Source organism: Notoacmeibacter ruber (assembly GCF_003668555.1).
Classification (GTDB): Bacteria; Pseudomonadota; Alphaproteobacteria; order Rhizobiales; family Rhizobiaceae; genus Notoacmeibacter; species Notoacmeibacter ruber.
In genome coordinates, this window is record NZ_RCWN01000001.1 from 626,679 (window position 1) to 742,021 (window position 115,343).

The window sequence follows — 115,343 nt, forward strand, 5'->3', positions numbered from 1 at the left end:
GAGGGCGATGCCGTTCGCTTCACTCTTCTTGCTCCCGATCATCTGGCGAAATTCATCGCGGCAAAGGGATCGGTGGCGCTGGATGGAACGTCGCTCACGGTCAATGCCGTCGACGGAGCACAATTCGATGTTCTGCTGATCGATCATAGCTTGAGTGTGACGACCTGGGGAGAACGGCAGGCCGGAGACGAGGTCAATCTCGAAATCGATACGATGGCGCGCTATGCGGCACGGCTTGCGGAAGCTGCAGGCGAAGCGTAACACGCCGCCACAAGGGCAGAAGAACCGGAGCTGACATGGCCGAAGAGGCAAAGGAAATGAGGCAGGCGCGAGCTGCCAACAAACGGGGTGCTGCCCGGCTCGCCGCGGTGCAGGCGCTTTATCAGATGGATATTGGCGGCACCGGCCTCCTCGAAACCACTGCGGAATATGAGCGGTTTCGGCTGGGACGCGAGATCGACGGCGAACAGTACCGGGAAGCGGACGCAGCCTGGTTCCGTTCGATTCTTTCGGGCGTCGTCACCAATCAGAAGACGATCGATCCGGTGATCAACCGGGCCTTGCCGGATGATTGGCCCTTGTCCCGCCTGGATTCCACGCTGCGCGCGATCCTTCGTGCTGGGGCGTTCGAACTCGCGCACCGCCCGGATGTACCGACAGCCGTCATCGTCAGCGAATATGTCGATGTCGCCAGCGCCTTTTACGACGAGCAGGAGCCGGGGCTGGTGAACGGTGCGCTCGACCGCATTGCGCGCCATCTGCGCCAGTCGCCCGATCGGAAGACCTCATGACGTCTGTCGCGGCCGAAGCAGAAGACGCCGCGCTCAGTACCGCGCGCCACACCGCGCTCATCCTCTCGGCCGGACAGGCCATCGTCGGCGCTGCCGCGCCCATCTGCATCTCTCTCGGGGCCATTGCCGGCAGCTATCTGCTCGGCGACGACAAGTCTCTGGCAACCGCTCCCGTGGCCGGTTACAGCGTCGGGATCGCGCTTGGTGCGCTGCCCGCCGCCGCGCTCATGCGGGCAATCGGCCGGCGCCGCGGCTTCGTCTCGGGCGCTTTCATCAGCGCGCTCGGTGGCATTCTGTCGGCGATGGCGCTTTTCTCCGTCAACTTCTGGCTCTTTGCCATCGGTCTTCTGACCGTCGGAATCGGCGGCAGCTTCGTTCAGCAATACCGGTTCGCGGCAGCCGACGCCTCGCCGGCTCGCTTCAAGCCGAAAGCCATCTCCTGGGTGCTGGCCGGCGGCGTGTTCGCGGCCATTATCGGCCCGCAACTGGTTATCTGGACCAAGGACGCTTTCGCGCCTGCCGTCCCGTTTGCCGGCGCTTTCGTCGGCCTGATCGCCCTGGCTCTGATCGGCGCTTTTCTGCTCAATTTCATGCGACTGCCTCCGGCAAAGGCGACAGCCGGAATCGCTCATGCGGAAACCGCTCGGCCGCTCGGGGAAATACTGACGCAACCGCGTTTCATGGTCGGACTGCTCTGCGCCATCGGCTCGTATTCGATGATGAGCTTCGTGATGACGGGCGCTCCGCTCGCCATGGTGGAGTGCGGCCATTCCGCCGACGAAGCGACCCTCGGTATTTCGTGGCATGTCCTTGCCATGTTCGCCCCGTCCTTCTTTACCGGGCGGCTGATCGAGCGTTTTGGCAAGGTGCCGATCGTTCTCGTCGGCCTCGGCCTTCTTGCGGCCTGTTCGGCAGTCGCATTGGCAGGTTTGGATCTCGCCAATTTCTGGCTGGCTCTCATTCTTCTCGGCTTCGGCTGGAATTTCGGCTTCATCGGCGCCACCGCGATCGTGTCTGAGACCTATAGCGACGCGGAAAAGAGCCGCGTCCAGGGCGTGCACGATTTCATGCTGTTCGGGATGGTGGCTTTCGCCTCTCTAATGAGCGGGCAGGTTCTCAACACGCTTGGCTGGTATGGTGTGGTGATGGTGGTCTTTCCCGTTGTGGCGATCTGCGTTGTTGCACTGATATTTGTGACTTCGATGGAGAAGAAACGCTCGGCATATTGACCTAAGGTTCTGTAGCCGTTCAATCTCCCTCATTGACGGGCCGGACCGGTCTCCCAGAGCGGTCCAGAGGGCCCGGCTTCAACGGCCTCGAACAGGGGTCAGGGAGGGATATACAAAAATGATGGTGCTTCTTCTGGTCGTGTTATGCGGCCTTTTGTCCGTGGCCTATGCCGTGTGGGCGACACAGTCCGTGCTGGCGGCCGATCAGGGCAATGAACGCATGCGGGAGATCGCAGGCTACATCCGAGAAGGCGCAACGGCCTATCTCAATCGTCAATACACGACCATTGCCATCGTCGGTGTCGTCGTTTTCATTCTGGCATGGTTTCTTCTCTCCCTGTCGGCCGCGATCGGTTTTCTGATCGGTGCTGTCCTTTCGGGAGCAGCGGGCTTTGTCGGCATGAACGTGTCCGTCCGCGCCAATGTCCGCACCGCTCAGGCGTCGGCTCATAGTCTCGCCGGCGGTCTTGATATCGCTTTCAAGTCGGGTGCGATTACGGGCATGCTGGTCGCGGGTCTAGCGCTGCTCGGCGTCTCTGTCTATTACTGGGTCCTGACCGGCTTTCTCGGCTATGAGACCGACAGCCGCACCGTGATCGACGCTTTGGTCGCGCTAGGGTTCGGCGCTTCGCTCATCTCCATCTTCGCGCGCCTCGGCGGCGGCATCTTCACCAAGGGTGCGGATGTTGGCGGCGACCTCGTCGGCAAGGTCGAGGCAGGCATTCCGGAAGACGATCCCAGGAACCCGGCGACCATCGCGGACAATGTGGGCGACAATGTCGGAGACTGCGCCGGCATGGCCGCAGACCTCTTCGAGACCTATGCCGTGACGGTGGTGGCAACCATGGTTCTCGGCGCGATCTTCTTCACCGGTACCGGTGTGGTGACCAGCGTCATGCTTTATCCGTTGGCCATCTGCGCGGTCTGCCTGATCACGTCGATCGTCGGCACCTTCTTCGTCAAACTGGGCGCTACGGGCTCCATTATGGGAGCGCTTTACAAGGGGCTCATCGTGACGGGGCTTCTGTCGATCGTCGGCATGGCAATCGCCAACTGGCTGACGATCGGCTTCGGCGATGTCGGTACGGTCGAGAGCCTCGCCGGTGAAGAGTTCGTCATCAACGGCTTCAACCTCTTCCTGTGCGGTATTGTCGGCCTGATCGTGACTGGCCTGATCGTTGTAATCACCGAATACTACACCGGCACCGACAAGCGGCCGGTCAATTCGATCAGCCAGGCATCGGTGACCGGTCACGGCACCAACGTCATCCAGGGACTGGCTATCAGCCTGGAGGCGACGGCGCTGCCGGCACTGGTTATCGTGGCGGGTATCATCGCGACCTATCAGCTCGCCGGTCTCTACGGCACCGGCATCGCGGTTACGGCCATGCTGGGCCTTGCCGGCATGATCGTCGCGCTCGACGCTTTCGGCCCGGTGACGGACAATGCCGGCGGCATTGCGGAAATGAGCGACCTGCCTGGCGAGGTCCGCCAGACGACCGACGCGCTCGACGCGGTCGGCAACACAACCAAGGCTGTGACCAAGGGATACGCTATCGGCTCCGCAGGCCTTGGCGCTCTGGTGCTCTTCGCGGCTTATGCCAACGATCTGCGCTATTTCGCGCGTAACAGCGCGGAATATCCGTACTTCGAAGGGCTCGGCGATGTCTCGTTCGACCTCTCGAATCCCTACGTGGTGGCTGGCCTGATCTTCGGCGGTCTGATCCCGTACCTCTTCGGCGGCATCGCCATGACGGCGGTTGGACGCGCCGGTGGCGCCGTGGTCGAGGAAGTGCGCCGGCAGTTCCGTGAAAAGCCGGGCATCATGCAGGGTACCGAAAAGCCTGATTATGGCCGCGCCGTCGACATGCTGACCCGCTCGGCCATCCGGGAGATGATCATTCCGTCGCTTCTTCCGGTTCTCGCGCCGCTGGTCGTCTATTTCGGTGTGCTTCTGGTCACCGGCGGTGACAAGGCCAGCGCCTTCGCCGCGCTCGGCGCTTCGCTGCTCGGCGTGATCGTGAATGGCCTGTTCGTTGCAATCTCGATGACGAGCGGTGGCGGAGCCTGGGACAATGCCAAGAAGAGCTTCGAGGACGGCTTCGTCGACAAGGACGGTATACGCCATGAAAAAGGCTCCGAAGCCCACAAGGCCTCGGTGACGGGCGATACGGTCGGAGATCCCTACAAGGATACGGCAGGCCCGGCGGTCAACCCGGCCATCAAGATCACCAACATCATGGCGTTGTTGCTGATCGCGGTGCTTGCCCATCTCGGTTAAGAGGCGGCACGGCATATGCCCAATTTGAAAAGAGGGCCGGCGGTTCATCCGTCGGCCCTTTCTCGTTACGCTTCCGGAGGACGCGGCCGCGCCAGGCTCTGCTCCCGGTAAAGAATGTAAAGACCGGCGGCGATGATGACGCCTATGCCGATCGCGGCGAGGCCATCCGGCAAATCACGGAAGATCAACCATCCATAGAAGGTGGCGGCTGGAATTTCGAGATACTGAATCGGAGCGAGCGTTGCGGAGGGCGCAAAGCGAAGGGACCAGGTCATCAGAAGATGAGCGCCGGTACCGAAGATGCCGATGCCGGCCATGAGCAGCGCTTCTGTCGTGTTCGGTATGATCGCGCCCAAAACCGGTCCGTCCTGAGACCATGTCAAAACGAACAGCAAGAGAAGCGGTGGTCCGGCGAGTAATCCGCTCCATGCCTGCAGAGCGATCGGATCGCAATCCCGCGCGATCGGTCTTGAGACAAGCATATAGAAGGCAAAGAGAACGGCGACGAGCAGCGGCAGAAGCGCGGGCAGGCCGACTTCGACAAAGCTCGGCTGTATAACGAGGAGTGTCCCCGCAAAGCCCACCGTGCATGCCGCGATGCGGCGCGGGCCAACCTCTTCTTTCAGGATCAACGCCCCAAGAAACAGCATGATGAAGGGCATGACGAATGCGATCGCCACCGCGTCCGCAAGCGGAAGAAAGCGCAGCGCGGTAAACATGGTCGCCATGGCGCCGACGAAGATGACGGTGCGCAAAATGACGATTTGCATGTGTCTTGGGTCGAGACGAAAAGGGATGCGCGCAAGATAGACGATAGGCAGCAGGATCAGCGCCTGACAGACCATTCGCACGACGAGAAGCTGCACCAGCGGCACCGTCCCTCCCAGGATCTTCGCCATGGAATCCCCAAGCGGGATGATGGCGCAGAAGCCGAGCATCAACGCGATGCCGAGAAACGGCCGATCTTCCTTCATGCTGAACATCTCCCTGTCGTTGCCGCCCGGAAACGGGAGTCCGGACGCTGCCCGGCGCGCCGTCCGGGCCGCAGGGCAATGTGGTGAAAGGGCTTAGAAGCCGCCTGCGCTCGGCGCGCCTCGGCCAAGTCCGGATAGGACGCCGCCAATGAAGGTGGTTTCGCGTCCGCCGGTCGGGGTGGTTCGACCGATGAAATCGAAGACACGTCCGTCCTTGAGGCCGTAATTGGCGATATTGCTGACTCGGCCATCCTCATCGAAGGAGACGGCGAGAACGCGCTGGTCGACGATGCGGCGCTGCGCAAAGCCGACCGGTCGCTGCCGGATCTGCGAAATATAATAATATCGCTCGCCCTGCCCGAAATCGCGCTTTATCGAGGGAGAGCCGAGCGAAAGAAGGACCTGCTCGCGCGACGAACCCACAGGGGTTGCGGCCAGCGCATCCTCATCGATCACGTAGCCTTGCTGAAATTCCTCATTGAGCTTCAGGGCATCGGTGGAATTGCAGCCGGCAAGAGGCAAGGCCAGAAAGCCCGCCGCAACGACTGCCAGCTTGATTTTGCAATTGTTCACGACCATTTCCCCTCAACACAATTGGTAGGCAGCGTTCCGGTTTTGCCGCTGGGTTCCAGCCAGTGCGGCAATTGGGTAAACCAGCTTCCCCGACCGTGCAACCAGCCTTGCAACGCAGCCGAGCGGATAGCATTCATGTTCAAACGTTTCTTCTCCCGTCAACCACCCTCTGCAGATGAGCTGATGACGGGTCTGTATGGCGCCATCGTGACCGCCAGTCGCGATGCAGGCCTCTATCAGATGGCGCATGTTCCCGATACGCCACTCGGCCGCTTCGAGATGCTAGCGCTTCATGTGGCGCTTGTCGTGCGGCGCCTGCGTCTGGAAACGAGCGAGGAGATGAAAGATCTCGCTCAGGATGTGACAGACCGCTTTTTCACCGATGTCGACCGCGCCCAGCGCGAACTCGGTATAGGCGATCTGGCTATGCGCCACCGCATGAAGACGATGGGCAAGATGTATTATGGCCGGCTTGAAGCCTATGGCACCGCGCTGGATGAGGGCGACGGCAATGCGCTCGCCTCTGCTCTCCGCCGCAACGCGCTTGCCGGGGCTCTCGACGCGGACCCGGAACCGCTCTCTATCTACACCGCCACCGCAGCCCGTTCGCTGGACAAGACCAGCGCCGAGGATTTGCTGGCCGGCGCGTTTCGTTTTCCCAGCGCAGGAACGATACTGACAACGGCGACCGAGACAGTTTCAATTCAGGAGGACGCTCATGACTGAACCTCATCCGACCAGTCCGGTCTCCCATGTGGTGACCGCGACCAATTTGCCGGCCAAGGGCCTTGTCGTGAAAGCCGAGGCCGACGCGAAACAGCTCGGCTCGCTGGCGCAGGCGCACGACCTCAGAGCAGTCGAGGATTTTTCCTATCGTTTGCATCTGTCGCCGTGGAAGGGGCGCGGCGTGCGAATTCGCGGTGAAGTGACAGCCAATATAAGTCAGGCCTGCATCGTGACGCTGGAGCCGGTTCATACGGCGATAAAAGAGGCGGTCGAGACGGTCTTTGTGCCGGAGGACAGCCGGTTGGCTCGCCCAGAGATCATCGAAGGCGAGATCGTTGTTGCGGCCGAGGGAGACGACCTGCCGGAGACCTTTTCGGACGGACGGATCGATGTGGGCGCTCTGGCGGAGGAATTCTTTGAACTCGCGATACCGCTTTATCCGAAGCGGGAGGGAGCAACCTTGCCGGACGATGTGGACGGCGAGAGGGATCGGGCTGCGGAGGGCGAAAATCCGTTCGCCGTTCTTTCAGCGCTGAAGCCGCATTGACCCCGATGAAATGAGAAAAGCGTTGTATCGAAGCGGGAAAACACTATGGTCCCCGATCTTCGCTGACGACAGAGGAATGCGACCGGTTTGACAACGATTGCCATTGACGCGATGGGCGGGGATCATGGGCCAGGAACGATCCTGCCAGGTCTTGAAATTTTGCTCGGTGCGCGTTCCGACCTGTCTTTTCGTCTTTATGGCGACGAAGCCAAGGTGGAAGCGGTTATCGCCGATCTACCGCGCCTGAAGAGAGCTTCGACCGTTCATCATACCGACGTCGCCGTCGCCATGGACGAAAAGCCGAGCCAGGCCCTGCGCTCGGGCCGCTACAAATCGTCCATGTGGCAGGCGATCGAGGCGACCAAGACCCATGAGGCGGATGTCGCCGTCTCGGCGGGCAATACCGGCGCCCTGATGGCTATGGCCACATTCTGCCTCCGCACCATGGCCAATATTGATCGCCCGGCCATCGGCGCGATCTGGCCGACCCTGAAGGGCGAAGCGATCGTGCTCGACGTGGGCGCGACAATTGGCGCGGACGCTGTCCAGCTTGTTGATTTTGCCATTCTGGGCGCAGCCATGGCGCGTGCGCTTTTCGGCAAGGAGTGCCCGACAGTCGGCCTGCTCAACGTGGGAACCGAGGATATCAAGGGTCAGGAAGAGGTCAAGGAGGCCGGCCGCATCCTGCGGGAGCGGCGCCTGAGCACCTTTCATTACAGCGGCTTTGTCGAAGGCACCGATATCGGCCAGGGCGTGACCGATGTGGTCGTCACCGAGGGCTTCGCCGGCAACATTGCGTTGAAGACGGCGGAAGGAACCGCCAAGCAGCTCGGCAGCTATCTGCGTGAAGCCATGCAGAGCAGCATGATGAGCAAGATAGGCTATCTCTTCGCCCGTGACGCATTTCGACAGCTGCGCGAGAAGATGGACCCCGCCCGTGCCAATGGCGGCGTCTTTTTGGGGCTGAACGGGCTCGTGGTGAAGAGCCATGGCGGCGCCGATGCCGAAGCCTTTTCAGCCGCGGTCGCGCTTGCGGCCGATCTGGCGAAGGGCAATCTCCAGCATCGCATTCACGACGATCTGGACCGGTTTCACGCCGATCGCATCCCCGCTCCAGGTGATGAGGATACCGAGGCATCCAGCTTCGCACGTGAGCGTTCGCAAACCCCGGAGCCGTCCCCGAAAGGGCAGACAGGAAAAAAGAAATGAAACGCACCGTGATGCTGGGTGTGGGCACGGCCCTGCCTGAACGTATGGTTCCCAATGCGGAACTGGAAACGATGATCGACACCTCTGACGAGTGGATCGTTCAGCGTACGGGTATCCGGCAGCGCTATATTGCAGGCGAGACCGAGACCACAGCGTCTCTTGGCGCCGACGCGGCGAAAGCTGCGCTGGAGAATGCGGGCGTGGACGCGCAATCGATCGACCTGATTGTCGTAGCGACGGCGACTCCGGACAACACCTTTCCCGCCACATCGGTCGAAATACAGAATCGGCTCGGTATCTCGCACGGCTATGCCTTTGACGTTGCTGCCGTCTGCACCGGCTTCATCTATGCGCTGGCGACGGTCGATGCGCATCTGAAAGCCGGACTTGCCAAGCGCGCCCTGGTCATCGGTGCGGAGACTTTTTCGCGTATTCTCGACTGGGAGGACCGGACGACCTGCGTGCTGTTCGGCGACGGTGCCGGGGCCATGGTGGTGGAATTGCAGGATGTCGATGCCGACACGCCGGATGAAGGCGCCGGGATTCTTGCCGTCTCGCTGCGCTCCGACGGATCGCACAAGGAAAAGCTGTATGTGGATGGCGGCCCCTCTTCCACACAAACCGTCGGCAAGCTGCGGATGGAAGGTCGTGAAGTTTTCCGCCACGCAGTTGGCATGATTACCGATGTCATCGAAAACGTCTGCGGTCAGACCGGCATTGCACCCAGCCAAATCGATTGGCTCGTCCCCCATCAGGCCAACCGCCGGATCATCGAGGGTTCAGCGAAAAAGCTTGGTATTTCAATGGATAATGTCGTGATGACCGTCGACAAGCACGGCAATACGTCTGCGGCCTCCGTCCCGCTTGCCCTGAATGAGGCCGTGCAGGATGGGCGTGTGAAACCGGGTGATACGCTGCTGCTCGAAGCGATGGGCGGTGGCTTCACCTGGGGCGCGATCCTGATGCGCGTATAAACACCGACTTGCCGAAATGGCGTCGGCGACCTACCCTCTAGCGAAACCAGAGGGAGCAACCATGGCTTCGCGTACACTTACACGTGCTGATCTTGCCGAGGCTGTCTACCGCCAGGTCGGTCTTTCACGCTCGGAATCAGGCCAGCTCGTCGAGCAGGTCATTGGCGAAATCTGCGACGCAATCGTTCGCGGCGAGACGGTCAAGCTCTCCTCTTTCGCGACCTTTCAGGTCCGCGACAAAAATGAGCGGATCGGCCGTAACCCGAAAACGGGTGAGGAGGTGCCAATTCTTCCCCGCCGCGTGATGACCTTCAAAGCGTCGAATGTCTTGAAACAGCGCATTCTTGACGGTCATGGCGGCGAGAGCGGCGAGAATTGATCGCCTTGCCGGCGTCGTTGATGCCGGCGGCAGTCCTTGCTTTCATCCACCGGACGTTGGGCCCGGCCGCTTGCGCCCGCGCAGTCGCTGATCTTTCATAGAAGGCCGATTCGACAATTCGTGCCGATGGAAGATCGCTTATGGCCGAAAAAGCCGCTGATGCATTTCGAACGATTTCCGAGGTGGCGGACGATCTCGATCTGCCCCAGCATGTTCTTCGTTTCTGGGAAACACGTTTCAATCAGATCCGGCCGATGAAGCGCGGCGGAGGCCGCCGCTATTATCGTCCACAGGATGTCGATCTGATCCGGGGTATTCGGCATCTGCTCTATGATGAAGGCTACACCATCAAGGGCGTTCAAAAAATATTGAAGGAAAGCGGCGTCGGGCAGGTAGCAGCGATCGGCGCCGGCGACAGCGAGGCGCTTCAGGCCGTTGCCGCACGCAAGGCGCAGGCGGCGAACGATCGTGGACGGAGCGCTGCAGCCAAGGCAGCCGATCCACTTCTGGGCGAGGCCAAGGGCCGGCATACGCAGGATGGAAGCGCAGGCGGGAAGGGCAGCGGCCTCAGCCTGTCGGACAATCACCGCAAACTGCTTCAGGAGACGCTGTTCGATCTGCTGGAATGCAAGCGTATGCTGGATCAGACACGCTAGAGCGCAAACGGCCTCGTACCGGCCACCCCCGCCAAAGGCGCCAGCGCCGTCAGGCGCGAAAACTATGCAATGATCATGTGCCGAGGCATCGAGGGTCAGATGGCTCTGCTTCTGCTCGGCAAATGGTCGGAGCGGCCGGATTCGAACCGACGACCCCTTCACCCCCAGTGAAGTGCGCTACCGGGCTGCGCTACGCTCCGAGCGGTTGCCTTCTACGTGGCTTGGCCAGACCGCGCAAGGGGAAATCAGGCTTGTTGCTCTTCGATCTTGCGGACGCGGCGGTTGGTCCATGGCGGCGGTGCGGGGCGCCCGATCGTTTTTCCCTCGGCGTCTAGGGTGCCCGCCTGAAAACGCGCCTCCAGCGCGATGCATCCCCACACCATGCCAAGCAGCAGATAAAAGTGCCGCCAGTGATCGGTATCGATGATGAAGCCGAGCAGGGTGTGGCCGAGAAGGCCCACCCACGCGATCAGGAGAAACGGCTGCCAGGCGCGTTCGCGGAACATGATCTTGAGGCCACCGCCGAGCGACAGGACGATCATGAGGAACCAGCTGGCAAAGCCGAGCCAGCCGTAATCCATCAAGGCCTTCAGCCAGATATTATGGGTATCCTCGCCGAGCATGCGCCCGAAGCTGAGAGGGCCGATGCCGAGCGGCTTTTCCAATGCGAGCTTGAAGCCCAGTATATGCCGGTCGAACCGGCCAAGATGCCCGCCATCATAATCCTGAACCAGCCGGGCGCGGACGGTAAAGAGTTCGGACACGGCAGGTATCTGCAGAACCACGGCCACGCTGATGCCGAGAAGCGCGACCCCCGCCAGCCCGAGTATCAGAATGCGCAATCGGAAAAGACCGGACCGATGGTGCAGCAATAAGAGCCCGAGCTCCATTGCCACGCCGATAACCAGAAGCCCCCATGCGCCTCGGGAAAACGAGAAAAAGATGCCGAGAACGATAATGATGAGCGGAATAGCCCGGACGGCCATGGCATGGACCGGGCCCGTCACGACACGGTGGAGCAGGTAGAGAGTCGGCGGTACGAGAAACGGGCCGAAAACGTTCGGATCTTCGAAAACACCGGTTGCGCGGCCGTATCGGGTGAACAGCCCGAGACCGGGCACGCCGAAAAAGCCCGCCATGCCCAGAATAGACGTCACCACGCCCGATAGCGTCCAAGCGATCATGATGGTTTTCAATATGTCTGGCCTCTGCCGAATGACAGCGGCATAGAAGATCGCGCTGAATGCAAGAAAAAGCGAAACGGCGAGATAGAGCGGCGTATTGTACAATTTGTCCATGACGAGCATGGAGAGCATTCCGCCCACGTTGAAGGTGATCAACAGCACGACCAGCGGTGCGATTGAGACCGAAAGCCGCAGGCCGAACAGGGCCCAGAGCGGTATCAGCACCACCATGTAGAGTTCATAGGGTGCCGGTTCGAATTTGACGAAGCCGGCCAGCAGAACCGCCAGCCCAATCGCCGCTTTCGCAGCAAGATTGAGAAGGTGCCTTTGTGCCGCCATCCGGTGCACCGCGGGCAGCGTGATGCCGCGTGAAGATGAAACGGTTCGGGCTCCGGCGCCGGCCACCATCAATAGGCGTTTTCGGTATTGAAGAGCCGGATGGGGGTCAGCATCAGGATCTTCAGATCGAACAGCAGCGACCAGTTCTCGATATAATAGAGATCGAATTCCGTCCGTTTCTGGATCTTGTCTTCCGTGTCGATCTCTCCGCGCCAGCCATTGACCTGTGCCCAGCCGGTGATGCCGGGCTTGACCCGGTGCCGCGCGAAATAGCCGTCTACGACCTCTCCGAAGAGCCTGTCATGCGCCTGAGCGGTGACGGCATGCGGGCGGGGGCCCACCAGGCTCAGCGATCCGAACAGGGAATTGAAGAACTGCGGCAACTCATCGATCGAGGTCTTGCGAATGAAACGGCCGACGCGCGTGATACGCGGATCGCCTTTGGTGACGACCTTTCGGGCCGTGGGGTCGCATTGATCGGCATACATGGACCGGAATTTGAAGACGTTGATCTCTTCATTGTTAAAGCCGTGACGCTTCTGCATGAAGAGAACGGGGCCGGGACTATCCAGCTTGATGGCGATCGCGGTGGCGATCATGATCGGCGAAAACAGAATGAGGCCAGCTAGCGAGAAGACGATATCGAAGATTCGCTTTGCGACGTTGTTCCAGTCGGTGATGGGCCTGTCGAAAATCGCCAGTGTCGGGACATCGCCAAGATAGGTGTAGGAGCGCGGCCGAAACTGAAGCGCGTTCGAGTGTGATGCCAGACGAATGTCGACCGGCAGGACCCAGAGTTTCTTTAGCATCGAGAGAACCCGGCGTTCCGCGACCAGCGGTAGCGTCACGATCAGCATGTCCACCTGCGCGATACGGGCGAACTCCACCAGATTATCGATATTTCCGAGCTTGGGGTAGCCCGCGACGACCGGCGGACTTCTCGTATCATCCCGATCATCGAAAATGCCGCAAATGCGGATGTCGTTGTAGGGAGAATTCTCCAGTTGCCGGATCAGTTTTTCGGCCAGATCGCCGCCGCCGACGATGAGGGCGCGCCGTTCGATGCGGCCGTTGCGCGACCAGCGCATGATCAGGCGGCTGACGGCAAGGCGCGCTCCGAAAAGGGACAGCACTGTGACGGTCGCCCAGGAGGCAAACCAGAATCTGGAGTAGAAATTGCCAATCTTCAGAAAGAACGTTGCCAGGGCGATGAGGGCGAAGGCCGCGGCGACCGCCAGCATAATGCGGCTGAGTACGGCGAACGGACGTCGCAGCCAGATCATCTCATAGGCTTCCGCCAGATGAAGCGTGATGAGACAGACACCGGCACCGCCCACAATGAGGACGAGATATTCGGTCGCCGTTTCGGCTGACGCGCCGATCTGGAGCAAATAGAGAAGAATGCCGACCAAGCTGATGACGGTGAAATCGAGCAGGCGCACAAGGCCTGCGATCATGCCCGGCGAAATGCTGTCTTGCCGATATTGGGCCGCCACGGTGCGTGCAATTGCGTTCAGCGCACGTCCCCGTTCCGGGTCGAGCGAAGGTGGCTCGACCGTGGCGCGTCGCACGGCTTCCCGGCTGAAGCGTTCGGTTGGATCGGTCGGACTCATGCTCGTCTATCAGTCAGAATATCGCTCATTTGGCTCCTTTCATGCCATAAAAATGGTTAGAAAGCCTTGAACGTCTGACCGGCCTGACGACCTCAGCTCCGTTTTGTCTCTTGCTGTTCGCGGTAGAACGCCATGATTGCGGTCGCCATCGCCTCCAGCGAAAACCGGTCCTGCATGATTTCTCGATCCGGCATTGCCGCCGCGAACCGCTCGGGCGCGGCAAGTAGCGCCGCCATGCGATCGGCGATCGAAGCTTCATTCGGTGCCATCAGGGCAATCGAATCCGGACCAAGAATTTCCGGTATTCCGCCGACGAGTGTGGCAATCATTGTCCGGCCCGCCGCAAGGACTTCGAGAACCGTGTAGGGAAGCGCTTCCGCCCTTGAGGGTTGTACGACATGGCGTGCCAGGCGCATTGCCTCTCGGATCGGCATCGGATCGCGAAAGCGGATGAGGTGCGACAGGCCGCGCTCGGCCACCGCCTGTTCGAGCGCCTGACGGTCAGGCCCGTCTCCCACCATGACAGCGCGAGGCTGTCTGGCCGTATCGTTCTCCACAAGTCTGGAGAAGGCGTTGACGAAAAGGTCCGGTCCTTTCAGGTCCCGCATCATGCCGATGAACAGGAAGTCGGCCGCATCGCCATTGAGAGGAACCGGCTCGAACTCCGCTCTTGAAACGCCGTTATAGACGAGGCGGCTTGCGCAGCGCGGCCTGCCCACCTTTCGCAGAAATGCCTGCCGTTCATATTCAGAGACGAAGCAGATTCCGTCACAGATCCGTGAAAGCTGCCGCTCCGCTCGCGCGAAGAACTTTCCCTCTCGTGTCGCTTCGTCATAGTGAAGGCTCCCGCCATGAGGCGAATAGAATCGCAGTGGCCGGCCGCCGAGGCGAGGCAATGTTCCCAAGATCCGGCTATACGCACCGCCCTTTGCGCCATGGCCATGAATCAGGTCGGGCTTCAGTTTTCCGAGGTGTCGGTGGGTATCGAGAAACGATATTAGATCTCTCGGGCTGATGTTGCGCTGCATGTGGAACCGGTGAACACCAAGGCTGATCTGCGAGGCCAGATCATCCAATGCTTGGTTCTCGAAGGCGGTCCCCGTGTTGGAATCACAAATGATACCAACCTGATGGCCCATCAGTTCCTGTTGATGCGCCAGGTCGCGGACATGGCGGAATATGCCGCCGACGGGCGAACGGAAGCAGTGAACGATGCGCATTGGCCTGCCGTCACTAGGAAGAGGATCAGAAGAGCCTTTCGCGCACATAGAGCGTGTCCCCGGGCAAAAGGGGATCGGAAATGGGAACACGGCCCGTCATGATCTCTCCGTTGACCGATCGCGTAATGTCGACCGAGCCCTGATAGGCGCGGGGGCTGAAGCCGCCCGATGCGGCAATCGCCTTCTGCACTGTCATGCCCGGTACATAGAGATACTGCCCGGCGGCGCCAACTTCGCCCATCACGAAGATCGGGCGATAGCGCTCGACCTCCACCGCAACATCCGGATCGCGCAGGAAACCGTCGGCAAGCCTGGCGGCGATATCCAGTTCCAGCTCCTGGGCTGTCCGTCCCCGGGCAGGGACGTTGCCAACAAGCGGAATGGATACATAGCCGGCCTGATCGACGGCATAGCTTTGCGACAGATCGGCTTCTTCATAAACGAGAAGACGGATCGTATCACCAGAATCAAGGCGGTAGGGCTCCTGCAACGCCGCGTGGAAGGCCGCCGGCGCCGGCCTGTAGTGCGAGCAGCCGGTCACCGAAAATATGACGGCGATCAAGAGCAGAAACAGACGGTTTGGCAGCATTGAAAACGGTCCCACACACACGCCACACTCGTTACAAGTGGCGGATCACAACCGTTATCCTTCTCTTAGGGTTAAGAGCAGGTAAAATGCGGCAGGTTTTAGGGGTTCACCCGCGATCTTAACCGCTCCGAAACCACCCTTCTTTACCTTAAGTGCTCTATTCGGAGTGCGATATGCGTCAGGTTTCTCAACATCAGCAGGATGTCGACCTCGATATGGGAGCGCTGTTTGGCGCCCTCTGGGTCCATCGACTGAAAATAGTTCTCGCCATCCTGCTTTGTACCGCACTGGCGGTTTTCGCCGTTCTGGTCCTGCCCAAAAGCTACCGGAGCGAAGCCCGCCTGATCGTCGAGACGGGCGAAAGTGTCTTTACGCGTCCGAATGCGGCCGATCAAAGCGCGCTCGATGCACAGGCCGTCGAGAGCCAGGTGGCGCTGGCCACCTCGACCGAGGTCTTGAGCAATGTCATCGATCGGCTGAATCTGGCCGAGAACGATGAATTCCGCGATAAGCCGTTGCTACCCTTCTTGCCGCATGAGGAGACCGATCCGCTTGAGCGTCTGCGCCAGCACATAGGCGTCTATCGTGTGGCGAACTCGCGGGTCATCGTGATCGAATTCACGGCCGAAGACCCGGAACTTGCCGCAGCCGGGGCAAACGCAGTGGCCGATGAATATATTGCCGTGCAGGCCGAGGCGAAGGCGCAGAACAATGCTTCGGCGACCGCATGGCTTTCCCCCGAGATCGAAGAGCTGCAGGACCGTGTTCAGGCGGCTGAGGGGGCGATTGCGGCTTACCGTGCCGAGAAGGACATTCCCTCGACACGCTCGAACGGAAATCTTGCCAGCCAGCAATTGTCGGACCTTTCGGCCGAATTGACCCGTGTGAGAGCCGAGGCCTCGGACGCCGCCGCGCAGGCTCGTGGCGTGCGCGAGGCCATAGAGAGAGGGGAGGGGATCGATACCCTTCCGGCCGTCCTGCAATCGCCGGTGGTTCAGAACCTGCAGGATCGCCGGGGCGAACTGACGGGCAACATTGCTGAACTGTCCTCCCGCCTTCTGGATAATCATCCGCGAATGCGCGGGCTCCGCAGCCAGTTAGCACAGCTCGATCGTCAGATCACGGCCGAGGCGCGCAGGGCAGCCAATGCTCTGGCAGCGGAAGCGGAAACCGCCCGTCTGCGCGAGCAGGAACTGACCGATCGCATTGCGGGATTGAAGGCTGAATCTGCGAGGGTCGACGAGGATGAAGTGGGCTTGCGGGCTCTCGAACGCGAGGCGGCTGCCCAGCGTGATCTTCTGGAAAGCTATCTGGCACGCTATCGCGCTGCGCAATCACGCGATGCGGCGGACTATCAGCCCGTTGATGCTCGCATCTTTTCGCGTGCGACCGTTCCAAATTCGCCGGTTTTCCCGAAGCCTGTGCCGATTATCGGGGCGGCCTTCGCGGGAAGTCTTCTTCTGGCTGTCGTGGCGGTACTGCTGACTGCGCTGATGAGCGGCCGCGCGCTGCGGCCCTCCGGCGTCGTGATATCGGAAAGAGAACGGCTTGAAGAATCCGAATATTCTGCCGCGGATGCCGTTCCGTCGGCTCGTAGCAGCCGCAGAGGTGCAGTGTCGCCCGGGCTCGTTCCCGCTTCGGCGGATATTGCACCTGCTGCCTCGGAGCCGAATGTGGCGGTCGCAACCACCGCCGAAGAGACGGTGGCGATCCTTGCTCGTACCGGCGCTTCGCGCGTGGTTTTCGTGAGCCCGGAAGGCGATGATGCCGCCGCTGTTGCCATTGCGGTCTCTCGTACGCTCGCCGATGCCGGCCTACGGGCGATCCTCGTTGACCTGACTGAAAGCGCGGCGGCATCCACCCCGCTGCTTGATGGCGAGGACGCGCTGGGCATCATGGACGTTCTTGCCGACAAGGCGACCCTTTCGCGGGCCGTGCGCGGTGATCGCTATTCCGCTCTTTCCGTCCTGCCTTTCGGGCAGGCCGCTCCGGCCGAAGCTGCAAAGCAGATCGATAGACTGCCGGAGGTGCTTGAGGCGCTCGAAGATGTGTTCGATATGGTCCTCATCGAAGCCGGCGCCGCTGATCCCGAAGGAATCGACAAATTGCGCTGCGACGACGCGGAAATCGTCATTTCCGTGATGGAGGCTGACGAACGCCTGATCGAAGCCGACGTTCGGCGATTGCACCGGGCGGGATTCCGGAACTTCACCATCGCCACCTGCACCGAACTGAAGCAGCAGGCCGAAGAGCTCGAAGGCGCCTGAGCTCGGCTCCGGCTGTTTAACGGCCGGGCCGTATCCGCCTGATGATCTTCATTGCCGAAGCGTTCGACTTGACCTTCCGCTTGGCTTTTGCTGCGGCCCTATGGGCGAAGGCGTGCGCCCGCCCTGTGATCGTGATGCCCAATGCGATGTCGAACAACTCGGTGCGTGTATCGCACCAATGGTGCTTGTAGAATTCGTCGCCGACCGAAAAATCATAGTAACGATAGCCGGCTTCGGCGGCGCGCTGAATGGATTCATGGTGCATGTAGAGCGAGGGGCTGACGGAACGCACCTCCGTCTCGATCGGCTCGAACGCGGAAAATTCGCACACCATGCGATCCGGCAGGAGGCTGTGTCCTGCAATGGCGATCGGTCGGTCATTGACGGACAGGACGGTGACATCGAAGCACGGGTGGTCGAGAGCCACTTCTTTCAGTGCGAGACGCTGGAAGAAGGACTGGATCCGCGGCTCTGCAAAGACGTCCTTGACGCCGAGTTGCTCGAAGCGGCGCGCCTTCATCGCATAAAAATTGTTCAGGGCTTCCGCGATCTGCGGAGCCCCTTGGACGACCTCGACCTTGACGGGACCGATCGTGGCGAAAGCATCATGGTCCTGGCGGTGCTTCTTTCGCTTCTTCTTGCCGGCATTGCGCTTCATCCATGCGTCCCACCCACCTTCGACGTCTGCTGCGAGGTCTGGATCCACACTCTGGTTCGTCGCGAAGGGGAGAAGGGGATTGGATCGGCCACTCATCTGCGGCTGCATCCGCTCAAGAAGCAGGGCATCCACGCGATGGCCGTTGGCTCGCAGAGCCTCTGCGAGAGTGGCTGGATCGATATCGCCGCATCCGCCTTCTGCAAGCGCGGGAAAGCTGCCATTCGCGTGTGAACCGCCGGGAAAATGGGCCACCTCAATGCCACGTCGGCGGCTGACCTGTAGAGGCAGCGACAGGCGCGGCTGCTTCTGGTCGTACAGCACCGCGTAGAATATCGGACAGCCGTGCATTTCACCCCATGTCCGTGCCCAGAACGGACCTTGCGGCGCGCCATAAGCGATGGCCTTGGAAGCGAAAGCGCGGTGAAAGGCATGCCCGTCCGTGCCGCCCAATATGCGCCAGAAGGGAGCCTTCAAGCCGGTCTTGCCGCGTTTGGCAAAGAGCTTCGATGCTTTGCTGTCGTTGTTTATCATGCCGCTCGATTAGAAATGGGCGCACGGATGCGCGATACCGGTTCGCACACCACGCTAACTGATTCTTCCTGAAGTAATGGTGTCGCAGAACAGGCAGATAAGGGGACGGTGAACCCCTTCCGCCCGCATTGATCTTCTAATTTCTGTTTTTCCCACGCGGACGATACATCCAGCGCACCACCCACATGGCGGGCAATATCCAGAATAGGCCGGTCGTCGCAAAGAAGATCAGATGGGTCAGGCCGCTCGATTCGGCCAGCCGCGCTGAGGCCACCGCAACGGTCAGCCAAGCATAGACCAGCGTGAGAAGAATCAGGAGGATGGAACCGACCAGAGTGCGCAGATTGGGACGCATGGGACAGGCCTGTGATATGAGAGCGAACAGTGCCCCGGCTTGAAAACCATTTCGCGCTGCGGCACAACCCGCACAATTCAGCCCTGCCGAAAGGATTGCCCGGCCATGGCCGTTTCTTCCCTAACCGCCCGTGACTTCGATCCTGTGGCTGCGATCCGCAAGGAAGAGAGAAACCGCGCGCAGATACGCACTTGGCTTTATCTTGTTCTCGCTCTCATTTTCGCGCTCGTGCTGGTCGGGGGTGCCACGCGCCTGACCGATAGCGGCCTGTCGATCACGGAATGGCAGCCTATTCACGGCGTAATCCCGCCGTTGAGCCAGGCCGAGTGGCAGGAGGAGTTCGAGAAGTACCAGCAGATTCCGGAATATACCGAAATCAATGCCGGCATGAGCCTCGGCGAGTTCAAGACGATTTTCTGGTGGGAGTGGGCGCACCGGATTCTGGCGCGTGGCGTGGGTCTGGTCTTCGCGGCGGGACTGGTGGGGTTCTGGGCGCTCGGCAAGGTGGAAAAGCGCATCTTGCCGAGGCTGATCGGCATCTTTTTGCTGGGAGGGCTCCAAGGCGCCATTGGCTGGTGGATGGTCGCATCAGGCCTCACCGAAAGAACGGACGTTTCGCAATATCGTCTCGCCATTCATCTGACGACCGCCTGTCTGATCTTCACAGCAACCATGGTCGTGGCGCGGGGCCTTGCGCCGCATAGCGACGTGAAGGCGTCCAGCGGATATCAGAGGGCGGCGGGTTTGCTGGTCTTTCTTGTCCTGATCCAGATTTTCCTCGGCGGCCTGGTGGCCGGGCTCGATGCCGGCCTCGCCTACAACACCTGGCCGAGAATGGACGGCGCATGGATACCGTCCGGGCTCGATACGCTCGAACCCCTCTGGCGCAACTTTTTCGAGAATCCCAAGGCCGTCCAGTTTATCCACCGGGTCAGCGCCTATGTGGTTTTCATCGCCGTCATCTGGCACGCGATCGCCGGTTTCCAGGGCGGTAATTCGACTCATGCACGGCGTGCCGCGGTATTGTTGGTTCTCGTACTGGCGCAAATGGCGGTGGGTGTGGTCACTCTGCTCTGGGCTGTTCCCATCCACGCCGCACTCACCCATCAGGGTCTGGCGCTGATCGTCCTCGGCTGGAGCGCAGCGCATTGGCGCGGCACGAAGGGATCCTATCCCTCGCAGACGCGCGTCGAGGTCGAGCCGGAAAACAGCGGATGGGCCGCCGCGAGCGCTTGAGCGGCCGCAATCAGCCTCGGAGCATCAGGTCGAGGTTCTGCACTGCGGCGCCGGAAGCGCCCTTGCCGAGATTGTCGAGCGATGCGACCAGATTGACCTGACCGGCGCCCTTCGTGCCGAAGACATGGAGGCGCATACGGTCGGTGCCCGTCATCTCTTCCGCATCGAGACGGCCGAGCGTATCGGCCTCGCCAAACGGCGCGACCTCCACTTTTCCTCCTTCGCCTGCATAGTGATCGGAAAGCACGGTATGGAGACGCTTCATGTCGACGTCATCGCCCAGCAGGTCGAGATGCAGCGGCACATTGACCAGCATGCCTTGCGCAAATCGTCCGACCGCCGGTGTGAAGATCGGCTTTCTGGTTATCCCGCCATGCATCATGATCTCGGGCAGATGCTTGTGCGAAAGCGTCAGTGCATAGGCAAAATGATTGGCGGCAATGGCGGCCTCGCGTGACGCGTCTTCCATTTGCGCGATCATCTGCTTTCCGCCGCCGCTATAGCCGGAAACCGCATTGATGGTCAGCGGGTAGTCGCGCGGCAGCAGGCCCGCTTCCGTGAGCGGCCGCAGCAAGGCAATGGAGCCTGTGGCGTAGCATCCGACATTGGCGACGCGCTCGGCGGCGGCGATCCGCTCGGACTGCCCGGACGTCAGTTCCGGAAAGCCATAAACCCAGTTATCCGCAGTCCGGTGTGCGGTGGACGCATCGATGAACCGTGTGCCTTTTCCCTCTGCCAGCGAAACGGCTTCGCGGGCTGCATCATCTGGCAGACAAAGAATGGCAATGTCGGCTTCCTGAAGAAGTGAGGCGCGCTTACCCGCATCCCGCCGGTCTTCCATCGCAAGCGAAAGCAGCGTCAGATCGTCGCGCTCGGCAAGGCGCTCGCGAATCTGCAGCCCAGTGGTGCCATGCTCGCCGTCGATGAAGATCTTCGCAGTCATGATTCGTCCGTCCGCTGTCTCGATGGGTGGCAGATACGTGTTTTCGCTCGCCATGCAAGCGATGCCGCTGATATCTAGGTTGCAAAAGAAAAGGCCGGCTGCGAGAGCCGGCCTTGTCCAAGAGTCTGCTCCAAAAACGCTTAGCGCTTGGAGAACTGGAAGGACCGGCGGGCTTTCGCGCGACCGTACTTCTTACGCTCGACCACGCGGCTGTCGCGGGTCAGGAAACCACCCTTCTTGAGCACGCCGCGCAGGGCCGGCTCGTAATGGGTCAGCGCCTTGGAGATGCCGTGACGGACGGCACCGGCCTGACCGGACAGGCCGCCACCAGTGACGGTCGCGACGATATCGTACTGGTCGGCACGTTCGGCCGCGACGATCGGCTGCTGCAGCACCATCTGAAGCACGGGACGAGCGAAGTATTCGCCGAATTCCTTGCCATTGACGGTGATGCGGCCGGAGCCCGGCTTCACCCAGACGCGGGCTACCGCATCCTTACGCTTGCCGGTCGCATAGGCGCGGCCATGAGCGTCAAGCTTCTGGACATGAACCGGTGCAGAGTTCTCGGTCGTCGTTTCGACGCCGATGGCTTCGCCCAGTTCTTCGAGAGAGTTCAGTTCGGCCATTTCGGTCAGACCCGTTTGTTCTTGGAGGACAGGGCGGCGACATCCAGCGACTTCGGCTGCTGCGCCTCATGCGGGTGCTCGGCACCGGCATAGACCCGGAGGTTCTTCATCTGGCGGCGGCCAAGGGGCCCGCGCGGGATCATGCGCTGCACGGCCTTCTCGACGACGCGCTCCGGAAAGCGGCCTTCGAACATCTGCTTGGCAGTGCGTTCCTTGATGCCGCCGGGATAGCCGGTGTGCCAGTAATATTTCTTGTTTTCGTACTTGCGACCCGTGAACACGGCCTTGTCGGCATTGATGATGATGACGTTGTCGCCATCGTCAACATGAGGCGTGTAGGTCGGCTTGTGTTTGCCGCGTAGGCGGTTGGCGACGATGGAGGCCAGACGGCCGACGACGATGTTCTCAGCGTCGATCAGTATCCAGTCTTTCGTCACTTCCGCAGGCTTCTGCGAAAAGGTCTTCATGGTTTCGTCCTTTGAGAACCGGCGACGGGCCGGCGTTTCTTGTTGCTTGTATTCGCCCATGCTGATGCATGTTCGAACGAAACAATGGCCCGGACATTGAGCGCCGAGCCATCGATGCGGGGTCATTACGGCAGCCGACAGTGAAGGTCAAGCGCCTTTATCCGCGGTAAAATTGCTGTATTGATGTGATATCAATGACTTAGATATTATGGTATTATTTTACCGCCTCAATTTTGCGGCGGAATCGCATATGTGCCGGTGGCGTGGGCGGCGAGTTTGCCCTGGGAGATCATTTCCACTTCGAAGACCAATAGCGACCGACCGGCCTTCATGATGCGGCAGATCGCCTCGATCGAGCCGGCTTCGGCCTTGCGCATGAAATTGATGTTCACATTGGTGGTGACGATCAGTGGATCGCCGCGCACATGCGACAGGGCGCAGGCCCAGCCACCAATATCGGCAAGAGCGAAGAGGGCGGGGCCAGAGACCGTGCCGCCGGGGCGCAGATGCCTCTTCTCGGCGTGAAAACGGATGCGCACTTCGCCCGGCTCGACCGTCAACACCTCATAAGGAAAGTCGCTCGCATATTTACCAAAACCCTCGGCCATGATGCGCTGGACCTCGTCCTTGCCCAGTACGGGTTTGAGGTCGTTCTCCGGTTTCGCCATCCCTGTCTCCCTGTTGTCGGCACCCTATCTTGGCCGCTAAAGGCGGTGCAATCTTTCCGCCCTTATCCAGAGGGCCAAGTATCGGGAGCGACGAATGGGAGAGGTTCTGACCATCGAGAACGATGCAACGACATTGCGGGTGACGCAGGAGGGCGGAGTGCGCCGGATCGCCATGGCACGGCCACCGGCCAATGCGCTCAGCCTGGAGTTCATGGGACAACTGACCAAGGCTTTCGAAGAGGCTGCGGGCGACGAGGGTGTTCGCGTGGTTGTCCTCGCTTCCGATGCCAAGGTCTTTTGTGCCGGGCACGACCTGAAAGAAATGCAGGCGGCCCGCCAGGAAGCGGATCAGGGCCGCGCCTTCTTTGAAAAGACGTTTCTGCGCTGCTCCGATCTGATGCAGACGATCGTCAAGCTTCGGGTGCCGGTGATTGCCGAGGTCAATGGCGTGGCGACGGCCGCCGGCTGTCAGCTTGTCGCGTCCTGCGACCTCGCCATCGCTTCGGAAGAGGCGCGATTTGCGACTCCCGGCGTCAATATTGGCCTGTTCTGCTCCACGCCCATGGTTGCGCTGAGCCGCAACGTTCACCGAAAGCACGCCATGGAGATGCTGCTGACGGGCGAAATGACGGAGCCCACCCACGCCCGCGAAATCGGCTTGATCAATCGTGTGGTGCCGAAGGAATATCTCGGTCAGGTCGTTCAGAAATATGCCGAGACGATCGCCTCGAAATCGTCCTTCACCCTGAAGCTCGGCAAGGAGGCGTTCTATCAGCAGACGGAAATGCCGCTGAGCGATGCTTATGATTACGCGGCCCGGGTGATGGTTCAGAACATGATGGCGAAGGATTCGGAAGAGGGGATTGGTGCATTCGTCGAAAAGCGGACACCGCAGTGGAAGGACGAATGACCATGGCTGCGACGCCGCCTCTTCCGCCACGGATGACGCTCGTCACGCTCGGTGTCGCCGATATCGCTCGCTCGACGGCCTTTTACGAAAAGCTCGGCTGGAGCAAATCCTCTGCCTCCAATGAAAACGTGACCTTTTTTCATATGGATGGCACCAAACTGGGCTTGTTCGGCCGCTCGGCCCTTGCCGACGATGCGCGTGTCGAAAATTCGAGTGGCGGTTTTTCCGGTGTGACGCTCGCGATCAACTTCGATTCCGAGCAGGAGGTCGATGCCGCCTACGATCATGCCGTGTCGATCGGAGCGAAGGCCACCAAACGGCCCGAAAAAGTATTCTGGGGCGGCTATTCGGGTTATTTCGCCGATCCCGATGGCCACCTCTGGGAATTGGCGCACAACCCGTTCGCGCCTCTCGATAAGGACGGCCAGATGGAATTACCCGAATGAGAGATGCTTTTGATACCGCTTCGCACGATCAGTATGACAAGAAACTGATCGTCCGGGTGTTGTCGGAAACGAAGACCGTCGCGGTTCTCGGGGCTTCAGCAAATCCGGTACGGCCCAGCTATTTTGTCGTCAAATACCTGCTGGACAAGGGCTATGAGGTCTGGCCGATCAATCCGGGCCAGGCCGGCAAGCAGATTTGCGGCGCGATGACCTATGCCAGCCTGTCAGATCTTCCGGCCGCGCCGAATATGGTCGATATCTTCCGCACGCCTGATGCCGTTCCCGGCATCACAGACGAAATCCTTCCAATGGAGCGGCTGCCTCAATTCGTCTGGATGCAGCTTGGCGTGCGCGACGATGAAAGCGCGAAACGCCTTGAGGACGCCGGCATCACTGTCATCATGAACCGCTGCCCGAAGATCGAGTATGCCCGTCTTTCCGGTGAAATCAGCTGGAGTGGGGTCAACAGCCGCGTCCTGTCGTCGAAAAAGCCGGTCTCCGGGCATAAGGTCCAGAGCCTCGGTATAAGACGCGGCTAACAGAGGTTGGGAAAAGCAAAAAGCGGGCTCTTGCGAACCCGCTTTAAGGAGAGGGCCGGCCATTACATCCGTGGCTCGGTCCATTTCCGAAACATCATGATGCGCTAAGATGGTTAACAAAAGGTTAACGGTTGCAACGCTTCATGGCGGTCGTAATCGCGACCTTCGGAAATATTGCTCAGCGGCGCGGCCAGTTCTTCCGTGGTCCGCAATCCATCTTCGCTTCGTTATCTAAGGTGGTGATGTAACACCAAAATGACAAGAGCGTGGATGAATTGCGTCTGGCTGGACAAGGGCGCATCGGATCGCCAATGTCGCGCCGATTTCATTTCGGAGAATTATCATGACCGACCAACAGCCTGGTTTCTCGACCCTCGCGATCCATGCGGGTGCACAGCCGGACGCCACCACGGGCGCACGCACGACGCCGATTTATCAGACGACATCCTATGTCTTCGAAAGCGCCGATCACGCCGCTTCGCTCTTCGGCTTGCAGGCATTTGGCAATATCTACACCCGCATCATGAACCCGACGCAGGGTGTCCTCGAAGAGCGTCTTGCCGCTCTCGAGGGTGGCACCGCTGCTCTTGCCGTGGCCTCTGGCCATGCCGCGCAGCTTGTCGTCTTCCACACCATCATGGAGCCAGGCGACAATTTCGTCGCGGCGCGTAAACTCTATGGCGGCTCGGTCAACCAGTTCGGTCACTCCTTCAAGAATTTCGGCTGGGAGGTACGCTGGGGCGATGTCGATCAGCCCGAGACGATGGCCGAACTCATAGACGAGAAAACCAAGGCTATTTTCATCGAGAGCTTCGCAAACCCCGCCGGTGCGGTCTCCGATATCGAAGCCGTTGCCGCCGTCGCGCAAAAGGCGGGTATTCCGCTGATCGTCGATAATACGATGGCCACCCCCTATCTCTGCCGCCCGCTTGAACATGGCGCCGATATTGTCCTGCACTCCCTGACGAAATTTCTGGGGGGACATGGCAATTCCATGGGCGGCGTCATCGTCGATGGCGGCACCTTCGACTGGAGCGCGTCCGACAAATATCCGATGCTGAAAGAGCCGCGCCCCGAATATGGTGGCGTGAAGCTTCACGAGACCTTCGGCAACTTCGCTTTTGCCATCGCCTGCCGTGTGCTCGGCCTGCGCGATCTCGGTCCGGCGATCAGCCCGTTCAACGCCTTCCAGATCCTGACTGGCATCGAAACGCTACCTCTCCGTATGGAGCGCCATTGCGAAAATGCGCTGACCGTGGCCAAGCATCTGAAGGCCCACGACAAGGTGGAATGGGTGAACTATTCCGGTCTTGAGGAATCACCGAACCATGCCCTTCAGCAGAAATACGCGCCGAAGGGCGCCGGGGCCGTTTTCACGTTCGGACTGAAGGGCGGCTACGAAGCGGGCGTCAAATTCGTCGAGGGGCTCGAACTGTTCAGCCATCTCGCCAATATCGGCGATACGCGCAGCCTGGTAATCCATCCGGCCTCGACCACTCATCGCCAGCTCTCCGACGAACAGCGGACGGCGGCAGGAGCCGGCAATGAGGTGGTTCGCCTCTCCGTCGGCATCGAGAGCGTCGACGATATCATCGCCGATCTGGATCAGGCGCTCGCCAAGGCTTGATCCGCAGGGCGCTGCCACATCGCCTTGATGCATAGATGGCGCCGGCGGGATGGGGCGGCGAACGCCTTCCCGCCGGCGACGATTTGTCTCCCGACATAGGGGCTCGGGAACGAACAAAAGTTTGGTGGATACGGATCGTTTCTGACGGTGTCACTCTGTGTTGACGCCCTATCTGTTCGTCCGGACGAGAATTCGGACTTTGGAGCAGAACGCTGAGCGATAGCCAATCGAAAGAAGGCCTTCCTTCCGATCAACGGATCTGTGAGGCTGCCGATCGTCTCGAACCTTTGCTGATGATGCGCGGCGTCGTTGAGGACCGTGTGCGGCTTGCGCTTCTCGTCTTCCGCTCGAGCGAGGAAGCCAGCGCCAAATTGCTGACAGAGGACGGCGAATGGCCGGCGCGGGTCATCTTCTCGCGTTACGGCGTTGTCGCCGACCGCTATCTGTTCGACCTTCCGATCGGTTTGACGGAAGGATGGTATGAACTGGATGGCGCACGCGTTTCCGTGGCGACCGATTATGAGGGCGACGAGATGCGTATCGCCTTCGTGTCCTGCAACGGGCAGGAGCAGGGCGATCTCGATCGCAAGCGGGAAGATCGCAATACGCTCTGGTCGCGCCTGAAGACCGAACATCAAGCTGCGCCCCTTCACCTCCTGCTTCAGGGCGGCGACCAGATCTATGCCGATGAAATTTTGGACGCTCATCCGGCCACACGCCGCTGGGAGGATGATGACGACTATGCCGGCAACGACGTAACCGCCGAAGATCTCGAAAACATCCGAACAGCGCTCTCTCGTTCGCTCTTCGCCCGCTATCTCGTCTTGCTTGGCCATGACGAGGCGAAATCATTGCTCCGGTCGGTGCCGACCCTTTCCATGTGGGACGATCACGACATTTGCGATGGGTGGGGCTCCCTTGCCGAAGCGAAGCTGGATTCGCCTGTTGGGCAGACCGTCTTCGAGGTGGCGCGCGAGCACTTTCTGCTCTTTCAGCAGGCCTCGACGCTGGACGATCTTCCCGAGACAATGATGGAGCGCGCTGGAAGCGGGTTCGGCATGCATGTCGAATTGCCGGGACTCCACGTCGTCATCCCAGACTTCCGCTCGGAAAGACGACCGGATCGCGTCATGACCGAGGAAGGATGGCGCAGCTTCGATGAGTCGCTGAAGAGAGCTGCCGGCAGTCGGGTTCTCTTCGTTTCGACCATCCCTGTCCTCGGCCCTCGGCTTTCGCTCGTGGAATCGACGATGAACGTCATTCCAGGCGCGCAGAAGTATGAGGACGATTTGCGCGATCAATGGCAGAGCCGTCATCACCGCGCCGAGTGGACGAGAATGCTCAAGCGGTTGGTAAGAGCCAAGGATGAGGAGGGGACGGAGGTGACCATCCTTTCCGGGGAAATCCATCTCGCGACGCGCGGCACTCTGGCTTGCAATACGGGGACGGTCCACCAGCTCGTGGCATCGGGCATCACGCACGATCCGCCGCCACGGGGCTGGGCACGGACACTTGGCGCGCTCGCCTGGCTCGGCGATTCGCCGCTTCCGGACCACCCGATCAGAATGCGTTCACTGCCTGGCCATCCCCGGACCTATTGTGACCAGCGCAATTACCTGCGGCTATTGCGCAAGGACGGCCGTTGGAGAGCCTGGTGGGAGACGGAGGAGGACGGAACAAGCGAGCCGCTCGATCTGGGATCGGTCGATCACTCCGTCTGACCGCGTTCGCCTAACGGCAATGGCCGCGTAATGCGACAGTCTTCCACTGTGTTGAGGCCTCGCGCACCTGCACTGTTTCCGTAACTGTTGCGTATTCGGCGGGAATGGTATGGACGCGCTCGCGGGCCGGTTTGACGACGACGGTCTGCGCCACGCGCTCCCGGACCGCCGGAATAAAGACCTCCTCTGTCCGCGCCGGCTGAATGATCTCCTGGGTCCATTCGGTGCCGTATTGTGCGGGGATGACCTTGTAGGAAACGGTTGCCGGACGAACGGTGACTTGGCGCGCAACCGTTTTCTGGCGTGGCGGAAGTTTGATCTTGCAAAGTGTCCTCTTGCCGCCAATCACTCTCCACTCCCATCCGATGCCGCCTGGCACGGTGATCGTCTCGTGAACGGTCCGCACGACGGCCGGCATGTGCTGCGGTACACGCTCGGCGGGGCGGATCAGAACCTTCTTGCGGACAGGCCGGGTAACTGCGTCGACATAACGCCATTCCTTTCGGGCCGGCTGCGTGACCACGGTTTGCCATACTGTCTTCGTGACGGCTGGAATATGTTCGATGCTCTGGCGCGCTGGTGAAACCTGAACCCGCTTCGTCACCGTTTTGTATTGTGCCGGCCGGTGCTCGGCCTGATAGCACGACAGCGCCTTCCCACCCGCAAGGGACGGCGCGGTCGAGGTCAGGGCCAAGGCGCAACCGAAGACGCAGGCAACGGAACGGCGAAACGGTAGGAGGGAACGGTCTGTCATGCGGCGGAATCCTGTCCATGGCAGCGCGAAACGCGCTCGCTTCATGGTCAGCCTAACGCAGGGAAACCGTGTTTTGCTGCGGTCTGAAGGTCAACGTCGTGCAGGAAAGGTTACTAGTTCGAATTGTAGTGATCGAAGCTGTTATTCCGGCCCTTGTTATCGGCGGCGCTCAACCCTTATTTAGGAGTTCGCGGCTACCCCTGAAGAAAAGGGCGGAAAACAACGCTGCTCACCGCTCTGCGGGACGGATATTCCGGCCCGCTCCCCGTGCAACGCTTAAGGATTATAAATGAGAGACCCAGTCGAAACCGCAATGAGCCTCGTGCCGATGGTCGTTGAGCAGACCAATCGCGGCGAGCGGGCTTACGACATTTTTTCGAGGCTCCTGAAGGAACGGATCATCTTCATTACCGGCCCGGTCGAGGACGGAATGGCATCGCTGGTCTGTGCGCAGTTGCTCTTTCTCGAGGCGGAGAATCCTTCAAAGGAAATCAGTCTCTACATCAACTCGCCCGGTGGCGTTGTGACCAGCGGCATGGCGATCTATGACACGATGCAGTTCATCAAGGCGCCGGTGACGACGCTCTGCATGGGTCAGGCGGCCTCGATGGGTTCGCTTCTGCTCTGCGCCGGTGCGCCGGGTATGCGTTTTGCTACTCCGAATGCACGCGTGATGGTTCACCAGCCGTCGGGCGGTTTCCAGGGGCAAGCGTCGGACATCGAACGTCATGCCCAGGATATCATCAAGCTGAAGCGTCGCCTGAACGAGGTTTACGTTCAGCACACCGGTCAGGACTACGATACGGTGGAACGCACTCTCGACCGCGACCACTTCATGACAGCGGAAGAAGCGCAGCAGTGGGGACTGATCGACAAGGTTATCACGACGCGTGATGCCGTCGAAGGCGAGAGCGAATAAGCAACTGGCGGGCCGTTTTGCGGCAAAAAAGGCCCGTCTCACTTTCCAGCCCGTTGAATTGCCTGCATTGGCGAATTGTGATTGGGTTGGATGAATGAGTCCATTGGCGACCGTCAAGAGACGGTATTGCTGGGCAGCGAGAGGACGAACATATGAGCAAAGTCGGCGGCAACGGGGGCGGCGATTCCAAGAACACGCTGTACTGCTCCTTTTGTGGCAAGAGCCAGCACGAGGTTCGAAAGCTCATCGCGGGACCGACGGTCTTCATCTGTGATGAGTGCGTCGAACTGTGCATGGATATCATCCGCGAGGAGAACAAGAGCTCCATCGTCAAATCCTCCGACGGGGTGCCGACGCCACAGGAAATTCTTGAGGTTCTCGACGATTACGTCATCGGGCAGCCTTACGCGAAACGCGTGCTGTCGGTGGCCGTCCACAACCATTACAAGCGGCTCGCCCATGCGTCGAAAAACCAGGACGTCGAACTTGCCAAGTCCAATATTCTTCTGATTGGGCCGACCGGCTGCGGCAAGACACTTCTGGCGCAGACGCTGGCGCGCATCATCGATGTGCCCTTCACCATGGCCGACGCCACGACACTGACCGAGGCCGGTTATGTGGGCGAGGATGTCGAGAACATCATCCTCAAGCTGCTGCAGTCGGCCGACTATAATGTCGAGCGGGCGCAGCGCGGCATCGTCTATATCGATGAGATCGACAAGATCAGCCGCAAGTCGGACAATCCGTCGATCACGCGGGATGTTTCCGGCGAAGGCGTGCAGCAGGCTCTGCTGAAGATTATGGAAGGCACTGTCGCCTCCGTGCCGCCGCAAGGCGGGCGCAAGCATCCGCAGCAGGAATTTCTGCAGGTCGATACGGCCAACATTCTCTTCATCTGCGGCGGGGCCTTCGCCGGTCTCGACAGGATCATCTCCGATCGCGGGCGCAAGACATCGATCGGCTTTGCCGCCAGTGTCGAAAATCCCGACGACCGCAAGACAGGTGAATTGTTCCGTAAGGTGGAGCCGGAAGATCTTCTGAAATTCGGTCTTATTCCGGAGTTCGTGGGTCGTCTGCCGGTTCTCGCCACGCTCGAAGATCTCGACGAAGACGCGCTGATCCAGATTTTGAGCGAGCCGAAGAACGCGCTCGTGAAGCAGTATCAGCGTCTGTTCGAGATGGACGAAGTGCAGTTGACCTTCCATGAGGATGCGCTGCGTGCCATTTCGCGCAAGGCGATCGAGAGGAAGACCGGTGCCCGTGGCCTTCGGTCCATCATGGAGGGCATCCTGCTCGACACGATGTACGATCTGCCCGGTATGGAAGGCGTGCAGGAGGTGGTGATTTCCGAAGAAGTCGTCGCTGGCAATGCACAGCCGCTCTACATCTACTCCGAAAGCCGCAAGGAAAAGGGCAAGACCTCCGCTTGAGGCCGGGCTTTACCGAATGAATCGAGTGCGTCTCTTCGGAGGCGCCCTTTTCTTTTCCACATCCGGATAGTCTGACGACCGCTGATGGAGCGCAATTGGTAAGAAGAGATTTACCAAATTGGGCGCAATGCTAACGGTGTGGAACCGGTCGCCCGCCCCAAAGCTGGCGATCGTTTCGTTTTCGGTGTGTGGAGCGCTATCCGTGACACTGTCGTCCCTGTCCCCCTCCTTCGTGACGTTGCTGACGGGCCCTGTGGCCTGGAGCCTTTATCTGCTGGCGCTTGCGCTCATTGCGCGCACCACCACGGAGAAGCTTTACATCCAGCGCCTCGAAAAACAGTATCGCAACAGGCATCGGGCGGCCTGTCGCGCGGCCATCAATGGCGTTCTGATAATCGGTCTGCTGGCGCTGTGGATCGATCAGCTTCAGACTCTTCTGCTCTCCCTGACCGCCGTGATGGTGGCGCTCGTCATCGCGACGAAAGAACTGATCATGTGTGCCGGTGGCGCAGCGCTTCGAATCGGCGGCCACCTTTTCCGTGTCGGAGACCGGATCGAAATCCATGGATTGCGCGGCGAGGTGATCGATCACGGATTGTTCTCGACGACCCTGCAGGAGCTGCCTCCGGTCGGCTCGGGACATCGCGGAACCGGGCGCACCTTTGTCCTGCCGAACTCCGTCTTCCTGCTCGATGCGGTCAAGCTGGAGCCGACGCCGCGTCGCTATGCTCCGCATGGTTTCGCGCTGACGCTTCATCCTTCGGTGTCGGTTCGCGCTGCTCTCGATGCGGTGCAGGAGATCGTTGCCGATGCCACGATGCGCGACGCGGAACGGGCCGAACGGTTTCACAGGCTTGTTTCCGCCAGGGCTGGCTGCGAGGACTGCGGTCCCACGCCCTCCATCGCTGTTCGGACGAATGAGCGAGGCGGTGCGGTTCTGCATGTCAATCTCTATTGTCTGGTGGAAGAGGCGAGCAATCTGGAAACCGCGATCACATTCGCTTTTCTCGAAGAAATGGAGCGGAACGCGATGGGTGAGCACAGCAGTGACCGTCTGACACGAACCGCCGACGCTCTGCGCCGCCACGCGGCCGGCGCCACCTACGTAGACGAAGAGATGGCCGCCTCGGAGCGAGGGTCGTTCCGCGCGGCGTAGCGACGCTTTTCAATTTTGCTTGTCGGTACTGTCCGATGAATTGTCTGTCGTCAGATCGACAATCTTTGCCTCCCGTTCGGCGGGAAGGAAGATCGCCTGATCGCCACGCTTGGGTTCCAATCTGGCGGCAGCCACGATCATCGCCTCGCGCAGGCGGCACTGCATGTTCCAGCCGCTGGTGGGGTCACGCGCGTCGGCATAAAAGCGAACGAGCATGCCGGATGCCTCATGTCCAACCACCTGAACCTTGGACTCGTTCTTCGTGATGATATCCTCATCGTCTTCGACGAATTTCTGAAAAGCTTCGCGCATCGGTTCCAGATCTGCGAGATGGTTGAGCCTGAGCTCGACATATTTGGTGATGGTGGCGTCTTTCTTCGTCCAGTTTTCGAAGGGATGGCTGACGAAGTAATCGACCGGTACGATGATGCGTCGCCGGTCCCAGCTGCGCAGCTGGATGAATGTGAAGTTGATGCGCTCAACCGTGCACCAATAGCCTTCGAAGAGGACGTCGTCGCCGATCTTGGCCGATTTCGACAGCGCAATCTGCAGCGATGACATGATCGAAGAGAGAGCCGACCGGGCGGCGAAGCCAATGACGAGAGTGAGGAGTCCCGCAGAGCCGAGCAGTGCAACGGCCATGCCATCGAATATGGTCGTTTGCAGCAGGACCAGCCCGAAACCCGCGACAGCCACGACAATCAGCGCGATTCGGCGGGCGGCGGAAAGGTTGGTCTGAAGCTCGCGGTCGCCCTCGTTCTCCGGCTTCGAGATGTCGTCGATATTTCTGGCGAAGACCCGTTCCAGGATGGTGTCGAAGACGCGAACGATCAGAAAGATGAGGGCGAGGACCAGAAAGGCGGTCCAGAGCGGCGACATGAAAACGTCGACGGGTGCGGAAAAGACAAAGAGGTAGCGGGTGAGCAGCCAACCGATAATGCCAGTCACCATTGAGCCCGCGGGTAGGGCGATCGCGTCGAGCACCTCCCAAAGAACGCCATCGCCGACATTCGATTTGAGCGAGCGAAGGCTTCGGTAGGTCAGCAGGAACGCTGCGACGAGAACGGCTATCGCGATGGGCAGGGCAATCAATTCCCAGCCGGCGATGCCGAGGGGTGTGTTCTTGGTGAGTGATGCAGGCAGCCACTTTTCGAAGCGGCTTGGGCCATAACTTTCGTAAAGGCCCTCGATATTGTCGACGGTCTGACGCGAAAAGACCCAGACAGGATCGCTATCACCCTCCTTGAGCCGCCGCAGGCGGATGGAGACAGGACGGTAGTCGAGACTGAGTTGTCCGAGGCTGATGTCGCGGCGTGGCTGGCCTGCGGTGGCATCTCGACTGGAGCCTCTTGGATCCATCCCGTCCGGCCGGTCGGAAAGGGAATCCCAGTCCAGCCAGATCTTTCGTTCCAGAACCGCTTCCAGCTGGGCGGCGCGTTCGATACCGAGCCTCTTCTGATCGGCAACATCGATATGGCTGAGGTCGAGCAGATGGGCCGCGTCCTCGTAGCGCTTGTCGCGCACGAGGCCGATGAAGGTTTCCATGGCGGACTGTGGTGTTTCGCGAGAAAGGTTCGCGCCCGGTTCGCCCAGCCCCTCATTGAGCTGATCGACCTCGAACCAGCGGCTTGGCGGGCCGCTGCTGCCGCCATCGCCCCCGCCGCTACTGGTGGATTGAGCCGCCGCGCCCGCAACGGCAAGAAACAGGACGAAAAGTGCGTTCGCAAAAAGAACGGCGATTCGGCGCGGCGAGGCGGCGGGGAATCGTTGCAAGGCGATGGTCCTCTTCCTGCTGGATGCGAAGGGGGCGATCCGGTCCCGGTTTCACCAAATACCACCTGTGACCGGCCCCGCCAAATCGCTGCAGGAACGGTTTCTGAGGGCAAATACCGGGAAACGCTCCAAATCCTTGAAACAGCCTTGGTCGAAGGCCACATTATGTCTAACGGATTCGCGGCGAATCCAGCGGACGTCTCTTAAAGCATTGCCGTCTACCCGGGGTGTCAGAGATGTCGCCGAAGGGCCTATTGGGCCAGGAAAGGAAAACGAATGTCTGATAAGGAACAGCGTCCCGATGTGGTCGCCGAAGGCCGCTACGCGGTGCTTCCTCTGCGCGATATCGTTGTGTTCCCACATATGATTGTGCCGTTGTTCGTCGGGCGCAGCAAATCCATTGCTGCTCTCGAGGACGTGATGAACGCCGACAAGCAGATTCTCCTCGCCACGCAGAAGAACTCGACGGATGACGATCCCGATCCGTCCGATATTTATGAGGTCGGCACACTCGCGACCGTCATGCAATTGCTGAAGCTGCCGGACGGCACCGTGAAGGTGCTGGTCGAAGGGCAGTCGCGTGCGCGCCTTCAGTCTTTCACCGATCGTGAGGATTTCCATGAAGCGGACGCCGAAATTCTCGGCGAACCGGAAGAGGACGCCGTCGAGATCGAGGCTCTTTCGCGTTCCGTGGTCTCCGACTTCGAGAATTACGTGAAACTGAACAAGAAGATCAGTCCCGAGGTCGTCGGCGCGGCCGGTCAGATCGAGGATTTTTCGAAGCTCGCCGATACGATTGCCAGCCACCTCGCCATCAAGATTACTGAAAAGCAGGAGATGCTTGCCACCCTGCCGGTCAAGGAGCGGCTGGAAAAGGCGATGGGCTTCATGGAAGCGGAGATTTCTGTGCTTCAGGTCGAGAAGCGCATCCGCTCGCGCGTCAAGCGACAGATGGAGAAGACCCAGCGCGAATATTATCTGAATGAGCAGATGAAGGCCATTCAGAAGGAGCTGGGCGAAGGCGAGGATGGCCGCGACGAAAACGGCGAACTCGAAGAGCGCATCAAGCGTACGAAACTCTCCAAGGAGGCCCGTGAAAAGGCTGATGCGGAGATGAAGAAGCTGCGTGCCATGAGCCCGATGAGTGCCGAGGCGACGGTTGTCCGAAACTATCTTGACTGGCTGCTGTCCATCCCGTGGGGCAAGAAGTCGCGCGTGAAGACCGATCTTAACGGTGCGCAGAAGGTGCTGGATGACGACCATTTCGGCCTCGAAAAGGTCAAGGAGCGGATCGTCGAATATCTCGCGGTCCAGAGCCGTCAGAACAAGCTGAAAGGCCCGATCCTTTGCCTCGTCGGCCCTCCCGGCGTGGGTAAGACGTCGCTTGCGCAGTCGATCGCCAAGGCGACCGGTCGTGAATATGTGCGCATGGCGCTGGGTGGCGTTCGGGACGAAGCCGAAATTCGCGGTCACCGCCGGACCTATATCGGCTCCATGCCCGGCAAGATCATCCAGTCGATGAAGAAGGCCAAGAAGAACAATCCGCTGTTCCTGCTCGACGAGATCGACAAGCTCGGTCAGGATTTCCGGGGCGATCCCTCTTCGGCGCTTTTGGAGGTTCTTGATCCGGCACAGAACAACAGCTTCTCGGACCACTATCTCGAGGTCGAGTACGATCTGTCCAACGTGATGTTCATCACCACAGCCAACTCGCTGAATATCCCAGCGCCGCTCATGGACCGCATGGAGATCATCCGGATCGCCGGCTACACCGAGGACGAGAAAGTCGAGATCGCAAAGCGGCATCTGCTACCCAAGGCGATCAAGGATCATGCTCTGTCCGAGGATGAGTTCACGGTGGCCGAGGATGCCATCCGCCAGATCGTGCGGACCTATACCCGCGAAGCGGGCGTCCGTAACCTCGAGCGCGAGCTCATGACGCTGGCCAGAAAGGCGGTCACGAAGATTCTCAAGGAGGCCGATGTCGACAAGGTTTCGGTCAGGGCAGAGAATCTCGAAGACTTCCTTGGTGTGGCGCGCTTCCGCTACGGCGAAGCCGAGGGCGAGGATCAGGTCGGTGTCGTCACCGGGCTGGCCTGGACGGAGGTCGGCGGCGAATTGCTGACCATCGAAGGCGTGATGATGCCCGGCAAGGGCAAGATGACCGTCACCGGTAACCTCAAGGACGTGATGAAGGAGTCGATCTCGGCTGCTGCATCCTATGTCCGGAGCAGGGCTGTCGATTTCGGTATCGAGCCGCCCATCTTCGACCGGCGTGATATTCACGTTCACGTTCCCGAGGGTGCGACGCCGAAGGACGGTCCCTCCGCCGGTATCGCGATGGTCACGTCAATCGTCTCGGTCATGACCGGCATTCCGGTCCGCAAGGACATCGCCATGACCGGTGAGGTGACGCTTCGCGGGCGCGTCCTGCCGATCGGCGGGCTCAAGGAGAAACTTCTGGCGGCCCACCGGGGCGGCATCAAGAAGGTTCTCATTCCGGAAGACAATGCCAAGGATCTGGCGGATATCCCGGAAAATGTGAAGGACGGTCTCGAAATCGTGCCCGTCAGCCGGGTGGGCGAGGTGTTGAGTCACGCTCTGACACGGCAGCCGGAGCCCATCGAATGGACCGAACCTGAGGTTGTGCCAGTTCCGGACGTTTCGGACAGCACCGGGATTACAGTCGCTCACTAAGCGGATTGTTCCACAGAAATTATGCGAAAAGGCCGGATTTTCCGGCCTTTTCGGCCTTTTCAGGGCTCGAATTTTCTGTATCTGTGGCGTGCCCCTGTTATTCTACGAGCGTAGATGGCTGGACCAACGTGCCGGATAAGAGCCGCAGGCTTCTACGGTCGAAATTGGAAGAGGAGAAACCCATGAACAAAAATGAGCTCGTCGCCTCGGTCGCCGAGAAAACCAACATGTCGAAGTCTGAAGCTGGCGATGCTGTCGATGCTGTCTTCGAAACCATTCAGTCCGAACTCGGCAAGGGTGGTGACATTCGTCTCGTCGGTTTCGGTAATTTCTCCGTGACGCGTCGTGAGGCCTCGAAGGGACGCAATCCCCAGACGGGCGCTGAAGTCGATATTCCGGCTCGCAACGTTCCGAAATTCACGGCCGGTAAGGGCCTGAAGGATTCGGTCAACAAGTAAGAGTTTTTCCGGGCGTTCATGCTCCAGCCCGGTTTTGAAGAGAAAGAAAAGGCCGCTGCATCGTGCAGCGGCCTTTTCTTATGGAGTAGAACGGATGCGGCTCGGTGGTCGTCGAGCCCGGTACCTATAGGGCAGAGTGGCGCCCGCGCCGCGTGCTTTCGCGCTGAATGATTTCGAAGCCGAGATCAACCACTGGCTCGTCGGGCGGGTGACCTTCCAGCGCGTCGGCCAGCATACGAAATGCTCTTTCGCCCATTTCGAGACGATGTGTGCGCACACTTGTGATCGCAGGGTTGGCCGCAGCCATCATCTCCAGATCATTGAAGCCGCAGATTCCAAAATCGAAGGGTACCGAAAGGCCGCGGCGCTGACATTCGAAAAGGGCGCCGAGCGCAAGGTCGTCATTGTTGCACAGAATGGCGTCGGTATCGGGCGCGCGAGACAGAAGGTCCGCCATCAGCAAGCCTCCAAGCGTGACGGTGGAGGGCTGAGGCGTCGTAACGATCCGATTGGTGTCGAGAAGACCTTCCTCTCTCAGTATGTCACGGAAACCGTCGAGACGCCGCTGTGTTCGCGGGTCGAGCCGCGCGCCGAGAAATCCCGGCCGCCGATACCCCATCTCGATGAGGTGCCGCGTTGCGCTCCGTGCTCCGTCGAAATGCGAAAAGCCGATCATCAGATCGAAGGGGTTCTCGCCGATCTCCATCACCTGAACCATACGGCAGGTGGATTGGCGCAGCAGCGCTTTGGTTTCGTCTGACTGGTCGATGCCGGCGAGGATCAGCCCCGCAGGTCTCTGGTTGAGGAAGGTTCTGACAAGCCGCTCTTCCTGAATGGGGGAATAGCGGGAGTTGCCGAGCTGAATCTGCCACCGCGTCCCCTCCGACGAATTGTAGATCCCGCGCATGACGTCGGCAAAGACATTGTTCGTCACCGAGGGCACGATCACGCCGATGACATTGGTGCGACCGGCAGCCAGGGCCTGAGCAGCGGGATCTGGGGTATAACCCAACTTCTCGATAACCGCCTGAATATGGGCGCGTGTCTTCTCCGAAACCCGGGCCGGCTCGCGAAGAGCGCGCGAAACCGTCATAGCGCTAACACCAGCCTGCCGGGCGACGTCGGCAATTGTAATCCCACCGTTACGACTTGATTTCAATTACTTAAACCAATCCTAGAGAAGAGCGGCAAAGCTAGCACAATTTGCTGTGTTGACAAATGTTAGCGCTATCATCTATCAACGGATTGGGAGGTATTTCGTGTGAGCAATCGCGATATCGCACTTGTGGTGATGGGCGTCAGCGGCGCGGGCAAGAGCACGCTCGCCGTCATGCTGGCCGACCGGCTGGATGTGCCGTTTATCGAGGCCGACGACTACCATTCTGACGAAGCCCGAGACCTGATGTCGCGCGGCATCGGTCTGAACGACGAGCATCGAACGCCGTGGCTGGATCGGGTGGGGGCGGCGGCCCGTGAAAGCGCTGATGCAGCCGACGGCATTGTCATTGCCTGCTCCGCCCTTCGCCGCATCTATCGTGACAGGCTTCGCCGATACCTCCCGGCAACGAAATTCGTTTTCCTGAACGGTGCGCCCGATCTGATCGCCGAGCGTCTGAAAGGCCGGCAGAACCATTTCGTCGGCCAGTCCCTTCTCGAAAGCCAGCTCAACGTTCTGGAGCCGCTGGAGCCGGACGAGCCCGGCGTCACACTCGATCTTTCTGAAACGCTCGATGCCCTCGTCGACGAGGCGTTGAGAAAACTGGGCGTTGCGCCGAATGCAGCGCCTGCAACACCGACCGAGGTGCGTATCCCGCGCTGAGGTCGTCTGAAGTCCATCTGGGAGGTTATCTTATGTTCAATTCAATCAAGACGCTCGCGCTCGCTTCGGCCGTGGGACTGGGGCTTGGTGGCACTGCCCTTGCGCAGGACTACACGTTCCGCTTCCAGTCCAGTGATCCGGCCGGCAATCCGAATTTCGAGATGCAGAAGGGTTGGGCCCAAAGCGTCAATGAAATGACGGACGGCAAGGTCCAGATCGAACTTATGCCGGTTGAGTCGATCGTCGCGCATAACGAGACCCAGGATGCCATCGCTGCCGGTATCCTCGATGGCCATGTCACCGATGTTTCCTACTTCGCCGGCAAGGATCCGGCCTTCGGCCTGATCGCCAATCCCGTTGGCGCGTGGTCCGATCCGCAGCAGATGCTCGACTTCATGCAGGAAGGCGGCGGAAAGGAACTGATGAACAAGTTGGAAGAGCCGTATGGCCTCCACTTCATCGGCGCGACCACGCCCGGCCTTGAGGCCTTCGTCTCAAAGGTTCCTCTCGAAGGCGTGGATGATCTGCAGGGTCTGAAGATGCGCGCTCCCGAGGGCCTCGTTCAGCAGGTATTCGCTGCGGCAGGCGCTGCCCCGGTCAACCTGCCGGGCTCGGAAGTCTTCACGTCGCTCGACAAGGGCGTGATCGACGCCGCCGATTATACGGTCTTCTCGACCAACCAGGCACAAGGCCTCCACGATGTGGCGCCGCATCCCGTTTACCCCGGCTTCCATTCCATGCCTCTCGTCGAGGTTTCGATGAACAAGGAGACGTGGGACAGCCTCCCCGACGATATCAAGCAGACGCTGGAAAAGTCCGTCGCGGAGTTCGCGCAGAACCAGATATCCTCACTGAAGGAAGATGACGAGGCCGCGGTCGCCAAGGCCAAGGAATCCGGTGAGATCACCGTGCATGACTGGTCGGAGGAAGAGCGCGCTAAATTCCGTACCATCGCGCGCGGGGAATGGGAGAAGGTCGCCGAGCGTTCGGAGAATGCCGGCAAGGTGTACGACACGCTGACGGCCTATCTTCAGGAAAAGGGTCTGATGGACAAGTAAGTCGTCGGCAGCCGTGGCGAACCGTTCCATCGGCGCGCGACGGCTGCCGCCTTGCCTTACACAGGCGCATGCCGCTTTCCTTGCGGTACTAGACCGTCCTGCCAGGCTTCGGGAGGAGCATCATGAACAAGGATAATCCAGCCACGACAGATGCCGACATTCCCGGCCATCAGCAGGACAATGCTATTGCTGAGGCAGGATGGATCGGCCGTTGGATCGATGCGGGCGGCCTCCTCTTTGCCGTTGGAATCGTGCTGGCGATGCTCATCCTCATGCAGGAGGTCATCCTACGCTACGTTTTCAACGCGCCGACCATCTGGGCGCACGAGACGACCGTGTTTCTCTGCGGAATCGCCTTCATCTATGGCGGCCTCTACTGCACCGCGCGCGACCGTCACATCCGGGTCGTGTTGATCTACGACGCGATCGGGCCGCGTCTGCGGCGGATGCTCGATATCGTGATTTCGTTCATTTGCGCCGCCTCATCGGCCATGTTCGCCTGGGCAGCTTGGCTGATGGTGGAGCGCGCTGCATTCTCTCCCGACGGTTCCGTCCGCCTCGAACGGTCCGGAAGCGCCTGGGATCCGGTCTATCCCGGCCTCCTTAAAATCTTTCTCATGGCCGTCATGGCCATCATGGCGGTGCAATTTGTCATTCTCGCCATCAACTATGCGCGGGGACGGCGCTGATGGAAATCTTCGGCAGTTTGCAGGGCCTCGGCATCGATGGCGCCACGCTTCTGATGTTCGCCATGTTGCTGGCTCTGCTGGTGACAGGCATACCACTCGCCTTCGTGACGCTGCTTGTGGCGCTCATCTTCGCGCTCGGCTGGTTCGGCCCGATGGCGGTGCCGCTGATCACCAGTCGCGTCTACAGTTTTGTCTCGTCTTTCGTTTTCGTCTCGGTTCCGATGTTCGTGCTGATGGCAGCCATCCTCGACCGCTCCGGGATCGCTCGCGATTTATTTGACGCCATGCGGCTCATCGGTGGTCGCCTGCGTGGTGGTGTGGCCATCCAGACGATCATCGTTGCGGTCGTCTTGGCTGCCATGTCAGGAATCATCGGCGGCGAGATCGTTCTGCTTGGTCTGATCGCCCTGCCGCAAATGCTGCGGCTCGGCTATGATCGCAATCTGGCGATCGGCGTCGTCTGCGCCGGCGGATCGCTCGGCACCATGGTGCCGCCTTCGATCGTTCTCATCATTTATGGCCTGACGGCCAATGTCTCGATCGGCGCTCTCTTCACGGCAGCGTTCATTCCGGGCTTCATGCTTGCCGGCTTTTACGTCGCTTACGTTCTCTTTCGCGCCTACACCAACCCCAATGCCGCACCGGCCATGGCCGCCGAGGACGATGTGCCCTGGTCGGAAAAGCTGACGCTTCTGAAGGGGCTGATTCTTCCGATACTGGTCGTGATCGTCGTTCTGGGGTCCATCTATGCGGGTATCGCCTCGGTGACGGAGGCCTCGGCGGTCGGTGTTGCCGGTGTCATGCTGTCGACGATGGTGCGCGGCGAGTTTACGCTCTCCATTCTCAAGGGTGCAGCCCTGCAAACGCTTCAGACAGTCGGCATGATCGTCTGGATCGGCATCGGAGCGTCGGCTCTCGTTGGCGTCTTCAACCTGATGGGCGGCATTCGCTTCGTGTCCGATCTGATTACGGGCATCTCAGACAATCCCACCATCGTGCTGCTGTTCATGATGGCGATTCTCTTCGTCCTCGGAATGTTCCTCGACTGGGTGGGCATCGCGCTTTTGACCATGCCGATCTTCGTGCCGATCGTGACCGACCTTGGCTTCGACCCGATCTGGTTTGGCGTCCTCTTCTGCATGAACATGCAGGTGTCGTTCCTGTCGCCGCCTTTCGGCCCGGCCGCTTTCTATCTGAAATCGGTCGCGCCGCCGGAGATCGGACTGGGCGATATCTTCAAGGCTCTGCTTCCGTTCATCGGGCTGCAGATCATCGCCTTGGGCGTGCTGATCATGTTTCCGGGGATCACCGGTCGCTGATCGCGGGAATGGTGGGCGGTGAGAGGCTCGAACTCCCGACATCCTCGGTGTAAACGAGGCGCTCTACCAACTGAGCTAACCGCCCACAGGTCCGCAAACCGGTGCGCCACGCCTACGATGTTCGCTTGCTGGAAGCAAGACGGAAAACGGTTCGCGCCAGGCTTGCCCGGACCGCTTTTCAAAAAGATCGGGGAACCGGACGAAAAACGTTCCAAGGCCTCTCAATCGTGTTGACAGGTCGGTGCCGAATCCGTAATCAGCGCTCCACGGAACGCGGCGGCGCAGATCGCACTGCCTGTTCTGATGCGCGGGTGTAGCTCAGATGGTTAGAGTGCCGGCCTGTCACGCCGGAGGTCGCGGGTTCGAGCCCCGTCACTCGCGCCACCCTTTTTCAGATATTTCCATTTTTCAATCTGGTTCAGTCAGCCTCTTCTGACTGGAATAGGAAGACGCCGAACAGCCGATTCTGATCGGTCCATAGGTGCGGCTTCACCCATCCCGCCTTCCCAGCGAGGGAGGCAAAACGCTCGGGCGTGTATTTGTAGGAATTCTCAGTGTGAATGCGCTCGCCGTCGCGGAAGTCGAAGCGCTCACCGGAAATGGAGACGGACTGCTCGCACAAACTTTCCAGATGCATCTCGATACGGCTCCTGCTCTCATTGAAGAGGGCGTGATGCTGGAACTGATGCAGCGCGAAATCAGCTTCGAGTTCCCGATTGATCCGCTTTAAAAGGTTCAGGTTGAAAGCGGCTGTCACGCCGGCCGCGTCGTCATAGGCGGCGACCAGCGTTTCCCGGTCCTTTACAAGGTCGACGCCGATCAGAAGTTGCCGTGCGCCGGTCTCCTTTCGAAAGCGCCGAAGCAGATTTTCGGCCTGACCCGGTTCGAAATTGCCGATTGTGGAACCGGGAAAGAAAATCGTGACCGGCCGATCGTCGGCAATGGCAGGCATTTCAAGATGTTTGGTGAAATCGCAGGCCACAGGATCGATGGCGATGTCTGGAAAGGCTTTGCGAAGATCGCTTGCCGCTGCCTCCAGATGGGCTGCCGAAATGTCGGAGGGGATGAAGCGCGCAAGCCCCTCCAGCGCTTCCAACAAGATCCGCGCTTTTTGTAGTGAACCCGCGCCCGGCTCATAGAGGATGACATCATTGCCGAGCTCGGAGGCGATCTCCGCAGCGCGCTCCTCGAGGATGCTCTTCTCTGTTCGTGTCGGATAATATTCCGGCAATTCGCAGATCTCGTCGAAAAGCGCTGATCCGGCTGCATCGTAGAACCATTTCGGTTCAAGGACTTTCGGGTCCTTCGCAAGCCCCTTCAGGACGGACTCGCGAAAGGTCGGGTCGGTTCGATCAAGCATCGCGCGCCAGCCGCAGTCCGCTCATCTGCCAACGATGATGCGGGTAGAAGAAGTTTCGATAGGTGCTGCGCATCTGCGCGGCCGGCGTGAAGCAAGAGCCGCCACGCAGGACGAACTGGTTGACCATGAACTTGCCGTTATATTCGCCGACAGCCCCTTCAGCAGTCTGGAAGCCGGGGTAGGGGAGGAAAGCGGATGCCGTCCACTCCCAGACATCTCCCCACATTTGCCGTGGGTCATCACCCGGGCGTGCGGGCGCAGGACGCAGCCGACCGCTTTCATGGAAATTGCCGTCGCCGATGGGTCCGGCCGCAACCTCCCATTCGAATTCGGTGGGAAGCCGCGCATCCGACCATCGCGCATAAGCGTCGGCCTCGTAAAAGCTGACATGGCTGACAGGCGCATCGGGGTCGACGGGTTGGGCGCCGCGCAGGCTGAATTGCATCCATTGGCCGTCTTCCTGCCACCAATAGGCGGGCGCCTGCCAGTTTTCACGTTGCATGGTGGCAAAGCCGTCCATCAGCCAGAGTGGCGCCTGCGTGTAGCCACCGTCCTCGATGAAATCGATCCATTCGCGGTTGGTGACGCAACGATTGGCCAGTTCGAAAGGCCGGACCAACTGGTCGTGGCGCGGCGTTTCGCAATCATAGGCGAAGGTTTCCTCGCCATGACCGACAGGCAGAATGCCGCCATCGAATGCGATCCAGGCCGGATCGGCCACCTTCTGAACCTCGAGCGGCTCCGGCTGGCGATAGGCCGGGCGAAGCGGATTGTGGCTGAACACATGCAGAAGGTCGGTCAGCATCAATTCCTGATGCTGCATCTCGTGGTGACAACCCAGTTCGATAATATCGGGCGGTGCGTCGCCGCTTTGAATCAGACGCTCGACGGCGTCGTCCACTTTGGCGCGGTAGTCGAGAACATCGCTGATCGTCGGGCGGGTGACGAGGCCTCTCTGAGCCCGGCTATAGCGCGGGCCTGCCTGCACGTAATAGGAGTTGAACAGAAAGGCGAAGCGGTCATCGGGCGAAGCGTAGGACGGATCGCGAGGCCGCAGCGCAAACTCCTCGAAGAACCAGCTTGTATGGGCAAGGTGCCATTTGGTGGGGCTGGCATCCTCCATGGATTGAACAGCCATGTCCTCCGGTTCGAGCCCCTCGATCATGGAAAGGCTGCGTTGCCGCGTCTGCCGGAACAATTCCAGTAAGGGTGCTTCATCGAGTACGCTTGCAAATAAGGTGGGCATCGTGCTCGTCCTCCTCCTGACCGACATCTGTCTTATTCAAAGGAGCTAATGCTTGAGACGGCTCCGTAAAGGCGAAGCATGTTCGAAATTCCTTCGGCCGCTTCTAGCAGAAGGCTTCAACATGACGCCCTCATGACATCGGGGTTGCCGAAAGGCGGTGATGGCAAAGCCGTGTTTTTGCAGCTAGAAGGGCGCGGAAATTGAAGAGGAGACGATGCAATGGCCGAGGCCAATCGGACAGTCCGGGTCGGGCCGGTATCTTTCGCCAATGACGCGCCTTTCGCGCTGATTGCCGGTCCATGCCAGATGGAAAGCCGGGATCACGCCTTCGACATGGCCGGCGCTTTGAAGAACATCTGCGAAAGACTCGGAATTGGACTGATCTATAAATCGTCTTTCGACAAGGCGAACCGCACCTCTCTGTCCGGCAAGCGCGGCATTGGGCTTGACGAGGCGCTGCCGGTCTTTGCCGATCTCAAGAAGGAGTTCGGACTACCGGTCCTGACCGACATTCATACCGAGGAGCAATGCGCGATCGTTGCCCCGGTGGCCGACATTCTCCAGATCCCCGCTTTCCTGTGCCGTCAGACCGATCTTCTGGTCGCTGCCGCGAAGACAGGGAAGGTCGTCAATGTGAAGAAGGGCCAATTCCTCGCACCTTGGGATATGACGAACGTGTTGGCAAAGCTTGTCGAAAGCGGCAATCCCAACGTTCTTCTGACCGAGCGCGGTGCCTCCTTCGGATACAACACGCTCGTTTCCGATATGCGTGCCTTGCCGATCATGGCCGAAACCGGCGCCCCGGTTATTTTCGATGCCACTCACTCGGTGCAGCAGCCGGGCGGGCAGGGTGGTTCATCGGGAGGCGACAGGCGCTTTGTCGAAACCCTGTCGCGTGCGGCAGTTGCGGTCGGTGTGGCTGGACTGTTCGTCGAAACCCATCAGGACCCCGACAATGCGCCCTCTGACGGGCCGAACATGGTGCCTCTCGATCGTATGGAGGAGATGCTCGAACGTCTGATGGCGTTCGACGCTATCGGGAAGCGATAGGCCGCTCAGGCGGCGCTGAAGGAAACGCGGTATGAAACCGGCAACCGACCTCCGGCCGAACAGCTTTGATTTCCAGACGCGCCCGCTCGTAAAGCCAACCGGGTTTCGAGAGTATGATGCCCGCTGGTGGTTCGGTTATCCTGGAAGCCACAAGCCGCCCGAGCTAAACCTTCTCGGAGTGCAGGCTCTTGGCATGGGCCTTGCGACCCTTATGGCCGAAAAAGGCGTGGGTCGTCGTATCGTGGTCGGCCACGACTTCCGATCCTATTCGCTTTCGATCAAGCTGGCCTTGGCGCAAGGGCTGATGGCCGGCGGCGCGGAGGTGCTGGATATCGGCCTGGCCCTTTCGCCCATGGCCTACTTCGCCCAGTTTGCGCTCGACGCGCCGTCGGTCGCCATGGTCACCGCCAGCCACAACGAAAACGGGTGGACCGGGGTCAAGATGGGATGCGACCGTCCGGTCACGTTCGGCCCTGACGACATGGCCTCCCTGCGCGATATTGTCATGAGCGGAGAATATCGGCTTGCCTCGGGCGGCAGCTACGAGTCGGTCCCGAATTTTCGCGCGCAATATCTCGATGACCTCACGAAAAATGTGACGATTGAGCGTCGGCTCAAAATCGTCTGCGCCTGTGGCAACGGCACGGCCGGTGCGTTTGCGCCGCCGGCGCTGGAGCGCATCGGATGCGAGGTTGTGCCGCTGGATTGCGAGCTGAATCATGATTTCCCGCGCTACAATCCCAATCCGGAAGATATGGGCATGCTTCATGCCATGGCGGAGGCAGTGGGCCGGCATGATGCAGACCTTGCGCTCGGTTTCGACGGCGATGGCGACCGCTGCGGCCTTGTGGACGAACGGGGTCGGGAGATCTTTTCAGACAAGATCGGTGTGATGCTGGCGCGTGACATGGCGCGGGAGCAGGGTGGGGGGCAGTTCGTGGTCGATGTCAAATCGACCGGTCTCTACCAGAACGATCCGGTCCTTCGGGAGCTTGGCGCCAAAACGGATTACTTCAAGACGGGGCACTCCTATATCAAGCGACGGGTCCGCGACCTCGGAGCAACTGCGGGCTTCGAGAAATCCGGTCACTTCTTCTTCGGCGCTCCTTATGGCCGCGGCTATGATGACGGCCTGCTGACCGCCGTTGCCATCCTGCGTATGCTGGACCGTCATCCCGTCGCGCGCCTGGGTGACCTCTATGACGCGCTTCCGCAGACCTATGGGTCACCGACGATGAGTGCGGATTGTGCCGACGAACGGAAATATGAGGTGGTCGCGCGGACAGTCGAAACCATCCTCGCCATGCAGGAGCAGGGAGAGCTCTTATCTGGCCACCCCATCGCGGAGGCCAACACGATCAACGGCATTCGGGTCACGAATGACGATGGCACTTGGGGTCTTGTTCGCGCCTCATCCAACAAGCCGGAAATCGTCGTGGTGGTGGAGAGCCCCGTCTCGGAGGGACGAAGGCATAAGATGTTCGAAGCGCTCGACGGCATTTTGCGCCGGAACGAGGGCGTGGGCGACTACAATCAGCTGCTTTGAAGCATCGCCGGGCCGTTTGGGCATAGCCTCCTAATCTGCGCGCCAAATTTAATCGACTATTCCTTTGCCCGGCTCTCCGGCGGTCATAGGTAAGCCGCTTGCAATTGAACGTCTGCGCCTAGCGAACAGGAAATTCCATGAATGCGCCTTTGACCCACCTGCAGAAGCTGGAAGCGGAATCGATCCATATCTTCCGTGAAGTGGCGGCCAGCTTTTCGAACCCTGTTATGCTGTATTCGGTGGGCAAGGATTCGTCCGTGATGCTCCATCTGGCGCTGAAGGCGTTCTATCCGGCGCCGCCGCCCTTTCCATTTCTCCATGTCGATACGACGTGGAAATTTCGGGAGATGATCGAATTCCGCGACCGGATGGCACGCGAAAAGGGCTTCGATCTTCTGGTTCATGTCAATGAAGAGGCGCGGGCCGACAATGTCGGGCCGTTCACTCATGGCTCATCGGTGCATACCCATCTCTACAAGACGGTGGGTTTGCGTCAGGCGCTTGATAAGCATGGCTTCGATGCCGCTTTCGGTGGCGCCCGCCGCGATGAGGAAAAGAGCCGGGCAAAGGAGCGCATCTTCTCCTTCCGCACAGCAAACCATGGCTGGGACCCGAAAAACCAGCGTCCGGAAATGTGGAACATCTACAACACACGCGTCGCCAAGGGAGAGTCGATCCGCGTCTTCCCGCTCTCCAACTGGACCGAGCTCGATATCTGGCAGTACATCCTTCAGGAGCAGATACCGATCGTCCCGCTCTATTTCGCGCAGAAGCGTCCGGTCGTCGAACGCGACGGCATGCTCGTCATGCGCGACGACGAGCGGATGGATCTTCTGCCCGGCGAGGAGGTGAAAGACCGGATGGTCCGCTTCCGCACGCTTGGCTGTTATCCGTTGACCGGTGCAATCGACAGCGAGGCCGACACGCTGGAGGCGATTGTCGCCGAAATGCTGATTGCCCGGACATCAGAGCGGCAGGGCCGCATGATCGACAAGGACGAAGCCGGCTCCATGGAAAAGAAAAAGCGCGAGGGGTACTTCTGATGAGCGTACTCGCCAAAAATGATGTGAGTGAAAACGACCGCAATGCAGCAGCGGCAGACGCGGTCGCCGCATTCCTCGCCGAACAGGAGGCCAAGAGTTTTCTGCGGTTCCTGACCTGCGGGTCTGTCGATGATGGCAAGTCCACACTGATCGGCCGGCTTCTCTACGACACCAAGCTGATCTTCGAGGATCAGCTGGCCTCGCTCGAAAGCGAGTCCAGAAAGTTCGGCACGACGGGCGAGGATATCGATTTCGCCCTTTTGGTCGACGGACTGGAGAGCGAGCGCGAACAGGGCATCACCATCGATGTGGCCTACCGCTTCTTCGCCACGTCGAAGCGGAAGTTCATCGTCGCCGATACGCCTGGCCATGAGCAATATACGCGCAACATGGCGACCGGTGCGTCAACCGCGGACCTTGCCATCGTGCTGATCGACGCGCGCAAGGGCGTGCTTCCTCAGACGCGTCGCCATTCCTTCATCGCGTCTCTGCTGGGCATTCGGCATATCGTAGTGGCGGTCAACAAGATCGATCTGGCGGATTACAGTCAGGAGACCTTCGATAAGATCGTGGCCGACTACCGCGCCTTCACGTCGGAATTCGGCTTCGAAACGATCACACCGATTCCGATGAGCGCCCGCTATGGCGACAATGTCACCACGCGCAGCGACAAGATGGCCTGGTATGATGGCCCGACCCTGCTCGACCATCTGGAGACGGTGGAGGTGGATGACCGCGAGGCGGACCTGCCGCTGCGGTTTCCGGTGCAATATGTGAACCGCCCCCATCTGGATTTTCGCGGTTTCGCCGGCACGGTGGCGTCCGGCTCCGTCAAACCGGGTGATGAAGTCGTCGTTGCCAAGAGCGGCAAATCCTCCCGTGTGTCCCGCATCGTCACCATGGATGGTGATCTGGACGAGGCACAGGCCGGCCAGGCTGTGACCCTTGTTCTGGACGACGAAATCGAGGTGTCGCGCGGCAATATGCTCGTTTCGCCGGAAGCTCGGCCGCATGTCGCCGATCAGTTCGAGGCCAATATCGTTTGGTTCGACGAGCAGCCGCTTTTCCCGGGCCGCTCCTACCTGCTGCGCACTGAAACCGACCAGATTTCAGCCAATGTCACCGCATTGAAACACAAGGTGGACGTCAACACCTTCGCCGAAGAAGCGGCCCGTCACCTCGATCTCAACGAAGTCGGCGTCATCAACATCGCGGCGCAGAACACCATTGCGTTCGATCCCTATTCGCACAATCGCCGGACGGGTTCCTTCGTCCTGATCGACCGGGTGACCAATGCCACGGTCGGAGCCGGCATGATCAACTTCGCGCTGCGGCGGGCCGACAACATCCACTGGCAGGCGCTTGACGTGAACAAGGCGTCGCGTGCCGAGGCCAAGGGCCAGAAGCCGGCTGTACTGTGGTTCACCGGGTTATCCGGCTCCGGCAAGTCGACCGTCGCCAATGTGCTGGAAAAGCGCCTGCACGCAAAGGGCAAGCACACCTACACCCTGGACGGCGACAATGTCCGTCACGGGCTCAATCGCGATCTTGGTTTCACCGCCGAAGACCGCGTGGAGAATATCCGCCGTGTTGGTGAAGTGGCGAAACTCATGTCGGACGCTGGCCTGATCGTCCTCTGCTCGTTCATCTCGCCATTCCGTGCCGAGCGGCGCATGGTGCGCGATACGCTCGATCAGGGCGAAATGATCACGGTCTGGGTGGATACGCCGATCGAAGAGTGCGCTGCGCGCGACCCGAAGGGCCTTTACAAGAAAGCCTATGCCGGTGAAATCAAGAACTTCACCGGTGTCGACAGTCCGTTCGAACTGCCCGAGCGCGCTGAAATCCATCTGAAGACCTCCGGACGTACACCGGAAGACATGGCTGACGAGATCGAAAGCTGGATGGCCGAGCGAGGATATATTTGATGCAGAGCGAAGGCATCCTTCGCCTCTTCGAACGTCTGGCCATTGAGGCAGGGCAGGCGATCCTGGCCATCCGGGAAAAAGGGCATGATGTCGAAAGGAAGGGCGATGACTCGCCCGTCACCGAAGCGGATCACGCTGCCGAGGCCATTGTGCTGGAGGGCTTGCAATCGGAGATGCCCGGCGTCCCCGTCATAGCCGAAGAAGAAATGGCGGCGGGTCGCCAGCCCGACATATCCGGCGGCCGCTTCATTCTCGTCGATCCGCTGGACGGCACCAGCGAATTCATCAAGGGCAATGACGACTTTACCGTCAATATCGCTCTGATCGAGAATGGCGTGCCGACCATCGGCGTGGTTCTGGCGCCGGCGAGGGGGCTACTTTGGATGGGTGCGCCTGAAGGCGCAGTCCTCGTGACCGTGGATATGGAGAGCGGCGTGCCGCAGGAGCGCCGCGCCATCACCTGCCAGCCGCCTTCGAAACCGCTCCGCGTGGTCGCCAGCGCCTCCCACCGGACGGACGAGACGAACCGCTTCATCGCGCGCTTTCCCGAAGCGCAGACGGTCTCAGTCGGCTCATCGTTGAAGTTCTGTCTTCTCGCCGAGGGCGAGGCCGATCTTTATCCGCGCTTTGGCCGGACCATGGAATGGGACACCGCAGCGGGCGATGCTGTTCTGCGCGCAGCCGGCGGCGTGATCGTCACGCCGGACGATAAGCCCTTCATCTATGGCAAGACCGATCAGACCGATGATTGCGATTTTGCCAATGGCTGGTTTGTCTGTGCCAGTACGGCAGACCTCTTGAAGGACCTGCGCCGGGACTGAACTGTTTTCATTAGGTCGCCACGGGTTTGGAGTGCAGGGAGAGGGCGGCCGCGGCAACGGCCGCCCATGCCTGCAATAAGCGGCTAACGAAGCCATTTATGTCTTCGGAAGTCAGTCCCGGCCCGCCTGGTAGAATAGCTGCGGCGTATCCGCAGATGAGCCGGTGAAGGCGTAGACGTTATACTCGGCGTCGGAATCGTCACCCATTCCAAGCGAGCCGGCCGGCATGCCCGGTGCAGCAATTCCACGCATATCAGGTTCCTCGCGCAACAGCTTGTCGATCGCATCGAGCGGAACATGTCCTTCGAGGACGTATTGTCGCTCTCCGTCGAGAACGGCGGTGTGGCAGCCTTCGAGGTCAGGCGAAACTTCGGCCTGCTTTTTAATCTGTGTCAGATCCTCCAGATCTTGGACGGTGACTGCGTAGCCTGCGTCTTTCATGGCTTCGACCCATGCTTCGCAGCAGCCGCACCACGGCGTCTTGTAGACCGACATGGCGGTCGCGGCTGCGGCCCTGCGCCCCGCCAAGGGCGAAGAGAGAAGTAACGGCGATAGTTTTGAGGAGCGTTTTCATCAGGGTAAACCTTTGCGAATGTTGAAACGGCCGTCTCCGCGAGGTGCTTCGAAAATGGAGCGCGGGAGAACCGGACTGAGACAGTTTGACCAAGGTGGGTGGCCGTACCGAACGAAATTTCGTCAGGTGAAGTCAGATGATCGTTATGACGCAGTGAAGCGTCACGCCGATGTCGTGCCGGCATGCGGACCGGCGAACTGTTCAGACGGAAATCGGAGGGCGGAAGAGGAGATTGCCGATGCCCTGCATGTCAAAGGCGACGGCCGGCAAAATCGAGGCCGAGGCCTTCGTCGCGATGAACGGTGCCTGCGGAAGGATGGAAGGGACGCAATGCATCGCACAGGAGGTATGAAAGACCGGATCCCCCTTGGGGTCGTCTGCACAGCACTTCTTCATCATTTTCAAGTGCGTTTCGCCGCTATCGGCCGCGTTGATATCGGTATGTTCAGCGGAAGACACATGAATTATCGACGCGGCAAAATGCATCGCCCCCGCCGGCCAGTAGAGCATGAAACCGAGCAGACACAAGAGGACGATGGCGAGCCGATTGCGCATGATTCGATAATATCGCCGACCGCATGGCTTTGCCAGCAATTATGGCTGAGCTTTTTATTTGGGCGAACCGGTTTCCAGAGTAAAATACGTACCGCTGGACGCGCTCAGAGAATTCGGCGCAAAATCAATGGCCTGCTACTGCGCTAACGGAAGGGTTGGTGCTGGTGCTTGCGCCAGCAGATGGCGTGGGAGAAGCTCAAGCTAGGCGGAAAGCGGATTATCTTTCGCCCAATGATAGAAATCCTGCAGCCGGTCTGCCAAATCCTTTCCCTGTGCCTTGGAGCGGTAATGACGGTGACTACGTCGCCGTTGGAGTTGTTACGACGCCTACTCCATTTGTCGAGCTGGAGTAGATACCGGTATTCGGTCGATCCGTCGAACGGTGTCAGCATCAGCATTCTTGCGGGTCCAACGCAAGAGATCGGCGGCAGCTTTCGAGCCGGGAATGAGGCTTCCGATGGTGATTTCGATCCCGGCATTGAGCACCATGCCGGATGCTCAAAATGCGACTTTGCCGTGCTGGCCGCAGAAATGGCTGCACCCAGAAGGAAACGGACACTATTTCGCAAAGCACAACATCAAACGCGACGATTTGAGCCGTTCAATTCATCAGTCAGGGTGATCACGCCGACGAAACCATTTTCGCCTATACCGATTGCAACGCAATTAAGCCAATTGGATAGTATATGGATACTCCAAGGCGACCGGCTTAAAGTCTAATATTCTCCACAGGCGGGTTTGCGCTCGCGGGTGCACGTGCCAGAGTCGTCGCAGTCAGAGGTATGAGACAGCCACTCAAAAAAGTACGAAGCCGTTGGATCATAGGGAAGGAGCGACAGGCCAACTAATGATGGGTTCATCATTAATTTTCCAAAAGTCGAGTTCTCCGAAGCGCCCATCTTCTGTGAGTAGCAAGGAGGCAATAATTGGAACTTCATCGTCATCTTCAAATTCGTGAGAAGCAACGGAGAGTACGCGACACCCCGCAGGGCAATAGTCTGCGCGGATCGAACCCATCTCCTGATTCACTACCCAAACACGCTGCCTAGCGGGCAGAGAAAGTTGCACGCCACCGGCCAGCGCCAAGAAAGCAATGAGCCGCTTCTCCTTTGGGTCAATTTGCCTCATGGATCCGTCCAATATTCACGGTGCCATCTGGCAGCTTGAATGTGTTGTACTGAAGGCGGACACCGTCAATGTTCACAAACCGAACATTGAGACCGTCGGAAAGATCAGCTACTGGCGGAAGGTCGGTCACCACCGCATCCTGCACACGCTGTCGGCTCATACCGAGTTCGTCTTCAACATGGCGCCAAACGTGATAGTCCTGATTGGTGTTGCGGCCAAAAGAGACCCCGTCGGGGATTGTAGCCCTCGCACCGATGTTCGCCAGGATATCATCGGAAAGCGAAACCGCCTTTCCAGTGGCCTGCTCGATGACAGCGACAACTTCGTCGCCTTTACGCATGACCAACATGCCGGACGCCACCGAGATCGCCGGTGAAAGGCTTGCGCCTCCCAAGGCATCACCTGCCCAAGCCTCAGCGAGGGCGATGCCCATCTCATTGAAACAGAGGGGATTTTGCAGGCAAGTTATCGCTGCCGGTATGGCGCTGGTGGCTATGATGTAGCCGCCGGCCGCAATGGCCCCTCCAGCTGCCCCTATACCAAAACCATTCAGGACAGCCTGAAGCTCGGCCGCCTCGCGACCTGATATGGTTCGGCTAATCTCTTGGCGAAGGCCAGTGTTCTGATCGAAAGAAATGCTTGGTCCTGGGCGAGTTTGTCCGGCTAGGCAAACATTCAAATCTCACAGCTGTAAATGTCAAACTTCTAAATCAGTGATTTGTAATATCCGTTCTTTCATATCTTGGAGAATTAGGGAAAGCGACTTCACGTCTTCATCTGTAAGTCGTTCGTCCCCCATGCCGATAGCTGTTCCAACAATGGTCTCCGCCTCAGCAGCGGCGTTATCAAGCCTTGTAAATTCGCCATTGAGAGTGCTGAGCAAAATTCTGATGTCTGATATTCGATTATGCGCGACGATACTCGTTCGCCCCCAATCTTGATTCAGTAGCTCAATGAGCCTTCCAACATGAAAGTCCTTGTCCATACTATTGCCTCGGAGCGGTAATGACGGTGACTATATCGCCGTTAGAATTTGTTACGACGCGAACTCCATTTTTGGAGCTGTAGTAGACACTAGTATTAGGTCGATTTCCCGCCCCCAATAAATTGCCCGGTGATACCGTGTCTTCAACGACGCTTGGTGGAATACCTCGGTTTTGCATTTGATCCAGTGCATGACCGGAATACGTTCTATTACCTATCGAAGTCGGTGAATTTCGAACAGGTTGGTATGTTGGCTGCTCCAACGGGTTTCCTCTGCTACCAGAAAAACCAGTAGGTTCCTTATCTGCAATTCGGTCAATCCGACGAACGGTGTCAGCGTCGGCATTCTTGCGGGTCCAACGCAAGAGATCGGCCGCGGCCTTCGAGCCGGGAATGATACCACCGATTGTAAATTCTAAGCCTGCATCGAGCGCGGCCTGTTTTGCCATGTCTTCTGCCTGGCCGCAGGCAGCCATATCGCCACCGTTGCAGGCATAGACTGCCACGGAGATGTCAACGGCATCCTTGGCCACAAGCACCTTGTCGGCCGTCTCGAGGATCGCGGCGATGATGATGACGGCAGGAATCCAGAACGCATTGTTTTCCGCCGCAGTACCCCCGGCAGCAGCCCCAGTATCGACATCGCCGCCAGCCAGAGCAGCAGCCAGACCGCCGGCCACGCGGGCGACCTCAACGCCGTCTGCCCGCCACTCCTTGACCATCTCGATCGCCGCTGTTCGGGTAAGATCACCCTTGGCCAAAGCGGCATGAAGACGCATTTCGAATAGCTCGGCCGTGAGTTCCCCAGCCACCGCGCCGCCGGCGCCGCTGGCGCAGGCGCCGGACGAGATTGTCCCTGTCGCGCACCCCAGAGCCGCATGGGCGATCAGCTGCGTCGCCTTGTCGATCTGGCCGGTATGGTAGGAGCGGCCGATCTCGGTAGCGAGCGAAGCGCCGAGCGTATCGGCTGCCGCCAGACGCAGGGCCGATACCAGGCTGTCATCGAGCGTGCGGCCTTCGACTGCGCTCTGCACGCCGATCTTGATCGCCGCGCGAAGAAGGTTGCGCTGGGCTGCGTTGGCGAAGTTCTGACTGGCACCGAGTTCGATCGATGTCGCCGGAATGTTGGCCCGGTTCAGGACGCCCTGCGTTAAACCGGCGGTGAGCATGGCTCCGACAAGCGTCCGGATGGAGTCTTCGGAGCCCAGTTCCTTCAGCGTTGCGCCAATATCGCCCTGATTGTTGATCAGTGAAATCGAGGTCTGCGTGGCAAGCGACGTAAAGCCGGCTTCCATCGCAGCGGACGCAATGCTTCCCTGAGCGAAGCCGAGGCCGGATGCAAAGCTGCCACCGACCCCTGACGTCACGGTCGAGACGACCAGTGCAACCAGCGCCGCGCCGGCCTGGGTCAATCCCTGATCTTCGTAGTCCCAATCGTCGACTCTTGGCCGAACAGCCTGCCAGTCGACATTCGGGCTGGATCGCAGATCGCCCATCCATTCCAGGCCGTCATGGGTCCGAAAGTTCCGCGACGGCGGCGTCGAGATTGGCCTGCGCTTCATATTCGACGACGATGCCGTCACCCGCCTCGATCCGGATGCCGCCGCCCGCCTTTATATGCGTGTGTTCGATGACCTCTCGAGAGAAGCCTTCATCGCTGCTGTTCCACCAGAAGAGATCTTCTTCGGCTTTCTTGTCCTGTTGGAATGTCCGGTCTGTGCGGGTTTCGATCGTGACGCCGCCATTGGGTGTTCGCAGCGCGATTTCACCATCGGCGGAAATATCCGGCGCTCCGAGGGTGATGTCGCCTTGCCGCGATGCAATGTCCACATCGCCGCCGGCCTCGATTGTCGAGCGTACGGTCTTTGTTTCCGCATTCTGACGTTCGATATTGGTCTCCACGCCAAAGAGACCGCCACTGTCGATGTCGAGCTTGAGATGAATGGCATTCAGGCCGGTCGAAGGCTGACGCGGCGATTCACGATGGAGGGCCGCAAGGAGGCGCGCATCACGGCGTTGGTCGCTGCCAGCGTCGTCGAGCACGTTCTTCGGAGCGACATTTCTCCAGGCATTCATCACATTGAGCAGATCTTGTCGATCGATAGGCTCGCGCCTCGAATTTCGTCTGATCCCGGCATGGCTTGCGACGTAACGCTGAATGCTTGATCCCTTGCCTATGGGTTGGTGGGCAGCAATTTGCTCGAGTGCGCTTCTATTCCACTGGGCTCGCCCTGCCGCACTGCTCGCCCTCAAATTTTGATCCGAGATGAGTTCGCAGCCGTTTAGGCAGAGGTATGGCCCTCCTGGCGATGCTTCAGCACCAGGGTCCGCCCCGCACCCCATTTCGGCCATTTGGCCCGATTTTCTTCTCCAAAAGCTCACAGTCCGTCTAGGCCGTTGCAAAGTCGGAACGGACCAAACAAAAGCTTACCACGACTGATCTGCAACTCAGTGGCGCCTGATTCTTGGGTCCGTCTCAGAACTGTCAGGACGTTTTGTGATGCCATACTGCTCGCCTCAAGCAGAGTCCTGCCCATCAAAAGCTTAACGATCAGCAGCGCGGTGAAGAGGTCGCCAGTTGCACAGGGCCGTATCGGAAGCCGGGGTGAAGGAACTGGCTCGCGTCACCGAGGAGCGCGACATCCTAAAGAAGCGGCCGCGTATTTGGCAGGGATGCAAAGTGAAGTACGCGTTCTTTGCCCTGCATCGCTTGTAGTTTTCGGTGCGGACGATTTGCCGCTTTCTGCAGGTTCATCCGAGTGGGTTTTATGCTTGGTTGAACAACCCGCTGAGCAGGCGAGCCAACGAGGACAAGTGACAGAAGGCGGCAAATCGTTGCCCGCATGGCACAAGCGCCCGAGTTCCTCACCTTCGACTGAAAGGACCCATTTATGAGCATTCCTCTTTCCAAATCCCGCCGTGTCGGCTCCACACTCTATCTGTCGGGCGAGCTCGGTTTCGACCCCAATGGAAAAATCCCCGAGGGCATCGAAGCGCAGACCGAGAACTGCATCGCCAACATCAAGGCAACGCTCGCCAAGGAAGGACTGGACCTGTCGCATGTGGTTTCGGCAACCTGCTACCTGACCGATCCGGCGGACTTCGCGGCCTTCAACACAGTCTACGCAGCGGCGTTTCCGCAACCCTATCCGGTGCGCACCACGCTGGCAGCGGCGCTGATGATCGACGCCAAGGTCGAGATCACCGTGATCGCCGAGGGCTGAGTGGATGGCCGACATCCTCGTTATCGGCGCCGGCATGGCCGGCATCGCAACGGCGCTGAGCCTGCAGGCGCGCGGGCACACGGTTCGCGTCGTCGACAGGCGTGGCCCGGGCGAGGAGACCAGCCACGGCAATGCGGGCGTGATTCAGGCGGAGGCGCGCGCGCCTTACGCCATGCCGCGCGATCTGGGCACGCTGGTTCGTTACGCGTTGGGCCGTTCCAACGATCTGCGGCTCGATCCCCTTGCCCTGCCGGGTGCTGCAAGAGCGCTTATGGCCTATTACCGTCATTCCGCGCCATCCCGCCATCAGGCGGCGACCCGCACCTATTCAGCACTGATCGCGCGAGCGACCCGGGATCACGGCAAGCTGAGTGCGGAGGCCGGCGCGGAGCAACTGATCCGAAGGACGGGACTGGGCGAAATCATCGACCGGCCCGCCGATTTCGAAACGCGCGCACGCACGGCCGAGCGCCTCGCCTCCGAATACGGGCTGACGCTGCGCGTGGTCGATGGTGCCGCGCTTGCCGCAGAGGAACCGGCGCTGAGGCCAACGTCGGCTGGCGCGGTCCTGTGGGACGACAGCTGGAGCAGTCCCGACCCCGCAGCCTTGGTGCAAAGCTATGCTGCCTTGTTCATAAGGCGCGGCGGCGAACTCCTCCGGAGCGAGGTTCGGACGATTTCGGAGTCGGAGCAGGGATGGCGGCTTTCAACCGAAAAAGGCCCTCTGAAAGCGGAGCATCTGGTGGTGGCACTGGGACCGTGGTCGCCCGCCATGCTCAGACAGCTCGGTTACCGCATCCCGATGGTGATGAAGCGGGGCTATCACGGGCACTTTGCCATGGAGGATCAACTCGGCAGACCTTATCTGCTGGCCGATCACGGGGTCGTCCTGTCGTCGATGACGCGCGGCTTGCGGATCACCACTGGGGCGCATCTGGCCCGTGCGGGCGCCAAGCATGATTTTCGCCAGCTCGAGCACGGGACAGACGCGGCGCGCATCATACTCGATATTGGCGATGCGGTGCCCGACAGCCTGTGGCAAGGTACGCGCCCCTGCATGCCGCGCATGCTGCCGATGGTTGGACAGGCGCCTCGCCACGCAAGGCTGTGGTTCAATTTCGGTCATGGCCATCAGGGATTTACACTCGGCCCAACCACGGGCGAGATCCTCGCTGACATCCTCGACGGCCGCCGCGACGCGCTGACGGCGGCGTTGGCGCCCTGACACGCCTCAGAACGGAAGGGGGGCGTTGTCCTTGACCTCTTTCATGACGAAAAAGCTGCGAATTTGCCGGACGCCCGGCAAGGCGATCAGCCTCCGGCCATGCAAGGCGTTGAAGTCGGCGATGTCGCGAACCCGGATTTTCATGAGGTAATCGAAATCGCCCGCCACGAGATTGCAATCCAGCACTTCGGGCATGGCCGTCACCGCGTCCTCGAACGCGGCAAAGCTCTCGGGCGTCGACCTGTCGAGGACGACTCCGACCATCACCAGCGCGCCGAGCCCGATGGCGGCCGGATTGATGCGGCCGCGTACATCCAGCAGATGACCCTCTTCGACTAGGCGCCGCATACGACGATGGCAGGTCGCCGGACTGACGCTCACGCTCTGGGCGACTTCGGCATTGGTCAGCCGCCCGTCCTGTTGCAGCAGCCGAAGAATTTTCAGGTCGATCCTGTCCAATTCAGATGTGAAAGATTCTTCCATTATACCACTTTTCATATTCTTTTTATTTCATATAATAATTGATGATATATATCAATGCAAATAAAAATCACAAAATTAGAAAGCACATTTCATATCCTGCGTCGTAACATGGCCTCAATCCAACATGGAAGGAAGATCATGTCCCTGCTTGAAAAATTCGACCGCTACCCGCTGACGTTCGGACCGACGCCGATCGAACATCTGCCCCGCCTGACGGAAGCCCTGGGTGGCAAGGTCGAGGTCTACGCCAAGCGCGAGGATTGCAACTCCGGCCTCGCCATGGGCGGCAACAAGCTGAGAAAACTGGAATATATCGTGCCAGATGCCATTGCTTCGGGCGCGGATACGCTGGTGTCGATCGGCGGTGTGCAATCGAACCACACCCGCATGGTGGCCGCGACCGCCGCCAAGATCGGCATGGGCTGCGTCGTCATCCAGGAAAAATGGGTTCCCCATTACGATGCGGTCTACGACCGGGTGGGCAACATTCTGATGACCCGGCTGATGGGCGCCGATTCACGGCTCGTCGACGACGGGTTCGACATCGGCATTCGCAAGAGCTGGGAAGATGCGATCAAGTCCGTCGAGGAACGGGGCGGGAAACCCTATCCGATCCCCGCCGGCGCTTCGGTGCATAAATACGGTGCGCTGGGCTATATCGGCTTCGCCGAGGAAGTCGCGCAGCAGGAGGCCGAACTCGGCTTCACCTTCGACTATATCGTGGTCTGCGTCGTCACCGGCTCCACCCAGGGCGGCATGATCGTGGGCTTCGCGGCCCAGGACCGGGCCGACAGGGTGATCGGCATCGACGCCTCGGCGACGCCGGAGCAGACCCGAGCCCAAGTACGTTCCATCGTCGACAACACCGCCGAACTGGTCAATCTCGGCCGCACGGTGCGCGAGGACGAGATCGTGATCAACGAGGATTACGCCTATCCCGCCTATGGCGTGCCCTCGGAAGAAACCAATGAGGCGATCCGGCTCGCCGCCCGCACCGAGGCGATGATGACCGACCCGGTCTATGAGGGAAAATCCATGCAGGGCATGATCGATCTCACCAGGAAGGGCTTCTTCCCCGAAGGCTCGAAAGTGCTCTACGCCCATCTGGGCGGAGCGCCCGCCCTCAACGGCTACAGCTATTATTACAAGGACGGCTGACCCCCCCTCACTGCTCCACTCCAACTCGTAGCCATTCCGGACAGCAGCCATGCCAGGGGAGAATATCGCTTGACTACCGCACACCTGAAAACCATCGAGCAGCGGCTTTTGTGGCTGTCTCACTGGATGATCCACAATGCCAACCATATCCGCCCGAAGGCGGACGGCATCAAGGTGGGCGGGCATCAGGCGTCATCCGCCTCGATGGTGTCGATCATGACGGCGCTCTATTTCACGGCGCTTCGGCCAGAAGACCGTGTCGCGGTCAAGCCGCATGCCTCTCCGGTCTTTCATGCGATGCAGTACCTGATGGGGAATCTAAGCCGCGAGCCGATGGAGAAGTTCCGCGGATACGGGGGCGTGCAGAGCTACCCGAGCCGGACCAAGGATGTCGACGACGTCGATTTCTCGACCGGATCGGTCGGGCTCGGCGTTGGCATTACGGCGCTTGCGTCCCTGGTTCAGGACTTCATCGCGGCAAAGGAGTGGGGCAGGGACACCAGACTGGGTCGCATGATCGCGCTGGTGGGCGATGCCGAGATGGACGAGGGCAATGTCTACGAGGTGTTGCAGGAGGGCTGGAAGAACGAGCTCCGCAACACCTGGTGGATCATCGACTATAACAGGCAATCGCTTGACGGGATCGTCCGCGAAGGTCTGTTCGAGCGGATCGAAAAGATATTCGAGGCATTCGGCTGGGATGTCGTTCGGGTCAAATACGGCGTGCTGCAGCGCGCCGCGTTCGGGGAGCCGGGCGGCGACAAGCTTCGCGACTGGATCGACGGCTGTCCGAACGCCGAATACGCGGCCTTGACCTATCAGGGCGGAGCCGTTTGGCGCTCGCGGCTGATGGACGATCTGGGCGATCAGGGGGATGTGAGCGCGCTGATCGACCGCCGCTCGGACAGCGAACTGGCGGCGCTGATGGAAAACCTCGGCGGCAATTGCGTGGACAGCATGGCTGAGGCCTTCGCCGCCATCGAGCACGACCGTCCGACGTGCTTTCTCGCCTATACCATCAAGGGTTGGGGCACGCCGATCGCCGGCCACAAGGACAATCACGGCGGGCTGATGACCAAGGCCCAGATGGCCGGCTGGCAAGAGCACATGGGTGTGCCGGAGGGGCAGGAATGGGAGCCGTTCGCGGCGGTCGAGGATGTCGCCGGGCTCAGGGATTTCCTGTCCAGGGTGCCGTTCTTCTCGCGCGGAACGCGGCGCTATTCCGACGAAAAGCTGCCGTCTCCAAAAATCGAATTTTCAGCCGACCGCGAGATCTCGACCCAGGCCGCCTTCGGCAAGATGCTCGATGAGGTGGCAAAAAGCGACAGTGACCTTGCGGCGCGGATCATGACCACGTCGCCGGACGTGACCGGGACCACGGGACTGGGCGCGTTCGTCAACCGGCGCAAACTTTTCGCGCGCAAGGCCGAGGACGACGCGTTCATCAAGCACCGGATCCCGTCGACCGCGAAATGGAATTTCGCCCCTGACGGTCAGCACATCGAACTGGGGATCGCGGAGATGAACCTGTTCCTTCTCTTGGGAGCGGCGGGCCTGTCCCACAGCCTCTGGGGAAAGCGGGTGATCCCGATCGGCACCGTGTATGACCCTTTCGTGCATCGTGGCCTGGATGCGCTCAATTACGCCTGTTACCAGGACGCGCGCTTCATCATCGTCGGCACGCCGTCGGGCGTGACGCTGGCGCCCGAGGGTGGCGCACACCAGTCCGTCGGCACGCCGCTGACCGGCATGGCGCAGGACGGGCTCGCGAGTTTCGAACCTGCTTTCGCCGATGAGGTCGCCGTCATTTTCGAATGGGCCATCGACTATCTGCAGCGCGATGGCCAGGGCGATCCGGACGAGCGCACATGGCTGCGCGACGAGACCGGGGGCTCGGTCTATCTCCGGCTGACGACCAAACCTCTGGAGCAGCCGATAAGCCGTGCCGATCATGGTTTCCGGCAGGGCACGATCGATGGCGCCTATTGGCTCCGCAAGCCAGGCCCCAACTGTTCGGTCGTCATTGCCTATCAGGGCGCGGTCGCGGATGAAGCGATCGCCGCGGCCGGCATGATCGGCGAATACCGCCGGGACGTCGCCGTGCTGGCCGTTACCTCCGCCGACCGGCTGAACGCGGGCTGGACCGCCGCGACGCGTGAACGGGCGCGCGGAAACCCGATGGCGATATCACATATCGAAACGCTGCTCGGCGGCCTTCCGAGCTATTGCACGCTGGTCACCGTTCTGGACGGCCATCCGGCAACGCTGTCCTGGCTCGGGTCCGTTGCCGGGCACAGGACCGTTCCGCATGGGGTCGAGCATTTCGGTCAGACCGGCACGATTGACGATCTTTCCCGGCATTTCCTGATCGACCGCCACGCGATCGTGGAGTCCGTGAGTGAACTGACCGCCGGCAGTCGCGTTCGGCGGGTCGGCGGGTAGATAGCGGTTGCGGGCCGAGGTTGAACAATCCGGATTGAGCAAAGGACAATGCTGACGGCGTTTTCACTCGAAACAGACGTGTTGACAGATGGCGTACTCGGCTGAGGCGCGGCCGGTCAACGTTTGCTTCGGTGGGCGGGCTCACACCGCGATAGCCGCCTGCTTCGCCGGTCTCCGGCAACTCTCCTCAACCGTCGGCAAATCCCAGTCGTTTGCAATGGCTCTTGAGCGCCTCCACGAAGCCGTCGACATATCTGGACGGCGCTCTGAGTCGGGGCAGGTAGATGCTGTAGTCGTATTTGAGCTCAGGGAGAAACGGCCGCGTGACGACGCCGGACGACCGCCAATGCGCGGCGGAGAACGGCTCGAGTATCGATATGCCCAATCCTTGCGCCACGAGGCTGTAGGCAATCGCGGATCGCTTGACGTGGAAGTCGATACGCGGGGGAGGTTCGAGGCTCGAAAACAGTTCCTGATGTCCTCTCCAATCGAGTTCCGGTTCGGCGTCGAGCGCGATCAGGCGTTGCTCCCGCAAGTCTTCCAGCGTCACCACCTCCTTGCGGCACAACGGGTGGTCTTTGGGCAAGACGCACTGGAAGCGCGCCGAGACCATCGGAATTTTCATCAGGTCGCCGGCGGTTTGTATGTCGTTGCATACCAGCAGATCGATCTCGCCATTCTCCATCATTCGCCTGGCTTCGACGGGGCCGCTTACCAGAATGGATGCCGAAAAATCCGGATGCTCGCTTGCGAAGTGGGCGATGACCTCCGGCAGAAAGACCTGGGAAAGGGCCGGGTAGCAGGCGAGGTTCAACCCCCTGTTTCGTCGTGCCTTGATCTCCTGAACCCGGGAGGAAATGCGTTCAATGCCGATATAGCTCTGCTCGATTTCTTTGAAGAGCGCCAGTGCTTCCGGGGTCGGAGAGACATGCCCCTTGCGGCGTTCGAAAAGCGGGAATCCGAGCTGCCGCTCCAGCTTGGACAACGTTCGGCTGACCGTGGGTTGCGAGGTATGAAGCGCCGCCGCCGCCGCCGTGAGCGTGCCCGACCTCACCGCCTGGTAGAACACTTCCAGATCACGAAAATTGAGGCTCATTCGATATATCCCAAATGCATTACTTTTGAAAAAAACGATATTTTGAATCATGTCAAGCTTCTGTCACCATGCCCGGGAAATGGAATTTACGGGACGGATATGCAGGCCAGCGACACACTCACCATTCTGGAAAAACTCGTGGCGTTCGACACCACCTCGCACAAGAGCAATCTGCCGCTCATCGAGTATGTCGAGACCTTTCTGAAGCAGCACGGAATCCCGTCGCATCGGGTGTCGAGCGCGTGCGGACAAAAATCCAGCCTCTACGCGACCATCGGTCCCGAGGCGCCGGGCGGCGTGGTCTTGAGCGGCCATACGGACGTCGTTCCGGCCAGTCCTGACGATTGGTCATCAGATCCGTTCCGTCTCCGGATCCAGGACGGTAAGGCATTCGGTCGGGGCACGACCGACATGAAGGGGTTTCTCGCGGTCTGTCTGGCCGCAGTGCCGAAGATGTGCGCCGCGCCGTTGTGCCGTCCCGTCCATCTCGCGTTCAGCTTCGACGAGGAGCCCGGCTGTCTGGCCGCGCCGGAGATGATCGCCGAGATGCACAAGACGCTCCCCGATGTCTTGATGGTGATCGTCGGCGAACCCAGCGGAATGAAAATCGCCAATGCTCACAAGGGCGTGCTGATCCTGACGGTTACGGTCACCGGCATCGAGTCCCACTCCAGTCGCCCGGATATCGGTGTCAGCGCCATCGAAACCGCGTCGAAAATGATTGCCGAACTCTATGACATCGAGGATCTGGCAGGCGATGTCAAAACGAGGCCGACGCTCAATGTCGGCCTAGTCGACGGCGGCACCGCCAACAATATCATCGCCGGCTCGTGCACGTTCACGATCGGGCTGAGATACCTCAGGGACGAAGATCTCCGCGCGGTGGAGACGCGCATGCTCAGCATTCTGGAAGCGGCCGACGCGAAACTCAAAAGCGTCGACGCGAAGCTCGGCGTTTCCTGGAGCAGCTACTTCATTCCCTCGCTGGACCCCGAAAAGGACACCTCCGCCGAAACGCGCCTGAAGCACCTTCTGGGCGTCAACCAGAGCATCACGGTTCCGTTCGCGACCGAGGCGGGCCAATTCCAGGAGGTCGGCTGGTCAACCGTGGTGCTGGGTCCCGGGCATATCGACCAGGCGCATACCGTCGATGAGTTCATCGAAGTGTCTCAACTCGAAAGCGCTATGGAGGCCATTGAAACAATAATCGCGCACCAATGCCGATAATCCAGTTTTTCCCACAATCACAAAACTGATCCGGAGGGTTCAATGAAAACAGGAAAATTATGCGCAGCGCTACTTTTTGGTCTCGCTCTGGCCGGTCCCGCGGCGGCGAAAGACTTCAAATTTGCCTATCAGGGCGAGATCTCCACGCTTGATCCGCACAGCTTGAACGAAGTCTTCACGCTTGGCATGCTGGGGAACGTCTACGAGGGGCTCACTCTCTACAGCGACAGCATGGAACTCGAGCCCGGGCTCGCGGTCAGTTGGGATCTGACATCGCCGACGACATGGAACGTCAAACTGCGCGAGGGCGTCAAATTCCATGAAGGTGGAGATTTCGACGCTGACGACGTGATCTTTTCCTGGCAGCGCGGACTGACGGAAGGTTCGGACCAGAAAGGGCGTGCCGGGCTGATAGAAGAGATCGTCAAGAAGTCTCCCTATGAGATCGAGATCAAGACCTTCCAGCCCTATCCAATCCTGATGCAGGAGATGACCTCGTTCTACATCATGGACAAGGAGTGGTCCGAAGAGAACGGCGCGATCGAAGCTTCCAGCATAAAGGAGTCCGCAAATCCGGGCTATGCCGGGCAGCATGCCAATGGCACCGGACCGTTCCGTATCACGGACCGGCAACCGGGCGTCTCCACAACGTTCGAACGGTTCGACGGCTACCGGAACTCTAAACTCGCCACCAATGTGACCCGCGCCGAATTCGTTCCGATCCAAGAGCCGGCAACGCGCGTATCTGCACTGATCTCGGGTGAGATGGACATGATTTTTCCGGTTCCCGTGCAGGATTGGAACCGTCTGGAAGGCGCCGATGGCGTCTCTCCGCTTTCGGGTCCTGAAATCCGCACCATGTATTTCGGCATGGACCAGGACCGCGACGAACTGCTGTTCTCTTCGGTCAAGGGCAAGAACCCGTTCAAGGATCAGAGGGTCCGCGAAGCATTTGCGCATGCTATCAACGTCGAGGCGATTGCCGAAAAGGTGATGCGCGGCGCGGCGACGCCGGCGGGCATCATCATCGCCCCTCAGGTTAACGGCTTCGATGCCTCGCTCAACACACCCTTCGCCTACGATCCGGAGAGGTCGAAGGAACTCTTGGCCGAGGCGGGCTATCCCGACGGTTTCTCGATCACCCTCGACTGTCCCAATGACCGCTATGTCAACGACGAGAAGATTTGCGTCGCCGCCGCAGGCATGCTGAGCAAGGTCGGGATCGACGTCGATGTCGTGGCCGAGAGCAAGACGCGCTATTTCGGCCGGGTATTCGCACAGGGCGGCTACGAGACCAGCTTTTACTTCCTCGGCTGGACCCCGGCTTCGGTTGATGCACACAATTCGTTTTTAAACATCCTGGCCTGCCGCGACGAAGCGAGCGGTGCGGGTGCCTACAACCTCGGAAACTACTGCAACGAGCGCGTCTCCGAGATCACCAGCATGATCGCCTCCGAGATCGATCCGGAAAAGCGCCAAGCGCTGATCAGCGAGGCCTTGGAGCTGTCGCGCGACGACATCGGTTACATCCCGCTGTTCCAGCAGCCGCTTTCATGGGGCGTCAAGGACAACATCACCCTTGCCCAGCGAAGCGACGATGTCCTGGATCTGCGCAATGTAGTGATCGGCGAATAATTAGAAGCGAACCCGCCGGTTGGCGCCCGTCGCCGACCGGCAAAGCTACGACACGGATAGAGCATGCTGTCTTTTATACTGAACAGAGTAATGCACGGCGTGGTGGTGATGGTCGCGGTCGCCCTGATTTCTTTTTCCATGATCTCGTTCCTTGGCGACCCCGTATCCAACATGGTCGGTCAGGACACGACGGTGGCCCAGCGGGAAGAATTGCGGCAAAGCCTTGGGCTGAACGATCCCCTGCCGCTCCAGTTTGCGCGTTTCATAGACAATGCCGTCCGCGGAGATTTCGGGCTAAGCTACAGCTTGCGGGTTCCGGTCAGCGAACTATTCGCCGAACGACTGCCGGCCACGCTCGAGTTGTCGATTATCTCTGCGATTTTCGCGATGGTCATCGGCATCCCGCTGGGCATTCACACCGCCATTCATCGTCACAGCCTGACCACCCAGACCATTCTGACGACGTCGCTCGTCGGCGTTTCGCTGCCAACCTTTCTCATCGGCATCCTGCTCATCCTGATCTTCGGCGTGGTCTTGCGCTGGCTGCCCACTTTCGGACGTGGCGAGGTGGTGATGATTGGCGGCTGGAGCACGGGCCTGCTGACCGTCTCCGGACTGCGCTCGCTCATCCTGCCGGTTGCCACGCTGACGATCTTTCAGTTGACGCTGATCATCAGGCTGGTGCGGGCGGAGATGATGGAGGTACTGCGGACCGATTTCATCAAGTTCGCCCGTGCCCGGGGTATCCGGCGCCGGTCGCTCAACTATCGCCACGCGCTGAAGAACACCTTGATGCCGGTCATCACCGTCGTCGGTCTGCAACTGGGCAACATCATCGCCTTCTCGTTGATTACCGAAAGCGTTTTCCAGTGGCCGGGCATGGGACTGTTGTTCGTGCAGGCCATCGGCAATGCCGACATCCCGGTGATGGTGGCCTACCTGATGATCATCGCCCTTATATTCGTGCTGATCAATCTGATCGTCGATCTGCTGCTCTTCGCCCTCGATCCGCGCCTCCAAAGTTCGGGAGCCAAGTAATGCGCACGTTCCTTTCCCGGCTTCTCGAGACCGATCTCGTCTACAATTTTACCCGAAGCCGGGTGGCCGTTGTGTCGGCCATCGTCGCCCTGGCTATCATCGTGTGCAGCCTGCTGGCGCCGGTGCTGGCGCCGCAAAACCCGTTCGACTTGATGTCGCTCGACATTATGGATTCCAACCTGCCTCCCGCCTGGGAGGAGGGCGGCGATCCGCGCTATGTGCTGGGCACCGATGATCAGGGCCGCGACATGCTCTCGGCCACGCTCTACGGGCTTCGCATTTCCCTGATCATCGGGGTGCTTTCGGTCGCGCTGTCACTTGTGGTCGGCGTCGCTCTCGGCCTGATCGCCGGCTATCGGGGCGGCTGGATCGACACCATCATCATGCGCGTCGCCGATGTGCAGCTTTCCTTCCCGGCGATCCTCATCGCGCTGATCGTCGACGGGGCCTTCCGGATCCTGCTCGACAAGTCGGTGCACGACCGCGCCGCGATCTATGTCATCATCCTCGCCATCGCCGCCTCGGGCTGGGTGCAGTATGCCCGCACAGTGCGCTCGAGCGTGCTATCGGAAAAGGGCAAGGAATATGTCGAGGCGGCCCGGATCATCGGCCTTGGACCGCTGCGGATCATGGTTCGCCACATCCTTCCCAACGTCATGGGTCCGGTCTTCGTCGTCGCCACGCTGCACATCGCCATGGCCATCATCATCGAGGCGACTCTCAGCTTCCTGGGGCTCGGCTTGCCACCCACCACGCCATCGCTCGGCACGCTCATCCGCACCGGCAACGAATATCTCTTCTCCGGCGACTGGTGGATCACGATCTTTCCCGGCGCCGCGCTGATGATCTTTTCGCTATCGGTCAACCTGTTCGGCGACTGGCTCCGCGACGCGTTGAATCCCAAGCTCCTTTAGGACGAGACATGCTGCTTGAAATCGAAAATCTGAATGTCAGGTATCCGTCCCGTCGGGGCGAGTTCGTGGCGCTCAAAGACGTCAGCCTGTCGCTGGAACGAGGCGAGATTCTCGGCCTTGTGGGCGAATCCGGCGCCGGCAAATCCACCGTCGGGAGCGCGGTCATCGGACTGCTGCCCAAGCCCGGCTTCGTCGACAGCGGCCGGATCGTCCTGGCGGGCGAGCAACTCGTCGGGCGGGCGGAGGCCGAGCTGGAGCAACTCCGCGGCGCGCGTATGGGAATGATCTTCCAGGATCCGATGACGTCGCTCAATCCGCTGGAAACCGTGGGCTGGCAGTTGAGCGAAACCATCATGCTGCACAAGAGGTGCTCCCGGCGCGAAGCCGCCGCCACGGCCGTAGGGCTGATGGAGAGCGTCGGAATTCGCGACCCCGGGCAGCGCTTCGGCCACTATCCGCACCAGTTTTCCGGCGGGATGCGCCAGCGCGTTGTCATCGCCCTGGCGATCTGCGGCGATCCGGACGTGATCGTCGCCGACGAGCCGACCACGGCGCTCGACGTGTCTGTGCAATCGACGATCCTCGAACTGCTCAAGAAGATCTGCCGCGAACGCGGCGTCGGCATGATCCTGGTGACGCACGATATGGGCGTGATCGCTGAAGTGGCCGACCGTGTCGCGGTGATGTATCGCGGCGAGGTCGTGGAAGTGGGCGACACCCACGATATCCTGACCAATCCCCGGCACCGCTACACCCAGAGTCTTATTTCCGCGGTCCCGCGATCGGATGTGAAAATTCCGCGCTTTCCGCTGGTCAGCTACATCGAGGACGCGGGCGAGCCCGACATCTCCCGGCTTCGGGAACGATGGACCGGATCGGATGATAAGCGCGAGAGTGTTGCGCTGAGTGTGCGAGATTTGTCGGTGGACTTCGTCGTGGGGCGGTCTTGGACCGGACGCCCGACGATAAAATTCCGCGCTGTCAATGGTGCATCATTTGAGATCCCGCGTGGGCAGACGCTGGGAATTGTCGGTGAAAGCGGATCAGGGAAATCCACGATCGCGCGCACGCTTGCGGGAATTTACGCTCCGTCTGGCGGAGAGATTATCTTCAATGGTCAGTCATTGACCAAAGTCGATGCAAGTGTCGCAAAGCGGCGCCGCCGAGATTTGCAGATGATCTTTCAGGATCCGTATTCATCGCTGAACGGTCGAATGCGCGTGCAGGATATCATCGCTGAACCAATCTTGTTTCAGAAGGGAAGGCGCTATCATAAAGAGGCCATGTCGACTGCTTCCGACCTTCTCGAAATCGTTGGCTTGGGCTCCGCAGCAGGTCGTAAATTTGCGCATGAATTCTCTGGCGGCCAAAGACAGAGAATATCTATCGCGCGGGCCCTTGCCACAGGGGCCAACTTTATCATCTGTGACGAACCAACATCGGCGCTGGACGTATCAATTCAGGCGCAGTTGCTGAACCTGATTAAGGATCTGCAGGAGGAACTCGATCTAACGCTGCTTTTCATAAGTCATGACCTGCCAGTCATACGGCAGATGTGCGATCAGGTTTGTGTCATGCGCAAGGGTGTGATTGTCGAGCAAGCCGAAACCGAACAGTTATTTGAATTCCCCGAGCACGAATACTCCAAGTTGCTGTTGAGCCTTGTGCCGAGCCTCTTCGGCTAGCGTCGCCATCTGAGGATGAATTGGATCCGGACGCGCAAACATTCGAACAGCCGTTCAACCTTGAGAGCCCGATGCTCCAGAGCAACCGCTTTCCGCAAACTGTCAGCCCCCAAATTGGCCGATCGCGACTTTCCCGAGAATAACGCGGAAACAGCGCGCCGCTTTGCGTCTCAGTCGGAAGGGTGTACCTGCAAGCCTCTGAAAAGTCGGCATAATTCTGCAGAGAAATGAAGAGCAGCAAAAAGCAAGGAAGGAGTGGCTGGGGAACCTGGATCCCCAGCCAGCGACACGAGGGGTCGCCAAGTCATTGATTTCCGGGTCGTTACGAAAGCCACAAACCAATTTTGTGCTACAGAATGGGCACGAGATCCATGGCGATTTCAAGGCATCCAAGGGGCGGCACGTTCGGGGGCTGAATGGAGAGAGGTAGAAGCCTATTGCGGACGCTGTGCGCCGCGGACGAAAGACGCAGAGTGCGTTGCCGATCCGCGCCCGCCGATCCGGCGGACTAGATTCTCTACAAGTTTACCGTGGCATTCAGCGACGCAAAGTCGAACGCTAGTCCGAGTGCAGTTCGATTCGGAGTCGAAGGTCATGTCGGAAAGTTCGCAGACTCATACGAAAAACGTTCGACCCGTCGTCGTGTCGATCCAGAATCAGAAAGGGGGTGTCGGTAAATCGACCGTCACAATTAATCTCGCCTGTACGGCTCGGGCGTTGGGCTGGCGTACGATGATAATCGACACCGATCCGCAAAGCACCTGTATCGGTTGGCATCGGCGTGGCGGTGACATCGATGTCGAAAGCAGTGAACCGAGCGACGTCCCTGATAGGCTTGAGGCGGAGTATCGTAAACGCGATTTCATTTTCGTGGATACCGCCGGTTCGGGCGCGGCTGCTCATTCGCGTATCAACGACTGCTCGGATATTGTCATCGTTCCGTTTTCGACGTCCGTCGATGACCGTCAGCCCAGTCTCGACACGCATTTTCGAGCGCGCAGGAAGACGAGGGCCTATCTGCTACCGTGCTTGGTGGATCCGCGTTCGTCCGGCAGGCGTATCAATGCAAGCAAGACGACGATCCAGACTCTCCTGCAGAGATTGTCGCCGGAGTTTCGGGCGTTTTTCCTCACCTCGATCATCACCCGACGCCTGCCGCTGACGGACCAGATGGCGAGCGGCGGATCGTGCCAGTCCGGCTATCGCAACAATGAGTCACGGTCGGAATTCGATCGACTGTTCGAAGAGTTGACGCAGAAATTGTGCGAGGGAAAAAATGAGTGCTGAGCGAAAGAAGCCGCAAATGCGTCTGCGCAAAAAGAGAGGAGAGGCGATCAGGAGGATACAGGACTGCACGGCGTCGACCTATCGCGTATCGGACCGGATCCGCGCGAAGATGAGCGAGCATGCATCAGTTCGCGGATTGAGCCTCAACATGCTGATCATCGACCTCTTCGACGAGTTCCTGGAGCGCGAGGAGGGCAAGGGGATTCAGCAGATAGACCCGGAGTTTGCGCGGCTCATCTACGAGTTGGACGATGAGGCCCACCGCGGGTAGCCTCATCACGGCATCACGGCATCACGGCATCACGGCAAAATGATCTGTCCGTCGATCGGACCAGCGTCGGAAAGGCGTGGCGCAGCCGAACATCGAGCCATTACCTTCTCCAGGGAACGCCGAAGCTGAAGACTGTTAACCACGTCGACGGACAGCTGGTCGGGTCCACTGGACAGGTAGGGTCGTCATCTGCATGTTTCTTGTATCGGTCGCGATTGGCGCGGCCGACCATCACGTCAGAGAGCAGGCGGCCAATAGCGGCCGCCGGCGGGATTGCAGTCCTACCAGCGACCTGACCCTACTGTCTCGCAAGGGAGAACAGCATGGCTACTGCGCTTGTCGCGCGCACGTCGAAGACGTGCAACCTTTTTTCTGATGATCAATCGACATTTCGCACGTTCAATGCGGGGGCTGGTCCGATCGGGCCGGAGCCGCAGACCCTCCACGACGAACAGATTGTCGCCGTCGTGGAAGAGTTGGGACGCTCCGTCGTCGACGCCGCGCTCTCGACTGCGAAATGCTGCGACGACGACCCGTTGTTGCGGGACCTGACACCGCTTGGATCGCTGGCACGGTCGCTGGTTACCAGAGCCGGACAGGTGATCCCCGATATCATCGCGACGGTGCTTCGGGCCAACGGCCAGACGGTGCTCCGGGAGTTCGCGCTGCCCCAGACCCAGACGGCGCGAGACCTGGTTGCAAACAACCGGATGACCGGACCGATCATGCTGCCCCACAATGATGGGATCGTCGGATATCTGCATGCCGATCTGATCGTCATCGATCCGGATACGCACCATGCGACCATCCTTGAATGCGTGCGGGGCAGCACTGCACTCTCCAAACCGAAAACCAAAGCGCTGATTCGATCCGTTCGGACGGCGACGCTCAGTGCTCGGTCGGCGCTGGGGGCGGAAGGATACCGGGTCGATGATGTCACGTGTGGCGTGTACGAACGGTATGGTCGAGCAGGCCACGACGACGACATGACGATTCGGGAGGAGGCAATCGACGACTTCTTCGGAGTGCCGATAGCCCCATATCTCATGCACTTCGACGGCTGCGTGTATTCCCATCTCTCGGAAGCGGTGCCCGACGCTCTCGGCGCAGTCATCGCCATGCATTCGGGTATCGTCGATCCATCGGCGGAGATGACCGGACGACCTTCGACGGAGGCGCCGCGTTTGAGCCGGGTTTCCCTCGCCGGGAACATCATGTCGATCGATGTCGCGAAGCTCGTGAGCCCTGCCGATCGCCGGAGGAGCCGCGAAGCGGAGAGCGATGAGCGGCAACCGGCCGGTCCAGCTCGCCGCTAGCCGACCGTCCCGTCCGTGACCTGAAGGACGACGCGCTGCGACAGTTCGCTGCCGTCGTCCACCTTCCACAAGGAACCTGCCATGACCTCGTCTTCCAGGCGGGCGGCCGCGCCGTTCGTCCATCAATCATCCGTCCCGAACACCTCTTCGTGTGATTTCCACCTGATGAGCCCGGTCTTTCTGATCGGCTCGGCCATCCGGCTATCCCGCCATCGTCTCTCGAAGGGAGAGGCGCGTCGTCTGCGACGTCAACTCGTCCGCCTTGCCGAAAAAGGAGATCGGACAGCTCCAGTCGTCCTCGACTGGCTGCATCGGCGGGAGGCCATCCGCGATGCGAAAGGGCGCTGATATGGATCACAGGAACAGCACTGCTCCGTGCTTCGCCGTCTCGGCTGCCGGACACGACACCGGGACGCTCGAACGTCTCTCTCCGAATACCGCCTCAGATGCGTGCGAGCGAGGTGCGACATGAGCACGAGTTTCGCCAAACCACCAAGTCGCCGGACGCTGGCCGACCTAAGGGACGGCAGCGACATCGACAATCGCGACGACGCCGTGACCGCCTTCGTGTGGCTGCGTCTGGGCCAGCCCTTTGCCGATCTCGACTTCGAGGAGAAGCGGCATCTGATCCATGTCGTCTGTCCCGTCGAGGCGGCCGGCGCGATCCGAGACGTTCTGCTTGGACATTCGAGGCTGCTGGACGTTCTCTACTATCCGCCGTCCGCGCGGGAGACGCTCACGCAGTTGCAGCGCCGTTCGATGGTCTTAGTTGCTTCCTCGGATGAAACGCTCGAACTGCCGCCGGATATCCGCATCGATTTCACATACACCGTGAAGGACGCGGAAGACCTTTTTTGCGCGGCTTACGGCATTTCTCTCGGCCTGGGGCTTCCGGATTTGGACGATCTGCGTGACGTCCTCTTGACCACGGAAGACCCGCAGCTGGCGCACGATCGCCTTCGCCGCATCGCGGCGGCGCCCGAGCCGAAGAAGGCGGCATCGGGCAACAGGAGGAGCGATGCCATAGTCCATACGAGCGGTGCGAAGGACAAGGTGGAAACGCCTCCGCCGCAGGATGTGTCTCCGCATGTCGAGCTGCATCGACCTTCGTCTCCGCGGATCTCCGAACTTTCCGGTTACGGCAAGGCCGGTAACTGGGCACGGGATCTCGTCCGCGATATCGCGGACGTCCGGTCCGGCAAGCTCGATCCGATCGAGATGGACCGCGGCGCGCTCGTTTATGGCCCACCCGGAACAGGCAAGACGCTTCTCGTTCGCGCGATCGCAGCGGAGGCCGGCATTCCCATGGTTCTCGGCGGTTATTCGATCTGGCTCGACAGCAAGCAGGCTCGAGGCGATGTCGCCATCCGGATGATCCGTGAGAGCTTTCGCACGGCGCGAGAAAACGCGCCGTCGATCCTCTTCATTGACGAAATCGACACGTTCGGCGTCCGGGGTGCAAACGGAACCAACGATTCATGGTTCAGGCCGTTCGTGACCACGCTTCTCACGGAGATCGACGGAGCGATGAGCACTCCGGGTGTCGTCGTCATGGCCGCCACGAACGATCCTGATAGCGTCGATCCTGCCCTCAAGCGGGCCGGGCGACTGGACCGGTCCTTCGCGATCGGAATGCCGGACGAGCACGGACTGTTCGGGATACTCGGGCACCATTTCGGTGACGCGGATGACGATACGCTCGGAACGGTCGCTGCAGCGCTTGCGGGATCGGTAACCGGCGCCGACATCGCCCGCCTCGCTCGCGAAGTCCATGGAAGGGCTCGTCGTGACCGAACCGAGGTGACCGCAGACCTACTGATCCAATCGGCCCTGCCGCAGGATGACCGCAGCGACGCCGATCTCTGGCGCGTGGCAGTGCATGAGGCAGGTCACGCTATTCTACACGCGACTTGCGGGAATGTGCCCGAAAGCCTGTCGATTCTTCCGAACGGTCAGTTCGGCGGTGGCGTCCGGATCGCAGGCAAAGTGTCTACGATGCCCGGCGCCGTCGACCGCCATGTGCTTATGCTGCTGGGCGGGCGTGCTGCCGAGGAGGTCGTACTGGGTCGTTGCAGTGCGGGCGCGTCCGCCGATCTCGATGAGGCGACCCGGCTTCTTTCTGGTGATGAGGCTTCGGGAATGGGTGCATGGCTGACGGCCGGTCAGGTTTCCCATGAGGCGATCGAACGACGAATGCGTCGGTTGTACGCCGAGGCAGTGATGCGGATCATCGCTAAACGGAAGGCCGTCGAAGATCTTGCTCGACTTGCCGTTCGGAAGCGCGTTCTATCCAAATGTGTTCTCGAAGAGTTTGTCGGCGGACTGGATCTGACATGACCGGACCAGAATGATGAACAGGGCATCGGCGATCCAACTCTCAGCAGAACATTGATCGCCGACGGCCAAATCAGATCTGGATTTTACATCTGGACAGTTCGGCTCGCCTACCGAACCCTTCGATGCCACGATGCCACGATGCCACGATGCCACGATGCCACGATGCCACGATGCCACGATGCCACGATGCCACGATGCCACGAAATTGTGACGGTCCCCAGTTGGACACCTCGAAGAACCTCAATCTTTAATTGTTGAAGGCGGCTTGATCGAAGTCTTGAGGCCGCTCTGGCTCTGACGCGCTGCATTTCAGGGCTTTTGGGATTCCAGGACTGTTGTCCGACCGGATGACGGCGTTTCTGCCGTCACGCGGGCATACTTCGCCCCTGATGTTAGACGAAACGCGTGAGATTGTAGGCGAGATTGACCATGCCGATCTTTGCCTCGGCGCGCGCGATGCCGATGGTTCGGATGAAGGTGCCCATCGGCCCCTTCTGACGGGCGAAGACGTGTTCGACCTTCGAGCAGATCGATGAACGCGGGCCATTGGCTCGAGACGTTCTCTCGCTCATCGGTCTGCCCTTCGGTTTCTTGCGATAGATGTCGGACGTGAAGCCGTTCCTCTCCAGCCAATCCTCGTTCTTCTTCGGGCGATAAGCAGTATCCGCCCAGACCTTTGAACCCGTATTTTGCCGATCGAGAACTACCGGCAATTGCGCGCCGTCCCAGGCGGCGGCGCTCGTTGTCGACCAGCCGCGGATGAAGCCGTGCCGCTGGTCGATCGAGATATGGTTCTTGTAACCGAATGCCGGGACCGCGATGTCGATATGCTGCGGCTTTCCCTCCACCGCCGCTTTTGCCTTGGAGAACTTCACGGTCCAGCGAGCGTCTCGATCCTTTTGACGCAGTTTGGCGGGTTTGCCCTTCCAGCCTTCCGGTACCTCGCCGACCTTGATCGCAGCCTTCTCGTCCTCGGTATTGCGCTGCTTCGGCGCCGCGACAATAGTCGCGTCCACAATCTGCCCGCCCATCGCCAGAAGCCGGCCTGCGCGAGATGCTTGTCGAAGCGGACGAACAGACTCTTGACCGCACCGGCCTCGGCCAGATGATCGCGGAACAGCCAGATCGTCTTGGCGTCCGGGACTCTGTCCGCGAGACCGAGCCCGACGAACCGCATGAACAACAGACGGTCCTGGATCTGGAACTCGGCCTGATCGTCCGAGAGGTTATAGAGCGCCTGCAGGACCAGGACCTTGAACATCAGAACCGGATCGTAGGGCGGCCTGCCGCCCTTTGCGCCGCCAGAACGCTTCAGGGCCTTGGCCAGCGACTTCCTGACGACTTCCCACGGAACAATCGCGTTCAGCTTCTCCAGAGGATCGCCGGCTTCGCTCAGTCGGCCATAGCGCTCATCAACGTCCCAGAACCCCGACTGACCCCGCATCTCATCCTGCCGATCTCCATCATATCGATGGAATCACAGATCACGCGGAAAGGGGAGGTTCTTCGAGGTCTCCAGCTGCTTGAGCGAGAGGTTCTCGTCCTCGAGCTGCTTCACTCGGCGCAATTCGCCTACGATGAGACCACCGTACACCTACTTCCAGCGGTAGAAGGTCTTGACGTGACCCCCAGCTTGCCTCCAGCTGGGATTAGAGCCGGGCCTTTGTTTTGCGCATCAGCGCGGCTGAAGCAATGGGCTGCGTAGCGGAGCCCGTAGGGCGTAGCGAAGCAGGCCATTGCTGATCGAGTTCGGCGGCGAATGCCGCCGGTGTTGCGTAGCCGAGAGAGGAGTGTGGACGCTCCCGGTTGTAGTCTTCAACCCAAGCTGCGATCTCGACCCGCGCGTGTGCCATGCTGAGGAACAGGGTCTCGTTGAGGAGTTCGTCGCGCATGCGGCCGTTGAAACTCTCGACATAGCCATTCTGCATCGGCCTTCCGGGAGCGATGTAATGCCACTCGACGCCGATCTCGCCGCACCATGCGAGCACCGCGTTGCCGGTAAGTTCGGTGCCGTAGCACGTCGGGAAGAAGCGCTGCCGACAGGTTATGGCCACTCGCGCAGCCTTCAAGTAGCGCAGCGGGTGGCCATAACCGGGTCTCGGGTCTCAACAGTGGTTTTGCACAACCACACCGCTGAGGAGACCGGCTACGACCGCTACCCATTCTATCGCTTCGACCGTCCTGGTTGCCATCGACATTTCCAAGCACCGCCACGAGGTGCTCATCGGGGTTCCGGGCAAGAAGCGCCGTCGCCGCATAACGATCATGAACTCGTTGGAAGACTTCCAGCGCTTGTCTGCGGTGCTGTCCAGCTACGACCTGCCAGTTCGAATTGGGTTCGAAGCGACCGGCAACTATCACAGGCCGCTGGTGTATCATCTTGGACAGGCCGGGTTCGACTTCAAGCTCATCTCCTCCGTCGGTCTCGCCCGGACACGCGAGGCTTTGCACAACAGCTGGGACAAGAACGACCCGAAGGACGCGCAAGTCATCCTGCACATGCTGGAGATCGGCGCCGTGCAGTTCTTTCATGACCCGGTGGTCGTTGGGACCGCAGACATCCAAGAGCTGTCGAAGACGCACGAGATCGTCTCACGTTCGAAGACCGAGCTCTGGCACCGCATCCTGACGCATTACCTGCCGCTCTATTTCCCCGAGGCCGAACGGTTTCATCGAAGCTCCCGGACCGACTGGTTCTTGGCGTTTCTCGAGAAGTACTCGACACCGACGATGATCACGGCCATGAGCCAGGAAGCTTTCATCGAAGATGCCTGGCAGGTGGTGGGCAGGAAGGTTTCCAAAGAACGCCTGCTTTCAGATATTTACGCCACGGCGGTCGACTCTGTCGGGTTGCCCGTTAGTCCGGATTCCGACGCCGTCCGCATGTTCCGCCTCGTCCTTGCCGAAGGCAGAAGTCTTGTCCGCCAGCGCAACGAGATCGAAGCCCGGGCGGTCGAGTTTCTCTCCGATCTGCCGGACTATAAGCTGCTGACAACCATTCCTGGCATCGGCCCGATCAATGCCATGACTATCTTGGCGGAGGCCGGTGACCTCCGCCGCTTTCGGCATCATAGGCAGTTCCTGAAGTTCTGCGGCATGGACCTTGCCACGGTCCAGTCCGGCATGTTCCGCGGTCAGCGCCGGATCTCGAAGTACGGCAATGCCCGGCTGCGCCGCACGCTCTGGATGGCTGGCCAAACGGCCGTCCTTAAGCGAACCAACAGCTTCCGGGACAAGTTCGAACGCTACATCTCGAAGGACCGACACAACGCTCATCTGCGCCGCAAGGCCTACACCGCGATCGCGGCCAAGATGGCGCGCACCGTACACGCCGTGGTCAATCACGGCGAACCCTATCGCCCCTTCTTCGAGGGGGTGAGCCCAGGCGGAAGGACCTCTCTCTGACCAGTGCCGTGGAGGCAGTTCTCTGACCTCGTAGATAATGTTCGGGCCTTCTGCTTGGGATTTGGGATCTCGTATTAAGGACGGTGAGGGCCGCCATCGCGCGTACCCTGTGTTTGCTATGGATGAGATCATTTTTTGACGGCAGAGCCCGTCTGGGCAACCTTATCAGGGCATCCGGTCGGCCGGATGCCACAGGACCTGCTGACCTAAGCAGCCAGAATTTCCCGACATAGGACGTTGTCGCTGACGATCATGCCGGGCTTGCCTCGCCTGGCGACCAGTTCGCTCAGCTCGCGCACGACGCGACGACCGGAGATGGATGTGTCCGGCACCGCTGCCAGGCACTCCCTCGTCACGTCGTCGACCACGTTGAGCACCCGAAACCGTCGACCGGAGGCCATTTGGTCGTGAACGAAGTCCAGGCTCCAGCGCTGGTTTGGCAGGGCGAGGACGGGGACTGGTGCCCTCGTTCCTACGGCACGCCTGCGACTGCGCCGCCGCCTGACCGCCAACCCCTCCTCCTTGTAGAGCCGCTGGGTCTTCTTCCGGTTGATCATCACGCCCTCCCGGCGGAGCAGAATGTGAAGACGCCGATAGCCGAACCGGCGACGCTGGTTGGCCAACTCGCGCAGCTTCTCACGCAGATCGACGTCATCGCCCCGTGTGGAACGGTAGCGCACGCTCTTGCGATCGGCACCGAGGACATGGCACGCCCGCCGCTCGCTCATCCCGTGGCAGATCTGGAGATGAGCGACAGCTTCCCGTTTGGCAGCGGGCGTCAGAACTTTTTTGCCAGAAGGTCCTTCAGCGCAGCCTGATCAAGCATCGCATCAGCCAGCAACCGCTTGAGCTTGGCGTTCTCGCCTTCGAGCTCCTTCAACCGTCGGGCCTCGGATACCTCCAGCCCGCCATACTTTGACTTCCAGTTGTAGATCGTCGCTTCGGACACACCGTGTCGGCGAGCGAGATCAGCAGTCTTCGCGCCGGCTTCCGCCTCCTTCAACACGCCGATGATCCGCTCCTCGGTGAACCTCGTTCTCTTCATCTCTTCCGTCCTTCTGTCAGGGCCGGACTCTAATCAAGACTGGAGGAAAATCAGGGGGTCACGTCACACTACGCCGCCCGTCGTTTTGACTGTTCACCACATGCCAAAACACGGACGGGCTCAAATTGGCTTGAGAAACGCTGGGGGTCACGTCACGTACACTTCATCGTAAAATGCTGATCGCGAACCCATCTCCATACAGCCACAAATTATGCAAGTAGCCAATCGACTTAAAACTCAAATAACTCAAGACGATTAGGAAGAAAGGGTGGTTGGCGCGACGCTCCAGAATGAGTTGAAACAGCACCACGATTACCCCCACCATGTTTAGTCGCGTTTCAGCGCCGAGGACAAAAGCTGCTACTGTGATCGGGGTCATCATGACCAGAAGTTGTACTCGGTCTCTGGTGATAATCATCCCTACGCATGTAAGCGCAAGCAATTGTACGATCTCTCCAATACCACTACCCGAATAATAACTAGCCTTTTCAATTAACGCGCCGGAAAAATTTACACTTAAGAATGCTACTACAATGCTACCAAATGCTATCGCCAATATCATTCGAGGCGTAATGCCTTCCGAAAAAATGCGATTGGCCCATTTAAAGGCGAGAGATGTGTAGATAATGATCATCTGAAAATGAAGAAGCGTAGATGATGCCATAAGCAGATATCGAATCCATTTCCTCTCAGCAAGAGCTGCAAGTATCGCAAAAAGAAATCCGAATTTCAAACGCTCGGCTGACGTAATTAAAACGAGGAAATAGTAGTTCGTAAATATTAATGGATATACATACCATTGAAGCCCAGCGCGATGGCAGAACAAATATAAACTAAAGGCAAAAGCCGAGTTGAATAGTGAGATGTAAGTAGTCTTTTCAAGACCTAAATAGGACGATCCTAACCACATAAGCGATCCAAAAAGAGGTTCTGAACTTCCCGTGTATTCCTTTTGAAGCGCGGCGATTGCCGATCCGGCATGCCCGGGCAAAGAGTCATAAAACGCCCGATAGAAGCGTTGGTCGCCCTCCGTATAATGCTCAAGCAAGATTACTGAAGCGTAATAGCCTACGGCTAAAATCAAAGCGTATAATAAAAGACGCTTGTACATATATTGCCTTTGATCTCGAAGAACAAAATATTCACGACTGTGAAAGTGATAATTCGATTTAGATCGAGGCATGTCAACAACGCTTGCCATTAATAAATAGTGGATTGAACGATTGGATTCTCGATGCCGCAATCGAATATAGATGTATATACTAGATATACATAGCCGTGGGGTCTATTCAAAAGGCATGGCGATTATATATAGCTGAAATGCGCAAGAGGATACTCATTATAATCCCAATATTGCTGAAAGTTTGGCGATGAGCATAAATCATTCAATAGTGCCGATGCAGTTAGGCGATTTTCCACCCTCGGGAACCGAGCTCGCCGATCGCAATCAAGGTAGCAGAAATGACACTGCTCCTTTAATGCGGGTCCGATTCTAAATCATAAATGCGGATGGCACTACGCTCGAGCTGGTAGACTAGTATATAACCTACAGTGATCCAGAACCGTTTTATGTGGTTGATAATGATGTTGCGCAATAATCTGGCTAGAAAGCGTCGTGTCCTGCTGGATGGTCCTTATGGCTATGCCAATCTCGGTGACAACGCGATTGCTTATTGCATGTCGAGCTTTCTTACAAAGGCAGGAATCGATGTAACCATTTCCTGCCTTAACCCGGACTATATCGAGAAATCCATTGGTCTCCCAACGCTACCTATCCTCGACTTCAAAACACTGAGTACCAGCGTCTTAAAAGCAATCGGCGAGTTCGATGCGATCATTGTAGGGGGAGGGCAGCAGCTCCAAGAGCATCCTGTGCCGAATCCGTTTTTCGGCATGTTTTCGCGAGTGTGCCATATGGCCCGTGTAGCCAAGGCGCTTAATGTTCCGTTCATTGCTTGGTCAGTTGGAATGGATTGGCCGCTGTCGCCTTTGGCGCGACTTATGGCTCGCCACTATCTGGGAAGCGACAATGTTACTCTGATTCTACGGGACGGCAAATCCTACGATCATGCATGTTCGATGCTCGCAGGCAAAAGTTGCCGAATATTGCATAGCAAAGATGCTGTCTTCATGCTTGCGAATTTTCTTTCCGATGATGTCACGCGATCGACAGAATTAAATTTCACCCGAAATAAAAGGTTGATCGTTTCGCCTAGTATCATCAAGCCGCAACAAGGATTGCGTAAAATGGTTGAGCTATGCGAAGAAGCTGCACAGCTGGGCTATGAAGTTAAAGGCTGGCATTCGGAGATCCGACCGGGTTATGATCTGAAGGTTCGCGAGATGGTCGACTGGGGAACCATCCCTGGTTTTGAATGGCTCCCTCCCAACCCCATCGACACGAATGAGGTCGCCAGTTTATTAAGTTCAGCATCACTTCTTCTAACTACGAGAATGCATCCGGCCATCATCGCAGTCGCACAAGGAGTCCCCGCATATGGTATTGCGACTAACTTGAAAATGCGGTCTGTATTTGACGAGTTGAGCATGCCCTATACTAATACTGAAGATTTGGAAGCGCTGAATTTTCATGATATTGTGGAAAGCCAGTTTGAGAAGTCGTTTTCTATGGCTCAACAATTCTCGGCTAACGCTGAACTTGGCGGAGAGCAGGTGTTGAAAGCTGCATTCGTCGACGCTTGAATTTCAATCACAAAAACGCCGGAGTACGGTGTGAGTACGAAATTGACGGTTCTTGTATTCATAGGCAACTACCTGCCTGGCTTCAAAGCTGGTGGGCCTATCCGCACCTTGGTCAATATGGTCGACCAACTGGGTGACGAGTTCGATTTTTGGATCGTGACATCCGACCGCGATTTAGGGGATGCGGCACCCTACCCCCATTTAGAAGTCAACACCTGGATCCGCTGCGGTAAGGCGAACGTTTTCTACCGCTCGCCCGGATCGGCGGGTTGGCGAATGCTTAACGAAAAGCTTGATGGTATGCACATCGATTTAATTTATATGAACAGCTTATTCAGCGTCGTCGACACGCTACGACCATTGATATTAAGACGTTTTGGCCGGATAACCAAAGCTCCAGTCTTGCTGGCGCCGCGAGGAGAGTTGTCTTCCGGAGCATTGCAACTTAAGTCGTTTAAGAAACGCTTTTTCTTGCGCGTAGCGTTGCTGCTAAATTTGTTTGACAAAATTACGTTTCAGGCATCTTCGGAGCACGAAGGCAATGATATTCGCCGAGAGTTGGGTGATATGGAGGTATTAATAGCATCGGATCTATCTGAGCAAAGTTCCTCACTTTTATATAGTAGTGTTGAGAAGGGTGCTGGAACTTCTCTTCGGGCAGTGTTTCTTTCGCGCATTAGCCCTAAGAAGAATTTGTTAGGGGCGCTCGAGATATTGAAGAATGTAAATTCTTCAATTATATTTGATATATATGGAGTTATTGAAGATAAAGGCTACTGGTCACGGTGCAAAAAGTTGATTGAAACCTTGCCGTCGAATGTGGCCGTAAACTTTCAAGGTTCGGTCCGTCCTGACGAAGTAAACAGAATCCTCTCTCGTTATGACTTCTTTTTTTTTCCTACGCTGGGCGAAAATTACGGACATGTTATTCGGGAGGCTTTGTCGGCGGGACTTCCGATTCTTATTAGCGACCAAACTCCTTGGCGCGATTTGGCCGCGAAAAACGCAGGAGCCGATTTGTCGCTTCAGGCACCGCATGATTTCGCCGCTTGGATCGAAGCCTTTGCGAATATGGAGGCGGAGCAGCGGAATTCGATGCGCAGAGCCGCAAACGCTTTAGGTAATAATTCCGAAAAAGAAGCCAGCGATAGGGTTGCAAATCGCAATATGCTCTACTCCGCGGCAGGTGTTTCCGTGCTGGCCTAGACACCACTTCCCTCCAGTCTCTGCGAGAATCCGCTGGTTGATTTGACGCTTCCTCGGTTTCTCATCCAAGCGTGATGTGAGCTTCCGGTATGCATCCGCCGGGATTGTTCTCGGCGGATTGAGCTACTCTCCAATCGCTGGACAGATTTCGGCGTAAATTAAGCTACGCTCTGCACCTGCTGATCGGGTTGGTTTTGATCGATTACCTGCCAATAGATCACGGCAGGCGGTTTGCCGCCAAGGGCTGAGTGCGGTCGTTTCCGGTTGTAGAACTCCATCCATTTTCGAATGCCGGCCCAGGCCTGCGATCCGGTCTCTCAGGCATGCAGATAGACGCACTCGTATTTGAGCGTGCGCCACAGCCGCTCGACGAAGATGTTGTCGAGGAACCGGCCTTTGCCGTCCATCGAGATGCGGACACCGATTCGGCGCAACTGATCCGTCCACGCGAAGGACGTGAACTGCGATCCCTGATCGGTGTTCGTGATCTCGGCGCCGCCGAACTTGTGGGTGGCCTCGTTCAACGCCTCGACGCAGAAGTCTGCTTCCAGCGTGTTGGAGATACGCCAAGCCAGAACCTTGCGGGTGAACCAGTCGATGATCGCGACCAGATAGAGGAAACCGCGGTGCATCGGCAGATACGTAATGTCCGCAGCCCAGACTTGGTTCGGTCGGTCCACGCGCAGCCCCTTTAGCAAGTACGGCCAGATCTTGTGCCCCTTCGCCGGTCTTGATGTGTTGGGCTTCTGGTAAATCGGCATCAGCCCCATGAGCCGCATCAGTCGGTAAATGCGCTTCTCGTTCACCGGATGGCCTTCGTTCTTCAGATGCCAGGTCATCTGCCGCACACCGAAGAACGGCGTCTCCAGGAACTGCTCGTCGATCTGGCGCATCAGGGTGAGATTCATCTCGGTCTCGCCCTTGGGCGTGTAATAGAACGACGAACGCGAGATCGACAGCAGCGCACACTGCTTGCCGATCGACAGGAAGGTATGAGCTGGCTCGACCATGCCGCGTCTCACTTCACGCCCCAGGGCTTGAGCTTTCGTGACATCGAAGCAGAGACACGCGGCTCTGCGAAGCATCGTTGGCGACGGCCAGTTCCCCTGACGTGACCCCCAGCTTGCCTCCAGCTGGGGGTCACGTCACACTCCACGCTGATTAAACCCACGACTTGGCGTTACATTGACCTATCAATCTCGAATCTTCTCGCAAGAAGGATCGCTACCCGACAGGTTGAACAAACGAAAAATGCAGCGAAGATAATCTCGATGGTAATCATATCTGAGGGCTGAAATGACGCCCAGAGAAAGAAAATTCCTAGGAAAGCGCTCGGGATCAGAACAGACGCGGTCATTAGGCCATGCTGATGGTTGGCCATTCGATTGGAAGCGATGAAACTCCCGCACGGTAAGGGAAACACGGCGAACGCGAAGACGATGAGAGTGTGATGTAAGGAAGATGGTTCTATTAAAAAGGCTGCGCCGAGGAGTGTTGGCGGAACTGATATGGCCGCTGTCACGAAAAGGCTGCTGCCGACGATACCATACAATATACCTCTGCGAATGTGATGGGCAAGACCAATTCTATCGCCCTCGGCGACTAAAGATCTTGCCGACGTAAGATATGTATAGCCGGTGGCCGTGAGAATTAGTTGAATTGGTGCGTAAAGTGACTGCACAATTCCTAGTTGACCAAGAGCATCGGTGCCAAGGAATGCGAGCGCCATGTAGCGTAAACTGTTCATGAACATAGCGTCAAAGAACGGGTAAGGCGCCGAGTGGAGTGTTACACCCGACAAGAAAGGTTTCCGAGCAGTCCTTGCACTACCTGTAGTTCGCAGTATTGGAATTACATCGATGAGTAGGACAACTGAGACAGTAGCAACGAGTGTAGTAGACGCGGCTGCTATCATGCTTCCACCTAAAGAAGCTGTCGTAACTAGCGGCATTATCGACGCTATCGCCCGCCCTGTCAGCGAGTAGCCTATTCTAAGGGGAGTGTCTGCCCGTTGATAATAGCCGGTCGCCACGTCTGCTATCTGATCGGCGCATCGAGAGGCTACCAGCAGCGTACTTACGAGCCACAAGCGATGGTTACCGTCTGCCAAAATAAGTAAGGTAAGAGACGTGACCAATAACGAAATTGTTACAGAAATTGTCCGAGCCGTAATCGCACTCCAGATGTCAATTTTGCCTTCGTTATCTATCGCGAGTTGGGACCGTAGATTGAAGCCGGTGGCAAGACAGATTGGGGTAAAGATCGCTAGTCCGAGCACCAAGAAGCCGACGTACTCCAGGCCACCGAGACGACTAACGGCGAGGATGATCAAAGCTTGAGAAACTGCCCAAAAACCTTGAAATCCGACAATCGTAAATGTGAGGCGTTTCAACGAAATTCCTATAAATTTATGCGTTGTCGGGCATACGATGATAATAATGAGCGGTCGTCCCGGTGGAGAATAAGCCGGCGATCGTTTACGAGAACGTTCGGAATTAACTTCCTGATCCGAACGCTGCAATCCGAAAGCGCATTTATTGGAATAATTGCAAATCTAGTGCGCTCGCGTTAGTCATCGCCAGCATTTTGGATCACGAGATTGTTGATAGGGCTTTAATGCGTCGCGAACGTGTGCTTATAACCGGCGGTACCGGATCGTTTGGCAAAACAATGCTGAACGATCTTCTCGGCAAGAGTGTCCCAGAGGTGAGAATCTTCAGCCGTGACGAGGAAAAGCAGGACGCGCTCCGTAACTCGCTTCGCAGCCCGAACGTTCAGTACTTCATAGGAGATATTCGCGATCGCGAAAGCTTGGACCGTGCCATGGCAGGAGTCGATTGCGTCTTTCACGCTGCGGCACTGAAGCAGGTGCCGTCCTGCGAGTTCTTCCCGATGGAGGCAGTTCGCACCAATATCTTAGGCTCCGAGAACGTGATCCGCTCAGCCGCCGCAGCAAAGGTTCGGTCGGTTGTTTGTCTGTCGACCGACAAGGCTGTCCTGCCTGTGAATGCGATGGGTATGTCGAAGGCGATGATGGAAAAGCTGGCTCAGGCCTTGGCGCGCTCTCTTGGTTCCGATGCTAACACGACCGTCTCGATGGTACGTTATGGCAATGTTATGTACTCGCGCGGTTCGGTCATTCCGCTTTTTATCAAGCAGATCAAGGCAGGGCTGCCGATTACGATCACTGAGCCAAAAATGACCCGTTTTCTCATGCCGTTGCGTGACTCGGTAGCTCTGGTTCACCACGCGTTCGATCACGCACAGCAAGGCGATCTATTTATTCGCAAGGCGGCCGCCTCGACCATATCGGATCTCGCAAGGGCACTGGTGGAGTTGTTCGGGGTGCCGGACCACCCAATCGAGTCGATCGGATGGCGGCATGCGGAAAAGCTCTATGAAACGCTCGCGACCGCTCAGGAGCTGTCCCAATCAGAAGATATGGGCGATTACTTCCGCATCCGTATGGATGAGCGCGATCTTAACTATAAGGCCTATTTCAGCGAGGGTGAGCACGAAACGATCAGTCATGACGATTATCATTCGCACAACACGGAACGACTCGATCTAAACGGAGTCAAGGAACTGCTTCTCTCTCTGCCGGAGATCCGGGCAGAACTCCAGACATGAGCCGGAAGGCAATGAAGGTGGTCGTGACAGGGGCTGGTGGGCTGATCGGTTGGCACGTAGCTGTGCGTCTGCACGCAGCCAATTGCGCGGCGCGGTTTGAGAAGCGAAATGAGCCGTTCGAGCTTGTTCGGCTGGATCATGCCTTTTTCGAAAGCGATACGTTCCTTCACGATGCCTTGAAAGGAGCTGATGCGGTGCTTCATTTCGCTGGCGTCAACCGCGCTCCTGACGAAACACTCAAGGCTGCCAATTCTGCGATCGCCAAAAGGCTGATCGACGGATGCAAAGCAGCGGGGGTGTACCCTCATATTGTCTATGCCAACTCGATACATGCGGACAGCGATACGATCTATGGCCGCTCCAAACGGCAGGCTGGCGACATTCTTTCTAGCCTCGGCGGGCCTTATACAAACATCCTGCTGCCGCACATTTTTGGTGAAGGCGCGCGCCCGCGCTACAACAACGTCACCGCCACCTTTATCGAGGCGGTCATTGAAGGCGCCCCCCCCGACATCAGCCCGCACGGGCGGGTATCTTTGCTTCATGCGGGAGCGGCCGCTCAGGCGTCAATCAACGCGGTGCTAGAACGCCGCACGGGGGATTTGCGTCCTGCCTCCCGCGATATAGCTGTGACGGAATTGTTCGAGATTTTGAGCCGTTTTCATGCCGACTACCAAACCAACGTTTATCCCAATCTCAGCGACGAGTTTGATGCGGCACTCTTCAACTCCTACCGATCTAGTCTTTATCCGCAGTTTTTCCCTCGCGCGCTCAAGTTAAACCGCGATGGTAGGGGTACGCTGTTCGAGGCCGTGAAGGGGGGCGGCGGAGGCCAGACGTTCCTCTCGACCACCGAGCCTGGCATCACGCGTGGTGATCACTTCCATCTCGACAAGGTGGAGCGATTTGTTGTCTTGCAAGGTGAAGCCGTCATTCGAATTCGCAAAGTGTTATCTGACGAAATCTGGGAGTACAGGGTCTCTGGGGAGACGCCCTCTGCAGTGGACATGCCGACCCTCCACACCCATTCCATAGAAAATGTCGGCGATCAGCCTTTAATCACCATGTTCTGGACCAACAGCCTCTTCGATCCCGCCCATCCCGATACTTATGCCGACAAGGTGCACTTATGACACGTCTGAAAGTCATGACCATTCTGGGGACACGGCCGGAAATTATCAGACTGGCGAGGGTCTTGGCCCGGCTGGAGGATTATACCGATCACAAACTGGTTCATACCGGGCAGAACTGGGACCATTCGCTCAATGACGTGTTCTTTGAGGATCTGGGACTGCGAAAACCCGATTACTTCCTGGGCACCGGCGGCGGCACCTTGGGAGAGACGCTGGGTAATATCCTGATTGAGACGGAAAAGGTGCTCGTTGCCGAACGTCCAGATGCAGTTCTGATTCTTGGCGACACGAACTCCGCGATTTCGGCTATCATTGCGCGAAGGCTGAAAATCCCCGTCTATCACATGGAGGCTGGCAATCGGTCATTTGATCGAAACGTCCCCGAGGAAACCAACCGCAAGCTTGTCGATCATGTTGCCGACTTCAATTTGGTCTACACCGAACATGCTCGGCGGCACCTTCTTTCGGAAGGCATCGAACACCGGCGCATCTATCTAACAGGCTCGCCCATGCGGGAGGTTCTGAATCAGTATCGGTATCAGATCAAAGCATCCGACGTGCTGACCCAACTCGGTCTTAGCGACCAAGGCTACTTCATTGTGTCCTTACACCGCGAAGAAAATGTCGACAGCGCCGCCCGATTAACACAACTTACCGAAGCGCTTAATCAGATTGCAGAGCGCTACGACATGCCTGTCATCGTCTCCACTCATCCCCGTACCCGCAAGAGACTGGATGCACTGGCAAACGCGATGTTCGATCCGAGAATTCGGTGGATGCAACCCTTCGGTTTCAGTGACTACAACAAGCTGCAAATGCAGTCTTTCTGTGCAATCTCGGATAGCGGTACAATCGCGGAAGAAAGTTCGATTCTCGGTTTTGCGGCAATCACACCCCGCGACGCGATCGAAAGACCAGAGGCGCTCGATGTCGGATGTATAACGCTGACCGGACTAGACGCGGCAACGATCATGAACGGAATTGAGGCATCGACCCGTTTTCTTGCTGAACGGTGTGAGAATGGCGCGTCGAAACCGGTGCCGGCTGATTACTGCATCACCAACACATCCGAAAGAGTGGTGTCACTCATTCTTGGTACCGCCAAACTTTCTAATGCCTGGGATGGGATCCGGTCCAACGACCTCCAGTAACGCATGATCGATTCACCGACAGAACGACCGCGCCTGATATTTCTCACCCAGTTCTATGATCCGGAGCCGGCTTATAAGGGGCAGGCCTTCGCCGAGGCCGTTCGAGAGATGGGCTACGACGTTGAGGTGGTCACTGGTTTCCCAAATTATCCAGGCGGCAGATTATATGATGGCTACCGGATCTGGCCGTGGCAGCGCAGCGTCGAAAACGGCATTCGCATCACGAGGCTCGCCATGTACCCGAGTCACAATGCCGGAAAAGTGGGCCGGATCGCGAATTATCTCAGCTTCTTTTGTAGCGCTTTTCTCTATCTGTGTTTCGCAGCCAGGCGAGCCAACCTTATATATGTCTATCATCCGCCCTTGACCGTAGGACTGGCGGCGGCGGCATCGCGTTGGCTGCACGGCCGACCAGTTATTGTCGACATTCACGATCTATGGCCAGATACCCTTCCCGCAACCGGTATGATTTCCAGTCCGCGAATCCTGAGGTGGATCGATCATGCGGCGAGCTGGATGTATCGAAATGTTCAATTTATCATCCTGCATACCGAAGGTTTTGGCACGAAACTGCTGGAACGCGGGGTACCACAGGAGAAAATGAAGACGATCATCGGCTGGTGTAACGAACACCGGCTGCCTGATAATCCGCCTGAAGGCATCGCCCGCCTGACAACAGCTCCTGGTCTGAAATTATTGTATGCTGGCAATCTTGGACCTGCGCAGGCGCTGGACTCCGTTCTCGGTGCGGCCGAAATATTGCAACGCAACGGACAGCCTACACTCGCGACCTTCTGTTTTCTCGGTGACGGTGTCAGCAAAGATAAGCTGGAGAAGCGGGCAGGTGAGCTGGGGCTTGAGAATGTCGTTTTCCTTCCGCGCGTCTCGGCGCGCGATGTTCCCGCGTATCTTGACGCCGCAGACGCGCTTTTGGTTCATTTGCGCGACGAGCCCCTTTTCCAAATCACGCTGCCATCAAAGACGCAGGCGTATCTATATGCCGGAAAGCCAATTATTATGGCTGTTCTGGGGGAGGCGGCTTGCCTGATCGAAAGGGCTGATGCTGGGCTTTGCATTCGCCCAGAGGATCCGGAAGCTATGGCGAAGGCCGTGAGGAGGCTCGCGCACATGAGTTCGGACGAAAGAGAGGCGATGGGAGAACGCGGCCGTGTTTATTACGAGCGCGAACTTTCCATGGAGCGAGGCCTTCGGCAATTTTCAGAGATATTTGATAGGATAACCCAGCTAAGTACATTTGATTATCGCCATGGTCGGGACTAGATCACAGCCAGAGGCCGATGATCGCAGCAATAGTGGCCATAGGCAGGATAGCTTCGAGCGAGTTGGTCTTAAAGATGCACGCCCAGCCGCTTGAGCTTACCGTTCTGGTCCTCAATCTCTTTCAGGCGCTTGTTCTTTGACAGCCATCCAGGCATAGACTTCGAGCGGTAGAACGCTGCTTCCGTGACGCCTATCGTAAGCGTCGCCGTCACCCCCTTGTTTGTGGCGGCGTAGCCGGCGAGTTTCCGTGCCTTTCGGACGAGTGGAGGGCTTGGAGCCATGTCGATGTCATATGCTGATGCTGGCACGAAGCCAGTTCGACGGTTCGAGGTCTTCACAGGCGCGGGTCGACGACGAGACTGGAGCGACGAAGAGAAGGTGGCGATTGTCGCGGAGAGCTATTCCGGCCTGGAGAGCGTCTGCGCCGTTGCTCGGCGCCATGGGCTGGAGCTACTCGCAACTCTTCACTTGGCGGCGCAAATTGCGAGAGACGGCTCTTGCGAAGTTGGATGCAACCCCGACTGAACCGGCGTTCGTACCGGCGGTCATCGAGAAGAAGGCTCGCGCGAAGCGGAAGCGGTCACGCTCGTCCGGCAAGACGATCCCCGCGGTTGAACTGGAGATCGACGGGGTCTCGGTGAAGATCGCCAAGGGGACCGACGCCAGAACGAATGCGGCGGTGATCGATGCGTTGAAGGGTAGCGCGTGATCGGTCCGAGTGGCGCCGTCCGCGTCATGGTGGCGACGAAGCCTGTCGACTTCCGCAACGGGGCCGAAGGTCTCGCCGCGCTGGTGCGCGAGAAGATTGCGGCCGACCCGTTCGGCGGAACGGTCTACGTCTTCCGGGCCAAAGGCGCCGATCGGATCAAGCTGATCTTCTGGGACGGCACCGGGCTGGTTCTTATTGCAAAGCAACTCGAGGACGGCGGTTTCAAGTGGCCGGCGATCACGGACGGCGTCATTAGGCTGACGGCCGCGCAGGTCTCCACCGCTATCGAAGCCCTTCCCGACGATCCCGGCACGCTGAAGGTGATGCTGATCGCAGAGCGTGTGCGGTCCGAGCGGCTTGCCCAGATCATCAGGGAATTGCAGCGTCATTGACGTGACCCCCAGCTTGCCTCCAGCTGGGATTAGAGCCGGGCCTTTGTTTTGCGCATCAGCGCGGCTGAAGCAATGGGCTGCGTAGCGGAGCCCGTAGGGCGTAGCGAAGCAGGCCATTGCTGATCGAGTTCGGCGGCGAATGCCGCCGGTGTTGCGTAGCCGAGAGAGGAGTGTGGACGCTCCCGGTTGTAGTCTTCAACCCAAGCTGCGATCTCGACCCGCGCGTGTGCCATGCTGAGGAACAGGGTCTCGTTGAGGAGTTCGTCGCGCATGCGGCCGTTGAAACTCTCGACATAGCCATTCTGCATCGGCCTTCCGGGAGCGATGTAATGCCACTCGACGCCGATCTCGCCGCACCATGCGAGCACCCAGGTGCTGGTCTCCAAATACGCCGATCACCTGCCGCTTCATCTTCAGGCGCAGATCTATGCCCGTCAAGGCGTCCGTCTCGACCGATCGACGCTCGCAGACTGGGCGGGACGAGCGGTCTTACTGCTCCGACCGGTCCACGAGCGGCTGCTCGGTCACCTTAAGGCGTCGACCAAGTCATTGGCTGACGAAACGACTGCGCCGGTTCTCGATCCCGGACGTGGCCGCACCAAGACCGGCCAGCTCTTCGACTATGCCCGCGACGATCGTCCCTTCAGCGGCGATGATCCGCCGGCGGTCGCCTATGTCTATGCACCGGACCGAACGGCGTTGCGCTCCGCCGAGCATCTGCAGGGCTTTAACGGTGTCCTTCAGGTCTACGGCTATGGCGGCTACAAGGTACTCGCCGAGAAGGGACAAATGCATCTTGCCTTCTGTTGGGCGCATGTCCGTCTGCGATTCTATGAACTCACCTCCAATGGACCTGCGCCGATCGCGACGGAGGCGTTGAAGTGCATCGCCGCTCTCTATCAGGTCGAGACCACCATCCGCGGCCGGTCTCATGACGAGCGTCGGAAAGTTCGGCAGGTGACGAGCCGTCTACTTCTCGACGCGCTCGAAGCCTTCCTGCGCGAGAAGCTCGCCCCGATCAGCCAGAAGACGAAGCTCGCCGAGGCGATACGCTATGCCCTGTCGCGATGGGAGGGACTTTGCCGGTTCGCCGGTGACGGAACGATCGAGATCGACAGCGACACCGTCGAGCGCTCGATCCGCCCGCTGGCGCTGACGCGCAAAGATGCGCTATTCGCGGGCTACGACGGTGGCGCCCGGCACTGGGCCGTGATCGCCTCGCTCATCGAGACCTGCAAGCTGAACGACATCGATCCGTACGTCTATCTCAGCGCCGTCATCACCCTCATCGTCGATGGCCATCCCAACAGCGAGATCGACGACCTCATGCCGTGGACCTTCAAGCCCGAAGCCGATCTCGCCGCCGTGGCGTGAGGACGACGCTTCCCGCCTATCTGTCAGCTAACCCGCCAACCGTAGCGCCGGCATCAGGGTCTCTTAGCGCAAAGGCGATCTGCTCGTTTGAATATCTTTTCTTAGGCATGTTCGGCACTCATCTCGTCGGAGGATGATGCCCGAAGAGTCACATTCAAAAATGGAACAGTTTGTTGGGTCAGGAGCCAACGATTAAGCTTTCGGGCTAAAGTCTTTCGCTGCGCGAAACTCAGCGCGCTCGTCAAGATTGCTGCGACCGGACCGACGGACGAGTTTTTCTGCCTCCGCCTGGGGGAGGGCGACCGAGATAGATTTGGCGAGACCGGTCCGTCGCTTGCCATAGCTGACTGTGGCAGTGCGGTCCGAAGCGTGACCGGCGAGCACGGCGACGGCGACTGCCGACATGGATTGCTTGGCGGTCGCGATACAGGCATGCCGCGTGGTGTAGAGAGAGATTCTGCGGATCTTGAGCGCATGGCAGGCACTGGCGATCCGTCTTGCGATCCGGTCCCAAACGTTCTTCCACGATCTCGATTGCGAGCGGTATATCTGCAGTCGATCGATCAGACTTTGAACCATCGAACAAAACGACGGCTCTTTCCTGTTGATCCCCGCCAAGTTGAGGCGACGGACGTCGGCTAAACCCCTTCCGTTGGTGCGCTTTGCACATCGTACGACCAGCATCGTCCCTTCAATCGACGCGGTTTGCCATTCAATTGGGCGTAGGCCGAGATACGTATTGATGACCATGAATCGTGCAGCGATCAGACCGTCCTTTCCACCGGTCAGAAGTCGGCCGCTGACCTTGACGATTTCCTCCCACCTCACCGACTTGCGCTTACGGCTTGCGGTGCGCTTGGGGCCATCCTTTTTCGGGGCCGGTGTCTCGATCCGCAACGATCCGACGTTTCTATCGCGTTGCTCCTGCGAGATCGCGGCCTTGTAGGTTCGGATGGTCGACGCTCTCCAAACTCCATGCTGTCCCGCGAACCACGCCGCGACATCATACAGGCTGGGCGCGTCTGTTCCTTCCCTTTTGGCGACGGTCGCTGCCAGCCGTCGGTAGCGTTCCCGATAGTAATCTTCGGTTTGGCTTGTCCGCGTCGGTTGGTCCGGTCCAAACATATCGATCTCCCCTTGTTACTCGACTACTTCTCAGGACGTTACTCGACAACAATCCTGCCCCGTTACTCGATCGGGGTCGGCGGCTGTTCGCGGCGCCCCTTCACCGGCCGAAGGAACCCGTCTTTACGGGCAGCGGCTGGACCTGCAACCTCACATGGAGGATCGGGAAACGCCGGCCAATCGGCTCAGTGGAGCATCCTCAATTCGTGCCCCACAAGCCGATCGATTCCTATTCCATGAAACGCCGTCAGGCCGTCGCCCGATCAGACGATCCGTCTCTTCGAACCTCCAGATCAGTTCCAATGCGCATACCGACACGCCCGCATCTCACCTTGATACGGACCGGAATGGCGCGACCGGGATCTGACGCTTTCTCGATGACGGGCGGTCATGTCGACCGCTCCCACGGACGCTTCGATTTCTCGGTCACCCATGGCAACAACGATATTGGCTGCGGGCTGAGGTGACCGGTCACGACGGGTATGCGTTCGATGACCGCCGACAGACGCTGCAGACTGGCCCGCTGCGTATATCGACCCGCGGTCTCGCCACTCGCCGCCCGTCCCGCGATCTCGTCGATCAGCATCTGATCGACGCCGAGTTCCTTCAGCGCGGTGGCGTTTCCGTGCCGCAGCGCGTGGATGAACCTCTGCCATGCTTCGAGGTTTCGGTTCGCGAGTGCCGCTTTCGCCTGCCCTACGAAATCCTTGTAGAACCGATCGCCGGGATCGAACCCGGGCCGCGGCAGGGCAGGGTAGAGTTCCGGGAACAGCTTCGTCGATCCGGTCGCGCGAACGGCGTCGGCGTAAGACCAGATCCCGAGACGCGCGATCTCCGAATGCAGCGGGAGGATGCGGATCGAATTTTCGTTTTTGAGGCGTCGACCGGCATTGGGCCGGATCTTGATCGCGAGACCGCCATCCCATTGCACCAGGTCGTCGACGTCGAGGCCGCATACTTCGCCGCGGCGAACTCCGAGATAGTAGATCATCTGCGGGACGTAAAAGAGTGAGCCGTGGAAGATACGTGATCCAGTCGACCACAATTGCCCCGGCGATGCGCATCCGGTGAAGGGCGGGAGTTCGAAAACCGGACCGACCCGGTCCGATCCCGGCTTCGGGCTTCCGGCCCGCGCCTCGCGGCCCTTCTTCTTCTTGGGGCGCAAGGACTTCCAGTTCCGTGGCGGAACGATAAAGCCCTGGCCTTCGAGATAGCCGAGAAACTGCTCGATCGAACCGATGTGCTTGCGGATGGTCTGGCCGGAGAGCCCAACCGGGGGAAGCGGCTTTCCCGCTTCCTCCGCTTCACGGACCTGCCGCCGGGTTTCCATGCGAAGTTCCGTGGCGGACAACGTTCTGAGACGCGCACTGCGTCCGTAATTGGTGAGGATCTCGTCGAAGAGGTTCCGGAAGGCGCCCAGGGTCTGTTGGCGAACTTCGGACAATCTTTTCAGCCCCTCGGCCGTCATGGTTTCGGCGAAGAACGTCACGGCGACTCCGATATCGCGTTTGGTGGCGTCCTCGATGTCCTTGCGGCCTTTGAGATATCGGCCGACCCACTCCTCCATGTCCGCGACCTCCAGATCCGAACGCTGGTCGCTCTGGCTCTCGACGGCAGGATGCGTCGGAACGTCGGAGGTGGGGACGGATGTCTCCTTTTGCGCGTCGTCGATGTCGGCGCCGTCAAACCAGGCCAGATCCGGATAAGCCGATCGGGTGGAGAGCAGTTGCGTCGCCCGCGCATCCATCACCGCGCTCTGGGCTGCTTCGAGCGCCATCGTGCCAACGGGCAGGTTTTGGCTGCGAAGCAGCGCGCGGGTTTCTTCGCGGCCACCGGAACTCAAAGCGCAGGCTCGTTCGGCCTCATAGGTCGAGACGATCCACGGATGGCGGTCGGGCTGCACCCCGGATGCCTGCAGATAGGCAAGCCCGGGACACGGACCTTCGAAGGTCAGCCGGCGGTGCGCGCCGAACAGTGCGATGAGCTTGTAGGCGTGTCCGACCTCCGCGTCGATGAGGGCTTCGCTCTCCGAGCCGAAGCCGCAATGCCTTGCCCCGAGCCTGAGCGTCGCGTGCCGCGCTTCCATGTCGGCGATCTCGGCCTTGAAGATCGTCTGCATCTGTTCGGCGTTCAGCGTCATCGTCTCGTCCTGCCTCATCGCGTGGAGCAGCCTGTTCAAATCGAGGGCGATGATCTCCACCGCGGCAAGATCGCTGATTCTGATGGGCAGGGTAAAGTGCTGCCGGCCTGCCGCCGTTTGCGCGGCGGCGCGCCGCGGGATGCGGGCGCGCCAGTAATGGCGTCGTCCGCGCCGCGTGAGATTCGGCACGAGATGTCGCTGGGGCTAGTCGCGTCTCCACCACCGGCCGGGCACCCGGTGTGTACAGTTTTGTGGCACAAAACGGGACGGATGGCGCCCGGCGCGCATCGGCGGCGAAGCGAAACGATTGAGAATCAATGACTTGATGGGTGTCTGGCTGGGGAACCTGGATTCGAACCAGGACTAACGGAGTCAGAGTCCGCGGGTCTACCGTTAACCTATTCCCCATCGCCGTGTCCGCTGCGGCGCAAGCGCTCGTCTGTCGGCGGAACGATGCTGGCTATCTAATGATCGGGCCTGTCTTGTCAACCCTTGCCGGATCACCGTGTCACCGCTTCGCTTTCCAACGTCCGGCGCCTCTGTTAGAGTTCCGCCAACGCAATATTGGCGCGCGCGCTGTCTGCAGGACAGCTGCAGCGCGAAGGGAAATGTAACTGTGAAGAACCCCGAAGGCGGCAAGAAGCCGCCAGAGCGGAGGGGCGACGGGGATTCCGACGGCCGCCATGACGGGCCGCAGACGCCTTCGTCGCGCAGGGGACGCCGCCGCCACCGCTCGCGGGGCAAGCGCGGCAAAAACCCGCAGGGAGAGGCGAACGCCGTTTCGCCGCCCGCCCCGCAATCCGCTGCCGACACGAAGATGGAAGCGTCGCCCGTCGGCGACGCTTCGAACGGGGATCGCCCGCCGCGCAAACGCCGTTCGCGCCGCAGACGGCGGCATAAGAACGTGTTCGCCAAGGATCGGAGTGGTGCGGCCGCAACCTCTTCGCCGCAAAGCCATGAGCACCAGGATGCGAACGCATCCACAGTTCAGGCGGACCCTGGCGATTCACGGCGAACAGAATCCGTTTTGAACGAGCCCGCAGGCCGCGACGGCCACAGCCCTGCAAACCGCGACTCTGCAAAGCTGCCGCAGGTGAGCGAATCGGCAGAGAAGCCGCCACGTCGGTGGCGCAACCGGCCGATGCGGCGTGAAGGCCATGCGCCGCTTTATGCTGCGCTCGACCTCGGAACCAACAATTGCCGTCTTCTCATGGCTGCGCCGACCCGGCCCGGCCAGTTCCGTGTGGTGGACGCTTTTTCGCGGATCGTTCGCCTTGGCGAGGGGCTCGGCCGGACCGGCCGGCTCTCCGATGAGGCCATGGACCGCGCTGTCGATGCCCTTCACGTCTGCGCCGGCAAGCTGATGGCGCGCAAGACGCGCGGCTATCGCCTCATCGCCACCGAGGCATGCCGCTCCGCCGAGAATGGCGAAGCCTTTATCCAACGGGTTCGCGACGAGACCGGCCTTGCGCTGGAGATTGTCAATCGCGAAACCGAAGCCCGTCTTGCCGTTGCCGGCTGTTCTTCGCTGGTCGAGCGAAACACGCGCGGCGTCGTCCTGTTCGATATTGGCGGCGGCTCCTCCGAGATCGCTCTGATCGACATTCCGGATGGCGATCCAAGGCGACTGTCGGAGAAGATCGTCTCCTGGACGTCTCTGCCGATCGGCGTGGTGACACTTGCGGAGCATTTTGGCGGTCGCGATGTCACGCCGGATATCTTCGAGGCGATGGTTCGCCATGTCTACGAGATGATCGGCCGGTTCGAAGGGCGCGAGCGTCTGGCTCACCTGCTCGAAAATCCTGCCTTCCACCTTCTCGGCACCTCCGGAACGGTCACGACGCTGGCCGGGGTCTTTCTTGATCTCGACCGTTATGACCGGCGCCGGGTCGACGGTATCTGGATGAGCAGCGAACAGGTTTCGGCAATGACGGAGCGCCTGCTTGGCTGGAGTTTCGACGAGCGCGTCGGCAATCCCTGCATCGGCGCGGACCGGGCCGACCTCGTCCTCGCCGGCTGCGCAATTCTCGAAGCGATCCGCAGAACCTGGCCCTCGGAGCGTCTTCGTGTCGCCGATCGCGGCTTGCGTGAGGGAATATTGATGGAATTGATGACGGGCGATAATGCCTGGCGGCGCGGACGCCGTAAGGGAGCGCAGCAATGAAGAGTCGTGGCAAGTCAAAAGGGCCGGCGCCGCGCGCGCTCAAGGTGAAGGTCAAGAAAAAGGGCGTGAAGAATTCATCGCGCCGCTGGATCGAACGCCAGCTCTCAGATCCTTACGTGCATAAGGCAAAGGCAGAGGGCTATCGATCTCGCGCGGCCTACAAGCTGATCGAGATGGATGAGCGCTACAATCTGCTCAAGCGCGGTCAGAAAATCATCGATCTTGGTGCCGCGCCGGGCGGTTGGTGTCAGGTCGCAGTCCAGAAGGTGGGCTCGACCTACGAGGCGCCGGCCGTGGTCGGGATCGACTATCTGCCGATGGACTCCATCCCGGGGACAACCATCCTGGAGATGGATTTTCTGGATGACGACGCGCCAGACCGTCTGATCGATGCGCTGGGCGGAGAGCCGGATATCGTGCTGTCCGACATGGCTGCGCCAACGACCGGCCACCGCAAGACGGACCACATCCGCACCATGCATTTGTGCGAGGTGGCGGCCGACTTCGCGCTCAAGGTTCTGAAACCCGGCGGGCATTTCCTGTCGAAGACGTTCCAGGGCGGAACGGAGGCGGATCTTCTGGGCATGCTGAAACGCAACTTCCAGAGCGTTCACCACGTCAAGCCGCCGGCGAGCCGCGAGGAGAGCGTCGAGCTTTACCTTCTGGCGAAAGGCTTCAAGGGGCGGCAGGAGAACAACGCTCAGGATGAGCGCGACTGATCATCGTTCGGGGCATCTCTGCCGCTGCTCGTCGCGACGGCCGGGCCGGGTCTCGTATTGCCGTCATCCCGCCCGACATGAAGATATTTACGATGGCCGGAGACGGCCGCGCCCGTTGACTTCGGCAGCAGCAGGAAAGGTATCGCGGCCGCGATCGATAGGCCTCCGATCGTCAGGAAGGCAATCAGGAAGCTGGTCTGGGTGACGATGCCGTCCGCACCGGTCGACAGTTCGAGGATCGCGCCGCCGAGCGCAACGCCCAGTGCAATGGATACCTGCTGGAGAACCGATGTCGTCGCGGTGGCAGGTGCTGCGCGAGCCGAATCGATATCCGCGAAGATCAGCGCATTGCCGGCGGTAAAGAAAAGCGAGCGAAAGATGCCGCCGACCAGAAGGGTAAAGAGGATGACGGGCACCGGTGTCGTTTCCGTAAAAAAGCCTGCGATTGCGATCAGCGCTCCACCGACGACCGCCGTTACCGAGAGCGCACCCCGAAAACCTGTTCGCCGAAGAATGGCGGGCGCCACGAACTTCACCATAAGCGCGCCGACCGCGCCCATGAAGGTGATGAGCCCCGACTGGAAGGGCGTATAGCCGAAGACGAGCTGCAGCAGCAGCGGCATCAGGAATGGAACAGCCCCGGACCCCACGCGGAAGAGGCTCATGCCGAGGACGGATGAGCGATAGGATCGGATCGCAAAGAGCGACAGATCGAGGAGAGGTGCTGGCGCGGCCAGAGCGTGACGAATGTAGAGGAGCGCGGCCACCAATCCGGCGAGAACCGCCGCGATTCCGTAAAGCGGAGGCAGCGCAGGCAGGGAGATCACCGAAAGGCCGAAAATGACGCCGGAGGCCGCGAGTGCGGCGAAGGCAAAACCGGTCCTGTCGATCGGTTTTCGGTCTTCGCTGCGCATGTCGGGCACGAAAATTCCCGCCAGAAGAATGCCGGCAAGGCCGATCGGCAGATTGATCAGGAAGATCCAGTGCCAGGAGAAATAGGTGGTGATGAAGCCACCGAGGGGCGGGCCGAGAAACGGTCCGATCAGGGCCGGGATGGTCAGCAATGCCATGGCGTCGACCAGTCTGTCTTTTGGCGTGGTACGAACGAGAATGAGACGGGCGACGGGGGTCATCATCGCGCCACCCATGCCTTGCAGAAAGCGGGCGCCGACGAACTGGCCGAGTGAACTGGAGATCGCGCAGGAGAGCGAGCCAAGGATGAACACGCCGATCGCGATGCGAAAGATGTTCCGCGAACCTATCCGGTCCGCCATCCACCCGGAAATGGGGATGAAGATAGCCAGCGAAACGAGATAGGCTGTCAGCGCCAGTTTCAGCGCAACGGGCCGCGTTCCGATATCGGTCGCGATAGCAGGCAGAGCCGTTGCGATGACGGTGGAATCGATCTGTTCCATGAACAGGGCGACGGCCAGGATGAGGGGGAGAGCGGGACGTTTCACCGCCGCCAAATGGCGCCCGTCGGGCAGGGTGTCAATGAAACGATCTGTTCGCTGGTGCAGTTCGGAGACGGCCTGTTCAAGACATTCGAGCGATCACCCGGCCCATCAGCGGTGAATAGAGCGGCGAAGCGTCTTCCTTCCGTCACGCAATAGTGTTAGCAGCCACTGCCAATCCAAAGCGCGGGCGCGGCTCCCGCTCCGAAAACAGGACTGGCACCCCATGGCACGCATCATCGACACGGCGACGGGTGAGTACGCGCTCACCTTCGACGACGTTCTTCTCATTCCTGGTCATTCAGAAGTGCTGCCGGGGCAGGTCGATACCAAGACCACGATTGCCCGTGACATAGAGCTGAACATTCCGATCCTGTCGGCGGCGATGGATACGGTCACCGAGAGCCGGCTGGCGATCGCGATGGCGCAGGCCGGCGGTATCGGCGTCATTCACCGCAATCTCGATCCCGCGATGCAGGCCGAAGAGGTCCGGCAGGTCAAGAAGTTCGAAAGCGGCATGGTGGTCAACCCCGTGACCATCGGCCCGGATGCCAAACTTTCCGATGCCCTCTCGCTCATGCAGGCCAGCAACATTTCCGGTATTCCCGTCGTGGAGAATGGCGGCACGGGCGGGCAGACAACCGGCAAGCTGATCGGCATCCTGACGAACCGTGATGTGCGTTTCGCGGATAATCCGGATCAGCGGATCCGCGAGTTGATGACGAAGGAAAATCTCGTCACGGTTTCCGATGGCGTCACGCAGGAAGAGGCCAAGCGGCTTCTGCATTCTCATCGCATCGAAAAGCTGCTGGTTGTCGACGATGAGGGTCAGTGCATCGGCCTGATCACCGTCAAGGATATCGAGAAGAGCCAACTCAACCCGAATGCCGCAAAGGACAATCAGGGCCGGCTTCGCGCTGCCGCTGCAACCAGTGTCGGCGATGACGGCTTCGAACGTGCCGAGCGTCTGATCGATGCGGGCGTCGATCTTCTCGTGATCGACACCGCCCACGGCCACAGCCAGCGCGTGCTGGATATGGTCTCGCAGGTCAAGAAACTATCCAATGCGGTTCGGATCTGCGCAGGCAATGTTGCGACCGCCGATGCGACACAGGCCCTCATCGACGCGGGAGCGGATTGCGTGAAGGTCGGTATCGGCCCGGGATCGATCTGTACGACGCGCGTCGTCGCCGGCGTGGGCGTGCCGCAGCTCGCGGCCATCATGGGCGCTGTCGAGCGGGCCGATTCGCAGGGGGTGAGCGTGATTGCCGATGGCGGCGTGAAGTTTTCCGGCGATCTTGCCAAGGCTCTCGCGGCAGGAGCGAAAGCGGCGATGGTGGGTAGCCTTTTGGCCGGAACGGAAGAGAGCCCGGGCGAAGTGTACCTCTATCAAGGCCGTTCCTACAAAGCCTATCGCGGCATGGGGTCTGTCGGCGCGATGGCGCGCGGCTCGGCCGACCGCTATTTCCAGGCCGAGGTTCGCGATACGCTAAAGCTGGTGCCGGAAGGCATCGAGGGGCAGGTGGCGTACAAGGGACCTGTCGGCAGCGTCCTTCATCAGCTTGCCGGCGGCTTGCGTGCGGCCATGGGATATGTCGGTGCTGGAGACCTTCACTCCTTCCGCGAAAAAGCGCAGTTCATCCGGATCACCGGTTCGGGTCTTCGTGAAAGCCATGCGCATGATGTGACGATCACGCGCGAAAGCCCGAATTATCCCTCCACAGGCGGCTGACGATTCAGCTGAGAGACGCTAACCTCGCCTCTGCCGGTCTGAGGTTCTGACCGGAATCAAGGGGCAAGCTATGATTGAAAATCCAACCGGCACGGCGATCTTCTGGCCGATGATCGCGCATGTGCTGATCGTTTATATCGTCTATTTTCTGATGAGCGCGCGGCGTATCCGCGCGGTACAGGACGGGCGGGTGGCGGTCCAGCAATATAAGATGAATCGCTACGGTGACGAGCCGGAAGAGGCTTTTATCACCCGCGCCAATATCGCCAACCAGTTCGAACTGCCGGTTCTCTTCCACGTCGTCTGCCTGGCACTTTATGTGACCGGCGCGGTCGGCATCCTTGCGGTGACGATAGGATGGCTCTTCGTCCTGGCGCGCGCCGCGCATGCCGTCGTTCATTTGACGATCAACAGGGTCGTCCTGCGGCGTCGCGCTTTCATCGGCAGCTTTCTGGCAACGGGCCTGTTATGGCTCCTGCTGGCGCTGCAGTTGGTTGGCATCGATTCCTATTGATGCGCCGACGCCCCGCTATGGGCGGGGCGTCGGCTTGCAGTTCGCTTAACTCAAGCGGGGGTTAGCTTGACAAGGCGCCCGCCCGCCTCGTCTTCCAGTACCCAGATCGCGCCGTCGGGGCCTTGCTCAACTTCACGGATGCGTTTTCCCCATTCGAAGCGCTCGGCTTCCTGCGCGGTCTCGCCGTCCAGATCGACCTGGATGAGCGCTTTGGAAGAAAGGCCGCCAATCAGTGCGTCGCCTTGCCAGTCGGAAAACACGTCACCCGAATATATGACGAGGCCTGCTGGCGAGATCACCGGATTCCAGTACGCTTTCGGCTTGGTAAAGCCGTCATCGGCGGAGTGATCCGTGATCGGTACGCCGGAATAATTGTCGCCGTATGAACGCTGTGGCCAGCCGTAATTGTTGCCCGGCTCGATGAGGTTCAATTCGTCGCCGCCGCGCGGGCCCATCTCGTGCGCCCAGAGCCGGTTTTCACCGTCGAACGCGATGCCCAGCATATTGCGGTGACCCGTCGTCCAGAACTCGTCGGCAACGGCTTCGCCGCCTTCTTCAGCGAAGGGGTTTCCTTCCGGGAGCGATCCGTCATCGTTCAGCCGCAGAATTTTTCCGAGATTGACGTCCTTGTCCTGCGCGGGTGTCTGCTTCTGCCGCTCGCCGGAGGTCAGGAACAGATAGCCTTCCTGGTCACTGCCCTTCGGCCCGAAGGCGATTCGGTGCGAGAAGTGACCGCTACCCGGCACATGCGGCTGCTGCGTCCATATCTTTTCTATGTCCGTCAGCTTCGGCGTGTCGCCGGAGAGATCGAGTTTGGCCCGTGAGACGGCAGCCCCTTTCGTCGCACCATCATCGAGACTCTCCACATAGGAGAGATAGATGAGATTGTTCTGCTCAAAATCGGGATGCAGGACGACATCGCCAAGTCCGCCCTGGCCACCATAGGCGACCTCCCACATTCCTTGAATTTCAGTCTTCTCGCCATCCTGCGTAACATGGAAGAGCGTGCCGGGTTTCGTGGTCACAAGAGCCGTTCCGTCGGGAAGGAACGTCATCGCCCAAGGCTCATCGAAGTCTGTGACGGCTTCGGCCGCCAGAGCGGTTCCTTCCGTGCCTGTCACGGAAAAGCTGTCGTCCTGTGCGGAAGCTGGCAGTGCGATCAGCGTCGAAAGCGCGAGGCTACTGAGAATGGTCTGTGCGGTCATGGCATGGTCCTCGTCATGTTCATCGGATCAGGGATTGAACACCTCGCACGATTGTCCGTTCCGCCGGACTGCAACTTTAAGCGGTTATGCTGGAGGGGACACTGGAAGATTGGGCAACGGCCGTGCGGCGATGTGGTCGGCGAGACGTTCCGCATCCTGCCCGCGACCACTGCCCGTGCGCCAAATTAGTCCGATCGTACGTTCCGGCTGGGGCTCGTCGAAGGGTGCGATCCGGAGATTGGGATTGGCCGCCTCGGTCGCGACCGCCATCTCCGGCAGCAATGTCACCCCTAGGCCGCACGCAACCATCTGCAGAAGCGTGGCGATTGATGTCGCTTCCAGATCGGCTGCGCGATGGCCGGGATCGGTAGAACACACGTCGAGTGCTTGATCGCGCAGACAATGGCCTTCAGCCAGAAGGAGCAGGCGTTCCGGCTCCAATGCGGTCGGGTGACGCGGTAAATCGACGGCATTGCCGTCCGATGCGCAACTGGCCAGGAGAAAGCGGTCCCTGATGACGGCTCGGGATCGAAACGGTCCGTCCGGAAAGGGCAGGGCGGCAATGGCCATATCGACCTTACCCTGTTCGAGATCGTTTCGAAGCACAGGTGTCGTCGCTTCCTTGAGGCGCAGTTCCAGATCGGGATGCTGGTCGGCGAGAAGCGGCAGGAGCGAAGGAAGAAGATAGGGCGCCACCGTCGGGATGACGCCGAGTCGCAGCGCTCCGGTCAGAGGGGATCGACCTCTTTGGCCGATCTCCTCGATACGACCGGCGGTTTCTAGAATCATCTGCGCCAAGGGAAGGATCGACTCGCCGAACGGGGTCAGGCTTGCCCGTCCCCTCCTGCGCTCGAACAGGCGACCGCCCAGATTGGCCTCCATCTGCGCAATCTGTGTCGAAAGCGCGGGTTGGGTGACGTGGACCTGATCGGCCGCATGGCCGAAGTGGCCGGTCTGCGCGAGAGCGACGAGGTAACTGCACTGTCGAAGCGTAAAATTCATAACGTCAAATTATCGTAGAGAGCAGGAAATTCAATTTCCAATTATTTTAGTGCACCCCATATCGTCCCCAAGCAGTCCAGTCCGACCGACGCTCGAAAGAAATGACGATTGGCGGGTCTAGGCGCGAAACAGGATCGGCTTTGGCCCGTTGATGGGTATCGCCATTACGAGATTCACAAAAAAGGGGAGTGAGGTTTATGAACGACAAGCCAAAACTCACAACGACGGCCGGTTCGCCTTGGCCGAACAATCAGGACAGCCTGAGCGCGGGAGAGCGCGGTCCGCTACTCATTCAGGATTACCAGCTGATCGAAAAGCTGGCTCACCAGAACCGGGAGCGCATTCCCGAGCGGACCGTCCATGCAAAAGGGTGGGGCGCGCATGGCAAACTCGTCATTACCGAGGATATCAGCCAGTACACGCTGGCAAAGTGCCTGCAGAAAGGTGCCGAGACGCCAATGATCGCGCGGTTCTCGACAGTGGCCGGCGAAGCTGGCGCAGCAGACCACGAGCGCGACGTCCGCGGCTTCTCGCTGAAATTCTACACCGAGGACGGCAATTGGGACATGGTCGGCAACAACACGCCGGTCTTCTTCGTCCGGGATCCGTATAAATTCCCCGACTTCATTCACACGCAGAAGCGACACCCGAAGACGAACATGCGTTCGCCGACCGCGATGTGGGACTTCTGGAGCCTGTCTCCCGAAGCCATGCATCAGGTCACGATCCTGATGAGCGACCGTGGTCTGCCCCAAAGCCCGATGCACATGAACGGATATGGCAGTCACACCTTTTCGTTCTGGAACGAGAAGGGCGAACGGTATTGGGTCAAGTTCCACTTCAAGACCCAGCAGGGTCACGACTTCTTCACCAATGAAGAAGCCGAGAAGGTCGTCGGAAAGACCCGTGAGGGCTATCAGGAGCGTCTGTTCAACGCGATCGAGGACGGCAAATATCCGCGCTGGAAATTCCAGATTCAGATCATGCCCGAGACGGATGCCGAGAAGACCGACTATAATCCGTTCGACCTCACCAAGGTCTGGCCGCACGACGAATACCCGCCAATCGATGTCGGTTATTTCGAGTTGAATCGGAATGCGGAAAACTATTTCGCCGAAATCGAAAACGCTGCGTTCTCGCCCAGCAACATCGTTCCGGGCATTTCATGGTCGCCGGATAAGATGCTGCAGGCGCGGATCTTCTCCTATGCCGATGCGCACCGCCATCGCCTTGGCACGCATTACGAGCAGATCCCGGTCAACCGGCCGAAATGCCCGGTCCATCACTACCACAAGGATGGAGAGATGAACGTCTATGGTGGTATCGCGACAGGCAATCCCAATGCCTATTACGAGCCGAACAGCTTCAACGGGCCGGTCGAGGTGCGTGAAGCACAGGAACCGCCGCTGCGCATCTCCGGCGATGCGGCCCGGTACGATCATCGGAAATATGACGACTATAAGCAGCCGCGAGCGCTCTATGCGGACGTCATGGACGATGCCGAACGGGATCGCCTGCACCAGAATATGGGCGGCGCCCTGGTTGGCGTGCCGACCGTGATCGTCGAGCGTTGGTTCGAGCACCTCAGGCAGGTTCATCCGGATTATGAAGCTGGCGTCCGCAAGGAGTGGGAAGCTGCCAGCCGCGATGCGGGATACGATCCCAACGGTCTACCGATCACCGGCGATACGCCGCATGAGGCCAACGATCAGAGCCCCCAGCAGCCGACCATCGAAGCTGCCGAGTAAGCTGGCTTCGATCTGAAAGTGAAGAAGGCCGGGGCGACATCCCCGGCCTTTGTTATGAGATCGACCATAACATGAAGTAATGAATATTATCAGAAATACCGATTGGAATTTATCATGGTGATGGGTTTCTTGACTTGGAAATCTTCTAAATGAGGGTCGTAAGAGACGGCGCAAGCCGATCCGTTGGAGATCACGATCCGACACGAAAAAGGGGAGAATGAAGATGGATGCCAAAGTCGAAGACACAGGCAAATGCCCGGTCAGTCGCGGCCCGCTCGGCGGCCGTACGAACAGGGATTGGTGGCCGAACCAGCTCAATCTCTCGGTTCTTCACCAGAACCCGCCTGCTGGCGATCCGATGGGCGGCGATTTCGATTACGCCGAAGCGTTCAAAAAGCTGGACCTGAAAGAGGTCAAGGAAGAGATCGCCAAAGTCCTGAAGGATAGCCAGGATTGGTGGCCTGCCGACTGGGGTAATTATGGGCCCTTCATGATCCGTATGGCCTGGCACAGCGCCGGCACCTACCGGACGGGCGATGGCCGTGGCGGCTCGACATCGGGTTCGCAGCGTTTTGCGCCGCTGAACAGCTGGCCGGACAACGCCAATCTCGACAAGGCCCGTCGCCTTCTCTGGCCGGTGAAGCGCAAATACGGCAAGTCGCTCTCCTGGGCCGATTTGATGATCCTCACCGGCAACGTCTCGCTGGAGATCATGGGCTTCAAGACCTTCGGCTTCGGCGGCGGTCGCGAGGATATTTATGAGCCGGAGCAGGATATCTATTGGGGGAGCGAAGAAGAATGGCTCGCCACCAGTGACAAGGCGAACAGCCGCTATGCGGAAGGCCGGGCGCTGGAAAATCCGCTCGCGGCCGTGCAGATGGGACTCATCTACGTCAATCCCGAAGGGCCGGACGGCAAGCCGGACCCCGTTGCGGCCGCGCAGGATATCCGTGAAACCTTCGGACGCATGGCGATGAACGATGAGGAGACCGTCGCCCTGATTGCCGGCGGTCACACATTCGGCAAAACCCACGGAATGGGAAGCGCCGACGATATCGACATGGAGCCGGAAGGCGCCGATGTGACCGAGCAGGGCTTCGGCTGGAAGCACAAGCACGGACTGCACGGCAACGAGACCTTCACTTCCGGTCTCGAGGTCATCTGGACGACCACCCCGACGCAGTGGGGCATGGGCTTCTTCAAGAACCTGTTCGAATATGAGTGGGAACTGACGAAGAGCCCGGCTGGCGCCCATCAGTGGAAACCGAAGAATCCCGAAGCGCAGGATACCGTCGAGGATCCGCATGTGCCGGGCAAGCGCCGCACGCCGAACATGTTGACGACAGACCTGTCGCTGCGCTTCGACCCGGCCTATGAAAAGATTTCGCGCGACTTCTACGAAAATCCCGAGAAGTTCGCCGACGCCTTTGCCCGCGCCTGGTTCAAGCTGACCCACCGCGATATGGGGCCGAAGGTTCTCTATCTTGGGCCGGAAGTGCCCGAGGAAGACCTGATCTGGCAGGACCCAGTTCCCCCGGTCGATCACGAACTGATCGACGATGCCGACATTGCGGCATTGAAGGAAAAGCTACTCTCGTCGGGTCTGTCGGTGCGCGATCTCGTCTACACGGCATGGTCATCCGCCTCGACCTTCCGCGGCTCCGACAAGCGTGGTGGTGCCAATGGCGCCCGTATCCGCCTGGCTCCGCAGAAAGACTGGGAGATCAACGAGCCGGCCGAGCTGGCCGAACGGTTGAGGGTTCTGGAAGGCGTTCAGACGTCGTTCAATGAAAGCCAGACCGGCGGCAAGAAGGTTTCGCTGGCCGATATCATCGTTCTCGGCGGTGCGGCGGCCGTCGAGAAATCGGCCAAGGATGCCGGTTTCGATGTGAGCGTTCCCTTCACGCCAGGCCGGACGGACGCCACGGAAGCGATGACCGATGCGGAATCCTTCGAGCCGATGGAGCCGCAGGCCGATGGCTTCCGCAATTACGTCGATGCGGAATACACCGTGCCGACGGAGCGACTCCTTGTCGACCGTGCGCATCTTCTGGGCCTCACGGCGCCGGAGATGACGGTTCTTCTCGGCGGTCTGCGTGTGCTCAACGGCAATTATGGTAATGAACCGCATGGCGTGTTCACCGACCGGCCAGGCACGCTGACCAACGACTTCTTCGTCAATCTGCTCGATATGGGCACGGGATGGCAGAAGTCTGAGGCGGACGAGCATGTTTACGAAGGCCGCGACCGCGCAACTGAAGAGCTGAAGTGGACGGCGAGCCGGGTCGATCTCGTCTTCGGCTCCAACTCGCAGCTTCGCGCACTGTGCGAGGTCTACGCCGCGGATGACGCAAAGGAAAAGTTCGTTCAGGACTTTATCGCGGTCTGGAACAAGGTGATGAACGCCGACCGTTTCGATCTTTCCGCCTGAGCGCACCATGCTTTGAAATAAAAGGCCGGGGCACCCCCCCCGGCCTTTTTTATGAGCAGGTCGACCACCGAGCCCGAATTTGCCTATCCAGTCAGCAAGCCCTCTTTGCGAATGGACAAACTGCCTTTATCCTCCGGCCGGTAATCGGGAGCTTGGTGCTGATGAAATTTCTTGCCGCGGCAGGATTGGCGATCGTATTTTTCACGCAGCTTGCTGCGTCCCCTCTCGCCGCGCAGGATATGCAGATCTTTCGGGTGGCAACGGCCGGACGTGCCGGCACCTATTTCCCGATCGGTGGTCTGATTTCGACCGCCATATCCAACCCTCCCGGCTCCCGGCCATGCGGAGAGGGTGGGGCTTGCGGCGTACCCGGGCTTGTCGCAACGGCACTGACATCGAATGGCTCGGTCGCCAATGTGAACGCGATCGGGTTTGGACTTGTCGAAAGCGGGTTCAGCCAATCGGATGTCGCCTATTGGGCGCAGACGGGAACCGGTGTCTTTCTGGGCAAGAAAGCTGTCGGGAACCTCCGGGCAATCGCCAGCCTCTACCCGGAAAGCCTTCATCTGGTTGCTGCGAAAGATGCCGGCATAGAAAGCGTGGGCGACCTTCAGGGAAAGCGCGTTTCACTCGATGAGCCCGGCTCGGGGACGCTGGTCGATGCACGCATCGTCCTCAGCGCTTACGAACTGGATGAACGCGATCTCGATGTGGACTACCTCACAGCCGATGAGGCGGCGCGGAAACTTGTCGAGGGAGAGCTGGACGCATTCTTCTTCGTCGGCGGTTTTCCGGCCGATGGCATAGCGAAACTGGCCGAGCGGTTTCCGGTCAAGCTGGTGCCGATCGGCGACGATCGTGCGCAGGAAGTGATCCGCCAGAATCGCTTTTTCAGTCAGCATCTCATTCCCGCTGGAACCTACGAAGGCCAGGCCGAGGACGTGCAAACGCTTTCCGTCGGCGCGCTCTGGCTGACTTCGGCCGATCAGGATGACGATCTGATACACGGCATAACCAAGGCGCTCTGGAACGATGCAAGCCGGAAATTGCTGGACGAAGGTCACGCCAAGGGACGTCTGATCCAGCAAGAGACCGCGCTCGACAATATTGCCATTCCGCTGCATCCCGGTGCGGCCAGATACTACCGCGAGGCAGGTCTGCTGAAGAAGTGATGCAGGCAGCTTCGTAGCGGCATGGTGCCGGGCGGCCTTCCATGCCATAAGCCGCGCCGATCACAAATTCGGGGTATTCATGCGTATCGGCGGACGACTGGCGGCGGCTATCGAAATTCTGGAAGACATGCAGGCGCGGCATCGACCGGCGGCGGAGGCGTTGCGCGATTGGGGAGCATCGCATCGCTTTGCCGGAGCAGGCGATCGCGCGGCGATCGGCAACATCGTCTATGACGGCTTGCGGCACCGTGCCATGAGCCGCTGGCGCTTCGGCGCTGATACGGCAAGGGCCGACGCGTTTGGTGCGCTCCTGTCGGGCTTTGGCCTCGGGGTGGAGGAGATCGCATCGAAACTGGAGGGCGATCGCTTTGCGCCCGAGACGATGACGGACGGGGAGATCGAGCGCTGGCGGGGCAGTGATCCGCGCTCGGCGCCGCCCGATATTCGCGCGAACGTGCCGGGCTGGTCCGAGACCTTTTTCCTGGAGGGATTTGGCGAGGATTGGGTCAATGAGGCTTCGGCGCTTTCGACCCGACCGCCGGTCGATTTGCGGGTGAACACGCTCAAAGCCGATGGCGAAAAGGTCGAACGGGCCTTGGCGAAGGATGGTGTCCGCCGCACCGCCATTGCGCGCAATGGTCTGCGTATTCCGCCGGTGGACGGGTTCGGTCGGCACCCCAATGTGCAGGCAACGCCCGAATTTCAGAAGGGCTGGTTCGAGATTCAGGACGAGGGCAGCCAGATCGTATCCGATCTGATTTTCGCGCAGCAGAAAGAACAGATTCTCGACTTCTGTGCGGGCGGCGGCGGCAAGACACTGGCCATGGCAGCGGCGATGGATAATCGCGGGCAGATCCATGCGTATGACGCCGATCGCGGTCGCCTTGCCCCTATTGTGGAGCGGCTCAAGCGTTCCGGCGTGCGCAATGTGCAGGTTCACTCCGATCGCTCATCGCTCGATGCGTTGAAAGGAAAGATGGATCGCGTCGTCGTCGATGCGCCCTGCACGGGTTCGGGGACGTGGCGGCGAAAGCCCGATGCGAAATGGCGGCTGACCGAAGCTCAGCTTCGCACGCGCCAGGCCGAGCAGTCCGCCATCCTCGACGAAGCATCGGCTTTCGTTCGCCCCGGCGGCTATCTGGTCTACATTACCTGCTCCATGTTCCGCGCCGAAAACGAGGAACAGGTCTACGCATTCGGCGAGCGCAACGAAGAATGGGACCTGCTCTCTGCCGGTGAGGTATGGCAGGATCTGTTCGGCTTCGACAAACCGTCGCCGTGGAGCGAGGATCTGAACTGCATTACGTTGACGCCGGCTGCGACAAATACGGACGGGTTCTTCTTTGCAGTGATGCAAAAGCTCTCCTAGCGGCTGCGGCCATTGCATCGGTTGAACATGGTCAAAGCAGAGCAACACAAACACTGGATCGCCTCTGATGGCCGAGTGGGTTTTGAGGGCTCGCCTTCTGCTCTGTTCCCCTATTGGAGCTTCACGAAGACAGCGATAGCGATCTGCGCGCTCAGGCTGGCAGATCAAGGTACGGTCGAACTCGATGCGCCGCTTCCCGGCTGGCAGTTCACGCTTCGCCAGCTTCTGCAGCACACCGCTGGGTTACCTGATTATTACGCCCTCCCTGACTATCGACGGGACGTATCGCAGGGCAAGCCGCCATGGGCGGTCGATGATTTGCTGGAGAGGTCATTGGCGCAAGGCATGTTGTTTGCGCCGGGCGAGGGGTGGACCTATTCTAATGTCGGTTATCTGCTGGCACGCAAGCACATCGAAAAGAGGGCCGGACAAAGCCTCGCCGCGCTCGTGCGGAGATTCATTTCCGAACCACTTGCGCTGGAGAGTCTCGGTCTTGCCACAACGCAGGCCGATTTCGAAAAACTGCACTGGGATGAGGCGTCGCTCTATCATCCGGGCTGGGTCTATCATGGGTGCCTGACGGGCACCGCCGAAGACGCCGCCGGCATGTTGCAGGGCCTTATGGCAGGGGAACTTCTCGGCCGGGAGCGATTGGAAGAGATGCTTGCAACCCATCCTGTCGGAGGCGCCATTCCGGGGCGGCCTTTTACGGAATGCGGCTATGGTCTTGGTTTGATGAGCGGCCGTGCCGGCGCGGCTGGCCGCATGATCGGTCATTCCGGTGGCGGACCGTTTGCGGTCAACGCCGTCTATCATTTTCCGGACAGGCCGGTACCGGTGACTGTCGCATGTTTTACGGCGGGGCCGGACGAGGGTGTGCCGGAACATGCGGTGGCCCGCATCGCCCTATCATTTTAACGCGATCGACTGTGATGTTTTCGCTTGAAGAGACAAGGCCTCAGGCTAGGTTGGCAATCATGATGAGCACTTGGATTACCTACGGCCTATTTCTTCTGGTGACCCTCGGCGGCGGCCTCCTGATCGGCTCGCAGACCGATACCGGCACCTGGTATCAATCGCTAAACAAACCGTCCTTCACGCCGCCGAACTGGCTGTTCCCTGTCGCCTGGACGATCCTTTACGTGCTGGTCGGGATTGCAGGCGCTCGCACCTTCCTGCGCGCACCGACAAGCGCCGCGATGGGGATCTGGGTGGTCCAGCTTCTGCTCAACTTTGCATGGACGCCGGTCTTCTTCATGGCGCACCGGCCCAGTCAGGCGCTGATCGTGATCGGCTTGCTGCTCATTTCAATCCTGGCCTTCATCATCCTGAGATGGACGCCGGATCGCATCGCCGCCATTCTCTTCCTGCCCTATGCGGTCTGGGTGGCCTATGCCACGGCGCTGAACGCGACAATTGCGGTGAACAACTGATCGCGATGGCCGACCCCTCCGCTCTTCTGAAGGACGTCGCTGGCAAGCGAGTTCTCTACGTCATGGCGACTGAACAGGAATACGGTGACGAGTTGCGCTCGCTCTTCACACCTTTGCGGACGGGTGTGGGACCCGTTGAAGCCGCTCTCGGATTGGCGGTCGGCTTAGCGCGACTGGCTCACTCCTTCCAATTGCCTGATCTGATCGTGTCGATCGGCTCAGCCGGTAGCCAGCGCCTGGAGCAGGGCGAGGTCTATCAGGTTTCATCTGTCGCCTATCGCGACATGGATGCCAGCGCGCTGGGTTTTCCGAAGGGCGAGACGCCGTTTCTTGATCTTCCGCCCATCATGCCACTGCCATTCTCCGTTGCCGATATTCCCAGTGCAACGCTATCGACCGGAGCCAATATTGTCTCCGGCGCGGATTATGACGGGATCGATGCCGATCTGGTCGACATGGAGACATTTGCCCATCTGCGCGCTGCCATGCAGTTCGACGTGCCCTTGGTCGGCCTTCGCGGCGTATCGGACGGGGCTGAAGAACTGCGCCATTTCGACGATTGGACGAGACTTCTACCCATATTGGACATGAAACTCGCCAGCGCGGTGAATGGTGTTGAGAAATCGATCCGCGACGGAATGCTCGCCTGAGGCGACGAGACAGCAAACCGCTGTCTCGTCGCGCTGCCGGTCTGGCCGTATCAGCCTTTGGCTTTTTCGTTCAACCGCTCTTCAGCGAGAGCCGTCAGCTTTTCGTCCGCACTGTCTTCTTCGCTGAGCGTATCTCTCAGGAGATTCTTGATCTCCTTGTCGAGATCGAGTTCGGTCGCCCACGTGATGAGCGTGCCGTAGCGCGTGATCTCATAGTGTTCGACAGCCTGGGCACAGGAGACGATGGCCGCATCGCGTGTGGACTTGTCATCGATCTCGGATAGCAGTTCGCCAGCTTCCTCGACGATGCCTTCAATGGCCGGGCACTCTTCGCCTTCCGCCTTCTTGCCGAGGATCTTGAACACCGATTTCAGTCGCTCGATCTGCTCCTCGGTTTCCTTGCGATGGTCTTTCAACGCGGTTTTCAGCTTGGTGCTGCTTGCCTTCTCGATCATGTCGGGAAGGTGCTTGTGAATATGATTTTCTGCGAAATAGATGTCCTTTAGCGTGTGCTCGAAGAGATCTTCCAGATT

99 protein-coding genes, 4 tRNA genes and 9 pseudogenes (2 of these 112 cut by a window edge) are annotated in these 115,343 nt (G+C 59.4%); 70 read left to right on the top strand and 42 right to left on the bottom strand.

The window, feature by feature from the left end:
- The 4 genes from D8780_RS02905 to D8780_RS02920 all read left to right on the top strand — a co-directional run.
- Positions 1–261: the end of a riboflavin synthase gene (locus D8780_RS02905; RefSeq protein ID WP_121644279.1), read on the top strand. The gene continues 354 nt to the left of window position 1, outside the view; 261 of the gene's 615 nt are visible here — the last part of the coding sequence; its start codon lies off the left edge, out of view; its stop codon occupies positions 259–261.
- A 35-nt stretch (positions 262–296) separates the two neighbouring features.
- Positions 297–791, top strand: a complete 495-nt coding sequence (gene nusB / locus D8780_RS02910; RefSeq protein WP_121644280.1) for a transcription antitermination factor NusB — start codon at positions 297–299, stop codon at positions 789–791.
- The gene (locus D8780_RS02915; RefSeq protein WP_121644281.1) at positions 788–2,020 is read left to right on the top strand and encodes an MFS transporter; all 1,233 of its coding nucleotides are present in this window, start codon (positions 788–790) and stop codon (positions 2,018–2,020) included. The genes nusB and D8780_RS02915 overlap by 4 nt, the downstream gene beginning before the upstream one ends.
- 118 nt (positions 2,021–2,138) lie before the next feature.
- Complete coding sequence (locus D8780_RS02920) at positions 2,139–4,301, top strand: sodium-translocating pyrophosphatase (protein ID WP_121644282.1); 2,163 nt, start codon at positions 2,139–2,141, stop codon at positions 4,299–4,301.
- 65 nt (positions 4,302–4,366) lie between these two features.
- Here the strand turns inward: D8780_RS02920 and D8780_RS02925 are convergent, their stop codons facing one another.
- Together D8780_RS02925 and D8780_RS02930 are read right to left on the bottom strand one after the other, a co-directional pair.
- Positions 4,367–5,275, bottom strand: a complete 909-nt coding sequence (locus D8780_RS02925; protein WP_121644283.1) for a DMT family transporter — start codon at positions 5,273–5,275, stop codon at positions 4,367–4,369.
- A 93-nt stretch (positions 5,276–5,368) separates the two neighbouring features.
- On the bottom strand, positions 5,369–5,854 hold the full coding sequence (locus D8780_RS02930) for an outer membrane protein assembly factor BamE (RefSeq protein WP_121644284.1): 486 nt from the start codon (positions 5,852–5,854) through the stop codon (positions 5,369–5,371).
- A 129-nt stretch (positions 5,855–5,983) separates the two neighbouring features.
- On the opposite strand from D8780_RS02930, the gene D8780_RS02935 reads away from it, so the two are divergent.
- The 6 genes from D8780_RS02935 to D8780_RS02960 all read left to right on the top strand — a co-directional run bounded on the left by D8780_RS02935 (position 5,984) and on the right by D8780_RS02960 (position 10,339).
- Positions 5,984–6,574: a ubiquinol-cytochrome C chaperone family protein gene (locus D8780_RS02935; protein WP_121644285.1), complete on the top strand. Its 591-nt coding sequence runs from the start codon at positions 5,984–5,986 to the stop codon at positions 6,572–6,574.
- Positions 6,567–7,121, top strand: a complete 555-nt coding sequence (locus tag D8780_RS02940; RefSeq protein ID WP_121644286.1) for a YceD family protein — start codon at positions 6,567–6,569, stop codon at positions 7,119–7,121. The genes D8780_RS02935 and D8780_RS02940 overlap by 8 nt, the downstream gene beginning before the upstream one ends.
- Positions 7,122–7,208: 87 nt before the next feature.
- Positions 7,209–8,330, top strand: coding sequence for a phosphate acyltransferase PlsX (gene plsX, locus D8780_RS02945; protein WP_121644287.1), 1,122 nt, complete (start codon positions 7,209–7,211; stop codon positions 8,328–8,330).
- Positions 8,327–9,304, top strand: coding sequence for a beta-ketoacyl-ACP synthase III (locus D8780_RS02950; protein ID WP_121644288.1), 978 nt, complete (start codon positions 8,327–8,329; stop codon positions 9,302–9,304). The genes plsX and D8780_RS02950 overlap by 4 nt, the downstream gene beginning before the upstream one ends.
- Positions 9,305–9,365: 61 nt before the next feature.
- Positions 9,366–9,683 carry an integration host factor subunit alpha gene (locus D8780_RS02955; RefSeq protein ID WP_121644289.1) on the top strand — a complete coding sequence of 106 codons (318 nt, stop codon included), beginning with the start codon at positions 9,366–9,368 and terminating at the stop codon, positions 9,681–9,683.
- Between the two features lie 140 nt (positions 9,684–9,823).
- Positions 9,824–10,339 carry a MerR family transcriptional regulator gene (locus D8780_RS02960; RefSeq protein ID WP_121644290.1) on the top strand — a complete coding sequence of 172 codons (516 nt, stop codon included), beginning with the start codon at positions 9,824–9,826 and terminating at the stop codon, positions 10,337–10,339.
- 123 nt (positions 10,340–10,462) lie between these two features.
- On the opposite strand, the gene D8780_RS02965 is transcribed toward D8780_RS02960, so the two are convergent.
- The 5 genes from D8780_RS02965 to D8780_RS02985 form a co-directional block, all read right to left on the bottom strand.
- Positions 10,463–10,539, bottom strand: a tRNA-Pro gene (locus tag D8780_RS02965).
- A gap of 45 nt (positions 10,540–10,584) precedes the next feature.
- Positions 10,585–11,862, bottom strand: a complete 1,278-nt coding sequence (locus D8780_RS02970) for an O-antigen ligase family protein (protein ID WP_245412243.1) — start codon at positions 11,860–11,862, stop codon at positions 10,585–10,587.
- 68 nt (positions 11,863–11,930) lie between these two features.
- Positions 11,931–13,475, bottom strand: a complete 1,545-nt coding sequence (locus D8780_RS02975) for an undecaprenyl-phosphate glucose phosphotransferase (protein ID WP_121644291.1) — start codon at positions 13,473–13,475, stop codon at positions 11,931–11,933.
- Positions 13,476–13,567: 92 nt separating this feature from the next.
- Positions 13,568–14,695 carry a glycosyltransferase family 4 protein gene (locus D8780_RS02980; protein ID WP_121644292.1) on the bottom strand — a complete coding sequence of 376 codons (1,128 nt, stop codon included), beginning with the start codon at positions 14,693–14,695 and terminating at the stop codon, positions 13,568–13,570.
- Positions 14,696–14,720: 25 nt separating this feature from the next.
- Complete coding sequence (locus tag D8780_RS02985) at positions 14,721–15,284, bottom strand: polysaccharide biosynthesis/export family protein (RefSeq protein ID WP_121644293.1); 564 nt, start codon at positions 15,282–15,284, stop codon at positions 14,721–14,723.
- Positions 15,285–15,457: 173 nt separating this feature from the next.
- Here D8780_RS02985 and D8780_RS02990 point away from each other — a divergent pair, with 173 nt between their 5' ends.
- Positions 15,458–17,551 carry a GumC family protein gene (locus D8780_RS02990; protein WP_121644294.1) on the top strand — a complete coding sequence of 698 codons (2,094 nt, stop codon included), beginning with the start codon at positions 15,458–15,460 and terminating at the stop codon, positions 17,549–17,551.
- 16 nt (positions 17,552–17,567) lie between these two features.
- Here the strand turns inward: D8780_RS02990 and D8780_RS02995 are convergent, their stop codons facing one another.
- Positions 17,568–18,740 (bottom strand): GNAT family N-acetyltransferase, encoded by a 1,173-nt coding sequence (locus D8780_RS02995; RefSeq protein ID WP_121644295.1) that lies wholly within the window; start codon positions 18,738–18,740, stop codon positions 17,568–17,570.
- Positions 18,741–18,876: 136 nt separating this feature from the next.
- Positions 18,877–19,095 (bottom strand): DUF2842 domain-containing protein, encoded by a 219-nt coding sequence (locus D8780_RS03000; RefSeq protein ID WP_121644296.1) that lies wholly within the window; start codon positions 19,093–19,095, stop codon positions 18,877–18,879.
- 105 nt (positions 19,096–19,200) lie between these two features.
- Here D8780_RS03000 and D8780_RS03005 point away from each other — a divergent pair, with 105 nt between their 5' ends.
- Positions 19,201–20,331, top strand: coding sequence for a COX15/CtaA family protein (locus D8780_RS03005; RefSeq protein WP_121644297.1), 1,131 nt, complete (start codon positions 19,201–19,203; stop codon positions 20,329–20,331).
- 10 nt (positions 20,332–20,341) lie between these two features.
- Here D8780_RS03005 and argC read toward each other — a convergent pair whose 3' ends face one another.
- From argC to D8780_RS03025, 4 genes are all read right to left on the bottom strand, one after another.
- The gene (gene argC, locus D8780_RS03010; protein ID WP_121646325.1) at positions 20,342–21,274 is read right to left on the bottom strand and encodes an N-acetyl-gamma-glutamyl-phosphate reductase; all 933 of its coding nucleotides are present in this window, start codon (positions 21,272–21,274) and stop codon (positions 20,342–20,344) included.
- 140 nt (positions 21,275–21,414) lie between these two features.
- Entirely contained in the window at positions 21,415–21,900 is a 486-nt protein-coding gene (rpsI, locus tag D8780_RS03015) for a 30S ribosomal protein S9 (RefSeq protein WP_121644298.1), read from the bottom strand.
- 5 nt (positions 21,901–21,905) lie between these two features.
- Positions 21,906–22,367 (bottom strand): 50S ribosomal protein L13, encoded by a 462-nt coding sequence (gene rplM, locus D8780_RS03020; RefSeq protein ID WP_121646326.1) that lies wholly within the window; start codon positions 22,365–22,367, stop codon positions 21,906–21,908.
- 227 nt (positions 22,368–22,594) lie between these two features.
- Positions 22,595–23,035, bottom strand: coding sequence for a PaaI family thioesterase (locus tag D8780_RS03025; RefSeq protein WP_121644299.1), 441 nt, complete (start codon positions 23,033–23,035; stop codon positions 22,595–22,597).
- 94 nt (positions 23,036–23,129) lie between these two features.
- On the opposite strand from D8780_RS03025, the gene D8780_RS03030 reads away from it, so the two are divergent.
- The 5 genes from D8780_RS03030 (at position 23,130) to D8780_RS03050 (ending at position 28,278) form a co-directional block, all read left to right on the top strand.
- A complete protein-coding gene (locus tag D8780_RS03030; protein WP_121644300.1) occupies positions 23,130–23,945 on the top strand; it encodes an enoyl-CoA hydratase in 816 nt (271 codons plus the stop codon).
- The gene (locus D8780_RS03035) at positions 23,942–24,391 is read left to right on the top strand and encodes a VOC family protein (RefSeq protein ID WP_121644301.1); all 450 of its coding nucleotides are present in this window, start codon (positions 23,942–23,944) and stop codon (positions 24,389–24,391) included. Before D8780_RS03030 ends, D8780_RS03035 begins: the two co-directional genes overlap by 4 nt.
- Positions 24,388–24,930: a CoA-binding protein gene (locus D8780_RS03040; protein ID WP_121644302.1), complete on the top strand. Its 543-nt coding sequence runs from the start codon at positions 24,388–24,390 to the stop codon at positions 24,928–24,930. The genes D8780_RS03035 and D8780_RS03040 overlap by 4 nt, the downstream gene beginning before the upstream one ends.
- A 343-nt stretch (positions 24,931–25,273) precedes the next feature.
- Positions 25,274–26,557: an O-acetylhomoserine aminocarboxypropyltransferase gene (locus D8780_RS03045; RefSeq protein ID WP_121644303.1), complete on the top strand. Its 1,284-nt coding sequence runs from the start codon at positions 25,274–25,276 to the stop codon at positions 26,555–26,557.
- A gap of 293 nt (positions 26,558–26,850) precedes the next feature.
- Positions 26,851–28,278 carry an alkaline phosphatase D family protein gene (locus D8780_RS03050; protein WP_121644304.1) on the top strand — a complete coding sequence of 476 codons (1,428 nt, stop codon included), beginning with the start codon at positions 26,851–26,853 and terminating at the stop codon, positions 28,276–28,278.
- Positions 28,279–28,288: 10 nt separating this feature from the next.
- On the opposite strand, the gene D8780_RS03055 is transcribed toward D8780_RS03050, so the two are convergent.
- A complete protein-coding gene (locus tag D8780_RS03055) occupies positions 28,289–29,032 on the bottom strand; it encodes a hypothetical protein (protein ID WP_147440269.1) in 744 nt (247 codons plus the stop codon).
- Positions 29,033–29,321: 289 nt separating this feature from the next.
- Here D8780_RS03055 and D8780_RS03060 point away from each other — a divergent pair, with 289 nt between their 5' ends.
- From D8780_RS03060 to D8780_RS03070, 3 genes are all read left to right on the top strand, one after another.
- Positions 29,322–29,951: an ATP-dependent Clp protease proteolytic subunit gene (locus tag D8780_RS03060; protein WP_121644306.1), complete on the top strand. Its 630-nt coding sequence runs from the start codon at positions 29,322–29,324 to the stop codon at positions 29,949–29,951.
- A gap of 152 nt (positions 29,952–30,103) precedes the next feature.
- Entirely contained in the window at positions 30,104–31,381 is a 1,278-nt protein-coding gene (gene clpX / locus D8780_RS03065; protein WP_121644307.1) for an ATP-dependent Clp protease ATP-binding subunit ClpX, read from the top strand.
- 202 nt (positions 31,382–31,583) lie between these two features.
- On the top strand, positions 31,584–32,537 hold the full coding sequence (locus D8780_RS03070; RefSeq protein ID WP_158598426.1) for a mechanosensitive ion channel family protein: 954 nt from the start codon (positions 31,584–31,586) through the stop codon (positions 32,535–32,537).
- 9 nt (positions 32,538–32,546) lie between these two features.
- Here D8780_RS03070 and D8780_RS03075 read toward each other — a convergent pair whose 3' ends face one another.
- Complete coding sequence (locus D8780_RS03075) at positions 32,547–34,310, bottom strand: mechanosensitive ion channel domain-containing protein (protein WP_121644309.1); 1,764 nt, start codon at positions 34,308–34,310, stop codon at positions 32,547–32,549.
- A 276-nt stretch (positions 34,311–34,586) separates the two neighbouring features.
- On the opposite strand from D8780_RS03075, the gene lon reads away from it, so the two are divergent.
- Both lon and hupB read left to right on the top strand, forming a co-directional pair.
- A complete protein-coding gene (lon, locus tag D8780_RS03080; RefSeq protein ID WP_121644310.1) occupies positions 34,587–37,007 on the top strand; it encodes an endopeptidase La in 2,421 nt (806 codons plus the stop codon).
- A 182-nt stretch (positions 37,008–37,189) separates the two neighbouring features.
- Positions 37,190–37,465 (top strand): DNA-binding protein HupB, encoded by a 276-nt coding sequence (hupB, locus tag D8780_RS03085; protein WP_121644311.1) that lies wholly within the window; start codon positions 37,190–37,192, stop codon positions 37,463–37,465.
- A 124-nt stretch (positions 37,466–37,589) separates the two neighbouring features.
- Here the strand turns inward: hupB and gntR are convergent, their stop codons facing one another.
- A complete protein-coding gene (gene gntR / locus D8780_RS03090) occupies positions 37,590–38,624 on the bottom strand; it encodes an HTH-type transcriptional regulator GntR (RefSeq protein ID WP_281004557.1) in 1,035 nt (344 codons plus the stop codon).
- Between the two features lie 102 nt (positions 38,625–38,726).
- Between gntR and D8780_RS03095 the strand changes: the two genes are divergently transcribed.
- The 4 genes from D8780_RS03095 (at position 38,727) to D8780_RS03110 (ending at position 42,350) form a co-directional block, all read left to right on the top strand.
- Complete coding sequence (locus tag D8780_RS03095; RefSeq protein WP_199699544.1) at positions 38,727–39,284, top strand: gluconokinase; 558 nt, start codon at positions 38,727–38,729, stop codon at positions 39,282–39,284.
- Between the two features lie 32 nt (positions 39,285–39,316).
- Positions 39,317–40,342: a TRAP transporter substrate-binding protein gene (locus D8780_RS03100; protein WP_121644313.1), complete on the top strand. Its 1,026-nt coding sequence runs from the start codon at positions 39,317–39,319 to the stop codon at positions 40,340–40,342.
- A 122-nt stretch (positions 40,343–40,464) separates the two neighbouring features.
- Entirely contained in the window at positions 40,465–41,031 is a 567-nt protein-coding gene (locus D8780_RS03105; protein WP_121644314.1) for a TRAP transporter small permease subunit, read from the top strand.
- Positions 41,031–42,350, top strand: coding sequence for a TRAP transporter large permease (locus D8780_RS03110; RefSeq protein ID WP_121644315.1), 1,320 nt, complete (start codon positions 41,031–41,033; stop codon positions 42,348–42,350). Before D8780_RS03105 ends, D8780_RS03110 begins: the two co-directional genes overlap by 1 nt.
- 9 nt (positions 42,351–42,359) lie before the next feature.
- Here the strand turns inward: D8780_RS03110 and D8780_RS03115 are convergent.
- Positions 42,360–42,435 (bottom strand) — tRNA-Val (locus D8780_RS03115).
- Between the two features lie 222 nt (positions 42,436–42,657).
- Between D8780_RS03115 and D8780_RS03120 the strand changes: the two genes are divergently transcribed.
- Positions 42,658–42,734 (top strand) — tRNA-Asp (locus tag D8780_RS03120).
- A 34-nt stretch (positions 42,735–42,768) separates the two neighbouring features.
- Here the strand turns inward: D8780_RS03120 and egtD are convergent.
- On the bottom strand, positions 42,769–43,710 hold the full coding sequence (gene egtD / locus D8780_RS03125) for an L-histidine N(alpha)-methyltransferase (RefSeq protein WP_121644316.1): 942 nt from the start codon (positions 43,708–43,710) through the stop codon (positions 42,769–42,771).
- Positions 43,703–44,956, bottom strand: coding sequence for an ergothioneine biosynthesis protein EgtB (egtB, locus tag D8780_RS03130; RefSeq protein ID WP_121644317.1), 1,254 nt, complete (start codon positions 44,954–44,956; stop codon positions 43,703–43,705). Before egtB ends, egtD begins: the two co-directional genes overlap by 8 nt.
- Positions 44,957–45,175: 219 nt before the next feature.
- Here egtB and kdsA point away from each other — a divergent pair, with 219 nt between their 5' ends.
- The 5 genes from kdsA (at position 45,176) to cysQ (ending at position 51,344) form a co-directional block, all read left to right on the top strand.
- Positions 45,176–46,006 (top strand): 3-deoxy-8-phosphooctulonate synthase, encoded by an 831-nt coding sequence (gene kdsA, locus D8780_RS03135; protein ID WP_121644318.1) that lies wholly within the window; start codon positions 45,176–45,178, stop codon positions 46,004–46,006.
- A gap of 31 nt (positions 46,007–46,037) precedes the next feature.
- Positions 46,038–47,552 (top strand): phosphomannomutase/phosphoglucomutase, encoded by a 1,515-nt coding sequence (locus tag D8780_RS03140; protein WP_121644319.1) that lies wholly within the window; start codon positions 46,038–46,040, stop codon positions 47,550–47,552.
- Positions 47,553–47,689: 137 nt separating this feature from the next.
- The gene (gene cysD / locus D8780_RS03145; RefSeq protein ID WP_121644320.1) at positions 47,690–48,595 is read left to right on the top strand and encodes a sulfate adenylyltransferase subunit CysD; all 906 of its coding nucleotides are present in this window, start codon (positions 47,690–47,692) and stop codon (positions 48,593–48,595) included.
- On the top strand, positions 48,595–50,523 hold the full coding sequence (gene cysN / locus D8780_RS03150; protein WP_121644321.1) for a sulfate adenylyltransferase subunit CysN: 1,929 nt from the start codon (positions 48,595–48,597) through the stop codon (positions 50,521–50,523). Before cysD ends, cysN begins: the two co-directional genes overlap by 1 nt.
- Positions 50,523–51,344, top strand: coding sequence for a 3'(2'),5'-bisphosphate nucleotidase CysQ (gene cysQ, locus D8780_RS03155; protein ID WP_121644322.1), 822 nt, complete (start codon positions 50,523–50,525; stop codon positions 51,342–51,344). The genes cysN and cysQ overlap by 1 nt, the downstream gene beginning before the upstream one ends.
- A gap of 111 nt (positions 51,345–51,455) precedes the next feature.
- Here cysQ and D8780_RS03160 read toward each other — a convergent pair whose 3' ends face one another.
- Both D8780_RS03160 and D8780_RS03165 read right to left on the bottom strand, forming a co-directional pair.
- Positions 51,456–51,839 carry a DUF411 domain-containing protein gene (locus D8780_RS03160; RefSeq protein ID WP_121644323.1) on the bottom strand — a complete coding sequence of 128 codons (384 nt, stop codon included), beginning with the start codon at positions 51,837–51,839 and terminating at the stop codon, positions 51,456–51,458.
- A 280-nt stretch (positions 51,840–52,119) separates the two neighbouring features.
- A complete protein-coding gene (locus D8780_RS03165) occupies positions 52,120–52,473 on the bottom strand; it encodes a hypothetical protein (RefSeq protein WP_121644324.1) in 354 nt (117 codons plus the stop codon).
- A gap of 168 nt (positions 52,474–52,641) precedes the next feature.
- Between D8780_RS03165 and D8780_RS03170 the strand changes: the two genes are divergently transcribed.
- Positions 52,642–53,193: a hypothetical protein gene (locus D8780_RS03170; protein WP_147440271.1), complete on the top strand. Its 552-nt coding sequence runs from the start codon at positions 52,642–52,644 to the stop codon at positions 53,191–53,193.
- Between the two features lie 99 nt (positions 53,194–53,292).
- Here the strand turns inward: D8780_RS03170 and D8780_RS03175 are convergent, their stop codons facing one another.
- The 5 genes from D8780_RS03175 to D8780_RS03195 form a co-directional block, all read right to left on the bottom strand.
- The gene (locus D8780_RS03175) at positions 53,293–53,601 is read right to left on the bottom strand and encodes a DUF6984 family protein (RefSeq protein WP_121644326.1); all 309 of its coding nucleotides are present in this window, start codon (positions 53,599–53,601) and stop codon (positions 53,293–53,295) included.
- On the bottom strand, positions 53,588–53,941 hold the full coding sequence (locus tag D8780_RS03180; RefSeq protein WP_147440272.1) for a hypothetical protein: 354 nt from the start codon (positions 53,939–53,941) through the stop codon (positions 53,588–53,590). The genes D8780_RS03175 and D8780_RS03180 overlap by 14 nt, the downstream gene beginning before the upstream one ends.
- A gap of 357 nt (positions 53,942–54,298) precedes the next feature.
- Complete coding sequence (locus tag D8780_RS03185; RefSeq protein WP_121644328.1) at positions 54,299–54,586, bottom strand: hypothetical protein; 288 nt, start codon at positions 54,584–54,586, stop codon at positions 54,299–54,301.
- A gap of 1 nt (position 54,587) precedes the next feature.
- A complete protein-coding gene (locus D8780_RS03190) occupies positions 54,588–55,997 on the bottom strand; it encodes a DUF637 domain-containing protein (RefSeq protein WP_158598427.1) in 1,410 nt (469 codons plus the stop codon).
- A 97-nt stretch (positions 55,998–56,094) separates the two neighbouring features.
- Positions 56,095–56,661 carry a hemagglutinin repeat-containing protein gene (locus D8780_RS03195; protein WP_158598428.1) on the bottom strand — a complete coding sequence of 189 codons (567 nt, stop codon included), beginning with the start codon at positions 56,659–56,661 and terminating at the stop codon, positions 56,095–56,097.
- 532 nt (positions 56,662–57,193) lie between these two features.
- On the opposite strand from D8780_RS03195, the pseudogene D8780_RS03200 reads away from it, so the two are divergent.
- The 3 genes and pseudogenes from D8780_RS03200 to D8780_RS03210 all read left to right on the top strand — a co-directional run.
- A pseudogene (locus D8780_RS03200) lies at positions 57,194–57,397 on the top strand (IS3 family transposase); the annotation flags it as partial.
- Positions 57,398–57,476: 79 nt separating this feature from the next.
- On the top strand, positions 57,477–57,809 hold the full coding sequence (locus tag D8780_RS03205; protein ID WP_121644331.1) for a RidA family protein: 333 nt from the start codon (positions 57,477–57,479) through the stop codon (positions 57,807–57,809).
- A 4-nt stretch (positions 57,810–57,813) separates the two neighbouring features.
- Positions 57,814–59,034 (top strand): NAD(P)/FAD-dependent oxidoreductase, encoded by a 1,221-nt coding sequence (locus D8780_RS03210; protein WP_121644332.1) that lies wholly within the window; start codon positions 57,814–57,816, stop codon positions 59,032–59,034.
- Between the two features lie 6 nt (positions 59,035–59,040).
- On the opposite strand, the gene D8780_RS03215 is transcribed toward D8780_RS03210, so the two are convergent.
- Positions 59,041–59,517 carry an Lrp/AsnC family transcriptional regulator gene (locus D8780_RS03215; protein ID WP_121644333.1) on the bottom strand — a complete coding sequence of 159 codons (477 nt, stop codon included), beginning with the start codon at positions 59,515–59,517 and terminating at the stop codon, positions 59,041–59,043.
- Positions 59,518–59,655: 138 nt separating this feature from the next.
- Here D8780_RS03215 and D8780_RS03220 point away from each other — a divergent pair, with 138 nt between their 5' ends.
- Entirely contained in the window at positions 59,656–60,675 is a 1,020-nt protein-coding gene (locus D8780_RS03220; protein ID WP_121644334.1) for a 1-aminocyclopropane-1-carboxylate deaminase, read from the top strand.
- Positions 60,676–60,801: 126 nt separating this feature from the next.
- On the top strand, positions 60,802–63,117 hold the full coding sequence (locus tag D8780_RS03225; RefSeq protein WP_121646328.1) for a transketolase: 2,316 nt from the start codon (positions 60,802–60,804) through the stop codon (positions 63,115–63,117).
- Positions 63,118–63,304: 187 nt separating this feature from the next.
- On the opposite strand, the gene D8780_RS03230 is transcribed toward D8780_RS03225, so the two are convergent.
- Positions 63,305–64,213, bottom strand: coding sequence for a LysR substrate-binding domain-containing protein (locus D8780_RS03230; protein WP_158598429.1), 909 nt, complete (start codon positions 64,211–64,213; stop codon positions 63,305–63,307).
- On the opposite strand from D8780_RS03230, the gene argE reads away from it, so the two are divergent.
- From argE to D8780_RS03280, 10 genes are all read left to right on the top strand, one after another.
- Positions 64,130–65,440, top strand: coding sequence for an acetylornithine deacetylase (gene argE, locus D8780_RS03235; RefSeq protein ID WP_199699545.1), 1,311 nt, complete (start codon positions 64,130–64,132; stop codon positions 65,438–65,440). The genes D8780_RS03230 and argE overlap by 84 nt on opposite strands.
- Before the next feature lie 42 nt (positions 65,441–65,482).
- Entirely contained in the window at positions 65,483–67,075 is a 1,593-nt protein-coding gene (locus D8780_RS03240; protein ID WP_121644336.1) for an ABC transporter substrate-binding protein, read from the top strand.
- A 63-nt stretch (positions 67,076–67,138) separates the two neighbouring features.
- Positions 67,139–68,113 carry an ABC transporter permease gene (locus D8780_RS03245; RefSeq protein WP_121644337.1) on the top strand — a complete coding sequence of 325 codons (975 nt, stop codon included), beginning with the start codon at positions 67,139–67,141 and terminating at the stop codon, positions 68,111–68,113.
- The gene (locus D8780_RS03250; RefSeq protein ID WP_121644338.1) at positions 68,113–69,027 is read left to right on the top strand and encodes an ABC transporter permease; all 915 of its coding nucleotides are present in this window, start codon (positions 68,113–68,115) and stop codon (positions 69,025–69,027) included. Before D8780_RS03245 ends, D8780_RS03250 begins: the two co-directional genes overlap by 1 nt.
- 8 nt (positions 69,028–69,035) lie before the next feature.
- Positions 69,036–70,712 carry a dipeptide ABC transporter ATP-binding protein gene (locus D8780_RS03255; RefSeq protein WP_121644339.1) on the top strand — a complete coding sequence of 559 codons (1,677 nt, stop codon included), beginning with the start codon at positions 69,036–69,038 and terminating at the stop codon, positions 70,710–70,712.
- Between the two features lie 594 nt (positions 70,713–71,306).
- Positions 71,307–71,999, top strand: a complete 693-nt coding sequence (locus tag D8780_RS03260; RefSeq protein ID WP_147440273.1) for a ParA family protein — start codon at positions 71,307–71,309, stop codon at positions 71,997–71,999.
- Positions 71,989–72,270 (top strand): hypothetical protein, encoded by a 282-nt coding sequence (locus tag D8780_RS03265; protein ID WP_121644341.1) that lies wholly within the window; start codon positions 71,989–71,991, stop codon positions 72,268–72,270. Before D8780_RS03260 ends, D8780_RS03265 begins: the two co-directional genes overlap by 11 nt.
- 323 nt (positions 72,271–72,593) lie before the next feature.
- Positions 72,594–73,586, top strand: a complete 993-nt coding sequence (locus tag D8780_RS03270) for a hypothetical protein (RefSeq protein ID WP_121644342.1) — start codon at positions 72,594–72,596, stop codon at positions 73,584–73,586.
- 81 nt (positions 73,587–73,667) lie between these two features.
- Positions 73,668–73,934 (top strand): hypothetical protein, encoded by a 267-nt coding sequence (locus D8780_RS03275; RefSeq protein WP_147440275.1) that lies wholly within the window; start codon positions 73,668–73,670, stop codon positions 73,932–73,934.
- A gap of 120 nt (positions 73,935–74,054) precedes the next feature.
- Positions 74,055–75,923 (top strand): AAA family ATPase, encoded by a 1,869-nt coding sequence (locus D8780_RS03280; protein WP_121644344.1) that lies wholly within the window; start codon positions 74,055–74,057, stop codon positions 75,921–75,923.
- A gap of 392 nt (positions 75,924–76,315) precedes the next feature.
- On the opposite strand, the pseudogene D8780_RS03285 reads toward D8780_RS03280, so the two are convergent.
- The 3 pseudogenes from D8780_RS03285 to D8780_RS03290 form a co-directional block, all read right to left on the bottom strand.
- Positions 76,316–77,367: pseudogene (locus D8780_RS03285) on the bottom strand (IS5 family transposase).
- A gap of 54 nt (positions 77,368–77,421) precedes the next feature.
- Positions 77,422–77,544 (bottom strand): annotated as a pseudogene (locus tag D8780_RS16045) (IS3 family transposase); the annotation flags it as partial.
- Positions 77,545–77,572: 28 nt separating this feature from the next.
- Positions 77,573–77,935: pseudogene (locus D8780_RS03290) on the bottom strand (integrase core domain-containing protein); the annotation flags it as partial.
- A gap of 154 nt (positions 77,936–78,089) precedes the next feature.
- Here D8780_RS03290 and D8780_RS03295 point away from each other — a divergent pair.
- The gene (locus tag D8780_RS03295) at positions 78,090–79,328 is read left to right on the top strand and encodes an IS110 family RNA-guided transposase (RefSeq protein ID WP_121644345.1); all 1,239 of its coding nucleotides are present in this window, start codon (positions 78,090–78,092) and stop codon (positions 79,326–79,328) included.
- 236 nt (positions 79,329–79,564) lie between these two features.
- Here the strand turns inward: D8780_RS03295 and D8780_RS03300 are convergent.
- Positions 79,565–80,373, bottom strand: a pseudogene (locus tag D8780_RS03300) (IS3 family transposase); the annotation flags it as partial.
- Positions 80,374–80,536: 163 nt separating this feature from the next.
- On the bottom strand, positions 80,537–81,484 hold the full coding sequence (locus tag D8780_RS03305; protein WP_121644346.1) for a hypothetical protein: 948 nt from the start codon (positions 81,482–81,484) through the stop codon (positions 80,537–80,539).
- A 440-nt stretch (positions 81,485–81,924) separates the two neighbouring features.
- On the opposite strand from D8780_RS03305, the gene D8780_RS03310 reads away from it, so the two are divergent.
- On the top strand, positions 81,925–83,076 hold the full coding sequence (locus tag D8780_RS03310) for a polysaccharide pyruvyl transferase family protein (protein WP_147440276.1): 1,152 nt from the start codon (positions 81,925–81,927) through the stop codon (positions 83,074–83,076).
- A 30-nt stretch (positions 83,077–83,106) separates the two neighbouring features.
- On the top strand, positions 83,107–84,282 hold the full coding sequence (locus D8780_RS03315) for a glycosyltransferase family 4 protein (RefSeq protein ID WP_121644348.1): 1,176 nt from the start codon (positions 83,107–83,109) through the stop codon (positions 84,280–84,282).
- Between the two features lie 158 nt (positions 84,283–84,440).
- Here D8780_RS03315 and D8780_RS03325 read toward each other — a convergent pair.
- Positions 84,441–85,328, bottom strand: a pseudogene (locus D8780_RS03325) (IS3 family transposase); the annotation flags it as partial.
- Between the two features lie 1,570 nt (positions 85,329–86,898).
- Here D8780_RS03325 and D8780_RS03335 point away from each other — a divergent pair.
- From D8780_RS03335 to tnpB, 7 genes and pseudogenes are all read left to right on the top strand, one after another.
- On the top strand, positions 86,899–87,912 hold the full coding sequence (locus D8780_RS03335) for a polysaccharide biosynthesis protein (protein ID WP_121644352.1): 1,014 nt from the start codon (positions 86,899–86,901) through the stop codon (positions 87,910–87,912).
- On the top strand, positions 87,909–89,045 hold the full coding sequence (locus D8780_RS03340; RefSeq protein ID WP_199699546.1) for a polysaccharide biosynthesis C-terminal domain-containing protein: 1,137 nt from the start codon (positions 87,909–87,911) through the stop codon (positions 89,043–89,045). Before D8780_RS03335 ends, D8780_RS03340 begins: the two co-directional genes overlap by 4 nt.
- Positions 89,042–90,196, top strand: coding sequence for a non-hydrolyzing UDP-N-acetylglucosamine 2-epimerase (wecB, locus tag D8780_RS03345; protein WP_121644353.1), 1,155 nt, complete (start codon positions 89,042–89,044; stop codon positions 90,194–90,196). Before D8780_RS03340 ends, wecB begins: the two co-directional genes overlap by 4 nt.
- 3 nt (positions 90,197–90,199) lie before the next feature.
- Entirely contained in the window at positions 90,200–91,477 is a 1,278-nt protein-coding gene (locus tag D8780_RS03350; RefSeq protein ID WP_121644354.1) for a glycosyltransferase family 4 protein, read from the top strand.
- A gap of 285 nt (positions 91,478–91,762) precedes the next feature.
- Positions 91,763–92,002, top strand: coding sequence for a transposase (locus D8780_RS15875; RefSeq protein ID WP_245412373.1), 240 nt, complete (start codon positions 91,763–91,765; stop codon positions 92,000–92,002).
- Positions 91,983–92,186, top strand: coding sequence for a hypothetical protein (locus tag D8780_RS15880; RefSeq protein ID WP_245412244.1), 204 nt, complete (start codon positions 91,983–91,985; stop codon positions 92,184–92,186). Before D8780_RS15875 ends, D8780_RS15880 begins: the two co-directional genes overlap by 20 nt.
- A pseudogene (gene tnpB / locus D8780_RS15990) lies at positions 92,183–92,482 on the top strand (IS66 family insertion sequence element accessory protein TnpB); the annotation flags it as partial. The gene D8780_RS15880 and the pseudogene tnpB, both read left to right, overlap by 4 nt.
- 125 nt (positions 92,483–92,607) lie before the next feature.
- Here tnpB and D8780_RS03370 read toward each other — a convergent pair.
- Positions 92,608–92,958 (bottom strand): annotated as a pseudogene (locus D8780_RS03370) (integrase core domain-containing protein); the annotation flags it as partial.
- Here D8780_RS03370 and tnpC point away from each other — a divergent pair.
- Positions 92,951–93,952 (top strand): annotated as a pseudogene (gene tnpC, locus D8780_RS03375) (IS66 family transposase); the annotation flags it as partial. The pseudogenes D8780_RS03370 and tnpC sit on opposite strands and share 8 nt — an antisense overlap.
- Before the next feature lie 192 nt (positions 93,953–94,144).
- Here tnpC and D8780_RS03380 read toward each other — a convergent pair.
- The 3 genes from D8780_RS03380 to D8780_RS03390 form a co-directional block, all read right to left on the bottom strand.
- Positions 94,145–94,849, bottom strand: a complete 705-nt coding sequence (locus D8780_RS03380; RefSeq protein WP_147440277.1) for a hypothetical protein — start codon at positions 94,847–94,849, stop codon at positions 94,145–94,147.
- 616 nt (positions 94,850–95,465) lie between these two features.
- Positions 95,466–97,406 (bottom strand): tyrosine-type recombinase/integrase, encoded by a 1,941-nt coding sequence (locus D8780_RS03385; RefSeq protein WP_121644357.1) that lies wholly within the window; start codon positions 97,404–97,406, stop codon positions 95,466–95,468.
- Positions 97,407–97,551: 145 nt separating this feature from the next.
- Positions 97,552–97,625: transfer RNA gene (locus D8780_RS03390), tRNA-Gln, on the bottom strand.
- A 208-nt stretch (positions 97,626–97,833) separates the two neighbouring features.
- Between D8780_RS03390 and D8780_RS03395 the strand changes: the two genes are divergently transcribed.
- The gene (locus D8780_RS03395) at positions 97,834–99,381 is read left to right on the top strand and encodes a Ppx/GppA phosphatase family protein (protein ID WP_342633422.1); all 1,548 of its coding nucleotides are present in this window, start codon (positions 97,834–97,836) and stop codon (positions 99,379–99,381) included.
- The gene (locus D8780_RS03400) at positions 99,378–100,100 is read left to right on the top strand and encodes an RlmE family RNA methyltransferase (protein WP_121644358.1); all 723 of its coding nucleotides are present in this window, start codon (positions 99,378–99,380) and stop codon (positions 100,098–100,100) included. Before D8780_RS03395 ends, D8780_RS03400 begins: the two co-directional genes overlap by 4 nt.
- Here D8780_RS03400 and D8780_RS03405 read toward each other — a convergent pair.
- The gene (locus tag D8780_RS03405) at positions 100,082–101,560 is read right to left on the bottom strand and encodes an MFS transporter (protein ID WP_281004578.1); all 1,479 of its coding nucleotides are present in this window, start codon (positions 101,558–101,560) and stop codon (positions 100,082–100,084) included. The two genes, D8780_RS03400 and D8780_RS03405, sit on opposite strands and share 19 nt — an antisense overlap.
- A gap of 220 nt (positions 101,561–101,780) precedes the next feature.
- Between D8780_RS03405 and guaB the strand changes: the two genes are divergently transcribed.
- Together guaB and D8780_RS03415 are read left to right on the top strand one after the other, a co-directional pair.
- A complete protein-coding gene (gene guaB, locus D8780_RS03410; protein WP_121644359.1) occupies positions 101,781–103,286 on the top strand; it encodes an IMP dehydrogenase in 1,506 nt (501 codons plus the stop codon).
- 70 nt (positions 103,287–103,356) lie between these two features.
- Complete coding sequence (locus tag D8780_RS03415; RefSeq protein ID WP_121644360.1) at positions 103,357–103,800, top strand: MAPEG family protein; 444 nt, start codon at positions 103,357–103,359, stop codon at positions 103,798–103,800.
- A 50-nt stretch (positions 103,801–103,850) separates the two neighbouring features.
- Here D8780_RS03415 and D8780_RS03420 read toward each other — a convergent pair whose 3' ends face one another.
- Both D8780_RS03420 and D8780_RS03425 read right to left on the bottom strand, forming a co-directional pair.
- Positions 103,851–105,005, bottom strand: coding sequence for a PQQ-dependent sugar dehydrogenase (locus D8780_RS03420; RefSeq protein ID WP_121644361.1), 1,155 nt, complete (start codon positions 105,003–105,005; stop codon positions 103,851–103,853).
- Between the two features lie 84 nt (positions 105,006–105,089).
- Entirely contained in the window at positions 105,090–106,007 is a 918-nt protein-coding gene (locus D8780_RS03425; RefSeq protein ID WP_121644362.1) for a hydrogen peroxide-inducible genes activator, read from the bottom strand.
- Positions 106,008–106,204: 197 nt separating this feature from the next.
- Here D8780_RS03425 and D8780_RS03430 point away from each other — a divergent pair, with 197 nt between their 5' ends.
- The 7 genes from D8780_RS03430 to D8780_RS03460 all read left to right on the top strand — a co-directional run bounded on the left by D8780_RS03430 (position 106,205) and on the right by D8780_RS03460 (position 114,810).
- A complete protein-coding gene (locus tag D8780_RS03430) occupies positions 106,205–107,755 on the top strand; it encodes a catalase (protein ID WP_121644363.1) in 1,551 nt (516 codons plus the stop codon).
- A gap of 223 nt (positions 107,756–107,978) precedes the next feature.
- A complete protein-coding gene (gene katG / locus D8780_RS03435) occupies positions 107,979–110,186 on the top strand; it encodes a catalase/peroxidase HPI (RefSeq protein WP_121646333.1) in 2,208 nt (735 codons plus the stop codon).
- Positions 110,187–110,347: 161 nt separating this feature from the next.
- Entirely contained in the window at positions 110,348–111,358 is a 1,011-nt protein-coding gene (locus D8780_RS03440; RefSeq protein ID WP_121644364.1) for a TAXI family TRAP transporter solute-binding subunit, read from the top strand.
- A gap of 79 nt (positions 111,359–111,437) precedes the next feature.
- A complete protein-coding gene (locus tag D8780_RS03445; RefSeq protein ID WP_121644365.1) occupies positions 111,438–112,727 on the top strand; it encodes an RsmB/NOP family class I SAM-dependent RNA methyltransferase in 1,290 nt (429 codons plus the stop codon).
- A 75-nt stretch (positions 112,728–112,802) separates the two neighbouring features.
- Positions 112,803–113,645, top strand: coding sequence for a serine hydrolase domain-containing protein (locus tag D8780_RS03450; protein WP_199699548.1), 843 nt, complete (start codon positions 112,803–112,805; stop codon positions 113,643–113,645).
- Between the two features lie 59 nt (positions 113,646–113,704).
- The gene (locus D8780_RS03455; protein WP_342633423.1) at positions 113,705–114,160 is read left to right on the top strand and encodes a TspO/MBR family protein; all 456 of its coding nucleotides are present in this window, start codon (positions 113,705–113,707) and stop codon (positions 114,158–114,160) included.
- A gap of 5 nt (positions 114,161–114,165) precedes the next feature.
- Positions 114,166–114,810, top strand: a complete 645-nt coding sequence (locus D8780_RS03460; RefSeq protein WP_121644366.1) for a 5'-methylthioadenosine/S-adenosylhomocysteine nucleosidase — start codon at positions 114,166–114,168, stop codon at positions 114,808–114,810.
- Between the two features lie 50 nt (positions 114,811–114,860).
- Here the strand turns inward: D8780_RS03460 and D8780_RS03465 are convergent, their stop codons facing one another.
- Positions 114,861–115,343: the 3' portion of a YciE/YciF ferroxidase family protein gene (locus tag D8780_RS03465; RefSeq protein WP_121644367.1), read on the bottom strand. Its footprint extends 12 nt past the window's final position; 483 of the gene's 495 nt are visible here — the last part of the coding sequence; the start codon falls outside the window, past its right edge; it ends in the stop codon at positions 114,861–114,863.

What these genes read in the sequence shown, in the direction of transcription:
- D8780_RS03165 (WP_121644324.1), bottom strand. Translation starts at nt 52,473, where the DNA reads ATGCGCAATCGGCTCGCCATCGTCCTCTTGTGTCTGCTCGGTTTCATG.
- D8780_RS02925 (WP_121644283.1), bottom strand. Translation starts at nt 5,275, where the DNA reads ATGAAGGAAGATCGGCCGTTTCTCGGCATCGCGTTGATGCTCGGCTTC.
- D8780_RS02920 (WP_121644282.1), top strand. Translation starts at nt 2,139, where the DNA reads ATGATGGTGCTTCTTCTGGTCGTGTTATGCGGCCTTTTGTCCGTGGCC.
- D8780_RS02960 (WP_121644290.1), top strand. Translation starts at nt 9,824, where the DNA reads ATGGCCGAAAAAGCCGCTGATGCATTTCGAACGATTTCCGAGGTGGCG.
- D8780_RS02975 (WP_121644291.1), bottom strand. Translation starts at nt 13,475, where the DNA reads ATGAGTCCGACCGATCCAACCGAACGCTTCAGCCGGGAAGCCGTGCGA.
- D8780_RS03445 (WP_121644365.1), top strand. Translation starts at nt 111,438, where the DNA reads ATGCGTATCGGCGGACGACTGGCGGCGGCTATCGAAATTCTGGAAGAC.
- rpsI (WP_121644298.1), bottom strand. Translation starts at nt 21,900, where the DNA reads ATGGCCGAACTGAACTCTCTCGAAGAACTGGGCGAAGCCATCGGCGTC.
- argC (WP_121646325.1), bottom strand. Translation starts at nt 21,274, where the DNA reads ATGACTGCGAAGATCTTCATCGACGGCGAGCATGGCACCACTGGGCTG.
- D8780_RS03265 (WP_121644341.1), top strand. Translation starts at nt 71,989, where the DNA reads ATGAGTGCTGAGCGAAAGAAGCCGCAAATGCGTCTGCGCAAAAAGAGA.
- nusB (WP_121644280.1), top strand. Translation starts at nt 297, where the DNA reads ATGGCCGAAGAGGCAAAGGAAATGAGGCAGGCGCGAGCTGCCAACAAA.
- D8780_RS03420 (WP_121644361.1), bottom strand. Translation starts at nt 105,005, where the DNA reads ATGACCGCACAGACCATTCTCAGTAGCCTCGCGCTTTCGACGCTGATC.
- kdsA (WP_121644318.1), top strand. Translation starts at nt 45,176, where the DNA reads ATGGCCGAGGCCAATCGGACAGTCCGGGTCGGGCCGGTATCTTTCGCC.
- D8780_RS03455 (WP_342633423.1), top strand. Translation starts at nt 113,705, where the DNA reads ATGATGAGCACTTGGATTACCTACGGCCTATTTCTTCTGGTGACCCTC.
- D8780_RS03180 (WP_147440272.1), bottom strand. Translation starts at nt 53,941, where the DNA reads ATGCGTAAAGGCGACGAAGTTGTCGCTGTCATCGAGCAGGCCACTGGA.
- D8780_RS03240 (WP_121644336.1), top strand. Translation starts at nt 65,483, where the DNA reads ATGAAAACAGGAAAATTATGCGCAGCGCTACTTTTTGGTCTCGCTCTG.
- D8780_RS03230 (WP_158598429.1), bottom strand. Translation starts at nt 64,213, where the DNA reads ATGAGCCTCAATTTTCGTGATCTGGAAGTGTTCTACCAGGCGGTGAGG.
- D8780_RS02915 (WP_121644281.1), top strand. Translation starts at nt 788, where the DNA reads ATGACGTCTGTCGCGGCCGAAGCAGAAGACGCCGCGCTCAGTACCGCG.
- D8780_RS15875 (WP_245412373.1), top strand. Translation starts at nt 91,763, where the DNA reads ATGTCATATGCTGATGCTGGCACGAAGCCAGTTCGACGGTTCGAGGTC.
- D8780_RS03160 (WP_121644323.1), bottom strand. Translation starts at nt 51,839, where the DNA reads ATGTCGGTCTACAAGACGCCGTGGTGCGGCTGCTGCGAAGCATGGGTC.
- D8780_RS03415 (WP_121644360.1), top strand. Translation starts at nt 103,357, where the DNA reads ATGATTGAAAATCCAACCGGCACGGCGATCTTCTGGCCGATGATCGCG.
- D8780_RS02950 (WP_121644288.1), top strand. Translation starts at nt 8,327, where the DNA reads ATGAAACGCACCGTGATGCTGGGTGTGGGCACGGCCCTGCCTGAACGT.
- D8780_RS03255 (WP_121644339.1), top strand. Translation starts at nt 69,036, where the DNA reads ATGCTGCTTGAAATCGAAAATCTGAATGTCAGGTATCCGTCCCGTCGG.
- D8780_RS03140 (WP_121644319.1), top strand. Translation starts at nt 46,038, where the DNA reads ATGAAACCGGCAACCGACCTCCGGCCGAACAGCTTTGATTTCCAGACG.
- D8780_RS03055 (WP_147440269.1), bottom strand. Translation starts at nt 29,032, where the DNA reads ATGACAGACCGTTCCCTCCTACCGTTTCGCCGTTCCGTTGCCTGCGTC.
- D8780_RS02990 (WP_121644294.1), top strand. Translation starts at nt 15,458, where the DNA reads ATGCGTCAGGTTTCTCAACATCAGCAGGATGTCGACCTCGATATGGGA.
- D8780_RS03275 (WP_147440275.1), top strand. Translation starts at nt 73,668, where the DNA reads ATGACCTCGTCTTCCAGGCGGGCGGCCGCGCCGTTCGTCCATCAATCA.
- D8780_RS03205 (WP_121644331.1), top strand. Translation starts at nt 57,477, where the DNA reads ATGAGCATTCCTCTTTCCAAATCCCGCCGTGTCGGCTCCACACTCTAT.
- D8780_RS03060 (WP_121644306.1), top strand. Translation starts at nt 29,322, where the DNA reads ATGAGAGACCCAGTCGAAACCGCAATGAGCCTCGTGCCGATGGTCGTT.
- D8780_RS03425 (WP_121644362.1), bottom strand. Translation starts at nt 106,007, where the DNA reads ATGAATTTTACGCTTCGACAGTGCAGTTACCTCGTCGCTCTCGCGCAG.
- clpX (WP_121644307.1), top strand. Translation starts at nt 30,104, where the DNA reads ATGAGCAAAGTCGGCGGCAACGGGGGCGGCGATTCCAAGAACACGCTG.
- D8780_RS03340 (WP_199699546.1), top strand. Translation starts at nt 87,909, where the DNA reads ATGAGCCGGAAGGCAATGAAGGTGGTCGTGACAGGGGCTGGTGGGCTG.
- D8780_RS03280 (WP_121644344.1), top strand. Translation starts at nt 74,055, where the DNA reads ATGAGCACGAGTTTCGCCAAACCACCAAGTCGCCGGACGCTGGCCGAC.
- D8780_RS03335 (WP_121644352.1), top strand. Translation starts at nt 86,899, where the DNA reads ATGCGTCGCGAACGTGTGCTTATAACCGGCGGTACCGGATCGTTTGGC.
- D8780_RS03430 (WP_121644363.1), top strand. Translation starts at nt 106,205, where the DNA reads ATGAACGACAAGCCAAAACTCACAACGACGGCCGGTTCGCCTTGGCCG.
- egtB (WP_121644317.1), bottom strand. Translation starts at nt 44,956, where the DNA reads ATGCCCACCTTATTTGCAAGCGTACTCGATGAAGCACCCTTACTGGAA.
- D8780_RS02980 (WP_121644292.1), bottom strand. Translation starts at nt 14,695, where the DNA reads ATGCGCATCGTTCACTGCTTCCGTTCGCCCGTCGGCGGCATATTCCGC.
- D8780_RS03440 (WP_121644364.1), top strand. Translation starts at nt 110,348, where the DNA reads ATGAAATTTCTTGCCGCGGCAGGATTGGCGATCGTATTTTTCACGCAG.
- rplM (WP_121646326.1), bottom strand. Translation starts at nt 22,367, where the DNA reads ATGAAGACCTTTTCGCAGAAGCCTGCGGAAGTGACGAAAGACTGGATA.
- D8780_RS02955 (WP_121644289.1), top strand. Translation starts at nt 9,366, where the DNA reads ATGGCTTCGCGTACACTTACACGTGCTGATCTTGCCGAGGCTGTCTAC.
- D8780_RS03005 (WP_121644297.1), top strand. Translation starts at nt 19,201, where the DNA reads ATGGCCGTTTCTTCCCTAACCGCCCGTGACTTCGATCCTGTGGCTGCG.
- D8780_RS03100 (WP_121644313.1), top strand. Translation starts at nt 39,317, where the DNA reads ATGTTCAATTCAATCAAGACGCTCGCGCTCGCTTCGGCCGTGGGACTG.
- D8780_RS03000 (WP_121644296.1), bottom strand. Translation starts at nt 19,095, where the DNA reads ATGCGTCCCAATCTGCGCACTCTGGTCGGTTCCATCCTCCTGATTCTT.
- D8780_RS03460 (WP_121644366.1), top strand. Translation starts at nt 114,166, where the DNA reads ATGGCCGACCCCTCCGCTCTTCTGAAGGACGTCGCTGGCAAGCGAGTT.
- egtD (WP_121644316.1), bottom strand. Translation starts at nt 43,710, where the DNA reads ATGCTTGATCGAACCGACCCGACCTTTCGCGAGTCCGTCCTGAAGGGG.
- D8780_RS03030 (WP_121644300.1), top strand. Translation starts at nt 23,130, where the DNA reads ATGGGAGAGGTTCTGACCATCGAGAACGATGCAACGACATTGCGGGTG.
- cysD (WP_121644320.1), top strand. Translation starts at nt 47,690, where the DNA reads ATGAATGCGCCTTTGACCCACCTGCAGAAGCTGGAAGCGGAATCGATC.
- D8780_RS03305 (WP_121644346.1), bottom strand. Translation starts at nt 81,484, where the DNA reads ATGTACAAGCGTCTTTTATTATACGCTTTGATTTTAGCCGTAGGCTAT.
- guaB (WP_121644359.1), top strand. Translation starts at nt 101,781, where the DNA reads ATGGCACGCATCATCGACACGGCGACGGGTGAGTACGCGCTCACCTTC.
- D8780_RS02930 (WP_121644284.1), bottom strand. Translation starts at nt 5,854, where the DNA reads ATGGTCGTGAACAATTGCAAAATCAAGCTGGCAGTCGTTGCGGCGGGC.
- D8780_RS02970 (WP_245412243.1), bottom strand. Translation starts at nt 11,862, where the DNA reads ATGGCGGCACAAAGGCACCTTCTCAATCTTGCTGCGAAAGCGGCGATT.
- D8780_RS03225 (WP_121646328.1), top strand. Translation starts at nt 60,802, where the DNA reads ATGATCCACAATGCCAACCATATCCGCCCGAAGGCGGACGGCATCAAG.
- D8780_RS03175 (WP_121644326.1), bottom strand. Translation starts at nt 53,601, where the DNA reads ATGAGGCAAATTGACCCAAAGGAGAAGCGGCTCATTGCTTTCTTGGCG.
- D8780_RS03050 (WP_121644304.1), top strand. Translation starts at nt 26,851, where the DNA reads ATGATGCGCGGCGTCGTTGAGGACCGTGTGCGGCTTGCGCTTCTCGTC.
- D8780_RS03220 (WP_121644334.1), top strand. Translation starts at nt 59,656, where the DNA reads ATGTCCCTGCTTGAAAAATTCGACCGCTACCCGCTGACGTTCGGACCG.
- D8780_RS03105 (WP_121644314.1), top strand. Translation starts at nt 40,465, where the DNA reads ATGAACAAGGATAATCCAGCCACGACAGATGCCGACATTCCCGGCCAT.
- argE (WP_199699545.1), top strand. Translation starts at nt 64,130, where the DNA reads ATGAAGCGCCGCCGCCGCCGCCGTGAGCGTGCCCGACCTCACCGCCTG.
- D8780_RS03400 (WP_121644358.1), top strand. Translation starts at nt 99,378, where the DNA reads ATGAAGAGTCGTGGCAAGTCAAAAGGGCCGGCGCCGCGCGCGCTCAAG.
- D8780_RS03245 (WP_121644337.1), top strand. Translation starts at nt 67,139, where the DNA reads ATGCTGTCTTTTATACTGAACAGAGTAATGCACGGCGTGGTGGTGATG.
- D8780_RS03025 (WP_121644299.1), bottom strand. Translation starts at nt 23,035, where the DNA reads ATGGCGAAACCGGAGAACGACCTCAAACCCGTACTGGGCAAGGACGAG.
- D8780_RS03260 (WP_147440273.1), top strand. Translation starts at nt 71,307, where the DNA reads ATGTCGGAAAGTTCGCAGACTCATACGAAAAACGTTCGACCCGTCGTC.
- wecB (WP_121644353.1), top strand. Translation starts at nt 89,042, where the DNA reads ATGACACGTCTGAAAGTCATGACCATTCTGGGGACACGGCCGGAAATT.
- D8780_RS03250 (WP_121644338.1), top strand. Translation starts at nt 68,113, where the DNA reads ATGCGCACGTTCCTTTCCCGGCTTCTCGAGACCGATCTCGTCTACAAT.
- D8780_RS03350 (WP_121644354.1), top strand. Translation starts at nt 90,200, where the DNA reads ATGATCGATTCACCGACAGAACGACCGCGCCTGATATTTCTCACCCAG.
- D8780_RS02940 (WP_121644286.1), top strand. Translation starts at nt 6,567, where the DNA reads ATGACTGAACCTCATCCGACCAGTCCGGTCTCCCATGTGGTGACCGCG.
- D8780_RS02935 (WP_121644285.1), top strand. Translation starts at nt 5,984, where the DNA reads ATGTTCAAACGTTTCTTCTCCCGTCAACCACCCTCTGCAGATGAGCTG.
- hupB (WP_121644311.1), top strand. Translation starts at nt 37,190, where the DNA reads ATGAACAAAAATGAGCTCGTCGCCTCGGTCGCCGAGAAAACCAACATG.
- D8780_RS03035 (WP_121644301.1), top strand. Translation starts at nt 23,942, where the DNA reads ATGACCATGGCTGCGACGCCGCCTCTTCCGCCACGGATGACGCTCGTC.
- D8780_RS03045 (WP_121644303.1), top strand. Translation starts at nt 25,274, where the DNA reads ATGACCGACCAACAGCCTGGTTTCTCGACCCTCGCGATCCATGCGGGT.
- katG (WP_121646333.1), top strand. Translation starts at nt 107,979, where the DNA reads ATGGATGCCAAAGTCGAAGACACAGGCAAATGCCCGGTCAGTCGCGGC.
- lon (WP_121644310.1), top strand. Translation starts at nt 34,587, where the DNA reads ATGTCTGATAAGGAACAGCGTCCCGATGTGGTCGCCGAAGGCCGCTAC.
- D8780_RS03185 (WP_121644328.1), bottom strand. Translation starts at nt 54,586, where the DNA reads ATGGACAAGGACTTTCATGTTGGAAGGCTCATTGAGCTACTGAATCAA.
- D8780_RS02995 (WP_121644295.1), bottom strand. Translation starts at nt 18,740, where the DNA reads ATGATAAACAACGACAGCAAAGCATCGAAGCTCTTTGCCAAACGCGGC.
- D8780_RS03195 (WP_158598428.1), bottom strand. Translation starts at nt 56,661, where the DNA reads ATGAATGCCTGGAGAAATGTCGCTCCGAAGAACGTGCTCGACGACGCT.
- D8780_RS03040 (WP_121644302.1), top strand. Translation starts at nt 24,388, where the DNA reads ATGAGAGATGCTTTTGATACCGCTTCGCACGATCAGTATGACAAGAAA.
- D8780_RS03110 (WP_121644315.1), top strand. Translation starts at nt 41,031, where the DNA reads ATGGAAATCTTCGGCAGTTTGCAGGGCCTCGGCATCGATGGCGCCACG.
- D8780_RS03270 (WP_121644342.1), top strand. Translation starts at nt 72,594, where the DNA reads ATGGCTACTGCGCTTGTCGCGCGCACGTCGAAGACGTGCAACCTTTTT.
- D8780_RS03210 (WP_121644332.1), top strand. Translation starts at nt 57,814, where the DNA reads ATGGCCGACATCCTCGTTATCGGCGCCGGCATGGCCGGCATCGCAACG.
- D8780_RS03215 (WP_121644333.1), bottom strand. Translation starts at nt 59,517, where the DNA reads ATGGAAGAATCTTTCACATCTGAATTGGACAGGATCGACCTGAAAATT.
- cysN (WP_121644321.1), top strand. Translation starts at nt 48,595, where the DNA reads ATGAGCGTACTCGCCAAAAATGATGTGAGTGAAAACGACCGCAATGCA.
- cysQ (WP_121644322.1), top strand. Translation starts at nt 50,523, where the DNA reads ATGCAGAGCGAAGGCATCCTTCGCCTCTTCGAACGTCTGGCCATTGAG.
- D8780_RS02985 (WP_121644293.1), bottom strand. Translation starts at nt 15,284, where the DNA reads ATGCTGCCAAACCGTCTGTTTCTGCTCTTGATCGCCGTCATATTTTCG.